Annotated in this window: 100 protein-coding genes and 2 tRNA genes (2 of these 102 only partly in view); 45 read left to right on the forward strand and 57 right to left on the reverse strand. The window is 44.0% G+C overall.

What is annotated here, in order from left to right; all coding sequences use genetic code 11:
* The 6 genes from P0M28_RS00885 to P0M28_RS00910 all read right to left on the reverse strand — a co-directional run.
* A protein-coding gene (locus P0M28_RS00885) for a DinB family protein (protein ID WP_302207475.1) crosses the window boundary here: on the reverse strand, positions 1-26 show its 5' end (the start). 580 nt of this gene lie to the left of the window's left edge; the window shows 26 of its 606 coding nt (coding positions 1-26); the start codon lies at positions 24-26; its stop codon lies off the left edge, out of view.
* Between the two features lie 15 nt (positions 27-41).
* Positions 42-578, reverse strand: coding sequence for a Crp/Fnr family transcriptional regulator (locus tag P0M28_RS00890; RefSeq protein WP_302207476.1), 537 nt, complete (start codon positions 576-578; stop codon positions 42-44).
* Positions 579-639: 61 nt separating this feature from the next.
* Entirely contained in the window at positions 640-1,059 is a 420-nt protein-coding gene (locus P0M28_RS00895; protein WP_302207477.1) for a tyrosine-type recombinase/integrase, read from the reverse strand.
* 316 nt (positions 1,060-1,375) lie between these two features.
* On the reverse strand, positions 1,376-1,741 hold the full coding sequence (locus tag P0M28_RS00900) for a BlaI/MecI/CopY family transcriptional regulator (protein ID WP_302207478.1): 366 nt from the start codon (positions 1,739-1,741) through the stop codon (positions 1,376-1,378).
* Positions 1,742-1,751: 10 nt separating this feature from the next.
* Positions 1,752-3,221 carry a M56 family metallopeptidase gene (locus P0M28_RS00905; protein WP_302207479.1) on the reverse strand — a complete coding sequence of 490 codons (1,470 nt, stop codon included), beginning with the start codon at positions 3,219-3,221 and terminating at the stop codon, positions 1,752-1,754.
* Positions 3,222-3,324: 103 nt separating this feature from the next.
* Complete coding sequence (locus P0M28_RS00910; RefSeq protein WP_302207480.1) at positions 3,325-4,749, reverse strand: BNR-4 repeat-containing protein; 1,425 nt, start codon at positions 4,747-4,749, stop codon at positions 3,325-3,327.
* 123 nt (positions 4,750-4,872) lie between these two features.
* Here P0M28_RS00910 and P0M28_RS00915 point away from each other — a divergent pair, with 123 nt between their 5' ends.
* The 5 genes from P0M28_RS00915 (at position 4,873) to P0M28_RS00935 (ending at position 11,762) form a co-directional block, all read left to right on the forward strand.
* Positions 4,873-7,509: a M14 family zinc carboxypeptidase gene (locus P0M28_RS00915; protein WP_302207481.1), complete on the forward strand. Its 2,637-nt coding sequence runs from the start codon at positions 4,873-4,875 to the stop codon at positions 7,507-7,509.
* Between the two features lie 127 nt (positions 7,510-7,636).
* A complete protein-coding gene (locus tag P0M28_RS00920) occupies positions 7,637-8,788 on the forward strand; it encodes a tetratricopeptide repeat protein (RefSeq protein ID WP_302207482.1) in 1,152 nt (383 codons plus the stop codon).
* A 374-nt stretch (positions 8,789-9,162) separates the two neighbouring features.
* Complete coding sequence (locus P0M28_RS00925; RefSeq protein ID WP_302207484.1) at positions 9,163-9,909, forward strand: SDR family NAD(P)-dependent oxidoreductase; 747 nt, start codon at positions 9,163-9,165, stop codon at positions 9,907-9,909.
* A gap of 206 nt (positions 9,910-10,115) precedes the next feature.
* Positions 10,116-10,697 carry a TetR/AcrR family transcriptional regulator gene (locus P0M28_RS00930; protein ID WP_302207485.1) on the forward strand — a complete coding sequence of 194 codons (582 nt, stop codon included), beginning with the start codon at positions 10,116-10,118 and terminating at the stop codon, positions 10,695-10,697.
* A gap of 105 nt (positions 10,698-10,802) precedes the next feature.
* Entirely contained in the window at positions 10,803-11,762 is a 960-nt protein-coding gene (locus P0M28_RS00935; RefSeq protein WP_302207487.1) for an NAD(P)-dependent oxidoreductase, read from the forward strand.
* 40 nt (positions 11,763-11,802) lie between these two features.
* On the opposite strand, the gene msrB is transcribed toward P0M28_RS00935, so the two are convergent.
* Both msrB and P0M28_RS00945 read right to left on the reverse strand, forming a co-directional pair.
* A complete protein-coding gene (msrB, locus tag P0M28_RS00940; RefSeq protein ID WP_302207488.1) occupies positions 11,803-12,426 on the reverse strand; it encodes a peptide-methionine (R)-S-oxide reductase MsrB in 624 nt (207 codons plus the stop codon).
* Between the two features lie 102 nt (positions 12,427-12,528).
* Complete coding sequence (locus P0M28_RS00945; protein WP_302207489.1) at positions 12,529-14,919, reverse strand: penicillin-binding protein 1A; 2,391 nt, start codon at positions 14,917-14,919, stop codon at positions 12,529-12,531.
* A gap of 475 nt (positions 14,920-15,394) precedes the next feature.
* Between P0M28_RS00945 and P0M28_RS00950 the strand changes: the two genes are divergently transcribed.
* The 6 genes from P0M28_RS00950 (at position 15,395) to P0M28_RS00975 (ending at position 21,140) form a co-directional block, all read left to right on the forward strand.
* The gene (locus P0M28_RS00950; RefSeq protein WP_302207490.1) at positions 15,395-15,772 is read left to right on the forward strand and encodes a hypothetical protein; all 378 of its coding nucleotides are present in this window, start codon (positions 15,395-15,397) and stop codon (positions 15,770-15,772) included.
* Positions 15,773-15,842: 70 nt separating this feature from the next.
* Positions 15,843-16,145, forward strand: coding sequence for a hypothetical protein (locus tag P0M28_RS00955; RefSeq protein ID WP_302207491.1), 303 nt, complete (start codon positions 15,843-15,845; stop codon positions 16,143-16,145).
* A 424-nt stretch (positions 16,146-16,569) separates the two neighbouring features.
* Complete coding sequence (locus P0M28_RS00960; RefSeq protein ID WP_302207492.1) at positions 16,570-17,259, forward strand: EF-hand domain-containing protein; 690 nt, start codon at positions 16,570-16,572, stop codon at positions 17,257-17,259.
* 155 nt (positions 17,260-17,414) lie between these two features.
* Entirely contained in the window at positions 17,415-17,849 is a 435-nt protein-coding gene (locus P0M28_RS00965; protein WP_302207494.1) for a MarR family winged helix-turn-helix transcriptional regulator, read from the forward strand.
* Positions 17,850-17,914: 65 nt separating this feature from the next.
* Positions 17,915-19,300: an ATP-binding protein gene (locus P0M28_RS00970; RefSeq protein WP_302207496.1), complete on the forward strand. Its 1,386-nt coding sequence runs from the start codon at positions 17,915-17,917 to the stop codon at positions 19,298-19,300.
* A gap of 184 nt (positions 19,301-19,484) precedes the next feature.
* A complete protein-coding gene (locus P0M28_RS00975; RefSeq protein ID WP_302207497.1) occupies positions 19,485-21,140 on the forward strand; it encodes an FAD-dependent oxidoreductase in 1,656 nt (551 codons plus the stop codon).
* Positions 21,141-21,263: 123 nt separating this feature from the next.
* Here P0M28_RS00975 and P0M28_RS00980 read toward each other — a convergent pair whose 3' ends face one another.
* The gene (locus P0M28_RS00980; protein ID WP_302207499.1) at positions 21,264-22,124 is read right to left on the reverse strand and encodes a sugar phosphate isomerase/epimerase family protein; all 861 of its coding nucleotides are present in this window, start codon (positions 22,122-22,124) and stop codon (positions 21,264-21,266) included.
* A 293-nt stretch (positions 22,125-22,417) separates the two neighbouring features.
* Between P0M28_RS00980 and P0M28_RS00985 the strand changes: the two genes are divergently transcribed.
* Positions 22,418-23,956, forward strand: coding sequence for a SulP family inorganic anion transporter (locus tag P0M28_RS00985; protein WP_302207500.1), 1,539 nt, complete (start codon positions 22,418-22,420; stop codon positions 23,954-23,956).
* Positions 23,957-23,992: 36 nt separating this feature from the next.
* On the opposite strand, the gene P0M28_RS00990 is transcribed toward P0M28_RS00985, so the two are convergent.
* The 3 genes from P0M28_RS00990 to P0M28_RS01000 all read right to left on the reverse strand — a co-directional run bounded on the left by P0M28_RS00990 (position 23,993) and on the right by P0M28_RS01000 (position 26,211).
* The gene (locus tag P0M28_RS00990; protein ID WP_302207501.1) at positions 23,993-24,637 is read right to left on the reverse strand and encodes a porin family protein; all 645 of its coding nucleotides are present in this window, start codon (positions 24,635-24,637) and stop codon (positions 23,993-23,995) included.
* Positions 24,638-24,736: 99 nt separating this feature from the next.
* Positions 24,737-25,522, reverse strand: coding sequence for a PKD domain-containing protein (locus tag P0M28_RS00995; protein ID WP_302207502.1), 786 nt, complete (start codon positions 25,520-25,522; stop codon positions 24,737-24,739).
* 47 nt (positions 25,523-25,569) lie between these two features.
* Positions 25,570-26,211: a PQLLE family protein gene (locus tag P0M28_RS01000; protein WP_302207503.1), complete on the reverse strand. Its 642-nt coding sequence runs from the start codon at positions 26,209-26,211 to the stop codon at positions 25,570-25,572.
* A 793-nt stretch (positions 26,212-27,004) separates the two neighbouring features.
* Here P0M28_RS01000 and P0M28_RS01005 point away from each other — a divergent pair.
* The 4 genes from P0M28_RS01005 (at position 27,005) to P0M28_RS01020 (ending at position 30,797) form a co-directional block, all read left to right on the forward strand.
* Positions 27,005-28,114 carry an Mrp/NBP35 family ATP-binding protein gene (locus P0M28_RS01005; RefSeq protein ID WP_302207504.1) on the forward strand — a complete coding sequence of 370 codons (1,110 nt, stop codon included), beginning with the start codon at positions 27,005-27,007 and terminating at the stop codon, positions 28,112-28,114.
* A gap of 89 nt (positions 28,115-28,203) precedes the next feature.
* A complete protein-coding gene (locus tag P0M28_RS01010; RefSeq protein WP_302207505.1) occupies positions 28,204-28,494 on the forward strand; it encodes a NifU family protein in 291 nt (96 codons plus the stop codon).
* A gap of 294 nt (positions 28,495-28,788) precedes the next feature.
* A complete protein-coding gene (locus tag P0M28_RS01015) occupies positions 28,789-29,793 on the forward strand; it encodes an isopenicillin N synthase family dioxygenase (protein WP_302207506.1) in 1,005 nt (334 codons plus the stop codon).
* Positions 29,794-29,966: 173 nt separating this feature from the next.
* A complete protein-coding gene (locus P0M28_RS01020) occupies positions 29,967-30,797 on the forward strand; it encodes a 3-keto-disaccharide hydrolase (RefSeq protein ID WP_302207507.1) in 831 nt (276 codons plus the stop codon).
* Positions 30,798-30,817: 20 nt separating this feature from the next.
* Here the strand turns inward: P0M28_RS01020 and P0M28_RS01025 are convergent, their stop codons facing one another.
* The 3 genes from P0M28_RS01025 to P0M28_RS01035 all read right to left on the reverse strand — a co-directional run bounded on the left by P0M28_RS01025 (position 30,818) and on the right by P0M28_RS01035 (position 34,052).
* The gene (locus P0M28_RS01025) at positions 30,818-31,747 is read right to left on the reverse strand and encodes a lysophospholipid acyltransferase family protein (RefSeq protein ID WP_302207509.1); all 930 of its coding nucleotides are present in this window, start codon (positions 31,745-31,747) and stop codon (positions 30,818-30,820) included.
* A 215-nt stretch (positions 31,748-31,962) separates the two neighbouring features.
* A complete protein-coding gene (locus tag P0M28_RS01030; protein ID WP_302207511.1) occupies positions 31,963-33,693 on the reverse strand; it encodes a TonB family protein in 1,731 nt (576 codons plus the stop codon).
* A complete protein-coding gene (locus P0M28_RS01035; protein ID WP_302207512.1) occupies positions 33,690-34,052 on the reverse strand; it encodes a BlaI/MecI/CopY family transcriptional regulator in 363 nt (120 codons plus the stop codon). The genes P0M28_RS01030 and P0M28_RS01035 overlap by 4 nt, the downstream gene beginning before the upstream one ends.
* 179 nt (positions 34,053-34,231) lie before the next feature.
* Here P0M28_RS01035 and P0M28_RS01040 point away from each other — a divergent pair, with 179 nt between their 5' ends.
* Positions 34,232-35,008 carry a 3-keto-disaccharide hydrolase gene (locus P0M28_RS01040; RefSeq protein WP_302207515.1) on the forward strand — a complete coding sequence of 259 codons (777 nt, stop codon included), beginning with the start codon at positions 34,232-34,234 and terminating at the stop codon, positions 35,006-35,008.
* Position 35,009: 1 nt separating this feature from the next.
* On the opposite strand, the gene P0M28_RS01045 is transcribed toward P0M28_RS01040, so the two are convergent.
* Both P0M28_RS01045 and P0M28_RS01050 read right to left on the reverse strand, forming a co-directional pair.
* On the reverse strand, positions 35,010-35,222 hold the full coding sequence (locus P0M28_RS01045) for a heavy-metal-associated domain-containing protein (RefSeq protein ID WP_302207517.1): 213 nt from the start codon (positions 35,220-35,222) through the stop codon (positions 35,010-35,012).
* A gap of 5 nt (positions 35,223-35,227) precedes the next feature.
* Positions 35,228-37,492 (reverse strand): heavy metal translocating P-type ATPase, encoded by a 2,265-nt coding sequence (locus P0M28_RS01050; RefSeq protein ID WP_302207519.1) that lies wholly within the window; start codon positions 37,490-37,492, stop codon positions 35,228-35,230.
* A 109-nt stretch (positions 37,493-37,601) separates the two neighbouring features.
* On the opposite strand from P0M28_RS01050, the gene P0M28_RS01055 reads away from it, so the two are divergent.
* On the forward strand, positions 37,602-39,536 hold the full coding sequence (locus P0M28_RS01055) for an AAA domain-containing protein (protein ID WP_302207520.1): 1,935 nt from the start codon (positions 37,602-37,604) through the stop codon (positions 39,534-39,536).
* Positions 39,537-39,600: 64 nt separating this feature from the next.
* On the opposite strand, the gene scpB is transcribed toward P0M28_RS01055, so the two are convergent.
* The 6 genes from scpB to P0M28_RS01085 all read right to left on the reverse strand — a co-directional run bounded on the left by scpB (position 39,601) and on the right by P0M28_RS01085 (position 43,987).
* A complete protein-coding gene (scpB, locus tag P0M28_RS01060; RefSeq protein ID WP_302207521.1) occupies positions 39,601-40,218 on the reverse strand; it encodes an SMC-Scp complex subunit ScpB in 618 nt (205 codons plus the stop codon).
* A 12-nt stretch (positions 40,219-40,230) separates the two neighbouring features.
* Positions 40,231-40,614, reverse strand: coding sequence for a TraR/DksA family transcriptional regulator (locus P0M28_RS01065; RefSeq protein ID WP_302210958.1), 384 nt, complete (start codon positions 40,612-40,614; stop codon positions 40,231-40,233).
* 137 nt (positions 40,615-40,751) lie between these two features.
* Complete coding sequence (locus P0M28_RS01070; protein ID WP_302207522.1) at positions 40,752-42,059, reverse strand: NAD(P)H-dependent oxidoreductase; 1,308 nt, start codon at positions 42,057-42,059, stop codon at positions 40,752-40,754.
* A gap of 467 nt (positions 42,060-42,526) precedes the next feature.
* Positions 42,527-42,967: a GDYXXLXY domain-containing protein gene (locus P0M28_RS01075; protein ID WP_302207523.1), complete on the reverse strand. Its 441-nt coding sequence runs from the start codon at positions 42,965-42,967 to the stop codon at positions 42,527-42,529.
* Positions 42,957-43,184 carry a hypothetical protein gene (locus tag P0M28_RS01080; protein ID WP_302207524.1) on the reverse strand — a complete coding sequence of 76 codons (228 nt, stop codon included), beginning with the start codon at positions 43,182-43,184 and terminating at the stop codon, positions 42,957-42,959. The genes P0M28_RS01075 and P0M28_RS01080 overlap by 11 nt, the downstream gene beginning before the upstream one ends.
* Before the next feature lie 17 nt (positions 43,185-43,201).
* Positions 43,202-43,987 (reverse strand): DUF2157 domain-containing protein, encoded by a 786-nt coding sequence (locus tag P0M28_RS01085; protein WP_302207525.1) that lies wholly within the window; start codon positions 43,985-43,987, stop codon positions 43,202-43,204.
* A 196-nt stretch (positions 43,988-44,183) separates the two neighbouring features.
* On the opposite strand from P0M28_RS01085, the gene P0M28_RS01090 reads away from it, so the two are divergent.
* The 4 genes from P0M28_RS01090 to lacZ all read left to right on the forward strand — a co-directional run bounded on the left by P0M28_RS01090 (position 44,184) and on the right by lacZ (position 51,960).
* Positions 44,184-45,632 (forward strand): vWA domain-containing protein, encoded by a 1,449-nt coding sequence (locus P0M28_RS01090; RefSeq protein ID WP_302207527.1) that lies wholly within the window; start codon positions 44,184-44,186, stop codon positions 45,630-45,632.
* 114 nt (positions 45,633-45,746) lie between these two features.
* Entirely contained in the window at positions 45,747-47,000 is a 1,254-nt protein-coding gene (locus P0M28_RS01095) for a protoporphyrinogen/coproporphyrinogen oxidase (RefSeq protein WP_302207529.1), read from the forward strand.
* A 37-nt stretch (positions 47,001-47,037) separates the two neighbouring features.
* Positions 47,038-48,666, forward strand: a complete 1,629-nt coding sequence (locus P0M28_RS01100; RefSeq protein WP_302207530.1) for an arylsulfatase — start codon at positions 47,038-47,040, stop codon at positions 48,664-48,666.
* Positions 48,667-48,672: 6 nt separating this feature from the next.
* Positions 48,673-51,960: a beta-galactosidase, LacZ type gene (gene lacZ / locus P0M28_RS01105; protein WP_302207532.1), complete on the forward strand. Its 3,288-nt coding sequence runs from the start codon at positions 48,673-48,675 to the stop codon at positions 51,958-51,960.
* A gap of 512 nt (positions 51,961-52,472) precedes the next feature.
* Here lacZ and P0M28_RS01110 read toward each other — a convergent pair.
* The 12 genes from P0M28_RS01110 to P0M28_RS01165 all read right to left on the reverse strand — a co-directional run bounded on the left by P0M28_RS01110 (position 52,473) and on the right by P0M28_RS01165 (position 62,623).
* Positions 52,473-52,940, reverse strand: a complete 468-nt coding sequence (locus tag P0M28_RS01110; RefSeq protein ID WP_302207534.1) for a DUF6934 family protein — start codon at positions 52,938-52,940, stop codon at positions 52,473-52,475.
* A 182-nt stretch (positions 52,941-53,122) separates the two neighbouring features.
* Entirely contained in the window at positions 53,123-53,887 is a 765-nt protein-coding gene (locus P0M28_RS01115; protein WP_302207535.1) for a hypothetical protein, read from the reverse strand.
* Between the two features lie 152 nt (positions 53,888-54,039).
* Positions 54,040-55,044, reverse strand: coding sequence for an XAC2610-related protein (locus P0M28_RS01120; RefSeq protein ID WP_302207537.1), 1,005 nt, complete (start codon positions 55,042-55,044; stop codon positions 54,040-54,042).
* A 97-nt stretch (positions 55,045-55,141) separates the two neighbouring features.
* Positions 55,142-55,360 carry a hypothetical protein gene (locus P0M28_RS01125; protein WP_302207539.1) on the reverse strand — a complete coding sequence of 73 codons (219 nt, stop codon included), beginning with the start codon at positions 55,358-55,360 and terminating at the stop codon, positions 55,142-55,144.
* A gap of 1 nt (position 55,361) precedes the next feature.
* A complete protein-coding gene (locus tag P0M28_RS01130) occupies positions 55,362-55,979 on the reverse strand; it encodes a DUF6932 family protein (protein ID WP_302207540.1) in 618 nt (205 codons plus the stop codon).
* Between the two features lie 44 nt (positions 55,980-56,023).
* Complete coding sequence (locus P0M28_RS01135; protein ID WP_302207541.1) at positions 56,024-57,067, reverse strand: DUF6414 family protein; 1,044 nt, start codon at positions 57,065-57,067, stop codon at positions 56,024-56,026.
* A 147-nt stretch (positions 57,068-57,214) separates the two neighbouring features.
* The gene (locus tag P0M28_RS01140) at positions 57,215-57,850 is read right to left on the reverse strand and encodes a hypothetical protein (protein ID WP_302207542.1); all 636 of its coding nucleotides are present in this window, start codon (positions 57,848-57,850) and stop codon (positions 57,215-57,217) included.
* A 146-nt stretch (positions 57,851-57,996) separates the two neighbouring features.
* A complete protein-coding gene (locus P0M28_RS01145) occupies positions 57,997-58,578 on the reverse strand; it encodes a hypothetical protein (protein ID WP_302207543.1) in 582 nt (193 codons plus the stop codon).
* A 79-nt stretch (positions 58,579-58,657) separates the two neighbouring features.
* Entirely contained in the window at positions 58,658-59,164 is a 507-nt protein-coding gene (locus P0M28_RS01150; protein ID WP_302207544.1) for a DUF7684 family protein, read from the reverse strand.
* Positions 59,165-59,400: 236 nt separating this feature from the next.
* Entirely contained in the window at positions 59,401-60,465 is a 1,065-nt protein-coding gene (locus P0M28_RS01155; protein WP_302207545.1) for an aldo/keto reductase, read from the reverse strand.
* Positions 60,466-60,578: 113 nt separating this feature from the next.
* On the reverse strand, positions 60,579-61,454 hold the full coding sequence (locus tag P0M28_RS01160) for an apurinic/apyrimidinic endonuclease family protein (protein ID WP_302207546.1): 876 nt from the start codon (positions 61,452-61,454) through the stop codon (positions 60,579-60,581).
* A 5-nt stretch (positions 61,455-61,459) separates the two neighbouring features.
* On the reverse strand, positions 61,460-62,623 hold the full coding sequence (locus P0M28_RS01165; RefSeq protein ID WP_302207547.1) for an FG-GAP repeat domain-containing protein: 1,164 nt from the start codon (positions 62,621-62,623) through the stop codon (positions 61,460-61,462).
* A 177-nt stretch (positions 62,624-62,800) separates the two neighbouring features.
* On the opposite strand from P0M28_RS01165, the gene P0M28_RS01170 reads away from it, so the two are divergent.
* A complete protein-coding gene (locus P0M28_RS01170) occupies positions 62,801-64,057 on the forward strand; it encodes a mandelate racemase/muconate lactonizing enzyme family protein (protein WP_302207548.1) in 1,257 nt (418 codons plus the stop codon).
* A 142-nt stretch (positions 64,058-64,199) separates the two neighbouring features.
* Here the strand turns inward: P0M28_RS01170 and P0M28_RS01175 are convergent, their stop codons facing one another.
* From P0M28_RS01175 to P0M28_RS01210, 8 genes are all read right to left on the reverse strand, one after another.
* Positions 64,200-64,943: an SDR family oxidoreductase gene (locus P0M28_RS01175; RefSeq protein ID WP_302207550.1), complete on the reverse strand. Its 744-nt coding sequence runs from the start codon at positions 64,941-64,943 to the stop codon at positions 64,200-64,202.
* 171 nt (positions 64,944-65,114) lie between these two features.
* Positions 65,115-65,435 (reverse strand): hypothetical protein, encoded by a 321-nt coding sequence (locus tag P0M28_RS01180; RefSeq protein ID WP_302207552.1) that lies wholly within the window; start codon positions 65,433-65,435, stop codon positions 65,115-65,117.
* 134 nt (positions 65,436-65,569) lie between these two features.
* On the reverse strand, positions 65,570-66,337 hold the full coding sequence (locus P0M28_RS01185; protein WP_302207553.1) for a carboxypeptidase-like regulatory domain-containing protein: 768 nt from the start codon (positions 66,335-66,337) through the stop codon (positions 65,570-65,572).
* A gap of 72 nt (positions 66,338-66,409) precedes the next feature.
* Positions 66,410-68,758, reverse strand: a complete 2,349-nt coding sequence (locus tag P0M28_RS01190) for an FdhF/YdeP family oxidoreductase (RefSeq protein WP_302207554.1) — start codon at positions 68,756-68,758, stop codon at positions 66,410-66,412.
* Positions 68,759-68,764: 6 nt separating this feature from the next.
* Positions 68,765-69,628, reverse strand: a complete 864-nt coding sequence (gene fdhD / locus P0M28_RS01195) for a formate dehydrogenase accessory sulfurtransferase FdhD (RefSeq protein WP_302207555.1) — start codon at positions 69,626-69,628, stop codon at positions 68,765-68,767.
* Positions 69,629-69,801: 173 nt separating this feature from the next.
* Positions 69,802-69,885 (reverse strand) — tRNA-Leu (locus P0M28_RS01200).
* Between the two features lie 6 nt (positions 69,886-69,891).
* Entirely contained in the window at positions 69,892-70,131 is a 240-nt protein-coding gene (locus P0M28_RS01205; RefSeq protein WP_302207556.1) for a GIY-YIG nuclease family protein, read from the reverse strand.
* Positions 70,132-70,289: 158 nt separating this feature from the next.
* A tRNA-Gly gene (locus P0M28_RS01210) sits at positions 70,290-70,362 on the reverse strand.
* A 192-nt stretch (positions 70,363-70,554) separates the two neighbouring features.
* Here P0M28_RS01210 and dcd point away from each other — a divergent pair.
* The 7 genes from dcd to rnr all read left to right on the forward strand — a co-directional run bounded on the left by dcd (position 70,555) and on the right by rnr (position 76,402).
* Positions 70,555-71,097, forward strand: a complete 543-nt coding sequence (dcd, locus tag P0M28_RS01215) for a dCTP deaminase (protein ID WP_302207557.1) — start codon at positions 70,555-70,557, stop codon at positions 71,095-71,097.
* 10 nt (positions 71,098-71,107) lie between these two features.
* On the forward strand, positions 71,108-71,662 hold the full coding sequence (locus P0M28_RS01220; RefSeq protein ID WP_302207559.1) for an RBBP9/YdeN family alpha/beta hydrolase: 555 nt from the start codon (positions 71,108-71,110) through the stop codon (positions 71,660-71,662).
* Positions 71,652-72,377, forward strand: coding sequence for a 3'-5' exonuclease family protein (locus P0M28_RS01225; RefSeq protein WP_302207560.1), 726 nt, complete (start codon positions 71,652-71,654; stop codon positions 72,375-72,377). Before P0M28_RS01220 ends, P0M28_RS01225 begins: the two co-directional genes overlap by 11 nt.
* Positions 72,378-72,434: 57 nt before the next feature.
* Positions 72,435-73,313, forward strand: coding sequence for a restriction endonuclease (locus tag P0M28_RS01230; RefSeq protein WP_302207561.1), 879 nt, complete (start codon positions 72,435-72,437; stop codon positions 73,311-73,313).
* Positions 73,314-73,403: 90 nt separating this feature from the next.
* Positions 73,404-73,646, forward strand: a complete 243-nt coding sequence (locus P0M28_RS01235; protein ID WP_302207562.1) for a UPF0175 family protein — start codon at positions 73,404-73,406, stop codon at positions 73,644-73,646.
* Positions 73,624-74,079: a PIN domain-containing protein gene (locus P0M28_RS01240; RefSeq protein ID WP_302207563.1), complete on the forward strand. Its 456-nt coding sequence runs from the start codon at positions 73,624-73,626 to the stop codon at positions 74,077-74,079. Before P0M28_RS01235 ends, P0M28_RS01240 begins: the two co-directional genes overlap by 23 nt.
* A 130-nt stretch (positions 74,080-74,209) precedes the next feature.
* Entirely contained in the window at positions 74,210-76,402 is a 2,193-nt protein-coding gene (gene rnr / locus P0M28_RS01245; protein ID WP_302207564.1) for a ribonuclease R, read from the forward strand.
* Positions 76,403-76,473: 71 nt separating this feature from the next.
* On the opposite strand, the gene P0M28_RS01250 is transcribed toward rnr, so the two are convergent.
* The 9 genes from P0M28_RS01250 to P0M28_RS01290 all read right to left on the reverse strand — a co-directional run bounded on the left by P0M28_RS01250 (position 76,474) and on the right by P0M28_RS01290 (position 87,318).
* Positions 76,474-79,710 carry a malectin domain-containing carbohydrate-binding protein gene (locus P0M28_RS01250; RefSeq protein ID WP_302207565.1) on the reverse strand — a complete coding sequence of 1,079 codons (3,237 nt, stop codon included), beginning with the start codon at positions 79,708-79,710 and terminating at the stop codon, positions 76,474-76,476.
* A 667-nt stretch (positions 79,711-80,377) separates the two neighbouring features.
* Complete coding sequence (locus P0M28_RS01255) at positions 80,378-80,794, reverse strand: BrxA/BrxB family bacilliredoxin (RefSeq protein ID WP_302207566.1); 417 nt, start codon at positions 80,792-80,794, stop codon at positions 80,378-80,380.
* A gap of 91 nt (positions 80,795-80,885) precedes the next feature.
* Positions 80,886-81,215: an iron-sulfur cluster assembly protein gene (locus tag P0M28_RS01260; RefSeq protein WP_302207568.1), complete on the reverse strand. Its 330-nt coding sequence runs from the start codon at positions 81,213-81,215 to the stop codon at positions 80,886-80,888.
* 57 nt (positions 81,216-81,272) lie between these two features.
* On the reverse strand, positions 81,273-81,725 hold the full coding sequence (locus tag P0M28_RS01265) for a SufE family protein (RefSeq protein WP_302207570.1): 453 nt from the start codon (positions 81,723-81,725) through the stop codon (positions 81,273-81,275).
* Positions 81,726-81,728: 3 nt separating this feature from the next.
* Positions 81,729-82,982 (reverse strand): cysteine desulfurase, encoded by a 1,254-nt coding sequence (locus P0M28_RS01270; protein ID WP_302207572.1) that lies wholly within the window; start codon positions 82,980-82,982, stop codon positions 81,729-81,731.
* Between the two features lie 10 nt (positions 82,983-82,992).
* On the reverse strand, positions 82,993-84,318 hold the full coding sequence (gene sufD, locus P0M28_RS01275; protein ID WP_302207574.1) for a Fe-S cluster assembly protein SufD: 1,326 nt from the start codon (positions 84,316-84,318) through the stop codon (positions 82,993-82,995).
* A 59-nt stretch (positions 84,319-84,377) separates the two neighbouring features.
* Positions 84,378-85,136, reverse strand: a complete 759-nt coding sequence (gene sufC, locus P0M28_RS01280; RefSeq protein ID WP_302207575.1) for a Fe-S cluster assembly ATPase SufC — start codon at positions 85,134-85,136, stop codon at positions 84,378-84,380.
* A gap of 105 nt (positions 85,137-85,241) precedes the next feature.
* Positions 85,242-86,687 (reverse strand): Fe-S cluster assembly protein SufB, encoded by a 1,446-nt coding sequence (gene sufB / locus P0M28_RS01285; RefSeq protein WP_302207576.1) that lies wholly within the window; start codon positions 86,685-86,687, stop codon positions 85,242-85,244.
* Between the two features lie 163 nt (positions 86,688-86,850).
* A complete protein-coding gene (locus P0M28_RS01290) occupies positions 86,851-87,318 on the reverse strand; it encodes an Lrp/AsnC ligand binding domain-containing protein (RefSeq protein ID WP_302207578.1) in 468 nt (155 codons plus the stop codon).
* Positions 87,319-87,767: 449 nt separating this feature from the next.
* Here P0M28_RS01290 and P0M28_RS01295 point away from each other — a divergent pair, with 449 nt between their 5' ends.
* Positions 87,768-89,459, forward strand: coding sequence for an AMP-binding protein (locus tag P0M28_RS01295; RefSeq protein ID WP_302207579.1), 1,692 nt, complete (start codon positions 87,768-87,770; stop codon positions 89,457-89,459).
* Between the two features lie 157 nt (positions 89,460-89,616).
* Here the strand turns inward: P0M28_RS01295 and P0M28_RS01300 are convergent, their stop codons facing one another.
* From P0M28_RS01300 to P0M28_RS01320, 5 genes are all read right to left on the reverse strand, one after another.
* Entirely contained in the window at positions 89,617-90,951 is a 1,335-nt protein-coding gene (locus P0M28_RS01300) for an IS5 family transposase (RefSeq protein WP_302206850.1), read from the reverse strand.
* Between the two features lie 154 nt (positions 90,952-91,105).
* Positions 91,106-92,521, reverse strand: a complete 1,416-nt coding sequence (locus P0M28_RS01305; protein ID WP_302207581.1) for an OmpA family protein — start codon at positions 92,519-92,521, stop codon at positions 91,106-91,108.
* A 41-nt stretch (positions 92,522-92,562) separates the two neighbouring features.
* Positions 92,563-93,597: a PorP/SprF family type IX secretion system membrane protein gene (locus tag P0M28_RS01310; protein ID WP_302207583.1), complete on the reverse strand. Its 1,035-nt coding sequence runs from the start codon at positions 93,595-93,597 to the stop codon at positions 92,563-92,565.
* On the reverse strand, positions 93,594-96,896 hold the full coding sequence (locus tag P0M28_RS01315) for a T9SS type B sorting domain-containing protein (protein WP_302207585.1): 3,303 nt from the start codon (positions 96,894-96,896) through the stop codon (positions 93,594-93,596). The genes P0M28_RS01310 and P0M28_RS01315 overlap by 4 nt, the downstream gene beginning before the upstream one ends.
* Entirely contained in the window at positions 96,896-102,655 is a 5,760-nt protein-coding gene (locus tag P0M28_RS01320; protein WP_302207587.1) for a PKD domain-containing protein, read from the reverse strand. The genes P0M28_RS01315 and P0M28_RS01320 overlap by 1 nt, the downstream gene beginning before the upstream one ends.
* Before the next feature lie 471 nt (positions 102,656-103,126).
* Here P0M28_RS01320 and pyrG point away from each other — a divergent pair, with 471 nt between their 5' ends.
* From pyrG to P0M28_RS01390, 14 genes are all read left to right on the forward strand, one after another.
* Complete coding sequence (pyrG, locus tag P0M28_RS01325; protein ID WP_302207589.1) at positions 103,127-104,764, forward strand: CTP synthase; 1,638 nt, start codon at positions 103,127-103,129, stop codon at positions 104,762-104,764.
* A gap of 96 nt (positions 104,765-104,860) precedes the next feature.
* The gene (gene yidC / locus P0M28_RS01330) at positions 104,861-106,726 is read left to right on the forward strand and encodes a membrane protein insertase YidC (protein ID WP_302207590.1); all 1,866 of its coding nucleotides are present in this window, start codon (positions 104,861-104,863) and stop codon (positions 106,724-106,726) included.
* 6 nt (positions 106,727-106,732) lie between these two features.
* The gene (locus P0M28_RS01335; protein ID WP_302207592.1) at positions 106,733-107,632 is read left to right on the forward strand and encodes a cell division protein FtsX; all 900 of its coding nucleotides are present in this window, start codon (positions 106,733-106,735) and stop codon (positions 107,630-107,632) included.
* Positions 107,633-107,754: 122 nt separating this feature from the next.
* Positions 107,755-107,961: a DUF3098 domain-containing protein gene (locus tag P0M28_RS01340; RefSeq protein WP_302207594.1), complete on the forward strand. Its 207-nt coding sequence runs from the start codon at positions 107,755-107,757 to the stop codon at positions 107,959-107,961.
* A 43-nt stretch (positions 107,962-108,004) separates the two neighbouring features.
* Complete coding sequence (locus tag P0M28_RS01345) at positions 108,005-108,802, forward strand: undecaprenyl-diphosphate phosphatase (protein ID WP_302207596.1); 798 nt, start codon at positions 108,005-108,007, stop codon at positions 108,800-108,802.
* 1 nt (position 108,803) lies between these two features.
* Entirely contained in the window at positions 108,804-109,532 is a 729-nt protein-coding gene (truB, locus tag P0M28_RS01350; RefSeq protein WP_302207597.1) for a tRNA pseudouridine(55) synthase TruB, read from the forward strand.
* Positions 109,529-110,464: a bifunctional riboflavin kinase/FAD synthetase gene (locus P0M28_RS01355; protein WP_302207599.1), complete on the forward strand. Its 936-nt coding sequence runs from the start codon at positions 109,529-109,531 to the stop codon at positions 110,462-110,464. Before truB ends, P0M28_RS01355 begins: the two co-directional genes overlap by 4 nt.
* 109 nt (positions 110,465-110,573) lie before the next feature.
* Entirely contained in the window at positions 110,574-111,059 is a 486-nt protein-coding gene (locus tag P0M28_RS01360; protein WP_302207600.1) for a DUF6702 family protein, read from the forward strand.
* A 17-nt stretch (positions 111,060-111,076) separates the two neighbouring features.
* The gene (locus P0M28_RS01365) at positions 111,077-111,886 is read left to right on the forward strand and encodes a M48 family metalloprotease (protein WP_302207601.1); all 810 of its coding nucleotides are present in this window, start codon (positions 111,077-111,079) and stop codon (positions 111,884-111,886) included.
* A 66-nt stretch (positions 111,887-111,952) separates the two neighbouring features.
* Positions 111,953-112,306: a gliding motility protein GldC gene (gene gldC / locus P0M28_RS01370; protein WP_302207602.1), complete on the forward strand. Its 354-nt coding sequence runs from the start codon at positions 111,953-111,955 to the stop codon at positions 112,304-112,306.
* The gene (locus P0M28_RS01375; protein WP_302207603.1) at positions 112,299-112,739 is read left to right on the forward strand and encodes a nucleoside deaminase; all 441 of its coding nucleotides are present in this window, start codon (positions 112,299-112,301) and stop codon (positions 112,737-112,739) included. Before gldC ends, P0M28_RS01375 begins: the two co-directional genes overlap by 8 nt.
* 107 nt (positions 112,740-112,846) lie before the next feature.
* The gene (locus tag P0M28_RS01380) at positions 112,847-113,350 is read left to right on the forward strand and encodes a thioredoxin family protein (RefSeq protein WP_302207604.1); all 504 of its coding nucleotides are present in this window, start codon (positions 112,847-112,849) and stop codon (positions 113,348-113,350) included.
* 69 nt (positions 113,351-113,419) lie between these two features.
* Entirely contained in the window at positions 113,420-114,790 is a 1,371-nt protein-coding gene (gene mnmE / locus P0M28_RS01385) for a tRNA uridine-5-carboxymethylaminomethyl(34) synthesis GTPase MnmE (protein WP_302207606.1), read from the forward strand.
* Between the two features lie 215 nt (positions 114,791-115,005).
* Positions 115,006-115,343 carry the 5' end (the start) of a nucleoside-diphosphate sugar epimerase/dehydratase gene (locus P0M28_RS01390; protein WP_302207608.1) on the forward strand. The gene runs 505 nt beyond the window's last position, so 338 of the gene's 843 nt are visible here — the first part of the coding sequence; the start codon lies at positions 115,006-115,008; its stop codon lies beyond the right edge, outside the window.

The raw sequence follows: 115,343 nt of genomic DNA on the forward strand, positions 1-115,343 counted from the left end.
ACAAAAATCGGTAATGTTCTTTCCAAAAAGATTGATTTGGATTAAGACTTTTTGATTCTTGATAATGTTTCGGGTGTCATTCTCAAGTACGATGCAATATACTTGTTTGGGATTTCTTGAAATAATTTGGGACTTCTTGCCAAAACTCTTTTGTACCTTTCTATTGGCGAAGAAGTTAAAATATCTCGTTCTCTTTCCATTTGTTGAAATATCAAATCTCCGAGCATTATATGCCAGATTTTGGTATTTTCTACTGAACTTTCTATCAAGTTCATAAATGTCGTCTTTTTGATAACTTTTAATTCCGTTTTTTTTATTGCTTGAATGTATAAATCTGACGGTTTTTCAGTCATAAAAGAATCCAAAGACGCTATGAAATTATTTTTATAGCCAAATCTTATTATATTCTCTTCAAATTCGTCCAACACATAGATTCTCAAACTTCCACTGACTACAAAGTAGAGATTTGTATCAATGCTCCCTTTTACCTTTAAATGTTCTTTTCGGCTTAATTCTAGCTTGTTGTCCCATAAATTCTGCTGGTCAATTTTCTCTATAAAGTTTGTTATCGGGTTCATTTTTTTAGCTTACGCACAACAACTGTATAAATGCACTGGTGCGTTTATTTGTCTTATAAAATTAAGGTGAATCTAGTAAATTACAGATGTTTTTGAAAGTATTGTCCGCTACATGAGTGTATACCTCCGTCGTTTTACTTGACCGATGCCCAAGTAATACTTGAATATGGCGTAAATCTGTTCCTTGCTCAAGCAAATGAGTAGCAAAGGAGTGCCGTAACATATGAGGGTACACCGATTTGCGTATCCCAGCTTTCCGGGCAGCCATCTTCACAATCTTACGCACACTACTTCCTGAGTACTTCCCACCTTTTTCTCCCTCAAACAGGTATTCTTTGGGCTTATGTAGGCTGTAATACTGCCGTAAATCCTGCAAAAGTGCTTTAGAAAGTAGCGTGTATCTACCTTTTCCGCTTTCTACCCGTATTAGCATACGTTTACTATCTATAAGCTTCAAATTCAAAAGTTCGCCTCTTCGCAATCCCAGCTGAAGCGGTATTATCGCTGGTTTTTCCAGAAGAAAAGTTTAGCCATATCGTCAACATGAATATACAACAAGAGACGAACCCGGTCTACGCGACCCGGTCTACGTGACCCGGTCTGGCGAGACCCAGTAGAAATGCCGGTAGTACGCTTAGAAACGTTGGGCAAGAAACACGAACCCTTCACTGAGGAATTGCGTGATGAGTTAGCACCTCTCCGTAAGCTCATTAAGGCTTATAATGACAGCATGATAAATACTAAAACGGTTAGTAACACAGCTTGGCTAAGGGTTAAATTCATAGTTTGATCTCTATCTATTGATCGATTCGATCAATGAGCTTCTTCAGCTCATTGATCTCTTCTTCGCTTAACTGCTCTTCTTCTACCATAAAAGACAGTAGCGACACCGGTGAATTATCAAAGTAGCCCGAAAGAAGTTTCTTGATGTACAACTTCCGGTATTCTCCTTTAGAAATAGCCGGGTAATATTCGTAGGTTTTTCCGTAGGCTTTGTACGCTAAATATCCTTTCTTCTCTAAAAGCCTCACTACCGAAGAAATAGTGTTGTACGGTGGTTTTGGATCATCCGGCAGTTGTTCTATTACGTCCTTGACAAAGGCTTTTTTCAACCTCCAAAAAACCTGCATAATCCGTTCTTCCGTTTTTGTTAGTTCTTCCATATTACTTTAATTACTCAGCTTTAGGTTTTAGAATAAATTCTATGGTAACTTCTTTGTTTTCAGGATCAGGTATTGGATTGATTCCAACCTGCTCAGAATCAAAGTAACCCATATCAGCAATGGCTTTTTGAGACTCAACTAGCTTGGAGCGATTAAATAACTCCCCTGGTTTAATGGTAATTTCTTCCAAAATCGTTTCCTCAGCTATATCTTGATTTCCCAGAATATGAATCTCACTGATTTTGATTACTTCGCCTTCGTAGATACTCAATACTAGATCAACTTTATTTTTTGCTAATTCAACTTCTTGAACATCCACCCTAAAGAATAAGTACCCCTGATCCATGTACAGAGAAGCCATATCGGAGCCGTCGGCACTATAATTTAGCCGCTGATTCATCTCTGCTGAATCATACGGATCGCCCGATTGCAAACCAAGCGCTTCCGTCAAAAATTCGTCACTGTAAACCGTATTTCCCTCCCACCGAATCTGTCCAATTGTTCGCATATTATCAGATTTTTCCACGGCTTGATTAGGTGATGACGAAATAGAGCTTGCGTTATTAGTAGGCTCTTCCAGACAGGCACTCAACAAAAATATGCTCGCACACAATGGAATTATTGAAGCGAAAAACCAACGTTGTTTTGGGTGAGATCGTGGTTTGGTTAGCATAGCAATTCGGCGTCCAACTTGCTTACCAAAAAAGCTAGTAGCTAAGGATAGAGGGCGATCTTCGGAAGCCAGTTTGAGCAGTAGGTGAGCGTAGTCTCGTTGCTCTTCCGGTTTTTTCGCAACTGCCTGGTCAGCCAGATACTCATGCACCTCTCGCAACTGTTTCTTGAGATAGGGAATGACCGGATGGAACCACAATAAAATATGAGTTAGCTCAAATAGTAGCAGATCGAGAGTGTGTCGTTGTCGCACATGCACTAATTCGTGCTGCAACACTTGCTGATATTCTGCTGGAGTAAAGGTACTCTGAGAGCTGATGAACACATAGTTCAGAAAAGAAAAGGTTGGCTCTTTGTGAGATAAATTGACAAGCCAGTAATTTCCCTCTCTTCGTTTAGTAGAACATACTATTGATTTGCGGATTTTAGTGAGGTTCACCCCAAAAACTAGCAGTCGGTAAGAAAAGCCTACTGAATAAACTACTAACAATAGCAACGGCAAACTAATTAGCGATGCCGTTTCTGATGTAGCAGTGGGACTATTCAAAACTGACGATGGTGTCAACCAATTCAGAGTAAAGATTGGATTTGAAACAGCAGGTTCTACTATTTCAGGATTTATCAATTTGCTAAACCAAGTAGCCGGAGTGGGCAATAATGGCAAGACTAAGCTGGCGACTACCAACGAAAGTAAAAAAGCTCTCATCCATGTAAAATGAGTTTGCCGGGAGAGCAGCCATTTGTACACTAAGCCGAGAACTAATAGATAGACGGAGGATTCTAAGAGATACAACAGAACAGTATTCATAAGTTTATGAGTAAGTTAATACTCAAATGTATAACTGATAATTCAGTTATACAACTTATTTTTCAGTTTTATTGCTGAATTTTCAGTTTTACCTCTTTCCTGGCTATTGCTTTTGCACTTCCAATTTCACTTTCTCCTCATTCATCTCATAAGGAAGTTGCCAAGTATTTCCCTGACTATCACCAAAGTACATAACTGATTTAGTGAGTCCGCCAGAATTACCATCAGCCCAGAAGTAAAGAAATGGGTCTTGGCCATTTACTACCCGGCGGACGTAGTTATGATTGCGGGGGCTGTTCTGGGTAACCTGCTGTTGCATCGCCCAAGATTGACCCTGATCGCCGCTAACCCAAATAGCAACTTCTCCGCCTGCGCCGTGCTTCTGAGGTCCGTCAATCGCCGGGGCAACTACTGTCCAATGGTTTTCGTCAATCCACAGACTGCCCATGTCGTAGTTATGGTCGGAGGTAGTGATCGTAAAAGTTTGCCAAGAGGAATCATCGTAATAAGCTACTTGCCACTCGCGAGGACTATTTTTCGGACCGGGTTCGTGACCACCGCTGGTCAGGTATAATGCTACCGGATTGCCGTCAGTATCAAATGCCATATCTTTCAAGTATACGTTCTTCCCTTGGCTTTCATAGTCAATAATACGGGCGGGAGAATCAACTTCAGTAACTGGTATTTCTACTGTTGCTCCCTCAGCAGTTGTCCAGGTTTCACCAAAATCGGCAGATTGCAGGTAGTGCAGACTAGTTCGGCGGTCAACATTTCCGTTGGGGTGTCGGCTAAAGAAAGTAGCCACTTTACCATCATGGTGTCCACTCACTTGGTAGTGACCACTTTTTTCTTCGCCATTCCCGATTATTCCGGCTAGTTTTCGGTCTTCCGTCCATTGCTGCCCGTCCGAACTGGTTTCGTAGTAGAGCTCCCGCACTCCAGTGTATTTAGTAAAAAAGTGGAACATCCCCTTATCTGCGACATACCAGGGCTGGGGATAAGTCATCTCCTCTGTCGAGACCTGAGTAAAGCTGCTTATATCATAAGGCTGATCACTGCGGTACTTAAAACCGGGACGGCTCCGTCCGCGTCCACTCACAAAGACCCACAGATAGCCATCGGGATCAATTAGCAAGCTGGGATTATCATGTGGGTCATCGACGCCTTGCTTATCATAGACTACGGTGGGCTTAATTACGGTACTATCTGAGTGGTCAAAACACCCAATCATGCACAGTAAGTGGCGATCACTTTTACCCGTAGTTCCGCCGTATACAAAAAAGGTTTTATTTACCTCGGGAGCATAAATTGCCAGAGGCTTATGTTTAGCGGTGTAGGTTCCTAATCCGCCGGAGTATTTATCTCCGTATTCGTAATATTGACCCAGCGTGAACCAAATTCCCTGATAGCCATCTTGTTTTTGGTTGTTGTAGTTTAATTGTGCGTTAACATGTAAGCAAGTCGCTAAAAGTAACGTGGTAAGTCCGGTAAATTTAGCATTCGGTTTGGGTAGGTTTAGCATGTGCATGTAGAAGGTTGTTTTTTACAGTATGTATTTCTGGTCAAATCAATGCCGGATGAAATTGCGATTTTATGCAATAAACCTCAGATTGACTATTTTTACTTTTCATTATCTAACCTACCCTACTTTATGAAAGCTTATTTAAGCTCGTTTTTTGTACTTTTAGCTACTTTTTCTTTTGCCCAACCTACACTAGTTGATACCGAACGCTACCCGCTTGACTCTGATTTACCCTACAATGAAGCAGTCCCCACTCCTGAAGACCATTTAGGTTATGAGTTGGGAGCTAAGTTTACGATCTATCATCAGGTAGTTGATTATCTACGTACATTGGCTGAAGCCTCGCCTCGCATTAAGTTAAATGATTACGGCACAACCTACGAAGGTCGTCCGCTAATCTACCTAGCAATTTCTTCGGAAGAGAACCAGCAGAACCTTGGAGAAATTCGGCAGAATAATTTACGCTTAGCCAATACCAACGAACTACGTTCTTCGGAAGCAGAAGCACTAATCACCTCTCAGCCAGTGATTACTTCCATGAGCTACAATATTCATGGCAACGAAGCTTCTGGTACCGAAGCAGCCATGCAGGTGGCTTATCGTTTAGCCGCAGCGGAGGATGAAGAGACCCGCAGTATTCTGAATAATTCGGTAATTATCATGTACCCCTGCATCAATCCCGATGGGCGCGATCGCTACGTCTATTGGTACAATTCTATGCAGAGGAATCTGCTGGCTACCGAAGCCTACGATATTGAACACGATGCCCCATTCCCTAACGGACGAACGAATCACTACTGGTTTGATTTGAACCGCGACTGGATATGGTTAATCCACCCTGAGTCGCGCGGGCACATTAGCGTGTATCAGCAGTGGATGCCACAAGTACACGTAGACTACCACGAGCAGGGCTACAACAATAACTACTTCACCGCTCCCGGAACTACCCCCCGCAACCTGACCCTCCCCGACCGTTACGAAGCCTTGTCTGATACCTTTGGCATGGCCAATGTTCGGGCGTTCGATCAGCATCAGATTTCTTACTTTACTCGCGAAGCGTTCGACTTTTTCTACCCAGGTTACGGTTCTAGCTACCCTAGCGTGATGGGAGCTATCGGGATGTTAGTAGAACAGGGTGGTATTGGCGGTGGGAGAGCCATCAAAACTGATGATGACTTTGTTCTTACGCTTCGGAACCGTCTTTTCGATCATTATACAACGTCTTTTGCCACATTTAACAAAGCAGCTGAAAAGAAAGAAGAACTTCTACGCTACTTCTACGAAGCACTTCGTCCGGCTACTTCCAAGGTTAGTACCCAAGCCTATATCTTACCCGACGATTCCTCGGGCTACCTAAACGACGTAGTTAATATCCTGATGAAACATGGGGTTAGCGTAGACCGGGCCAGTCAAGACTTTTCGGTACGAGATGCACTGGATTACCGGAGTGGAAATTCTTCCGAACAACAGTTTCGCTCCGGTGATATTATTGTTTCCGCTAACCAGCCTCAGCATCTATTCATCAACTCTGTTTTGCAGCCCCAACTGGAGATTGAAGATTCAGTAATGTACGATATGGCCACCTGGTCGGCTCCACTGGCGTACAATTTAGAAGCCTTTGCCACTGATCGCTCGGTTGATGTGTCTAGCGAAGTTATTAGCGAAACACCCGCTCACCCCAGCGGAGTAAGTAACCCTACAGCAACTTATGCTTTTGCCATTGAATGGAAACAACCCAATGCCCCTAGAGCACTTTCCATGCTATGGAGCAAAAGTTATCGGGTACGGTCAACGCTTAAGCCCTTTCGCTCGGGCAATCAGTCTTTTGGTAGCGGCAGTCTGGTTGTGCTACTAGGAAGAAATGAAAAACCCACAGAAGAAGTGCAGCAGGATATGCAACAAATAGCTGACTCTGCTCAGGTTAAAATTTTCGGTGTAAACTCCGGACGAATGACCGATGGAATTGACCTCTCCTCTCGCTACAGCCGTCCGTTGAAGGCTCCCAAAGCCGCCATGCTGGTAGATCAACCCTTTTCAGTCTACAGCTCGGGGCAGCTTTGGTTTTTGTTTGACCAAGTTTCGCACTTTCCTATTACCCGAATTCGGGCGGCTTCGCTTCAGCAGACCTCGCTACCCAAACTAGGGCGGCGTTACGGCTACGCTGACCTCAACAATTTTGATGTGTTACTACTGCCCGGCACCAACAATCTGAAGGAAGTTTTTAATACATCAGCTTTGGCTAATCTGAAGAACTGGGTCAGTAGCGGCGGTACGCTCATTGCTACCGAAGAGTGTGTGACGTATTTGGCACAGGGCGATTCTAGCTTTGCGGGCATAGAAACGCTGAAAGCCCCTGAAGACAGTAGCCAAACTGCTAAGTACCTTACCTACGCTGAGCGGGAAGATTATTACGGCTGGAAGCGAACACCGGGTTCGGCTCTTAACGTTACCATTGACAATACGCACCCATTAGGCTTCGGTATGCCAGAGCAACTTTATTCACTCAAATTTGGTAACCACGCGTTAGCTGCCAACACTAAAATGCAAGCCGTAGGCTACTACTCCGATAATTCCGCAGAACTACTAGCTTCAGGCTACGTGGCAAAAGAAAATCTGGATCACCTAGCCGGACACGTATTTGCGGGAGTAGTACCGATGGGCAAAGGGAAAGTGGTGCTGTTTACTGATAACACCCAATACCGTATGTTTTGGCGCGGTCCCTCCCGCATGATGCAAAATGCCGTAATGCTTCTACCGAGTTTATAAGCGGTTGCACAGAGCTTCTTAGTAGCAAACCATCTGGTTTATTCCCAAAATCGAAGACTTTATAACAGAAAGTGGGTTAAACTGTTTAGTCAGTAAATATTTTTTAATTTATAAACTAACTACTGTGATGAAACAGATCAAATTTTTAGTCTTGGGATTGATCGTGATTCCTATGCTACTTCAATCTTGCGCTAGCGGACTCACCGCCAATATTCGTAAAGCCGGAACATCCTTAGAAACTGGTGACTTAGCCGAAGCAAAAGTACTGATTGACTCGGCGGTAGTAGATTCGGTAGCTCAGCAAGATCCTAAAGCTTGGATGACCTACGGCGATGTATACCTAGCCATTGCCACTGACTCTACCAACTCGGTAGACGCTGAGAATCCGCTGTTAAAGGCGTATCAGGGTTATTCTAGAGTAGTAGAAATGGAGGACACCGCTTCCCTACTCGGAGTTCAGGCCAACCAGCAGATTGAGCAGGTATGGGCCAATGCTATTAACAATGGAGCCAGTCTTTACTCTGCTCAAAACTACGACGAAGCGATCAAGCTATTTGACGTAGCAAAAATGGCCATGCCCGATGATACTACGGCGTACATCTACGGAGGAATTTCAGCCCAACAGGCGGGTAATCTGGAAGCCGCTGCTGAAGACTACGCTTTTTTAGTAGACTCGTTAGATTATGAAAGCAAGGATTTCTACAACAGTCTGATTTACATTTACTTGGTAGAAAATAAAAACGAAGAAAAAGCATTAGACTATCTTCAAAAGGCTCAAGTCGCGTTTCCTGATGATCCAGAATTTTTAAAGCGGGAAATTACCATGCTAATCAATAATGAGAAGTACGACGAAGCCGAGCAGAAGCTCACCAAAGCAATTGATGCCGAACCCGATAACCCCATGCTGTACTACAACCAAGGGTATCTGTACGAGCAAATGGGCAAGGGCGAGCAAGCGGTTGAGAGTTACAAAAAGTCTATTGAGCAGGATGCTCAGTACTTTGATGCTAACTTTAATTTAGCGGCGTACTACTATAATGAAGCAGCTGAGATTTTAGCCGAAGCGAATAACATGGAGCTGAAAGAATATCAGGAGAAAGGCGAGGAAATTGAGAAGCAGGCAAAAGAGTATTTTGAAAAAGCCCTACCGTATCTGGAGACTTCTCAAATGCTGGAGCCCGATAACCAGAAGGTGCTCTCCACACTTTCTACCATTTACCAGCAGCTCGGTATGAACGAAAAAGCAGAAGAGATTGACACCAAGTTAGAGAGTATGTAATTATGAAAGAGAGAGGGTGTACGACAGCGCGGCCCCCCCGCAATTTTACAAAAACTCTAAAAAAGTGACGTACCCCCGAATGAGGCAAGAAGGTCCGCAGCTTTGTCGTACAACCAAAGAGAGGTTAGTCACCTCTCTTTTTTTGTTATCACCACACGAATAAACCTCGTCTAATCTACATCTAATAATTCTTCCCCTACATTTAGGCGGTAGGCCGCTCCTAAGTCTGCCCCAACCACACCAAATTATCTAGAACCTTATTTTTGTTACTCATCACTCAATTAAAAATTTGGAATAAATATTCCAAAAACATCAACCTTATTTTGGAATGGTCGTTCTATAAATCAATTTCCAACATTTAAAACCAAAATATCATGGCAGATTTATCAGGAAAAGTAGCCGTTGTAACCGGCGGAAATAGCGGAATTGGATTCGCTACTGCTCAAAAGTTCAAAGCAGACGGTGCTAATGTCATCATCACCGGACGCTCGGCTGAAAAAGTAGAACAGGCCGCTCAGGAATTGGGTGTTACCGGGCTAGTAGCCGATGTAAGCGATTTGGCCGCTATCAATCGATTAGTTGAACAAGTTCAATCTGAATTCAGCTCCGTAGACATCTTGTTTATTAATGCTGGAGTGTTCTTTCCTACTCCGGTGGGGCAAATTTCTGAGGAGTTGTACGATACGCAAATGAATATCAACTTCAAAGGAGCGGTGTTTACGCTAGAGAAATTCTTACCTATTCTGAACGAAGGATCATCCGTAATCAACCTATCGTCTATCAACGCCTACACGGGCATGGCCAACACCGCAATTTACGCAGCATCTAAAGCGGCCATGAACTCCTACACCCGCACTGCGGCTACCGAGCTGGCACCCCGTAAAATTCGAGTAAATGTGGTGAATCCTGGCCCCATCGAAACCCCTATTTTCGGAAAATCCGGTTTGTCTGAGGAGCAAATTAGCGGATTTGCTGAGTCGGTTCAGGGAAAAGTACTACTCAATCGTTTCGGCAAGTCAGAAGAAGTAGCCAATCTGGTGAGCTTTCTGGCTTCTGATGAGGCTCAGTTCATTACCGGAGGCGAGTATAATATAGATGGAGGCATGACTATTCTTAACTAAGCAATAGAGGATATTCTGATAAACTTCTAAGGTTCGTAACGACACGAACCTCGGGGTAAATAATTATCAGAATAAGGTTTAATGGTAATAATAACTTTATCATTTTATTATTTCACCATTACTGAAAGTGGGGTAAATTTAGTTTAAAAGGAATGAATATTCCACAATATGAATTATTAAAGGGATAGAGTTTCTATCCTTTTTTTATGGCACGTCCTCGAAATTTTAACGAAAATCAGGTCTTAGACCGAGCAATAGATGTCTTTTGGGAGAAAGGCTACCATGCTACTTCTTACGAAGACCTAGTGAACCGGATGGGTATCAACCGGGCAAGTATGTATAATACGTTCGGAGATAAGCATCAGCTTTACATTCAGGCGTTGCAACGTTACCGAGAAAAGAGTCGTCAACAGTTTGATCGCTGGCGAGAAAGTGAGTCAAGTATTCAGGAAACTATTCAGATGATTTTAAACGAAGCCGTACACGAATGTGTGAGTGATAGCCAACGTAAAGGTTGTATGGTAGTAAATTCAGCCACGGAACTGGGCCCCAGTAACACTGAGATAGCGGAGATTATACGCGAGAATCAGCAACAGGTAGAGTCGGTACTAAGCGAACTATTTACCCGAGCGCAACAGCGAGGTGAAATTGCGGCTGATCTTAAGCCTGAGGCCCTGGCTCGCTTTTACTTTAATACATTTAGTGGATTACGGGTGATGGGCCGAGCTAATCCAGACGCTACCGTCTACCGAGATGTAGTTGATGTGGCCTTACGAGTAATTGAGTAAAACTGATTTAGACAACCACTAAATTTTTTACTGATTTTTTTAGTAATAGTCTCGTTTATCGTTTACTTTTTGCCCATTATTTACCCTACCCATTTTTAATTACGAATGAAAAAGATTCTGGTATCCTATACCTTGCCCGAAGAAGGACTCAAACCACTGAAAGAGCATTTTGAAGTAATCTACCCTACCGATAAGTATCGCTTCTCCCGCGAAGAAATTTTGGATAAGATTGCGGAAGTTGACGGATATTTAGCGGTTAACGTATCGGTAGATGCTGAAATAATTGACGCCGCTGCTGCATTGAAAATAATTGCTAACTACGGCGTAGGCTACGATAGTATTGACGTGGATTATGCTACCCAACAAGGTATTGTTGTAACGAACACTCCCACTGCAGTAACTGAAGCCACGGCGGAGACTGCCTTCGGTTTAATACTTTCGCTGCTTCGTAACATCACCTACTGCGACCGCAAGCTTCGCAATGGCGACCCAGGTTTTACTTGGGGCATGCTTCAAAAACATACGGGGAGCTCGCTGTACGGGAAGACACTAGGAATTATTGGCTTAGGTCGCATTGGGCAAGCGGTAGCCCGGCGGGCCATCACTTTTGGAATGAACATTCTCTACTACCAACGTAACCGACTGTTCGACCATTTTGAGCGGCTCTCGAGTGCGCGCTATGTTCCGCTGGAAGAATTACTAACACAATCTGACGTGGTAAGTCTGCATACGCCACTAACCGAAAGCACTCGTCATTTGCTAGGTGCCGCCGAGTTAGATAGAATGAAACCTTCGGCCTTTCTAATTAATACCGCCCGAGGCCCGGTGGTAGACGAACAAGCGTTAATTCATCGTTTGCAAACCGGAAAATTGGCAGGAGCCGGCTTGGATGTTTACGAGGAAGAACCGCACATTCCGAATGAACTACTTCAATTAGAAAATGTAGTGCTTACCCCTCACATCGGCACTGAAACTATTGAGGCTCGTATCGCTATGGCACACGAGGCAACCTTAAACCTACTCACATTCTTTGAAGGAAAAAACCCTCCGCACCAAGTCAATTAATAATTGACAAGGGATAATTGATAGTGTTATGCGGTTTCAACTAAAGTGTTGGTTTTTCTTCCGGGAATTTCTCTAAGTATTCTTTTACGAGAGCTGGAGGCTCTTGTCCTTTGGCTACAAACAGCAGCGACTTCCCGTTCATGCAGTATCGCAGCCCGGTGGGTTTGGGGCCATCGGGAAAAACGTGACCAAGGTGAGAACCACTGCTGCTATCAACTACTTCAATGCGGGTCATGCCGTAGCGATTATCTTCTTTTAGCACCACCGCATCTTTACTAATTGGTTCGTAAAAACTGGGCCAGCCAGTGCCTGACTTAAACTTAGTAGATGACTTAAACAGGGGCTGCCCGGTAGCCGCAGAGTAAAAGACCCCTTCCTCCTTCACATTGTTCAGCGGACTAGAAAATGCCCGTTCGGTGCCTTCTTCCCGCAGGATGTTGTATTCAGTATCGGATAGCATCTCTTTCCACTCCTGATCACTTTTTTGAATCGGATAATCGTAGTTTTCATCCGCCCAAATACCGATGTAGCGTTCGTCATAGTCCGAAGCAGTCGCTTCCATATTCTTATCTTCTTCGTTGTTTTGAGCCGCACTAGGTTGGCGAGAGCAAGCTGCCATAAAAAGTACTACTGCCAGTAAACTAATATTTCTTAAAGAATTCATAGTGTCATTTAATTTCATTTGGTTCTACAACGCGCTGGGTACGCCGATGGTTTGAAATGGCAACGAAAGCGTTCTCCAGACGACAAAAGAGGAGTTTACTGGCTAATTTCCCCCAAAAATACTGCGTATAACATCTTTAAGGCGCACTTTCTTTTCGGGTTGCTTTTTCTTTCTGGCAGGTTGCCGACGCGTAGAGTTAGGCGGGTAGAGTCGCTCGGGCTTCTCATCGTTTCTATCTTTTTTGGCAAATAGCTCCCGAAGAAAGCCTTCCTCTTTGTCTTCCCGATAAGAGTCGCAGGCCAGCGAGGCTTGTACCCAGCGTGATGGCTGAGGGAAACGGGCGTAGCGGAGCTTTTTGAAGGTAGCATCCTCAGTAAAGGATTTCATAAAATTAGCCCAAATTGGCAAAGCCGTATTGGCTCCCTGCCCCAAACTAATGTTACGGAAACGCACTAACCGATTATCCCCTCCTACCCAGGCACCGGCCACCAACTTAGGCGTAGCCCCAATAAACCAACCATCGGCGTGCGACTGCGTGGTTCCGGTTTTACCAATCATATCATTCTTAATACCGTAGCGGTAACGGATACGACGCGCAGTGCCACTGTCCACAACACTCTTCATCATCTGTACCATCAGATCAGCCGTTTGCTGAGAAAGGGTTCGCTTAAATTCGGGCTTATCGTTAAACTTGACAATCTCATTACCTTGCTGGTCTTCAATACCTAACACGTAAATTGGCTTTACCGTCATACCCCGGTTCACAAAGGTGCTGTAGACAGTAAGCATCTCGTAAAGAGACAAGTCGGCTGTTCCGAGGGCAATGGCAGGCTCTTCAGGCAAGTCATTTTGCACTCCCATGCGATGAGCCAAATCGACCACCCGCTCTACTCCGGTATTCATCATCAAATCAACCGCCACAGTGTTCACCGAGTGGGTAAGTGCGCCTTGCATAGAGTAGTATCCATTGTATTTACCATCAGAGTTGCCCGGCGACCAATCTTTGTAGTCAGCGTAAATGCGCCGTTCGTTAGAGATATATTCACAAGGATCGGCCCCACTTTCCAAGGCAGCTGCATAGACTACAGGTTTGAAGGTGGAACCCACTTGTCGTTTCGCCGTTACGTGGTCGTACTGAAAATATTTGTGGTCAATGCCACCGACCCAAGCTTTGATATGCCCGTTCTCGGGGCGCATTGCCAGAAAACCGGCGTTCAAAAACAGTTGGTAATAGCGAATAGAATCTAGCGGAGTCATGGTTTTCTCCGTTTCTCCTTCCCAGCTAAAAACAGTCATTAAGGTAGGCGTGGTAAACTCCGCATGAATTTCCTCGTCCGACTTACCAGCATGTTTCCCTCGCTTATAGCGATCTGAACTTACCATTGCCCGCCGAATCATGGTTTCGTCTTCTCCCCAGGGTCGTCGCCCTTCCCAATGCTTATCAAACGTTTTTTGCAAGTCTTGCATCTGCTTTTTCACCGCATTTTCAGCGTGACGTTGCAGACGGGCATCTATGGTGGTATATACTTTTAGTCCGTCGGTGTAAAGGTTGTACGTAGTGCCATCTTCCTTTGGATGTTCGTTGAGCCACTGTTGCACTTCGTGGCGCAACTTCTCACGAAAATAAGGTGCCAAACCGGTATTGTGCGTAATGAAGTTATAGTCTATCTCCAATGGCAACGCCTGCAAAGAGTCTTTGGACGAAGTATTCAGGTATTCGTACTTATTCATCTGGCTAAGCACCACATTGCGCCGTTGCTGGGCTCGTTCGGGGTACAGACGAGGGCTGTACGCGGTAGTTGCCTTCAGCATTCCTACCAATACCGCCGATTCCTCCACCTTTAAATTAGTAGCCGAACGATTAAAAAATCGTCGAGAAGCCGCTTCAATACCGTACACGTTTCCGCCAAAGGGAACCGTATTGAGATACAGCATTAGAATTTCATCTTTAGCGTACAGATTTTCAATACGATGGGCAGTAATGGCTTCGCGAATTTTATTGACTGGCATAGTCAGCAAACCGTGGTGCTGACGAGGAAACAAATTTTTGGCTAGTTGCTGGGTGAGGGTACTTCCTCCGCCGGAGCTTTCGTTTTGCAGTAAAACACTTTTTAACACTACCCGCACCAAGCTGCGGTAATCTATTCCTTTATGTTCATAGAAGCGGGCATCTTCAGTAGCTACCAATGCCTGAAGCAGTGAAGGAGGCACTTTATCAATCGTGGTCACCGTGCGGTTTTCAATGTAGTAGCGACCTAGCAGCTTGCCGTCAAAAGAGTATACCTCTGAGGCAGTATGATTACGAATGTCTTTTAGTTCGGCATAATTGGGCAACTCGCCAAACCAGCCGGAATAGACAGCATAGAGTAAGCCACAGGCAGAAAGTACACCTACCAACCCCAATAAAAATAATCGGAATACTAAAAACTGAAACGGTCGACGGGTAAACCGACGATACTCCTGAAGAAAGAAGAAGCGGACTCTGTTTATCATACGTAACCTGCGCTTGCCAGCCTAAGTAGACAGGCAACTTACCTTAAGCCAAATTTCTAGCAATACTACGAAGGAAATGGTAACTCATTGTACAGATAGTAATGAAAATTATCGTTTGCGAGTAGCTTACAAGCTTTTGAAGGTTAGAACTTGGTCACTAGTCATTAGTCAACAGGTTTAGTTCGGGTGTTTATGTCCGATTGCTCAATTGCTAATTAGTCATTGGTCATCAGTCATTACTCATTGCTCATTGCTCATTGCTCATTGCTAACTGTACATTGCTAATTGCTCTCCGTCCTTTATCAAATAGTGCCAACTTCTGTTGATAATTTCCCCAGTTTGTTAGTAACCACCTCATCATCTTCACCAGCTCATGACCGCTACTTCTCTGTAAATCAACACTTTGCAATATTGGCATAGTTCTATTATTAATTCTGAACATAGAAAATTCACATTTAGTGATAGCAAGACTATTATGAGAAGTATAGTACTCTTAGTTAGTTTGTTTATATCAACCTTAACCGCTCAGGGTCAGAATAAAACTCGCGAAACTGTTGCGCTAAATCAAGCGAATCGCTACGAAGCTCTTGAACCAAATGAGGGCAAAATTCCCCTTGGCACACAAGAAATTCCTCAGGAGGTGCGGATCGCCTTTCAGAATAGTGTTTTTCAGCATACTGAAATTGTCCAAATCTTTTTGTTACAAGACGAAGCACTACAGGACGTTATTGATGCAGAATCATCCGACCAGCCACTTTATTTGTACGAGTTTCAGTTACGCTCGCGGGGTAAGTTATTCCGACAATATTTTACCAGCAAAGGCGACTTATACGTATTGTCTGACTCAGTGTAACTTCTTTCGGGTGGTTACACAAGGTAATTAGTTTCATTTCGTTCTAAGTGCAAACACAACAATTTTGCTTATGCGTCATTGGATTAGCGGCTTATTTTTATCTACCTCCATCTGCGTGGGTATGACCGTAAAAAACTTAAATGAAGAAACCATCGGTACTGTAGAAAAAACAATTATTGAAGCGCACACGGGTCGACTTACCGGGCTGCTCATTCAGGTGTCTGAGCAGTGCTTGCCTGAGCAAGAGCGGCAACGCACCAAAGTGGTTTCTCCTATCTCGTCGGTGTTGGTAAGTCAGGCTCAACCGAACACTCTGTACTGGAATATGTCGAGGGATCAGCTACAGGCAACCTTATGCCCTCCCCAAAGCTAATTGAAATCGTAGTGTAATTAGTACTAGTACGCCAAGCTAAGCTTACCACTACCTAACGGTTGTGGATAGAAGGACTGATGTATACCTTTACTCTATTTTTGCCTACGTTGCTTATTCCGAATGAGCAATTATCAAGGTGATAAGAGGGTGTTGTATTGAACACAGCGGCAAAAATGCCGATTACTACCCAATTATCTTAAAAAGCTACTAGCAGTATTTTAGTAGGGAATAACTAAACTTTACGGAGATATTTGTTAAATGCCGTAAACTACACTTCAGATAACTGAAAGACATACTTTAATTTGATTCCTTCGCGCTACGTCTTCCGTTTTGAAAAGTTTTATTTGGCATAACCTTTTTGCTTAAAATCCCGTTATAACACTTAAATACCTAATTTTTTTCATTTTTAAACTACACATACGTAATGAAGTATAGCAATAACTTTTTAAAGAAATTTACTACCTATTTTGTCAGTGCTGGTGTTGTACTGTTCACAGCAGTGGGCTGTAGTTCTTCCAACGAAAATGCCGAGGCGACCAATGAACCAGCTACTGAGGCGCAAACCGAAGTGGCCGAAATGGAGGAAAATGAGGCCATTCAGCAAACCGAAATGAGTGATGTTGAAACTGAGAAAGTAGTTAACACTAAACCAGCCATTGATCGCACCTCTGAAGAATTTCGCCAGATGAAAGAATTGCGGGAGCGCAATCGTAATAATGAAGTATTAGCCGGAATTAATGTGAAGTACGGTGATTGGGATGCTGACGGCGATAATGCCCTAAATGAGCGTGAATTTTTTGATGGGTTCTATACTGTCTGGGATTTTGATAGTAATGACGCGATCAGTGAAGAGGAGTTTAATAAAGCGGCCGAGAATCTATTCATAAACTACGAATTTAGCGAGTACGGAGCGTTCTCCGATTGGGATATTGATGCTAATAATGAGCTAACCAAATCTGAGTTCATGAATGGTTTGAGCAGCATTATTGCATCCGATGCCGGACAAGAGTCGGCTAGTCGGCTCATGACAGTTTGGGATTTAGATAACGATGAGAAGATTGAGAGGATTGAGATGAGCAATATTACCGTATTGCTTGATGCTGACAATAATTAATCTATCTCCTTCCTTTGCTTTACAAGCGGTACCTTCCAGTACCGCTTTTTTTGCTCCAGACCATTCCGCCTACCCTACTCATGCTGAAAACAGCAGTTGCTTTCTAGTGCCAAAAAATAGTTTTATATTGAAACTGTTTAGCCTACAACCAACCTATGAAAAAAGCAAAGCCAGATAACTCGCTTCCGGCACTGATCGGAAAGGCATCTCGCCTACTTACTAATCAGATCACGAAAAGCTTAGCCGAATACCAAGTGACTGCCGAACAATGGGCTATCTTAGACAGCCTTTGGGTTCAAGACGGTCAAACCCAACAACAGTTAGCCAACCTTACCCATAAAAACAAAGCAAGTATCACCCACCTCATTGATAATTTAGAAAAACGACATCTAGTGAAGCGAGTAACTCACGATAAAGACCGTCGAAATAAAATGATCTATCTCACTCCAGATGGTACCAATTTACAAGAACCCCTCACCAAAGCGGTAAAACGAATCCTCAAACAGTTAACTGGTGGGTTGGATAAAAAAGATATGAAAGGCTGTCGGAAAACGCTAAAGAAACTAGTACAGAACTTAGTTGAAGCTTAATATAAAGCTACATTCATTGTTACATTCGCCACCTAATAGTGGGCAAATTGAACCCAAAGAAGAATATGCAAATATCTATTGCTGACCTCCGTAACATCCCTACTTTGCAAGATTTGAGCAATGAAGCCTTACAGTGGTTGATTGACCATTCGGAATGTCGGATACTTCAAGAAGATGAGTATATGTTCAAAAAAGGCGATCCGATTGACTATATGCACATTCTCCTCAAGGGCAGACTGCGAATTAAAGTGCAACAAGGAAAGCAACTGCGCGAGATTAGTGCCATGGAAACCGGTACGATCACCGGTATGCTACCTTATTCGCGTATGAGAGAAGCTACTGGCTTCGGAATTGCTACCGAAGAAACTCACGTGCTCTCACTGCATAAAAAATACTTTGTGGAAATGGAGCAGGTAAGTCGCGATATGGTGCAAGCACTGGTAGGAGTAATGACTACCCGCGCGCGCGATTTCACCCGCCTTCAGCAGCAAAATGAGAAAATGATGGCCTTGGGCAAACTCTCAGCCGGACTAGCTCACGAACTAAACAATCCGGCAGCTGCCATTGTCCGTAGCTCCGATATTCTTCGGCAACACATGCATCAAACGCCCGATAACTTCAAAAAGGTGATTCTGATTCGGCTACAACCGGAACAAGTAGATGCCGTAAATAATATTCTGTTTTCTAAGATTAATACTCCGCCACCTACCCTCACTATGATGGAGCGCAATAATCAAGAAGATGAAATAGCCGAATGGTTGGAAGACCAAGGCTGGGAGGATGGCTATGAAGCCGCTGAGAACTTCGTGGAGTTTGGCATTACCCTGGATGATTTACAAGACATGGAAGAAATTATTGAGGGTAAGCATACCGAGCCAGTATTTAATTGGCTTAACAATGTACTCATCACTGAACGACTAGTAAAAGAAATAGAAGAGGCATCTCAGCGAATAGCGACCCTCATTCAGTCAGTGAAGACCTACACCCACATGGATCGTTCTACCGAGAAAGCCGAAGCGGATATTCATCAGGGGTTGAATAGCACCCTCACTATGCTTAACCATAAGTTGAAGAAAAAGAATATTCAAGTACATAAGGAGTATGCCGAGAACCTACCCAAAACTCCTATCTACGTAAGCGAAATCAATCAGGTCTGGACGAATCTGATTGACAACGCTATAGATGCTATGGAAGAAAAAGGCACATTAATAGTGCGTACTCAAGCCAATAATCAAAATATACGAGTAGATCTCATTGATGACGGAAGTGGAATCCCGCCTGATATTCAGGGGAGTATTTTTGACCCATTCTTCACCACCAAACCCGTGGGGCAAGGGAGCGGGCTGGGGCTAGATATTGTTCAGAAAATTGTTGAGCAGCACCAAGGCACCATCAGGGTTGATTCCGAACCCGGCAAAACTCAGTTTACGATCTGCTTTCCGGTGAAGTAGTCCTTAGTTCTTAGTTCTTAGTTCTTAGTTCTTAGTTCTTAGTTATAAACGCTTTTCTGAAAACTGTGGACAGTGGACTATGGACTATGGACTATGGACTATTAGCTATTAAACAACCAAACCATTTTACTATACTCGCGTTCTAGCAAATGTACTACCCTAACTTTGAGCCGACCCCTTCCCTATGAAACGCCCAATACTTTTCGCCATTGATGATGATCCTCAGGTGATTCGTGCTATCGCCCGAGACTTACGCAGTGAATACAAAAAAGATTACCGAATACTGAGCACTGATTCTACACAAGAAGCTCTTCAATCCCTGGCTGAGCTTAAGAAGCAAGGGGAAGAAGTAGCCATGTTTCTCTCTGACCAACGTATGCCCGATATGTTAGGCGTAGAATTTCTGCAACAGGCTAAAGATTTTTTTCCGAAATCAAAGAAAGTCCTGCTTACTGCGTACTCCGATATTGATGCAGCGATCAAGGCAATTAATGATGTTCAGCTAGATTACTACCTAACCAAACCCTGGGACCCTCCCCAAGAGAAGCTCTATCCGGTACTAAATGATTTGTTAGATGATTGGCAAAGCCACTTCGTTCCTGACTATTCTGGCATCAAAATCGTTGGTTACCAATATTCTCCTAAGTCGCACGAAGTGAAAGACTTTCTGGCGGGTAATTTAATTCCTTATCGCTGGCTAGATATTGAAACTAACCCGAAAGCCTGTGAGCTGCTGGAGTTGAATAATATTGAAGAGAAAGACTTGCCCGCCGTATTTTATGAGGATGGTTCGTACTTGGTTAGCCCTTCAATTAGCCAGATTGCCGAAAAAATAGGCATGAAGCTAGAAGCTACCGCTCAACTCTACGATGTGATAATTATTGGAGCCGGTCCAGCGGGATTGGCCGCAGCTGTGTACGGTGGTTCGGAAGGACTAAAAACACTGTTAATAGAAAAAAGGGCGCCCGGTGGACAAGCCGGAACCAGTTCTCGCATTGAAAACTACTTAGGTTTTCCTAACGGCCTAAGTGGGGCTGACCTTACCCGTCGGGCAATTTCTCAGGCAAAGCGCTTGGGTACCGAGTTTCTCTCTCCGGTGGAGGTTACTAATATTCAGCTTCAAGATCAGTACAAGATTGTGACCCTTTCCGATGGCAGTGAGCTACGAACCAAAAGCATCATCATTGCTACCGGAGTGAATTACCGTAAACTGGAAGCTACCGGCGTACACAACTTTACGGGTGCCGGAGTTTACTACGGGGCGGCTACTACTGAGGCCAATGCTTGTCTGAACAAAGATATTTACATTGTAGGGGGAGGGAACTCTGCTGGGCAAGCAGCTATGTACCTCTCTAACTTTGCTAAACGAGCCTACATTGTTATTCGCAGACCCAATCTTTCCTCTTCTATGTCGCAGTACCTAATTGATCAGATTGATAGTACCGAAAATATTGAAGTACTAGGCGAATCGGTGGTGGTGGAAGCATGTGGCACAGATCATTTGGAAGCACTAGTATTAGAAGATCTTAACGCCAACGAAAAGCGTAAGGTAGACGCAGGTGCTCTGTTTATATTCATCGGTAACCGACCATTTACCGATTGGATTTCGCTAGAGATTGCCAAGAATGAGAAAGGTTTTATAGAAACCGGACAAGATGTAGTGCGCGATAGTAAGAAAAACTGGTCGCTGGAACGTGAACCATTTTTGCTAGAAACCAGTGTACCGGGTATTTTTGCTTCGGGCGATGTTCGCGCCAATGCTATGAACCGCGTTGCTTCCGCTGTTGGCGAGGGGGCTATGGCCATTAAATTAGTTCATGAATACCTAGCCACTGTTTAAGCGGAAGCCGGAGTCTGGAGACCGGAAACCGAAGGTGGCTCAATAATCCTGAATTTGACCTCCTGCCTACAGTTCCGATATTCGGACGCCAGCTTCTGGTTTCCAGCTTCCGAACTCTGCTTTCTAAGCTGACATACCATCTAGTACTCCGCGTATGTAGCCCGCTGACTCGGCTAGGCCGGGCACTGGATCATCGCCATCCTTTTCGTACTCAATGCCCACTACTCCGGTATAGTTAATGTCTTGTAGGGTTTTCATAAAAGCGGGAATATCCATAATGCCGTGACCAATCTCCAGCGGTTTCCCTTCCGCGCCCCGCTTATCAACATCTTTCAGGTGCACATCGTACAGGCGATCGGCGTACTGCTTGGCTTTCGCCGCCGGATCTTGTCCAATACGAAAAGTGTGGCCAATATCAATGCATAAACCAATACGCTGATCTAAATCTTTAATATGCTCAAATATAGAATCCGGGCTCGGATATACCTTATCGCCCGGTCCGTGGTTGTGAATCGCCAATTTAATGTTAGTATCTTTCACTTTCTCTTCTACCCGCGGTAGTAGCTCGGGATTAGGCACGCCAATAATCACGCTCATTCCGGCAGCTCTGGCGTATGCAAAGGCGTTATCTACCGCTTCAGGCGACTTCATATAAATTACTCCGGCTCCGTAGAGATTTATTCCCGCATCTTTCACCTTTTGAATAGCCTCTTTAATCTGCCCCGGCGAGCTATCCAACGGCAAGTGCATACTCTTCAGGGCAATGTAGCTCAAATGTAACCGCTTAGCCACGGCTAACGCTTCATCCAGGGAAAGCGAACGTAGGGTATAAGAAGCTAACCCTAAGGTGAGTTCCTGCTCTTTGTTACGTTGCGTGGAGGCCACCGCCAAAGAAGAGGCAACTGGTGCAGTAGCCATCGCTGTGCTTAGTCCGAGTAGTTTCAAAAAATCTTTTCGAGAAACTGTAGTGCGTAGGTATTTCATTGTTAGGTTATTGATTAGGCAGTAAAATACAAGATTTCTGATAGAATCAGAACTTTGAGTAAAACAGGATGTGCAGTTGCCTACTGTATTTATTATTCTTTTTTGCGTTTTATGGGTTTTCCTACGTAGGAAGTACTACCTTTGCACTCTTGAAATTTGCCCTTAGCTCTAACAACCTCTTTTCATACTGACTACGCTGCTATCTGCTCAGGGAGTCCTGTCAACTTAACCCCATTTTTCTTTTACTATTATTCACGCAGTTAAGCTACGCATTAACGGTTGCCCTCGTATTTATGAAGAAGTATTTTAATCTGTTTGACCTTTCTCAGAAGGTCGACTATAAAACGGAAATTTTATCGGGTCTGACGGTGGCCCTGGCACTAGTGCCCGAAGCGGTTGCTTTTGCGCTTATTGCGGGGCTGAGCCCTCTTACTGGTCTCTACGCCGCCTTTATGATGGGGCTGGTCACCTCAGTTTTAGGAGGACGCCCCGGTATGATTTCAGGAGCCACTGGTGCCGTGGCGGTGGTGATTGTTGCTCTGGTACAATCGCACGGCCCTGAGTATATTTTTGCCTGCGTTATTTTGGCCGGATTACTGCAAATGGCCGCAGGTTTTCTTCGTTTGGGGAAGCTAATGCGGCTGGTGCCCCACCCTGCTATCTTTGGCTTCGTTAATGGTTTGGCCATTGTTATTTTTATGAGTCAGCTCGTTCAGTTTCAGGATGGTAGCGGTAACTGGATGAGTGGTCGCGACCTCTACGTTTTTGGTAGCTTGGTAGCCTTAGCCATGCTGATTATCTGGGGATTGCCTAAACTGACCAAAGCTATTCCCGCCGCTTTGGTAGCCATTTTATCGGTTTGGGGCATTGTAGTTGCGTTCGGGATTAACACTACCTCAGTAGGCGATATGGCTGGCCCCGGAGGCATTGCGGGTGGGTTTCCTCCCTTCCATATTCCTGCTGTTCCCTTTACGTTGGAGACACTACAGATCATTTTCCCCTACGCCGCTGTTGTGGCAGGAGTCGGTCTTATTGAAAGCCTGTTAACCCTTAATATTATTGATGAGATTACCGAAACCCGAGGTCAGGGTAATCGTGAGGCAGTTGCCCAGGGACTAGCAAATACCCTCTCTGGCTTGTTTAGCGGTATGGGCGGATGCGCCATGATTGGTCAGAGCCTAATTAATATCTCTTCGGGAGCTCGGGCTCGCCTTTCGGGCATTGTAGCTTCGCTGTTACTACTGAGCTTTATTATGTTTGGGTCAAGCCTTATAGAGTTAGTGCCCATGGCTGCCCTCACCGGACTCATGATTATGGTAGCAATCGGTACGTTCGAGTGGGCTAGTTTACGCACTTTCAACAAAATGCCTGCTTCCGATATCTTTGTGATGGTAACGGTAACACTAGTAACCGTATTCTTGCACAACCTGGCCTTAGCCGTAATGGTAGGGGTGATTATCTCCGCCCTAGCGTTTGCCTGGGATAACGCCAAACGAATCCGAGCCCGCAAGCACGTCGATGAAGATGGGGTAAAGCATTACGAAATCTATGGCCCACTATTCTTTGGCTCAGTCACTACGTTTAACTCCAAGTTTGATGTGCTCAACGATCCTGAGGAGATTGTGATTGATTTTGAGGAGAGCCGGGTGGTCGATATGTCGGCCATTGAGGCACTCAATAAGATTACCGAGCGCTACCAAAAGGTTGGTAAGAAGGTACATCTTAAGCACCTTAGTCCCGATTGTAAGAAGCTACTTCGGAATGCTGAAGATATTATTGAAGTAAATGTGCTAGAAGACCCAACCTACAAGCTTGCCGTCGACAAAGTTTGAGTATGACCACGGCAGTATATATTTTAACTGCTGTGATTAGTTAGGTAAGAAATAGGTAGTAGTAAGCGTGAAGACCCGATTGCGGACAATGTTATCATCATCTCCGTTGGGAGCAATGTTGGCTAACCCCAAATCATATGCCAGAGCAAACTGAAGGCCGTTCCACACTACACCCGCAGTAAAAACTAACCCAGCGTCTAGACTGCGAAAATTATCACTATTATCGTTACCCCAATCAATAGATGTATCACCGTTGACACCTAGACCTAACACACCTCCATCGGCAACAATTTGTCCACCTAACCCCAAACTGAAATAGGGACCTAATCCGCCAAAAACATCCATCCCCCCAATATCCATGCGGGCTACTACCGGTATTGGCACATGCAAATACAACGGACGATAGCGAATATGATAATCTACACCAAAATCGCTTCCTTTTATTCTAGTTCCCCTACTGCTAAGAACCAATGCAGGATGTATGGCAATCATATCATCTACAGCAATATTGGCCTCTCCGCCTATCTGCCAACTAAATCGGCTTTTCGTATCAAGCAATAGTCCCCGTTCTACTCGTTGATTAGCCAACCCAAATCCGCCCCTTACTCCTATTCGGACCTCTTGAGCTAACACAGAAGTTCCCAGAAAAATGGCGTAAGCCAATACTATATATTTCTTCATCACTTTAGCTATTTGATTTTAGTATAAAAGTCGATTTCTAAGAAATAAGAATTCGTATGTTACCAATAGTTAGCACTTCTAAAAAAACCGTTGCTACTCCTAGTATTTTTGGGCTTTGATATCTACCAACAAACGGTCGCTGTTGACAGCTTTGGTCTTGATGACACCTTTTCTCCCAGCAGATGTTTCAAACAATACAGTTCCGGGTATGGATGAATTACCAAAGCTATCGTTCATTTCCACAATAGTCAGCCCCGACAGTAGACTATCGTCCGTCATAGCGTCAAAATTGTCCACTGAAATAGATGGAGTTGACTCAAAATTCATCACTTTAGTTTCAGTGGCGTTAGAAACATTGTAACCTTCTGCGGTAGGACTTTCAAAGAAATACATGGTATTACCTAAGCTACCAAAGGCCAGATGTATTATTGAACCATCGGTGCCGTCCATTTCGCTGTCTTTGTAGATCTTCCCAGTCTCAAGAGAGAAAAGCCTCCCATACGTTGCATCTTCGGCATTGAGCCCAAACGCTACATCCGTGTAAGTGATGATTGCATTATGACCAGCAACAGAAACTGTTCCGGTTAGCTCTTCTTCTTCCGTTCCATTACTAACGACCAGCTTTACGGTAAAATCACCGGCTTTATCAAGCGTAAGCGCAGTTGGACTTTCCTCACTTGAAGTAGCTATATTAGCTCCTTCACTAAATGTCCAAGAAAACGTCGATGCCCCGGTTGAATTATTGGTAATCATAACCTGAGCGTTAGGTGCCTCGCCTGTTACTTCAACCGTAAAACCAGCTACCAGTGGCGTTGCTTCTTCTTCTTCAGAACAAGAAAAGAATAGCACGCTTATCGATAATCCTAGGGTAATAAAATTCTTCATGGTTTAAATCGTAATTGGTTTGTGTTGTTTATGCGAAATACGTAGTGCTAAGCAACCCTCTCTTTCACCTTCAACCCGAGTTCTTTAAGTACTTCAGGTTGATCTTCGAAGGCAAAATTGAGAGCTCGGGTGTAGCGACGCATCCAGCGGGTAAGTTCGGCTTCTTTTTGCTTACGTACTTGGGTACTTTGTCGAGCTTCGTCACGTTCTTTATCACGACGGTCGTACGCCTGATATACCGCTTCAATCATAGCTTCGCCTTGGGTCAAACTTTCGGCTTCAATACCATAGGTTTTTAGCAAGGCAGCAATTGTTCTGGCATTAGTGTAGAAAGTTTGTGCTTGCTTAATCCACTTGAGAATATTGTACTCCCGGGCACCGTCTAGTTGCAAAGCCTTATACTGCCCCCGGTCTTCCCCTACTGCCAAACGGGCTACTTGCAAATGATACTTATATACTTTCCAGGCATCTCTCTTGGCTTGGTGTAGCGAATCAGTAGCACTATACTGTTCACCATACTCTTTTTGTTGAGCTACCGAGAGTAGTTGTAATTCATTTCGTAGAGCCAAGCCTTTTCTTAGTTCGGCAGCCGTAAATCCTAGCGGATTAGTTTTTTTCTGCCAATCTTTATTAGCTACCACCCCACCGATCGCTTTTTCTGAGTATCTTAGTAATTGCTCTATTCGCATGACCTTACAATTTTGTGATAAAGGTAACGACTTACTATTAGCCTTACTGTACGCAAATTAAGTGGTAAACTACTGTATGACTTTTTATACGATTTGCTATTTTTTTATCCGCTTACTGTGCTTATAAAGCCCACTATTACGCTAATCCTACATGCTATGCTGAAATAGCTAGCCTTGAACTTAGTCAATACGCCTACTCATTATCAATTTTACGGAGCTTCTTACTTCACCTATTTTTCAATGATGGCTATTGCCAACGGCTTGTTGCTCACTTAATCCATCGTATACATCAGCACCAAATCCTCAGTAGTTACATTTTTCTCAGTTTATGTCAGGTATAAGTGAGTGGGTAGTCAGATTTTTGGTAGATACAGGAGACAAGAAGGAACTAGGGGCTGTATATCTAGTAGTTTTTAATGCCACCCAGTGGCTGGAACTTACTACTAATCGTAGTTTTTGCCATACGACGGCAAGTATTAGCGCTTGCATTGACTAAAATTAGTAGCCAAATGAGCAGCTTTTGTGGCTATCACGGACAGTTTAGCAAACAACTGAACAGTAATAGCCTACCTATCTATTAGTATCTTAATGGTCTAACCCTATTGATATAGCAGGGCGTAGGTAACGTTTTATTTATTACGGAAGCACAGTGTAGCAACACAAAGAGGACAAACTGACTGTACTAATCCAACTCGTTCATGATAAGTTTCTCGGAAGGTTCGGTAAAGATACCGAACCTTTTTATAATTTAGAGGTATTAGAGATATAACCCATTGTTGAATAAGAGAGACTGATGAGTATTACCCGAGAACAAGTACTAAACGCCCTTCGCACTGTAGATGACCCTGACCTAAAGCGCGATTTAGTAACGTTAAATATGATTAAAGACGTTGCCATTGAGGACAACTTGATAAGCTTCACCGTAGAATTAACTACCCCAGCCTGTCCGCTTAAAGAAATTATCCGGCGCGATTGCGAGGCAGCTATTCATAAGCATGTTTCGCCCGACATCGAACTAGACATTAACATGTCGTCGAACGTAACAACCACCCGTCGACAGAACACTCCGCTGCTACCTGAGGTAAAAAACATTATCGCGGTAGCTTCGGGTAAAGGTGGAGTGGGTAAATCTACCGTATCGGCCAACTTGGCGGTCACGCTTGCTCAGATGGGAGCCAAAGTCGGTCTAGTTGATGCGGATATTTTTGGCCCATCGATCCCCACGATGTTTAATGTAGAGTTCGAAAAGCCGCAAGTAAAGCAAGTAGATGGTAAAAATATTATTGTGCCCCTGGAACAGTACGGAGTGAAGCTAATTTCTATTGGCTTTCTGATGAGTGCCGATGAGGCCATTGTGTGGCGCGGGCCCATGGCTAGCAAAGCCTTGCAGCAGTTTCTGAGTGATGTAGAATGGGGAGCTTTGGATTACTTGATTATTGACCTCCCCCCCGGCACCAGCGATATTCATTTAACGTTGGTGCAATCTGTACCAGTAACTGGATCAGTGATTGTTACTACACCTCAGAAAGTGGCTTTGGCAGATGCTCGGAAGGCACTCGCTATGTTTCGCCAGCCGCAAATTAACGTGCCGGTGTTGGGATTGGTAGAAAATATGGCGTACTTCACTCCGGCGGAGTTACCTACCAACAAATATTATATTTTTGGTGAAGCGGGGGGAAGAACATTGGCCGAGAAGAGTGCCATTCCGTTTTTAGGCGAGATTCCGTTGGTACAGAGCATTCGTGAGAGTGGTGACCGAGGGTATCCTGCTGCCATCCAGTCGGAAGAAACTACGGAATGGGAGGCTTTTGCTACTTTAGCGCAGGAGTTTGCCCGACAAGTAGCCATCCGCAATAATAACTTGGATAAGACCAAACCCGTAGAAATGAAAACTTTTAACTAGTTCACAGCTTACAGTCCGCAGTCTACAGAATACAAGGTCAAAACGGCAACTTACTGTAGACAACGGACAGTGGACTAAACGCTAAAACAATGAGCAATCAAACAACATTACTACCCCGCATAGAAAATGCTTTGGATGAAATCCGCCCTTACCTGGAAACGGATGGCGGAAATGTAAAAGTACTGGGAGTAGACGACAATAATGTAGTGCTTCTGGAGCTACTCGGCTCTTGCGGCCACTGCCCTATGTCGGTAATGACCATGAAAGCGGGCATTGAAGAAACCATTAAACGACTGGTTCCCGAAGTAACTGATGTGCAGGCGGTCAATATGACCTCAGCGGATGATCCTAACGCCCAGCTACCGGAGAACTTGCGATAGTTTTTAGCTTACAATCGCACCTACGCAAAGCACGGAAATGTGGTGTAAGCCGATGGTATAGTGGTTTGTAGCCCGACACCATCATCGCGACCATTCCACGACGGCGACAGGAAGCGGTCTAACGCACCAGCGGGTGGGAGTAGTAAAAGAGCGTAAGGCGGCACAATTAGGCAGTAGTGTGGAAGATAGGCGAATGTAGTTCAGTGTAATCAATGGTTGATAGTGTCTTTCTCCGGTTATCGCATCATTTCTAATATTCATCATTCAACGCCAAAGTAGATAGCACTTACGCCATTGAAACCGTATTCAGTACCCATCATTGACATAAGCCCTCTGGTTAATAACCTAGAAAATCCATTGGTTGCCAAGCAAATTAGTGAGGCTTGCCGAGAAGTTGGTTTTTTTTACGTGGTTGGTCATGGTGTTTCCGAAGCGTTGCAGCATCGGCTGGAAAATCTGAGTCAACAGTTTTTTGCTTTATCCGAAGAAACCAAGCTAGAGATTAGGATGTCGAGGGGTGGAAAAGCCTGGCGAGGCTATTTCCCGGTAGGTGATGAGCTTACCTCGGGCAAGCCTGATCTAAAAGAGGGGGTTTATTTTGGTGAGGAATTGAGAAAAGATGATCTTAGAGTTCAAGCGGGGTTGCCGCTGCACGGAGCTAACCTTTTTCCGGAGAGCCTGCCTGCTTTTCGAGAAACCGTGCTAGAGTATATGGATGCCATGACTCAACTTGGGTACACCCTAATGCGGGGTATTTCACTGAGTTTGGGACTAGAAGCAAACTATTTCAGCGAGCATTTTACTAGCAATGCTTTGACGCTTTTCCGTATGTTCCATTATCCTTCATCCACTCCTGCTGAATCTTCTGAAAGCTGGGGTGTAGGAGAACATACTGATTACGGGCTGCTTACTATTTTGAAACAAGATCAAGTTGGTGGACTGCAAGTAAAAACCAAGCAAGGTTGGATCGATGCGCCCCCGGTGGATAATTCATTTGTTTGCAATATTGGGGATATGCTCGACCGAATAACAAGAGGGCTGTATCGCTCTACTCCCCACCGAGTGCTTAATCGTTCGGGTCAAAGTCGCTACTCTTACCCGTTCTTCTTTGATCCTGACTTCGGCGCAAAAATCTTTCCGGCTGATCTTTCCAATATTGAGGTCTCGGACAATCACAATTTGGATCGATGGGATCAGACGAATATTCATGCTTTTGATGGTACCTACGGTGAGTATCTTTTGGCAAAAGTTTCCAAAGTATTTCCGGAGCTTCAACGCGGAGTGATTAATAATCAATGACGATTGATGAGTAATGAACAGCAAGAAAAGTGCAGGGTGCAGGTGAATCTATGTAGTTTGAAAGATGCTATTACCCAATAGCTGAGACTTAGCCTCCGACGACCACATAAAATCATTTAGAACCTTATCGTTGTTGAGGTACGCTTTAGAAAAATACATCCTAACTTTACCGAATGAATAAATTACTACCTCTGCTTTTCGGCTACTTAGCCATTGTTGGTTGCAATCGTTCAACAACCAATGATAAACCGACTACAACAACAGAAGATGACCAATCGCTGGAATCTGAATGGATACCATTATTTAACGGACAAGATGTTGATAATTGGATAGTAAAAATTCATCACTACGAAACAGGAGAAAACTACGGTCGCACCTTTCGGGTAGCAGATAGCATAATTCAGGTGCGCTACGATGAGTACGAGGGGGATTTTAATGATCGCTTTGGTCATTTGTACTACGAGCAGCCCTACTCCCATTTTCATCTGAAACTAGAATACCGATTTGTGGGTGATCTGCATCCGGGAGCCCCAGCGTATACTCTGCGAAATAGTGGAATAATGTTTCACTCCCAAGATCCACGCACCATGCCTAAAGAACAGAACTGGCCCATTTCAGTAGAAATGCAGTTTTTAGGGGGCTTAGGTGACGGCAAACCTCGCCCTACCGGAAATATGTGTTCGCCCGGTACGGAAGTGGTCTATCAAGGGCAGATTGATCCTCGCCATTGTATCAGTTCTTCCTCTGAAACCTACGATGGCGACCAGTGGGTGCGAGCCGAGCTAATTGTCTTGGGTGATTCATTGATAACGCATATCATCAACGGAGATACGGTACTACAGTACACGCAACCTCAGATAGGCGGTGGTGTGGTTGAACGGTTTGATCCGGCTCAGAAACCTGACGGCAAACTACTGACCGAAGGCTACATTGCCCTGCAAAGTGAAGGGCAACCCATTGATTTCCGGAATATTGAGTTACGTAACTTGATGACTAATGACTAATGAGATACGAACATTAATCGTTAATCATTCATCATCACTTCCGGTTGGGTTTTCCAGCGTTCGTGCATCCAGACCCACTGAGTTAGATCCATCCGAATAAGTTTTTCCAGTACGTCGGAGAATCGTTGGGTATTGGTTTGAAGATCAGCTTCTGTGTTGCCGGTTTTAGCAATCTCAATTTCAGGCAGTATGGTGATCTTATGCCGTTCGTTGGGTTGCCGATGAATTGCCATAGGAACCACCGCCGCCTGCGTGCTCTGAGCTAGCCAAGCTGCCCCAATGGGTGTGTAGGTTGGTTTACCAAAGAAGTTGACAAATATTCCTTTGGCCCACTTCACATCCTGATCGATCAGAATAGCCATAACCTCTCCTCGCTTGAGTGCCCGCACTAAAGTCAATACTCCCTCCTGGCTGTAGATAGATTTAGCTCCAAACTGGGTGCGATGTTCAATCAGTAGTTTATCTAAGGTTAGATTTTGAAGCTTTCTTCCCACAATATTGAGCGGATAGCCGTGACTACTGATGTAAGATGCTACCATTTCAAACGCGCCGGAGTGTGGTCCCAACATAATTACGCCTTTGCCCCGCTGGTAGGCTTGCTCAAAGTGCTCTAACCCTTCTACATCAATGATCTTGTCCAGATCAGCCGATGAGCGAAAGGAGCTGGAAATAAAAATATCAGCTACGTTCTTAGCGAGTTTCCGAAAGAGTATTTTACTAAACTGTTGTTTATCAATTGACTTCGCCTCTTCCGTCAGAGCATAATCAAGATGCTCAGCAATCTTTTTTCGTTCATCAGGAAACAAGTAGTAAGCTAGCCGCCCCAGTTGCTCATAAATTCCCAGAACCCACCGACGAGGAAACTTTCCAGCTAGCCAGAGTAAGCTCAGGATGAATCGGTACAGTACCGCGTACTTAATTTTTTTCCGTAGAGGCTTCCTTTGGGTCATGCTCAATACCTTAGTTACGGGACGAATTACGGTAGAATTGAGCTAATTTGCCAGAAACAGAGCTTGTAAAGCACTTATTCAACCTACTGTGGATATGATATACCCCATAACTCATATCGCTTATAAAAGATGACCCGATCTTACTAAACCGGGTCAAAAAGCGTTATTACTTACCTACTTCCAGCGTACTGGGCTTACCCTTACTTAATTGCCTCCTACTCCCCCTCTATTTTTACTCGTTCGTACCCAACGGCACTAATGTACAGGTCATTAGCTTTATCAGCCTCTACACTAAAATTACCGTCCAGATCAGATACGGTTCCGGTGGTAGCTCCGGCTACTACAATGTTCGCACCGGGAAAACCCTTGCCATCTTCAGCATAGATTGTACCTGACCATTTACCATCGGCGTAATCGGCGTTTACAGTAAATGTATTATTTACTACCTTGGCTTCGGCTACCTCTATTATTTCCTGTTTACCAAGATTGTCTCCATTCAGGATAAAAGTGATCGGCATCACCATTCGCACCCGTACCGGTTTCCCTCGCTGCTTTCCGGGTTTAAACGCAGGAGAATTTTCTACGACTCGTACTGCTTCTTGGTCGCAGCCCGCTCCAATTCCTTTAATTACTTGCACATCCGTTAGCGAACCATCTTTCTCTACTACAAACTGAACGAAAACGTGTCCCTCAACGCTCTGCTGCCGGGCTTGGGCAGGATATTTCACTTCGTTGGCTACGTATTGGTAGAAGGCATCCATTCCTCCTACGTACTCGGGCATCTCTTCCACTACCGTAAAGAGTTCACCATCTATCCTCGACATATCAGCCAAGTAGTTAAAGTTGACCCCTTCTTTTTTTAGGGCAAGGTAAATCGTTCTATCAATCTTGTTTACATTCATTGTATGAATGAGTTCGGGGTCAAGATTTTGTAATTTTTCTACGTCAGAAATATCTTTACCCTCAGGCACATCTACTTTCATGAACGATAACTGATCTTTAATTTCCCTCAGACCGGTCTGCATATCAGCCGGCAAATCGTAAAAGGAGATAGCGTTACTTTGGTTACCCATCTCCTTTATTTCCTGATCTAGCTCTTCGCTGCACGCAAATGCGATGAAGAGTAAAGCACCTAGTGCGGATAAGGCTCCCAGCTTCCAGAGGCTTACGTTTTTTGCTTGATTTTTCATTGCTGTTAATCGTTTTTTAATTAAACCATCGTGGAACGAGCTGGCCAAGCTCAGTCCATTTGACTTTAGGGTAGAACTGATCAGTATAGACGAATACTGGTCGATGCTGTACGATTTAAGCGCGTAAGCATCGGCCTGATACTCATGTATTTTTTTAATTTCTTGGGTAGTAAGCCAAGCCGTAGGTAGCCACCAGAAACACACTTTAAATAGTTCGAAGAACAGTACGTCGTAGGTATGCCCCAGCGTAGCGTGGGCTTGCTCATGCTTTAGAATCACATTATAATCCGGCTGATTTTTATTGATGTCAGCATTCAGAAATATCCAGTTGAAGAAGGTGAAGCTCCCTTCAATATCCTGAATTTTACGGATGTAGACCCCATCAAATATTTCGTAGTGGCTTCGGCGTTCTAAGTAGACTATGTAAAGTACGCTACCCAAGAATTTGAGCAGAAAGAACGCGCTAACCATTAGATATCCCCCGATTAATACCTCTGAGTTCCAGATTGACTCATTAGCCGTAGGGATAACGGTGATAGCTTCTAGCGATAAGGCTTCGGCAGGTGCCGCGTAAATTGGTTCTGGGCTGCTAAACAGTTTGGGTAGCTTGAGCAGCGGAATGGTCAGTGCTAAAAGTGTAGAACCTAAGAGGTAAAATCGCAAGGTGGCGTACTGCCGCTCCTTCCGCAGAAAGAACCAGTAGCCTAGCATCAACGCAGAGTGAATAACGGCCAGCTCAAGTAGGTAATTGCTCATGAGTCTTTGGATTTAAGTTCTTGAATCAGTTCTTCCAGCTCGCTCAGACTGAGGTTATCTTCCTTTGTAAAAAACGAAACCATCTGTTGGTACGACCCACTGAAGTATTTCTTAACGAATCCTTTCATGAACGATTTGGTGTACGCCTCTTTAGTGATTAAAGGATAATACTTATGCGACTGACCGTGCGATTCGTGTCCGACAAAGCCTTTCTTTTGTAAGATTCGAACGATGGTAGAAACCGTATTGTAGGCCGGTTTTGGCTCAGGAAACTCGGCAACAACATCCTTTACAAAAGCTGTTTTCAGCTTCCATAGTACCTGCATTACTTCCTCTTCAGCTTTCGTCAATTCTTTCATTACTGTGTATGATTTGCTAACCAAACTAAATAATTAGTTCGAAACTAAGTCTTTAGTTTAGATAATGCAAGAGAATCTAACTAATAATTTAGTTTGCTATGATTACATGCGTTGGAGCCTACTTCGTAAAGTGATTTTTTTGTGTATTTTTGGCGTTATTCAACTTAACCTCCAATACAATGGTGCTTCAACTTGGCAAGCTATGCCCTTTCATCGTTCTATTCATTGTACTAATCTACCCTGCTTACGCTCAAATTGGCGTAGGTGCCACTCCCCCATCCGATGCTGAAGTACTATTCAATGGAAGCAAAAAAATGCTTCACGAAAAATGGACGTACTGGGAAGGCCCTCGCCTATCTGCGGAGCTACCATTGAAGTGGGAAATTATAGAAGACCCCGTTGATGCGGGCTACGTGGTTAACAGTAATGATCCGACAGCCGCCGGTGGCAAGTACGGAGCAGCCGACATCGTTACCAAAAAGAAATATCAGGATTTTCGGTTGCACGTTGAATTCTACATTGCCGACGAAGGTGGAAACAGCGGGGTTTATCTCCAGAACCGCTACGAAATTCAGGTGCTCGATGGCGACTCAACTTCGCACGGTATGGCCACGGTAATTAACGAAACCCCCTCTCCCTACCACGCTTACCGGGGAGTGGGTAAGTGGAATGCCTACGATATTATTTTCCGAGCCGCCCGCTTTGAAAACGGTCAGCGAACTGAAAAGGCAATGGTCACACTCTACTTCAATGGAGAAAAAGTACACGAAAACCAACCGATCACTCAGGTTTGGGGCGGGCCTAACTCGGGAGTTGACGGAGGTAATGATAACGGAAAAGGTATCACCGACACTCCGGGAGGCATTAAACTTCAGGCGGAAGGCCATAATGTACTCTACCGCAACATCTGGATTAAAGAGCTGGAATTAGAAGCAGCCGACACTAATATTTTGTAATTCAGTTGAATACTTGGGCAGAAAATCCGGCTTTTTCCACCGCCTCTACCACATCGTGAGCCGAGCCGCTTTGCATCTCAACCGTTAGAACCTTATCGGGATGATCGGTATCAACTTCCCAGCTTTCAACACTGGTGACTTGGTTGAGATGAGGGGTGACCGCTCGTACGCAGCTACCGCAATTAATATTCGTTTTAAATGTATGTGTTTTCATAATTTTTAGATTTTAGTAGTTCGCAACCGTAGGCTGTTCATGACTACAGAAACTGAACTCAAGGCCATCGCCCCGCCCGCAATCATAGGGTCAAGCAGGAATCCGTTTAGTGGATACAGCACTCCGGCCGCAATAGGTATTCCGATTACGTTATAAACAAACGCCCAGAACAGATTCTGCCGGATACCTCGCACCGTTTTTCGGGATAGGTTCAGCGCTTTAGGAATTGCTTGCAGGTTGGAGGTAGTGATCGTCATCTTGGCTACATCCATCGCTATATCCGAACCCTGTCCCATTGCGATACTTACATCGGCCTGGGCTAATGCCTGAGAGTCGTTGATGCCATCGCCCACCATCGCTACCGTTTTTCCCTGTTGTTGCAGCTTTTCTACAAAATCAGCTTTATCTTCGGGCATTACTTCCGCTTGGTAGTGCGCTATGCCCACTGCATTGGCTACAGCCTGAGCAGCTCCCTCACTATCGCCCGTAAACATGTGTATCGAGATACCTTGATGCTGCAAATTAGCAATAGCCTTTTTAGATGTTTTTTTCACCGTATCGGCAATGGCGATAATAGCTAACACTTGCTCGCTGCTTGCAAAAAATACTACGGTCTTGGCCTGGCTATCCAACACTTTGACTCGAGAGCTTATTTCATTGCTAAGTAAAATAGATAGCTCCTGCATTAGTTTTCGGCTGCCTACCGAGTAGGTTTTTCCGTCGGAAAAAGTTGCCTGCACTCCCCTACCCGTTAAGCTAGTGAAACCGGATAGTTGTGCCAATAGCACTTCTTCTTGCTGGAGCTTTTTAACCACGGCTTCCGCCAGAGGGTGTTCCGATTGAGCTTCTATTGCCAAAAGAATCGACTTGTTTAGTTCTAGTTTATCTTGGTTAGTCCATTGTAAATCAGTCACTACGGGTTTACCTTCGGTGATGGTTCCGGTTTTATCTAACACTACCGCATCTACTTGGTGAGCCAACTCCAGGCTTTCAGCATCTTTAATGAGAATATTATTCTCCGCTCCTCGCCCTACTCCCACCATAATTGCCGTGGGAGTTGCTAACCCTAATGCACAAGGGCAAGCAATAACCAGCACCGAAATGGCGGCCAACAGCGCATGAGTCAGCGCATTTTCGCCGCCAACCAGCATCCAAACAACGAAAGTAACTATTGCAATGCCCAGTACAATCGGCACGAAAATTCCGGCAATTTTGTCGACCAATTTCTGAACCGGAGCTTTGCTACCCTGGGCTTCCCGTACCTGCCGAATGATCTGAGATAACCGGGTTTCGCTACCGATCTTGGTGGCTCGAATACGAAAACTACCTCGTTGATTGATCGTTCCGGCAAAAACCGCTTTACTCGGCAACTTTTCAACCGGTAGTGATTCGCCGGTTAGCATACTTTCGTCTACGAAAGATTCTCCTTGTACAATTACTCCATCTACTGGAATCTTCTCACCCGGTCGGACGACAACAATATCATCTACTACCACCAAAGCGATAGCAATTTCTTCCTCGCGGTTATTACGAATAACCTTTAAGGTTTGCGGTTGCAAGCCTATTAATTTCTTAATAGCGGAAGAAGTATGGGATTTTGCCCGTTCTTCCAGTAGTTTTCCCAGTAAAATAAAGGTGATAATAACTGTAGCGGCCTCGTAGTACACGTGAGGTTCCAGCCCCTGCTGTGTCCAGAATTGAGGAAAAAACGTATTAAATAAGCTGAATAGAAAAGCCACTCCGGTGCTGAGAGCTACCAACGTATCCATATTGGCTTGCTTGCGCCGAGCTTGCTTAAACGCATTAATAAAAAAGCGGCGACCAAACCAAAACAATACCGGAATGCTAAGTGCTAGGGAAAGCCAACGACCGGCTGACCAATCCGAGAAAAACATACCAATAATAAAGACGGGCAACGTAAGTGCCGTAGCTCCTATCGTATCGATCTGGATTTGCCGAAAGTGCTGCCACTGAATATCCTGTTGAATTTCCTCCGCATTTTCTTCAGCAATTATTAGGTCAAAGCCTACTGCCCGAATAGCATTCTGTAGCGCGGAGGGTGAAAGTGATTCTGCGTAGTCTACCTGTACGGAGTGGCTAGCAAAATTTACGCTAGCTGAAGTTACTCCTTCGGTATGATTTAACGTAGATTCCACACTAGCCGCACAGCCAGCACAGCTCATACCTGTAATCGGAAACGTTTTTCGCACCAAAGGATGATTCTTAGCTTGATTTTCTGCCTGTTTATTAGCAATTGTTTCGGTAGTCATGCTTATTTTTCTTGGCCATCTCTACTACTTTCAAGGTAATTAAACCACACAAAGTTCGATAGTTTATCTACGTTAAACAACTATCACCTCAGCGCGTTCATAGCCGTATATGACCGAAATTATTCAAGAATTACAGCGGCAAATTCAGCTACTACGATTGGAAAAAGAAGCTGATTTAGAATATTATCGCCAGAAGGTGCTGCTGGCCAGCCTGGAAGATCGCAAGCGCGACGGAGTCTGCTGGTACCCAGTGGTGGTGGAAAGTCAGCGGTACAGCCTGGGAGAGAAACTTATCATTCGAGTGAGGCGTAGCGATGAATCCACCAAATCTCACGTTTTTACCTCGGGGAAAATCGTAAGTCTGTTTTCAAATCTTTTCAACGACCGCCCCTCGGTATCTGGGGTGGTGAACGATGTACGCAAGCATCATATGACGATCACGTTGAACGTTAGTGAGCTACCCTCCTGGATCAACGAAGGTAATTTAGGGGTGGATTTGCTGTTTGATGAGATGGCTTACCGCGAGATGGAAAAAGCCCTAAAGAAAGTCATTGAAACTAAAGACCCTCGCTTACTAGATTTGCGCTCGGTTCTATTGGGTGAGCAATCGGCTACGTTCACCAAGGATAGCTTAGGAGGGGCAATAGGTTTGCTCAATGAGAGTCAGAATCAGGCATTGCAACGTATTCGGCAGGCGCAAGATGTTGCTGTAGTACACGGGCCGCCCGGCACTGGCAAAACAACCACATTGGTTCAATCAATTATTCAGACGGTACAACTGGAAAAACAAGTGCTGGTATGCGCTCCCAGCAATGCTGCCGTTGATTTATTAACCGAAAAACTGAGTGAACAATCATTAGACGTAGTTCGGCTAGGACATCCGGCTCGGGTAACCGAACAAAACTTAAGTCGCACTATTGATGCTCAAATTGCACAACACGGATACTACAAAGATCTTAAGGCGTTGCGACGGCGCTCCGAGGAAATGCGTAGCCTAGCCCTGAAGTATAAGCGAAATTTTGGTCACTCCGAACGTCAGCAGCGAAAACGACTACTCGGAGAAGCTTCCGGACTGCGGAATGAAGCAGAGCAACTGGAGCATTACATTGTAGCTGATATACTATCCAAATCGCAAGTGATTGCCTGTACGCTGGTCGGTGCGGCCAATAACCTCATCAAGGGGTTTCGCTGCGATACCGTATTTATTGATGAAGCGGCTCAAGCTTTGGAAGCGGCCTGCTGGATTCCTATTCAGAAAGCGCAGCGGGTGATATTTGCGGGGGATCATTACCAACTTCCTCCTACCATTAAATCCTTCGCAGCGGCTCAGCAAGGGTTGAATGTTACTTTATTTGAAAAGTGTATTGATCGGCAAAAGAAATTGGGTAGTCCGGTAGATGCACTCTTACAAATGCAGTACCGAATGCACCAGAAGATTATGCAGTTTTCCAGCCATTATTTCTACGACGATCAATTAAAAGCAGCCAGTTCCGTACAAGACATTACTCTGACTGAAAATCAACCACCGCTCGCTTTTGTGGATACTGCTGGTTGTGGCTTTAATGAGAAAACCGACCCCGAAACACTCAGCACCTTCAATGAAGAGGAAGGACAACTGCTGCTGCGTCACTTGAATGCTCTGGTGGAGGATTTGACTCCGCAATTTTTCTTGGAAAACCAGGTTCGTATCGGAATTATTACCCCCTACAAAGCGCAAGTAAAATTTCTTACCGAGCATTATCTTTCGTATGAATTGCTGTCGGATATTCAGCCGCTTATTACTATTGATACCGTGGATGCTTTTCAGGGAAGAGAGCGAGAAATAATTTACATTAGCCTAGTGCGCTCTAATGCCAAAGGCGAAATCGGCTTTCTTAAAGACATCCGTAGAACCAACGTAGCCATGACTCGAGCCAAGAAAAAGCTAGTAATTTTCGGCGATAGCGCCACTTTAGGAAATCATCCGTTTTACAGCGAGTTATTGGATTACGTACAACAATCCGACGCTTACCAAAGCGCGTTTGAGTACATTTATCCCGGCTAATTGCTCATATCGTATCACCTGAAAGTAAAGAAGGATGATCGGTGGTTTCCTGGAAACAGAGCAATCATGTCGGGGAATGATCTTGCGACGTATCCTGGCTAGAAATTTGATTTTCGGTAAGCGAATCAATAGCCAATTCCCCAATTTCATTGCTTTGAGAAAAATCTTTGGGTAGCGGCAGTTCCTGAAGATTATTGATACCGAAGTACTCCATAAACTTATCAGATGTTCCGTAGAGTAACGGACGCCCGACTGTTTCGTCTTTCCCTTTAATTTCAATCAGCGATTTTTCTAATAGTTTCTGTATAGCGTAATCGCAACCTACTCCTCTTATTTGCTCAATCATTGATTTAGTGATTGGCTGTTTGTAGGCAATTATTGAAAGCGTTTCTAAGGCAGCGGTAGAGAGCCTCTTTTTAGATTGTTGCTTTAACAGAATACTGATGCTGGCTTGGTAAGCGGGTTTCGTCAGAAATTGATACCCTTCGTTAATCTGAACGATATGATAGGAGTAACGTTCATCTTCGTACTCCTTCACTAAGTTCTGAATTTCAGCAAGTACATCTTCTTGCGAAACTTCAGTATCGAACATTTCAGTGAGGCAACCAATAATATCGGCCAGGGAAATAGGGCTATCGGCGCAAAAGATAAGCGCTTCAATATGCTTTTGAAGAAAGTTCAAGGTCAACTAGTTTTACTGCTGTTTTAGTTTGGCTTCAATTGAATGGCGGGTGTGAGGAACTGCCCGAAGCCGCTCCTTAGAAATTAGCTTACCCGTATCAATACAAATACCGTAAGTTCGGTTCTTGATTCTGGCTTTGGCATTCTCTAACTGAATAATAAACTTCTGCTGACGGGCGGCTAATTGGCTTAAACTCTCTTTCTCCAATGTATCGGCGCCGTCTTCTAAAAGCTTAGTGTTCCCTACTGTGGTATCGGTGCCATTATCATGAATTCTACTCAGCGATTGTTTAATATTATCTAACTCTTCCTTGGCTTTCGCTAATTTACCATCAATAATTTCTTCAAACTCCCCTAACTCTTCATCGGAGTATCGTTTCTTTTCGTGTTGTTGCATCATTTTAGGATTTAAATCCGATTGGCAGGCAAAATTAATTCTGCCCGCCAATTCTCAAAGCTTCCCACTGTATATTTTTACAATGGCATCAGCTAGCTTAAAAGTTCGCCAGTGGGTAAAGTATCTCCGAAAAATACCTAGCCAACAGCCACCGGCTTAGGGGCAAAATGCGCTAGCTGCTCCTGGTACAATTGGAATGAAAGCTGGTCATTCAGAATTTCTATATCATCGAAGGTGATGATTGCATCCTTAGCAACGTCTCTCTTCAATTTTACCCCTTCGGTTAACCCGATGGGCAATAAATTTTCGGAACGACTAGCCTCGTAGTTTTCACAAACCCCGTAACTCGTATACCCACCAAAGCCATCTAGCGTATCGCCGGCTTTTAGATTCTGTTTGGCCGCCGTCACCACTTCAACTACTGGCCCGTCTAAAGGTGCCATCACTGCATCGTTGAAATGGAATGTGCGAACAATAGAATTGGGCACTTCAAAAAAGCATAAGTGATAAGGGGTGTAAAAGCTATAAAGAGGCCCCTTCCCTAATTTTAAATAGTTTAAGTAATCTTTAGACAGCGGATCATCAGTAGTGGCGAATACATAAACCCCCGGACCGGGTTTGGGTCCTACCGCATAATCAACAATACCCCCGAGCGACTTCAGCTCATCAATGTCGTATAGCTGAGTTAGTTCATCAACGTGATCGGTTGATCGGAAGGCGTTCATGCCGCGCTTGTTTACCACCATTCCGGTTGCATTAGCTACCGAGGCTTGCTCAAAGGCGATTTTAGTACCATCGGTAAAAGACGTAATCATATTTACATTCTGACCGGCTTTCTTAGCATACTCAGCCATATCATCCGGATTTTTGTGGAAATCCAAAAAGCCTTTAATATTTCCGGCTACTAGCGGATCAAACCCTAACCCCTTCACAAACCGATATAAGTTCATGATAACGCCCGGTTGGTCACCATCACTTCCCGTTAAAATCACACCTGATTGATCGGCATAGTATTTAAGAATAGGGCCTAGCGTAGCATCTAGTTCGGCGTTGAGCAAAACTACTGGCTTATGGTGTTTAACCGCATTTAAGACTGATGAGGCGGCGTAATCAATTGTACCCGTGGCCTCTACAATAATATCAACTCCGTCTGCCTCACAAAGAATAGAGGAATGTTGGCAAACCGCATACTGTTCGTGACTAATTGCATCGCTAAGCTGGCTAGCATTATTTACAATCGCAACATCGGTAATACCGGCTTGGTGGTAGCAGCCTAGTGCTTTGTCTATAGTACGATTGCTAATCGCTACTACTTTCATTCCAGATGTATAACGCTCAATCTGGTTAATTAGCCCTTTAGACATGTAGCCAGCACCAATAATTCCCACCCGGATTGGGTTACCTATATTTTCTCGAAACTGTAAAGCTTTGTCAGTAATGATCATTATGAGAGAAATTTGTTTACAAACGCAAGATACATCATAAATGTAATTTTTTCAAAGAAAATTATAAAAATTAATATAAAATCTATTCAAATGTCTCAAATTGGGAAAATTTCTCTTAAATACTTAGCGTAACGCATAAGTTAGTAGTCATGATTTCCACATATTTTGCAATTTATTAGCCAAATGAGGGTAAATACTACATACCAGTTAGACATCACTCTAAATCACAAATCGTATTGGTGCTACTGTAATACAAAAGCATACGGTTATACCGAAACAGCGACTAACAAGGGTATTTAGCTCTACTTCTCTACAATCGGATGCAAAGAATACTAATCATCTAAAGCATTTTCAGCATACTCCCGAATGGGTATGCCCTCAATCAGCACATCTTTGAGCACTGCTTCGCCTTCTTTAATCATCACCAGCGCATAAGCCTCTGACCCAGTATCCCTTCTTGCATCTCGTTACATCTGCTCAGCCACAGGGGCTTTAAACTCTTCCATATAGTAGCGATTGAAAGGCAAAATAAGTACCAATCCTTTTTCCGCATGTTCAACCACATACTCAACTTGAGTAGCTAAATAATCTTGGTCAGTATTTGGCGGAGATTTTAGCGCGGCAGTAAATTTCGCAAAACCTTCTTCGTCGGTGCTTAATACGGCATACACATCATCGCCCTTCTTCCATTCAGACAAATCTGGTACCGGTACCCGCATTTGCTCAAAGTTGAGGGTAATATATCGGCCTCGAAAAGGATCGTAAGGGTCAATAGGGGCAGTTTTAAACTTATACTCTGTACCATGCGCAATAATCCCTTCCCGATTCAAAATCATCTTAGCCGGAACGTAGAGTTGAACCAGAGCAAGAAGAATGAAGAGCAGCAGTACTGTTTTTCTATTCAGCATGGGCTTTGCGCTTTCTTAGCATTCGGTAATTAGTTAGAAAGAAGCCGATACCGACTAGTACAAACAAGGTACCGCGCAGAATAAAGCTTAGCCGTTCATCGAAGAAGCGACATAGTACCAGCGCAGCAATGATAAGTAAGCCGTAATTCAAAACACCCAAATGATCTTGCCGGGCACCTTTTAAAGTAATAGCTATCCCAATTACTAAAATTAACACGTTTACCAACACTACCGCTACGGGCAAGTATAACCCAATGATGTAAATAAGAATAAATACTGCAAACACCGGGGCAATAGGCAACAGCGTTCTAACAGACTGATATAAGCGACAAATAACAGTATACCATAACCATTTGCCACTGTTCCTAAGCAAATAATCACGGAAAGAGGTAGCAGTAAATCGTGAAAGTAGGTGTAGTTGCTATCGGGGTTGGCCCGATGCAGACGATAGTAATAAGGGACGATAAGTAGCAACAGCAACCAATAAAGGTAGGCCGGTGGGGTGATGTACGACCAGTAACTCATCTGCACAGCATAGTAAGTGCTGCCGATAATATAGAGTAGCGACGTGACCGATGAGCGCAGCAGATATACCAAGGGAAGAGCTAATAACATCCAGGTGAACAAAAAGCTACTCAGATTGCCCGGGATATTATAAATCTGACTGACCAATGAGATACTCCCCCCGATAGCAAAAAACAAAGATACCGCACCTCCTTCCCTCCAGGCAGTCCTATTGTTACGTTTTAGTAAGGTAAATACTCCAATGCCCTGCCCCACTAGTAAAGGGAGAAAGGCAAAAATAGTCTTTACTGAGCGTGGGAATACGTCCCAGTTATGGGCAATAATTAGGATAATACCCAGCCCTACTAAAATTGCTCCCAGTATCCCGAAGACTACAAACAGGCGATTGCCCGATGCATCGGACTTCCGCCGATAATATTGCCGTATCTGGGCTTCGGTATCTGCCGATATTACCTCGGCTTCGCGTAGCTCCTGTAGGTCTTTACGCAAACTCATGGGGCTAAAGTTAATAGAACACGGGTAAAGGTGCCACCTTAATTCTTATTGGTAACGCCCCGAAAGGCAGAACCGTACTGCTGCACTATTCACTAAACCTTCTTAACCTCAATGAAGATCAATATGGTAATCTATGAATATATGACCGCATTTTACGTTATTGGGGCGAACCGAACCAACTAGGGCGTGTAACCGGATGAAAAAAAACAGACTGAATAAACTTATCACTAATACGTGTTCTAAGAAATGGCTCACCAGCCCCTGCTTCATTATTCTTCTTTTTGCACTAGTCGTTATCGGATTTCCTAATCCTGTTGCTGCCCAAATGCAAGTACAACGCCCCCCGGAAAAAACCCGGATGTTGTTTTTGTTGGATGCTTCCGGCAGTATGTTTGCCGAATGGGGCAATAGCCTACGAATGGACGTAGCCAAAAATATGCTTATTGATTTGGTAGATTCGCTGCGGGTAGATAACAAATTAGAACTAGCGCTGCGAGTATACGGCCATCAGTTTCATCGCCGATACCAGAATTGTGAGGATACTAAGTTAGAGATAGGCTTCGCCCAGGGCAACCATAACCGCATTATCGGAAAATTACGGCAGATTCAACCGGCGGGAGTTACTCCAATTGCCTATTCGCTAGAGCAAGCGGCTCGCGATTTTCCGATGGATCCCGACTACCGTAACGTGGTAATTATCCTAACCGATGGCATCGAGTCTTGCGGGGGCGATCCGTGTGCGGTTTCGCTGGCTTTGCAGGAACGACAGATATTTCTGAAACCCTTTGTTATTGGCTTGGGGATTAAAGAAAACTTTGAAAAAGAATTTGCTTGCGTAGGCCAGTACTTCGATGCCAAAAACCAGCAGGAATTCCGGCAGGTGCTGAATAAAATTCTGAAACAATCGCTGGAAACAACCACCGTGAGTGTAGAACTGCTCGATCAGGATAAACGCCCTACCGAAACCAACGTAAACGTTACATTTATCAACAACTTCACCAAGGCGGCTCTTTACGATTTTGTGCATTTCCGAGACCCACGAGGACGCCCCGATTCGGTGATTGTAGATGCGGTACTCTCCTACGATGTAGTGGTGAACACCATTCCTCCGGTAGCCCGGCGCAACGTTACCTTTGAAGGCGGGCAACACAATGTAGTTTCTATTCAGGCTCCACAGGGAACACTTACCCTGAAGCAACCCGGTCATTCAGAATACGCCCAGGGAGTGAATGTGCTCGTCCGAAAAGCCGGAAGTCCCGCTATTATTAATGTCCAGCCCTTCTCTCAGACAGAAAAGTACTTGGTGGGTAAGTACGACCTGGAAGTGCTGACTTTACCCAAAACCTACTTTCGGAACGTATCCATCGCTCAAAGTGAAACCACTGAACTGTCGTTGCCAGGCCCAGGGTTACTGAATGTGAATTTTGTCAAGCAAGGCATCGGCAGTCTGTATCAACTTAATAAGCAAGGCCAGCAACGTTGGATTATGGATTTTGATAATAACCAAACCCGCATCACCACCGCCATTCAACCCGGCAAGTATAAGCTGGTGTTCCGAGCCAAAGATGCATTTGGTAGCAAATATACCGAAGCTAAGGATTTTAGCATAAAAACTGGATCTACGGCAAATATTAAGTTCTTTTAGCAAAGTACCGTTTACTCATAATCACAAATTCTAGTAACTTGGGCGCAATACGTCTACGTTCAAACTTTTGCGCCCCGCTAGCGTTCTGATGCTAAAAATTCAATAATACTCCGTATGCCTGATTCTGATAATACCGATGTAATCATTATCGGTGCTGGCCTCTCTGGCTTGGTTGCCGCTATTACCCTGCAAGAAAGTGGGCGATCTGTAAAGCTGCTGGAAGCAACGGAGCGTCCGGGAGGAAGAATTAAAACGGATGAAGTAGACGGTTACCGACTCGACCGGGGGTTTCAGGTACTGCTAACCCAGTACCCCGAAACACAACGATACCTCAACTACGAAGCCCTCAACTTACGCAAATTTGCTCCGGGGGCTATTGTACTTAATGATGAAGGTTGGCAAGAGATTGTCGATCCCAGTCGGGTTCCCACGGCGGCATTCAAAACGTTATTCGCTAAAGTAGGTTCTCTGGGCGATAAGCTTACTATTCTCAAAACTAAGTTTCGCCTCCAGGGAATGTCGGTCGATGAGATTTTTCAGCAGCCTGAGACCAGCACGTTGGCAGTTATTCAGGATTATGGTTTCAGTGAACGTATGCTCCGCAATTTCTTTCAACCCTTTATGGCCGGAATCTTTCTGGAGGGTGATTTAACCACGTCCCGGCGGGAGTTTGACTTTGTATTTAAAATGTTTTCCGAAGGAGATACAGCGATTCCTGAACTGGGGATGGAAGAAATTCCCAAACAACTGGCCTCCCGTTTGCACCCCGGAACGGTACTTACCAATCGGCGGGTAACTACCATAAACGGACAGACGGTTACTACCGATGATGGTAGCACGCACACCGCCCAACAAATTTTGCTGGCTACTGAGCCCAACGAATTGCTGGCTACGTTTACCTCAGTGAAACCCGCCCAGCCGTATCACTCTACGGTAAACGTATACCTTACTGCAGATCAATCTCCCATTCCCAAGCCTATGCTGGCTCTCAATGCTCGCCCCGATCGGTTGGTTAATAATGTGGTAGTGATGAGTAATGTTTCTTCTGCCTACGCTCCTCTCGGGAAGCATTTGATCTCCGTGTCGATCAACGGGTCGCGATCCGAAACGGATGAGGAACTGACCGAAATTATCAAGAGCGAATTACGAACTTGGTTGGGTACTCAAACCAATGCTTGGCAGCACCTAAAAACCTACCGCATTGACTACGCTCTGCCTAATCAAGATTCCGTTTCGCATAACCTTACCCGAGAGCAATGTAAAGTCAGCAAAGAATTATTTGTTACGGGTGATTATCTACTGAATGGCTCCATCAACGCTGCTATGCGAGCCGGACGCCAAGCCGCGGAGATTATGCTAAGTAGCTAGAAAGTAGATTTGCTGATAATTGCGTATCTTCCGTCTCATGAACCACCTAACCTACTCATCTGCTGTGAAACTTGGTATTTCCATTTGGCTGCTTCTAGCTGGCCTGCTGTTTTCTCTAAACTCCTGCACCACCTCAGAGGGGCAAGCCGAACGCCCCCCGAACATTGTACTCATTATGGCCGACGATATGGGCTTCTCTGATTTGGGTTGCTACGGCTCCGAGATTCAGACTCCCAACTTGGATCGATTGGCTCAAGAAGGTATGCGGATGACCCAATTCTACAATACGGCTAAGTGTACTGAAACCCGCGCCACGCTACTTACCGGACTTCACTTTCAGCAGACTAACAACCTGAATAAATCAGATAATAATGTGACAATCGCTGAAGCGCTGGGCGAAAATGGCTACCAAACGATTATGGCGGGAAAGTGGCATCTGGGTAACTGGGCGGAAGAAGTAGATACGCCTAATAAAAGAGGCTTTAACGAGTACTTTGGCTTTCTAAACGGAGCTAGCAACTTCTACACCGGACGCAATTACAAAGACGATGTAAACTACATGCGGTTGAACAGCGAAGTGTTTGAAGCCCCCGAAGATTTCTATACCACCGATGCTTTCACCGATTTTGCGATGGAGCAAATATCCGCAGCTACTCAACAGGAAAAACCCTTTTTTGTGTACTTAGCCCATAATGCCCCTCATTATCCGTTACAAGCCCCGGAAGAGAACATCGCAAAATACCGAGGCAGCTACAATATTGGCTGGGACAGCTTACGTCTGCAACGATTGCAGCGAATGAAAGAGCTTGGCATTGTAGACATTGACCAACCCCTAGCTCCCCGCGACTCATTGGCTCCGGCCTGGAATGATTTAACTACTGACCAACAGCAAGAAGAAGCCGAGCTGATGGCAGTCTACGCCGGAATGGTTGACCGGTTGGATGAGCAGATTGGTCGCTTACTAAACCATTTAGATTCACTAAAAGTGGCTGAAAACACCTTAGTCGTTTTTCTTTCGGATAACGGAGGCTGTCCGTTTGATGCTAACCACTCGCCAATAGTGCCTCCTGGCCCGGAGGAAGCAGACCGAACTTATGATACTGAGTGGGCTCAGGTTTCTAACACTCCTTTTCGCAAGTACAAACAGTGGATTCACGAAGGCGGTATTGCTACTCCTATGATTATCCGTTGGCCCACAAAAATTCAACCCAATACTAAACTAGAGGAACCTGGACAACTGGTCGATATAATGCCTACATTTTTGGCGGCTGCCGGAGCTAACTACCCAGAACGGTACCAAACCCGCCAAGTCTTACCAATGGAAGGAGTCAGCTTACTTCCTGCTTGGCAAGGTGGACAGCTTACCCGGAAAAAACCAATGTTTTGGGAGTTCCGGGGCAGCCGGGCGGTGCGCGAAGGCGACTGGAAGCTGGTAGGCCAGCGCGGAGGTAGCTGGGAACTGTACAATATTACTGAAGACCGCGCTGAGCTGAGTAATCAGATTGATCAACAGCCCGAACGAGCGCAAGCAATGATGGCTGCTTACGAACAGTGGGCTGAACGGGTGGGTGCCCATTCTAACGAAGCATCCTTAGCAATGCCACTAAATCAACAAGACCGCTACCTGTTTGAAGGGGAAAAAGAACCTAACACACTAAACAAATAATTACGTATGCTTCCCAAGCTACACGATACGCAACAGATACCCATAATGACTAAACTAGCTACTTTTTTTCTTGGGCAAGGAGGTCTCATCTTACTGCTTCTGGCAACAACTATTTTTTTTAATCCAGCCCTAGCCCAAGAAACCGAACCAACCGGAACTGAAATAACGGATCCTACCATCGTAGGGGTAAATAAAATTAAACCTCACGCCCTGCTTCTCCCCTACGATAGCCCCGAGCAAGCTCAGCAAGATACGGCCGAAAATTCACCCTACTATCAGTCATTGAACGGCTCCTGGAAATTTGCTTTCTCCGAAAATCCTGATAGTCGCCCCCAAGATTTTTATTCTTCCGACTTCGATGTATCAGACTGGGCGGAGATCACAGTGCCCGGCGACTGGCAGATGCAGGGTTACGATCAAACGATTTACCTGAACCATCCTTATGAGTTTACCACTGCTGAGGGAGCTTCGGAGATGCCACTCATGTCGGACACGCGGGAGGTAATGACTCCTAACCCTCCTGAAGTACCTACTCAATGGAATCCGGTAGGCTCGTACCGTCGTAGCTTTACCGTTCCCGAAAACTGGGCCGAGCGAGAAGTAATTCTGCACTTTGGTGGGGTAAAAACCGCTTTCTACGTATGGGTAAACGGTGAATACGTCGGGTATTCGGAAGACTCTAAAACTCCGGCTGAATGGGATATTACCGAATATTTGCAAGCAGGCGAAAATACGGTGGCCTGTGAAGTGTACCGCATTGCTTCCGGTTCCTATTTAGAGTGTCAAGATTTCTGGCGATTAAGCGGTATTGAACGCGATGTGTATTTGTACTCCCTACCGAAACTTAGCATTCAGGATTTATCCGTAAAAGCTGGATTGGACAGTACGTATCAGACCGGACTTTTCTCGGCTGAAGTTGTGATGACCAACCATAGCGATGACCCGTTTTCGGACAAGTCGCTTCGCCTTCAGCTACTAGATGCTTCCGGCAGCGCGGTGTACGAAGAAGAGAAAAGTATTACCGTATCGGGCGAGTCAGAAGAAACATTTACGTTTGAAGCCGAAGTAGATAACTGCCAAGCCTGGTCAGCCGAAGCACCTAATTTATACTCGCTGCTGATTACTTATCAGGGTTCAGCGGACGAAACTCCTACCGTAAGTGCTACGCAGGTGGGCTTTCGTAATGTGGTCATAGAAAATGGACAACTGTTGGTAAACGGCCAGCCCGTGCTGGTGAAAGGCGTTAATCGGCACGAACATCACCCGGAATTTGCTCACCACATTCCGCGCGAAAGTATGGAGGAGGATATTCGCCTGATGAAGCAGTTTAATATTAACTCGGTGCGTACCAGCCACTACCCCAATGATCCGTACTGGTACAAGCTCTGCGACCGCTACGGTTTGTACGTGGTGGACGAAGCAAATATTGAGTCGCACGGATTGGGCGCGGCTTACCAAAGACCATATGACCCGAAGAAGCATATTGCTGATGACCCTACTTGGGAGCGAGCCCATCTGGACCGAGTAGAACGGATGTATGAACGGGATAAAAACCACCCGTCTATCATTACTTGGTCATTAGGAAATGAGGCCGGGGATGGCTCTAATTTTGTAAAAGGCTACGAATGGCTGAAATCTAAAGACAGCCGCCCGGTGCAGTTTGAGCAAGCCCGCCTTCATCCACATACCGATATTTACGCTCCCATGTATATGTCAATGGACGTGATGAAACAGTACGCGCTGGATAACCGAGCGTACCGTCCGCTCATTCAGTGTGAATACGCCCACGCGATGGGAAACAGTGTAGGTAATCTTCAGGACTACTGGGATTTGATAGAAAGTTACGACGTGCTTCAGGGCGGTTTTATCTGGGACTGGGTAGACCAGGGGCTGGTGAAGAAAACTGAGCAGGGCGAAACCTACTTCGGCTACGGCGGCGATTTCACCGGCGATTCTATCCGCAGCGACCACAATTTCTGCCTCAACGGACTAGTAAGCCCCGATAGAAAACCGAATCCGCATATTTATGAGGTAAAAAAAGTGTACCAGAATTTTAAAGCAGAGCCGATTGACCTATCGACTGGAAAAGTAAAACTCACCAACGAATATTTCTTTACTGATTTACAAGAATATGATGTCCGCTGGAAACTGGAAGAGGAAGGAAACATTGTAAGAGAAGGCACCTTGGATGTTGCTCTAGCTCCCCGAAATACCCAAGAAGTAACCATTCCCTACCAAACTATTAATTCAGGAAAAGAGCAGTGGCTAACTATTTCGGTTCATCAGAAACAGTCTGACCCGCTGATTCCTACTGGACATGAACTAGCGGTTGAACAGCTATTGGTAAATTCAGTCTCACTTGCATCAGACTCAAATAATGCTGATTTTTCAGCTCTGTCGCTAGAAGAAGATTCAGAATCAATCACCGTGAATGGAGCTCAATTTACGCTACGCTGGAATAAAGCGGACGGTACCCTACAGCAGTTCAACTTTCAGGATAATGCGTTACTGGTTGCTCCACCTCGCCCCGATTTCTGGCGCATTCCCACTGATAACGATTACGGAAACAACATGCCGAAGCAACTCGCTGCTTGGCGCGACATACCGAATACACTAAAAACCGAAGATCCTAAAGCTATAGAAAAAGATAATGGCGAGATAGAAATTACTGTACCTGGAGTGCTTACTGATATTGACACCCAGTACGATGTAACCTACACCGTTCATCCCAGCGGGGCGGTAACCGTTGCTACTTCGTTTATTCCCCCACCCTATCGTCCGTTACCCGAACTACCGCGCTTAGGCACGCAAATGAAGATCGCCGGAAACCTTTCCGAAGCCAAATGGTACGGGCGCGGCCCCCACGAGAATTATAGTGACCGTAAGACTTCGGCCTTGGTGGGTGTGTACGAAATGGCGGTAGAAGATTTATACTTTCCCTACGTTCGCCCTCAAGAAAATGGCTACCGCACCGATGTCCGTTGGCTAGAACTGACCAACAGTGAAGGAGTAGGGCTAAAGATCAGTGGTTCACCCACTTTTTGCTTCAGTGCTAACTACCACGAACGCGCAGGCTTTTCTAATGATCCGCAGCGAAAGTACCTGCATACTCCCGATATTGAGCCCCAGGAAAATATTACACTTAATATTGACTACGGACAGCGGGGTGTAGGCGGCGACAATAGTTGGGGCGCACTTCCGCATACCGAATACCGGATTTTACCCCGCGAATACTATTTCTCCTTCACCATGACTCCAATCAACCAGCCTGCTGAAGTACGAGCGAATGAGTGATAGCTGGGTTGTGTCCGGCAAATAGCCTTTGGGGCGAAATGCGCCAAATAAATATTCTCCAGAAATCTTTTTACGGCACTCTCTCGTGAAATCTGAAAGTACATCAATCAATCTATTTTTGTCATTCCCACATAGAGAAATCTCAATAAACAGATAGTCTGGACTATCTTCTTCTGCTATTATTTTATCAGCGAAGTCTACTAGTGCTTTTGTATCTACGACTCTACATTGCAGCCCAATTTTATAAAGAATCAACAGGTCAATATCGTCTTTTGGGTTTATCATTATAGATTACCTATAACGACCCGGCTAGATGCCGCGCCCATCCCGAAGGGTGGGAATGGCGTTTAGCTCTTGTTGTAGCCAGTTCTTACTTTTCCTTTTTTGGCAATCCAACCTTGGTAAGTATCTTGTTCGCTTTCTCAAGCTTTTCTGGAAAAAGTACTTTGTCCTGCAACTTTTCCAGTTCCTTATCGAACACGATGATCGGAACTTTTGAACTATTCAATTTATCAATTTTGGTTTTCATAATTCTTCTTTTTAGTTATTAAGAAAGCATCATAATCTTCTCCAACAATAAATTCTTCCCATTCGTTGTCTTCTATCCTCAATCCAAACACCAGGAAGTCCACTTGAACCTCAGCAAGATTGTTCGTAATTCCCATTCTGTAAAGGCGCGTTCTCGCACTGGTACTCCCAGTGGCAAAAATCCACGATCTGGGATACTTCTCCGTGAAAGCATAAACGGTCGAGGCTACCGTTGCCAATACTTTTAAGCTGTCCCCATTGTTTGTTATGGATAAATCGTCAATAGATTTTGTTGTTTTATCATAATCGCCAAATGCTAGGTTGAAGACATTTTCTTGTCCAGTTTCTGTATATTCCACCATTTTGTGGATCAACCCTTTTGGCCCTTCGCTAATGAATTCAAAGTGCCTTAATTTTCGCTCTGATTTGTATTGATACTTAGGATTGTTCACAAATTTCTGCTTTTTGGCAAAACTACGAAATCAATTCTAATGTCCGTATTCTAGTCGGTATAAGTTGGCTACAACGGTTAGTGTAGGCGCTGGCCGACTTGTTTGCGTTTTATATTTCGTTGCTCTTTTATCGCACTTCGGCGAAACTCAGCTTCAACCTTATGTTTTTGCTAGGCTAGCGGCTAGCTTTTGTTGGCAGTTGGCTTTGATGTCCACTTTTCCATGAACCCATTAATCTGATTATTCAAAAGTCTAGAAAACTTGTCCTCTTTGAACTTTTCTATTCCCTCTAATCTTTCAAGAAGCTTTTTCGTTTGATTCCAAATTTGGATCATTTCTGAAATTCTCGGTTTCAATGCCATCGCGTTATCGGGCGTATAATGAACAGTTTTGTTTCTAAGGCTAAACAATCTTGCTATTTCATTCAGGTGAATGTTATGTGTGCTGATGTCATCTTTAAAAATGAAAATTATTCTCTCCATAACTTTCGCAATAGAGAATCTTGAATAGCTAAAATCGTCTATTAATCTTGTTTGCTTCAAGTACAAAAGGTGTCTATTAATGACAGTTTCAATAAAAAAGCCAAAGTTATTAAGATGCCCGAGCATCTCAATAGACTGTATTGCGTGGTCAAGAGTAAAATCATAATTTTCGACTCTCGCTAAAGTTTGTGCTTTATTCCATCCATCAGAAATAGCTCTTAATGTTTCCTCTGTCATGACCTCTGGAAGATCAACTTGCAATAGTTCTACTGGACTTTCTGGAAGGTTTATAGATTCTATTATTTCTTTATCCTTATCACTTGGATCAATCTTCTTAAGTTCTTCCGAAAAAAGGTACGAAGCAAATTCGTAAATCAACGCTTCATTAATGTAATGAAATGATTCGTTCAAGTAAAAGTTGATACCTTCCCCTAGTTTTGAAAATGTATTTATATCGTGTTCCACATTCATTTTTTAGCTTACTGCCAACGTCTAGCATATGGCTTGTGGCGGTTTCGAAAGCTCATTTTTATCTACATAATATTAACTTTGTAAAATGCAGGAAAGCTTGAACCACCACTAAACCCGCAATAAGTTATATGCAGTGTTGTGTGTGGTTATTCACCCATATAAACATTATCAAGTGTTTCTATTGGTATATTTGATAAAGAGCCCTCTTTAGTTTCAAAATTCCCCTTCAAATTATATTCTTTGCCATGAATTTTGACAATTATACCAATGTCATTCTCGTATTCATATATTATATAATTAGCCGCCTCATTTCTGAAGTTTATAGATTGAAAATTTGATGTAACTACAAAATCTTTTTGCTTATAAACTGCTTCAATAGGAAGGCTAAATTCAACTTCGTTGTCGTTTTTTAAAAGAACGTAGTATAGCATTCGATTATTGATATTATAAAGAACTACAGTTTTGTCCTTGTTCTTCAATTTAAACGATAGAATTGGATAGATGCCTTCCTGATCTAAATTAGCGGTTTTCGTGACAGTTTCAACCATCCCTTCCGATGTCCATTTTCGTTGGGTTTCAGTATTAAATGGCATATCTTGTTCAGAAATAATGGTGTGATTTTCAAACGGATACCCGTCAATTATTTTATAAGTTGAAAAGATATGATAGCAGCAACCTCCGCTTCCGGTGATTAAAATTTCTTTCTCATTTGGTAGTAATTCATAATTGCCCTGAGATCTTAGTATAATTTCTGTAAAGACAGCGTTTTTAACGAAATCAGTTCCGTTATACAGATATATTGTATACGCAGGCCCTTTGCTAGAATAATATTGTTGAAGAGCTAAATCTTTGTGTCCATCAAAGTTAAAGTCTCTGTAGACAATAACTTCCTGTTCAGTTCCTGATATCTGAATATTAGAGTTTGTATACTTGCTTTTATCAAAGGCAAATGCCTCTGCTGAAACCTCTAGCAAGAGTTTATTCCGTTTTTTTAGAAAGACACGTATCTTGCCTTCATGGAAATATTCATGAGAACTAAGGTCTATCTCAATCTCAAAATCAAACCGTTCTGATAAGTCACTTACAATATAGATTTGACTAAAAGATTGATGTGATAATATTGTAATTATTGTTAGAAAAAATGTTCTCATAGCAAATTAATCACGCACAACGGTTAGTGTAGGCGCTGGTGCGAGGCCTCAGCCGAAGCATAGCGCTTACACAATGTTGTATGCCGCCTTCTTCCCGTTAGGCAGCATGTTCTGTCAATCGAACATCGAGTTTGAAATCTTTCATCATTTCGTTGAGTTCCTTAACAAACTCATCCCGCATATATTCATATTGTGAAATGGTCGATACGTCTCCTTGATGACCGCGATGGAAATCTATCATCTTATTCAATTCCTCAATTTGTTCAATGATGTCGCTAATCCTAGCCACTTTGGCTTCTTTATCTATAGGTTCCATATCAATTAAATTCAATTTCAATAAATCCTTTCGGATATTTCTTTTTGGCTCTATTCTTTTTTGTCTGACTGAACCAGTTATACCAATATACCCAATCCGATTGATAAAGCATATATTTGGCATGATCTTCAGGATACTGTCTTACCGTATATGCATCGACCCCATAGGTTTTTCTGGCTCCGGTCAATCTGAAATGGTCATGAATTAAATTTTCTTTCGCTTCAAATATTTCGTGATTAACGAATGTGATAAAATCTATATCTCTGGGATGTTCTTTAGCGGTCACGAAGCTCCCATCTATCCATTGGATAAAGTGCGTAGCAACCTGAGCAGAAGAATCTTCAACAAATCTTAGGTAGTTATCAAAGATCTGTTTCCTAGGACTATTTTGAGGAAATGTACCGACAAAGAAATCCTTAAATTCATCCAGCGTAAGCGTTATTTTTTCGTACGGTTGTAGATTTCCTCGTTGATCAAAATTCAATTCCATATTCATCAGTATTCCCTGTAATGATACTGATTTCTTTTTACTTTTGGTGGCATACAACGACCAACTAAAATGAGTATGCGCCCCACTTGCTAGAAGTACCGAAGTATCCTGCTTGCATTGTCCTGTCAAAGTGCTCAGTTCGCATATTCATTTTTAGTGTTTGTTATGTGTATTTATATTTCAATTTCTCTATAAATGGCTAGAGGAGTCGTGGTTATACGTGGATAGCTTGAGTATCTAACAAATTGCTCAAACCCCTCAAAGCCTCTAAACACCCCCCGAAAAGCATTCTCAAATGCTATTGACTCTTCCGTGGCGTCTTCTTTATCTGACAATGGATCAAATAAGTCTTGATTCTCTGAAGGAAGGGAGGTTATCATTCCAAAGATTGTCATTTTTAAATTGGGTCTTGATCCGAAAGAAAATATGATGTTTTCAATATCAGTTTCCACAAAGTTTTCCCTTTTTAAATTAGAGAGTATTTCAAATTGTGGTATTTGGTCATAAGGATAAAATCTGAAGTTGATCCTATTGGGAAGAAAGGTGTCTATAAAAAGCTGAATACCATCAACCAAATATTGAGGAATTTTTCCTCCCTCTATGTTCTCGTCCAAAAGAGTTATTAAATCTTCTTCTAGTTTATTGAGTCTTGCTGTGTCTTTAGTTTTAGCATTTCTATCCTTGTATTGGCTGATAATTTTTCTCTGCTTCTTAATCTCTTTTTTTAATTGACCATACTGTTCTTTAATATCAGTTCCTTCAACACTACATTCTTGGATAAACATTGAGATGGCATTAAATCTTTCTGCAATCTTCTTAAGCCTATCGTAATCTTCAATATTCACCCATCCAGTGGCTTTTACAAAAATTTTGTTAGCCAGTTTATCATGGAGTTCTTCTATTGTCAGTTCATCTTGATCGATTAGGTCTAAATCAATAAAGGATTCAGATTTATCAATACTGTTTTGAAGCTGGTTAAGCAGATTGTGATGTGGAATTCTCGTAATTGTTTGATTCTCTTTACCACCTATGTTTGAGCCGATTTTTGCCTGAAAAACCTTAATATCTACCCCTAGATTAGAGGTTAGCCCGGCTGAGTCTTCTTCAGATGTCTGACTTTGAGTAATAATGCCTTCATCAAGTTGGCTATATAAAGAAACCGCCTTGGCCGTATCAAGGTAAAGAAGGTCCTTTATTATTTTAGATTTTTTACTCATACCCAATTACACATAACGGTCAAGCTAGCCGTCTACCGGGCCTTATTGGCTGTTCTACTTCCAAGTTAGCATTTATAAAACCTAAGGCAACTAGCCTGGAAGCGCTCATTTCCGCCCGATTGTGGCTAGCTCTTGTTAGCAAACCGCTTATCTTCTTACCCAAGTACTGTCTCCTTTTAAAAATGCAACCAGACCAATATTCTTCGCTATATAGACTTGTTCAGGCAGCACATTTTCAAGTGTATTGGTGATTCTAACAACTTCGCTATATTCTATATCAGAAAGAACGAATGAAGGCAAATGCTCTATTGGATAGTCCTCAAAATCATCGCTGGAATATCTGATCCGATTCCCTATCAGTGTATCACCTACTATATCAAGATTTAAAGACAGCGTATTAAATCCAAATCCCATATCAATCCTCTCAGTAGGACTTCGATATGCAATTGTATTGAATATATTAATATTATACTCTCGAGAAAGGTGACTGGTAGTAAAGGAGATGTTACAATCAGTTTTTTGATAATCAGGGAATGGTATTAACGATAGCTCACGTTCATAGTCAAAAGTATAAGATTCGCTTGCTTCGAACATCAACAGCTCAAAAACCATTACCTCCCCCTGACACTCAAATTCATAATTTCTCTCTTCAGGAAATAACAGCCAATCTGTTTCTGCAATTGAAAAATCAAATGCCGGACAGTTTACTACTTCAGTAGTATCACACGCTGCTAACAATAGCATCCCAAGGAAAACCAATATTGACTTCGTATTTCGTATCATTTTCAAGTGTTTGCTAACGACCATTGCGAGCTGCTGGGCCGGGTCGGTGGCATTTGTCTTTCAAGTTAGCATTTTTACTGCTTGGGGCAACTAGCTTTCAAGCTCAACTTCAGAGGCTTAGTAGCTGCTTTATGTTAGCACACGTATTACCTTTCAATTTTGATTTCTATTCCCTCGTTTTGAAGCTCTGTCAATGTAAGTTCTATCTCTTTCCATTTACGACGATCTGTCAAATAAACATATTCTTTATCGTTCTCAGTTTGAACTTCAAGGCTAGCTTTTTTCGTATCGTCAATCATATCATGGTAGATGAACTCTAGTTTGTGCACATCTTTTAAATCTATATTTTTAATCTGCTGATTATATATAAAAATCAATGATTCAGAATCTAGTTGAAGGAATCCAGTGACAGATTTTCTTCTTATGGCAAACATCAAAATCACTCCGACAATCATTATACATATTGGTCCCCAAAGTAAAATAGGGTATTCTTGTAACATCGGATCGAAGCTTGTAATCTGCCCTGTTAAATATTTATGAATCGCTGAGATTCCGGTAGTAAGAAATAATATTCCTAATCCAGCAAGTGTCAAATTAATTCCAAACTTATTTAGTCGACCACTTGTGACAGAAACTTTTCTAATTGAAGATTCAATCATCTTTATATGTGTGCTAACGCCTAGGGCAGCCTTCGCCCGGCTTGTTGGCTTTTTTAGTTCGTTTATCAATATTGGTACTTGGAGCAACTAGCATGCTAACTCATTTTTGCTAGGCTGAGGGCTGAGCGATGTTGTACGCTGCCTTTTCTCAATGATCATATCTTGCTGGATCAATTTCATCATCTGATGGTAACCATTGGTTGTTGATTTTATCGATCAGCTCAGATAGGTGTCGTTTGACTTTTCTCTTGGTAAAATCAATGCAAACCACTTTATCAATCTCGAAGTTATCATCATTCGCTAAGGTTGAAGCATACCAAAATCCTTCTCCAAAATTCTGGTGAAATGTCGTCACCGGCGACTGATCATAATCAAAATCCTTCCCAGTTTCTTGCTCGTACCCCACTGCTCGCCAAGTAATTTCTTCATCAAAATATTCCTCAGTCATGGTCGCCAATTCCCCGGCACTACAAGTGTATGAAACATGATGATCTAAGCAGATTTTCACCGCAGGTGGAATTAATTCTTCATCCTCTTTATTCGCGATGGTGAATGCTATCCAATCGCGAGTTGGCAGTGATTTTATCCAATCAGCATTATTTCTAACTTGAATGTAAAATACCTTCCTCCTATTGATTCGTCCAATTAACTCCATTAGAATTTCAGGTAGCGTACAACAACTGCATAACGGCAACTAGTCTCCGTTATTTCCATTATGTCTACTTCGTTTTGAGTTGTTTAGCAGGTGAAAATAAAACAAAAGAAATTATATATATAATTTTACATATAAAATATTTCATAACCGTTTAAGTTTTATTAATCGGTTATAAACATTTACAGTCGTTTGTAAACATGTTACGCTATCAGAGTAAAGAACGAAGAGCTGAACCATTAAGCTTTGTAGTATTCTATTTGGCCTCCATCAAAGTCGGCTACTCGGGCAACCAGTGCTTGACGGTCTTCTTCGCTGATGGATTTAAAAGAGTTGGCCAAGTCAATTTTCTCTTGTAGCATCTCCGCATGATCCGGCCCGGTAATAAGCACACTGACGGGTAATGACCAAACGAAGTGAAGGGCTTCCTGAACGCTTAGTGCGCCGGGTACAATACGAGGCTTATCACCCGACTTAAAGTGGGTAGTGCCGCCGAAGAAACCGCCGTTGGCCAGGGTTTTCATCGCTAACGGAGCGATGTTATTCTCCAGCAGTTTGGGGAGCACGTTATTGATAAAGCTTTTGTAGTTGGGGTCAAATACATTAATTGGCATCTGGCAGGTTTGCATTACATCAGCAGCCTGCTCCAGCATCCGCTGATGAGCCTGATAATCGCGGTGACCGGTGAAGCCGTAGTGACGAATCTTTCCTTCGGATTGCGCTTTCTGCACAAATTCTAGCACCCTGTTTTCTATCCGCCGATCCACATCACTCGGGCTGGTAACCGAGTGGATTTGCCAAAGATCAATGTAGTCGGTTTTCATTCGGCGTAGCGAATCCTCCAGATGCTGCTGGGCTACTTTGGCATTAGTGGCTCGGGTTTTAGTCATGATATACGACACATCGCGGTATTCGGGGCTAAGAAACATGCCGTAGCGTTCTTCAGCCAATCCGTTACCGTACTGTTCGGCATTGTCAAAGAAGCGAACTCCACCGGCCAACGCCGTTTCTATCGTTTTTTGCGCCTCTGATTCGCTCATACGAGCAATATGCGCTCCACCCAGGCCAAGCATAGTTACTGTTTCTCCGGTTTTACCCAACTTTCGCTGCGGTAGCAAATCGCCCAGTCGGTCTCGCTGCGGAGCGAGTGAAGCAGGTTCTTCAAAGCTGGCTAGTTGAGCCGTAGCACTTTGGCCCGTTTCATTGGCTTGAGACTGACAAGAGAAGGGCACCATCATACCGGTGGTAAGTCCGGCTAGGGTCTGTAGAAATTTGCGCCGATCCGGCTGGTCTTGCTCATTCATAACATTCGTGGTTAGGGTTTCTAATGTTTCAAACTTACCTGGCTAATTCAGCCAATGCATAAGTTACTAAAAATCGAGCCTTGTGTAAAGGTACCCGCCCCAGTCTACCTAATTTATTTGAGTTCGGCTTTCAACTGATTGAGTCCTCGTAGGTTTTGTACTAGTACTTCCTTTACATCCCGGTCTTGGTGGCCGATAATACCGATAGGGCCTCGGTAGTTACTATTTTGAATCGCTTGCAACATTTCTAGTTCCCGATCACCTTCTCCCAGAGCTACTATTTTTTCACCGCCTTCCACCATTCCATTGAGATTAATACACAGCAAGTGATCCTGCATTTTCTCTAGTAAGGCTGGAAACTCATTAATCTCATGATGGGCGTGATGAAAGTTGTACACCATCCCCAAGTGATCGCTACCCAATGAATCAATAATCGCTAACTGGTTGATTGGGTTACCAAACCAGTCGCCGTGGTTATACATGCCTAGCGTACAATTCTGCTGTTTAGCCCGCTTCCGAAAGTCTGCAATAAAGCGAATCGCCCGCTGGCGTTTTTCTTCATCTGAAAGCCCCTCAAAATACTGGGGTGAAAACGAAAACCAGCATTCGGTTCGCACCTCGTTTGCTACCATCTTATCCCATAAAGTTTCGTTATCCTCTCCCAAGTAGCCTACCGAATCTTGGTCAATCCAGAACCAAACTGCCCGCAGGTCAATATTATGCTTTTTGAGTGCTTCAAGTTCTGCCTCAAAAGTGGGTAGATGTTGCTGCCGCCAATCGTAAGCCAACTGAGAAATACCCAGCTCCTGCAACATCGCTGCCCGCTCTTCCGGACTGCGCTCCTCACTATCAAACGGCACAATGCACCAAGCAATGAGATTGGACTGATCGAACAGCGAATGGCTGTTGGTCACCGGTCTGTTTTCTATCGAGCACGAGATGAGTACGCTAAGCCCCAGCACTATTGAAACAATGGAGAATACCTTCATAAACACTATTTGGTTTGGTAGCCTTGGTTATAAAATACACTCAAGCCATCTTTTCCCGCTACGGCAATATCATTTCTTCCATCGCTATTCAGATCAGTTACGGCCATAAAGATTCCAGCTCCTTTACCCACTCCCAGCGGGCCGTAGCTAATAGTGTGCTTAGTAAAAGATTCTCCGTTCCACTGAAAGTAGTACATTCCCAGCGGATCATCTGAGCCCGGGTCGCGACCATTATGCGCCCGGAAGCGTTTGCCAGTAATCAGTTCGGGGTTGCCATCGCCAGTGACATCTTCCCAGGCCATCGTATGAAACTGGGCATTGTACGGGTCAATCGGATGAGCGATCCAACTTCGCTGACCGTTCTCATCCGAGCTTTGTTCGTACCAGCTTAATCCGTAGTCGTGCCCCTGCCCAACAATTAAATCGTTTTTACCGTCTCCGTTCACATCTTCTACCAAAATTGGTACACTGGCCTTACCTAGTGATAGTTCACGATGTACTTTCCATTCTCCGGATAGTGGGTCTTCCGGCGCTTCGTACCACTGCTCACTGCTAATCAGATCGCCCCGTCCGTCGCCGTTAATATCGCCAAAACCTAATCCGTGCCCCTGCTCCGAACCAACTTCGTAGCGCACAAATGCACCACTCTCCAGCCGATAGAACTTAAGCGCGTCGTTAGGATTGTTAGGTACGAGCTCGGGCTGCCCGTCGCCGTCAATATCCCACGCCTGGGCACATTCTACTGGCCCGGTTGAATCAATCAGGTGCTCTTGCCACATCTTACTCTCACCCGGATTCTCCCGCCACAGCATGGTCTGATCGCCCCAACTTCCGGTAATAAAGTCTAAACGACCATCCCCGTTTACGTCCATCGGAATACTGGCGAAATCATTATAGTATTCTCCCCTACCCCAACGAGCCACATTGGCAATGAAGTGACGATGCTGAAATTCTGGCCCTTCGTACCAAAATGCTCCGGACACTAAATCCAGCGTATCATCGCCATCTACGTCAAATGCTCCCACCGCTTCGTAGCTTTCCATAGCTATAACTTTCTGTACAAATTGTACAGGCTTATCCAGCGAATTGTCAGCTTGAGCTAAAGCTTTAGAAAAAAGCGAGAGGCTAATAAACAATTGCACTAACGAGTAGACAGCAGATTTCTTCAAAATAGTAGGTGGTATGCACCGCAGTTAATCAGCGATAATTAGGCTAATGTTAACTGATTTTCTTTAAATAAGAAAGACAACCTTCAAGCATAGGGTGCTTTCAGTCTGAAGGAGGATCGGTATCTTTGTTGTACAATTCTTTACTATCTTCGTAAAAAACTAACTCGTACAGATACTATGCAACCTTCCCGAAGAAACTTTCTGAGGAATACTACCTCAGCCGCTTTAGGAGCTTCCGCCCTCATTTCTACTTCTCAAACTAGCTTAGCCCAAGCGAAGCAAGATGATGAAATGTTGGATAAAATACTGGCTCAGCCGGTGTTGAAGAAAGGGCTATTTCCCGACCCGGTAATTATTGATCGGCTCGAGCTGTTGCGTTATCAAGATAACTTCATCTGTAGAGTCACTTCTACCGACGGAGCCGAAGGCATCTCGGTAGGAAACAATATGCAGATGGTCGGTCTTTACCCCATCTTCTCAGTAAGATTACAACCTTTTTTTATCGGTAAAGATGCTCGCGAATGGGAGCAACTACTGGAAGAGGCATACGTTTACAAAAGCAATTATAAGTTGCAAAACCTTGCTCTGTGGGTGCCATTGGCTACTATTGAGTTTGCGGTGCTGGATATGCTAGGAAAAATCGCTCAAAAACCAATGGGTGAACTCATAGGCAAAGTACATCATCCGAAGATTGCGGTGTATCAGGCGAACAACTTCCGAGGTAAGTCAGCTGAAGAGTCTATTGGGTTGATTAAACAGCAGGTGGAAGAGTCGCAGGCCAAAGCCCTGAAGTTTAAAGTAGGCGGACGGATGAGTAAAAACGCCGACTTTCCCGCCGACCGTACCGAAAAGTTGATTCCACTAGTACGGAAAACCTTTGGGGATGATATGACGATCTACGCGGATTCTAACGGCTCTTACGATGCAGCCGAAGCTATCCGGATTGGTAAGCTGATGGAAGAGTACGCCTTCGACTTTTACGAAGAACCTGTTCCGTTTGATTGGTATCAAGAAACTAAGCAAGTGACTGATGCTATGACCATTCCGGTAGCGGGGGGCGAGCAGGAACCTAGTATGCGGAACTTCCGGTGGCTAATTAAGGAAGACGCGTTGGATATTGTTCAGCCCGATATTTTCTACTTCGGGGGCATGATTCGCTCGATGAAGGTAGCACGTATGGCAGATGCTAAAGACAAGCCTTGCATTCCCCACATCTCCGGTTCCGGCTTGGGTTATTTGTATATGATGCACTTTGTCTCGGCTGTTCCTAACGCCGGGCCATACCACGAGTTCAAAGGCTTTAATAAGAAGTTGCCACTAGAGTCAACTACCTCTAGTCTCAGTAGCGAAGATGGAGTAGTTACCGTGCCTACCGCCCCTGGCCTTGGAGTCACCATTGACCCAGATTATATTGCTAAGCATAAGGTAGTCTAGCGTTTTAGTGTTGGGTATAGCCAGCAACTGTCACTACTTACTTGTAAATTTTTAAGAACTAAACAAAATGATGAGCCGACAGTAAGCGTACCGCCTTGTTATCGGCTCGTCATCAATCTTGTTATTGAAGCACAAAACTTGCCTACCCCTGCTCAGTTGGCATTACCAGTAGTTCCTGTACATTCACATGCTTCGGTTGTTGCAGTGCATAGAGAATACTCTCGGCAATATCTTCGGACTGCAACGTCTCAATATCAAGCATCGGCTTCATTATCTTTTCAATAATATCTTCGTCAGTAATGGTATCAGTAAGCTCAGTAGCTACGGCTCCTGGTTCGATAGCAGTGACACGAATGTTAAACTCAGGAGCCAGTTCGTTGCGTAACCCTTCAGAAAAGGCTCGTACGGCGAACTTGGTTGCGCAGTAGACCGACCCGCCCGGAAATAGTTTTCGTCCAGCCACTGATGAAATATTGACAATATGCCCTCGCTTGTTATCCATCATCTTAGGTAGCACGGCGGCCACACCGTTGAGCACACCCTTAATGTTTACATCGACCATCTTCTCCCATTCGTCGGTCTTTAGCTTTTTCGCAAATGATAAAGGCATCAATCCGGCGTTATTTACCAGCACATCCACATCTCCAAATACCTCTTGCGCCTGCTGTACTACTTGTTTCCAGTCCTCATTCTTTGTAACGTCGGCGGTCACTACCAGAGCCTTTCCGCCGGCACTTTCTATCTTCTGCTTAAGTTCTTTAAGCCGATCTTCACGGCGAGCAGTGAGTACTACTTTGGCTCCGTGCGAGGCTAGCTTTTCGGCGGTCGCTTCACCAATACCACTGGAAGCACCGGTTACTATTACTACTTTATCTTGAAGTTCCATACTACGTCTATTATTTTTGGTTAATGGTAAATCTTATCAACTCCTAAAACCTCAGGTTGTTCCGATAAGTGACTACTAGGAAAAGGTATGCGCTAAGCTTTATTCGTAAGGTAAGTTCTTAAGATACGGTAATAGAGCTACCGGGCACCGTTAGCGAGCATTTAGATGGAATCACCAACTAGCTGATTCACCGTTTCTCCAGCTCATTTCCAGTTGGATATTCAACTGTAGAGGAAACTGAGGTAAGTTAAGTAGTGCAGAAGAGGCTTCTTCTATATGCAGTACCATCTCACTTTCATCCACCGACGTAATTGCAAACAACATTTCCTCACCTGCCTCAGAAGTTAAGGTTAATTGCTGTTTATCTTCACTAAGTTGCCAGCTACCCAATAGAGGGGCGCTATCAATTTGTTGAAAGTCAAACGAGTTATCTGGGCGAAGATTTAGAGCAGGTTCTCGGTCTAATAGCTCTTGGGTAATTTGGCCTTCCAATAATATTAGTCCAAATGCATCTTGAGGTAAGATTTAGAAAGTTAGGCATGAGTGTAGCATTATGGTAAGATTAACGGAAGGTAGCGAATTTAGAGAAAATTCAGACTAAGAATGTCGCTCACTTTGCAAACTAGCTACTTCTTATTCTGGCTGAAGAAGTAGTACAATAATCCGATAATTTCATTTTTGTTCGTCATTCTTTTAGCATCCGGATACTGCTCTTTAAATAGGGCCATCAATCGTTCGTAGTCAGCTAGCGATAACTGAAACTGCTGACTTATTTCTTTTATAGTTTTCTCATCATTGATAAGCGCGTAGTACTTTGCTTCTTCTTTTGTCTGTTGCGTGGCTTTAGCGTACTTCCGGCGCTCTTTTCCATTTTTAGAAAAACGATCGTGCAAACGTGTGAACACTCCGGTTAATGTGCCTCCTGCCTGCCCGGGAGGTAGTCCACCTTCTACACCTGGTTCAAAACGAATAGGTTTCTTAGAAACAATATCTTCTTTCCCTCGCACGAATCTGACCGTCATTGACTCTCTTTTGGGTGCGGTAATGATAGGCTTAACAGCACGGTCAAAGACAGTGATTCCTGGTAGCAGAATAGAGTCCTCTACCAATACCACTTGCTGGAGTTGTTGAAAGTGCTCATCGTTTACAATTATGCGTTCGGGCTGATACCCTACCAAAGAGAACTTTAGCGTGTCACCAGAAATGGCATCAATGGAAAATAGCCCATTGATGCCTGAAACGGATACCTTTTTCAGACTGGAATTGATAACGTGCACAAACGGTAACTCTTCTCCGGTACGAGATGTTATCTGCCCACGAACGAGTAGCTGGGCGTAGGCTGAAGAGTTTAGTAGAATTAAGCAGAGTAAACCGCAGTAGTTTCGAGATGGCATACATGCCGTACAACGCTAAATCTACCTTACTAATGTATCACCAATGCTGATTGAGATGATTTTTAACTAAATTTAATAACTTGGTTTAATCTTGATAATAACTGATTTGGAAATTGGTTGATGACTACCGTGAGCCGAACGAGTATGCGGCACCAGTCCGTTTGCTTCCGGAAAGTACGTAGCTACGCATTGGGTAGGAATTGGGAACGAAACTACTCGGAAGTTGCGGACTATCCGTTCTTGTCCATCGTATTTGCTTATCAAGTCTACTACTGCTCCTTGCGATAGGTTGAGCTTCTTTATGTCAGCGGGATTCATAAGTACTACCCGACGCTCATAGTGAATGCCCCGGTAGCGGTCGTGCAGTCCGTAAATGGTCGTATTATACTGATCGTGACTGCGGATGGTCATCATCAGAAATTCATTCTCCTCTAGTGAATGGTCAGCAGGTTGATTGATGGTAAAATGGGCTTTTCCACTTTCCGTAGTGAAATTTCCTTCACGGGCTCCGTTGGGTAGATAAAATCCACCTGGTCTTCGCACTCGTTGATTGTAGCTCTCAAAACCGTCTATTGTTTTTTCAATCGCGTCCCGAATGGTGTCGTAGTTAGCGACCATCGCATTCCAGTCGACAGTTGTATCTGAACCCAGGGTAGCTTTGGCAATCTCAGCTACGATCTTGGGTTCACTCAAAAGATAGTTAGAAGCCGGGCGTTTACCGCCTTGCGTTTTGTGTACTACTCCAGTAGAGTTTTCTACCGTCAGAAACTGGGTACCACTTTCTTGGACGTCTAACTCAGTGCGACCCAAGCAAGGTAAGATGAGCGCAGTTTTTCCGTGAGCTAGGTGACTACGATTGAGCTTGGTAGATACCTGCACTGTCATTTCGCACTGCTGTAATCCCTCAGCGGTGTAATCAGTATCTGGGGTAGCCGAAACAAAGTTACCGCCCATTCCCATGAAAAACTTGGCCTTCCCCTCGGCCATTGCTTTGATAGCTGCTATAGTATTATACCCTTCTTCTTTCGGGGGAGTGAATTGAAAGTGTTCTTCTAGTTTTTGGCCAAACTCTGGTTTGAGTTTCTCCCAAATGCCTACAGTACGATCGCCCTGCACATTGCTATGTCCCCGTACCGGACAGGTTCCTGCCCCCAGCTTACCAACACTTCCTTTCATCAGCAGTAGGTTCACCACTTCCCGTACATTGTCCACTCCATTCTTATGCTGAGTGAGTCCCATCGCCCAGCATACGATTATCTTATTTTCTTTTGCCAGTAGATTCACAACTTCTTCAATCGTTGCCCGCTCAACTCCCGTTTGCTGAATAAGTTCGTCTACATTGTACTGTTCTAAATCCTTCTTTAGTTGTTCAAAACCCTCAGTTTTGGATTGGATAAACTCTTGATCTAACACTGTACCTGGTTTCTCTACTTCTTTAGCTAGCAGCATTTTCATTATTGCTTTCAGTAAAGCTACGTCAGCATTGATGCGAACGGGAAGGAAAATATCAGTTAGCGATGTGCCGGATCCCAGCATCTCCAGTGGCTTTTGCGGGTTCTTGAACGAAAGAAGCCCCGCCTCGGGTAGTGGGTTTACTGAGATAATCTTAGCCCCGTTCTTCTTTGCTTGTTGCAGGGCAAGCAGCATTCGGGGATGATTGGTGCCAGGGTTCTGACCTATAATCATGATTACCTTTGCCTGGTAGAAATCATCCAGCGTAACCGATCCTTTTCCTATCCCTACTGTCTCGGATAATCCTACTCCGCTGGACTCATGGCACATATTGGAGCAGTCGGGTAAGTTATTAGTACCGTACTGCCGAACAAATAGTTGGTAGAGGAACGCCGCTTCGTTGCTAGTTCGCCCTGATGTATAAAAAATCGCCTCATTCGGATCAGCTAATATTCGTAGCTGCTGACCAATGAGTTGAAATGCTTCATCCCAGCTAATTGGCTGGTAATGAGCATCGTTCGGGTGGATTACCATTGGTTCGGTAATTCGTCCGCTCTTTCCTAATTCGTAATCGGTCAATTGCAGTAACTCTGCTACTGAGTGCTCTCGAAAGAATGCTGCATTGGCTCGAGTAGTTGTAGCTTCTTCGGCTACCGCTTTAGCTCCGTTCTCACAGAACTCTACTACCGACCGATGCTCGTCCGGGTCTGGCCAGGCACAACCGGGGCAGTCAAATCCATTAAACTGATTGATCTTCGTCATCAGTTTAGTTCCTTCTATCACTCCTACCTCGCCGTATACATGCTTGGCTGAACTTGCCACAGCGGGAATGCCCGCTGCTACTTTTTTACGCTGGCTCAGTTCAATTTTAGTAGCAAGTGCTTCAGGCTGGCGCGCCCCGGGCTGGCGCGCCCCACAGTGGCGACTGACGGGCTGATGAATAGTATCCTTCTTGGAATTGTTAGACATATGAGATTAGGTTAACGTTGTTGGTTGAGTAAGCTGCACTCGCTGGTGCCCGTGATAAATATTAAATCGCTGATCGCGGACAAACCCAATGAGTCCTAAGTCATATTGTTGAGCTAACTGAATAGCCAGCCCCGAAGGAGCACCTACCGCGGCTAGTAGCGGTACTCCTGCCATCAAAGTCTTTTGCACCAATTCAAAACTAACTCGTCCGCTCAATAGAATAAGAGTTGATGCGAGTGATATTTCTGGCTGACTCAACGCAGCCCCAATAAGTTTGTCTAGTGCGTTGTGTCTTCCTACATCCTCCCGCCACAGCAGCAACTCGCCTGTTTGAGAGAATAGACCCGCGGCGTGCAGCCCCCCGGTATACTCAAAAATTAACTGCGCCTCCCGCAGCTTAGCTGGGGCCTGATGAATTACCTCCTGACTAACCGAGAGATCAGAGACAGATAAAATAGGACAAACAGATTGCACCGCATCAATGGATGTCTTTCCACAGACACCACAACTGGAGGTGGTGTAAAAGTGCCGTTGCAGTTTTTGCCAATCAATCGATATATCGGGAGAGAGGGATACCCGTGCTACATTTTCAGCTTTACTGGTTTTCTGGGCACTCTGACAGTACCGAATATCAGCAATATCATCTTTACTCTGGATAACACCTTCGGTAAACAGAAACCCAAGTGCCAACTCAAAATCGTGACCCGGTGTCCGCATAGTGATGGATAAATCGCGTAACTGTCGCTGGGTGCTGGCACCATATTCTAGTCGGATAGCCAGTGGCTCCTCGACCGCTATTAAATCGGTTTCTTCCTTTATGCCCTCGCCTACTCTTACAATGTTGGCTGATTGTACTCCGCTGGTAATCATAACTTTGGGGTAAGCATTCGTGAGTTGTTGTTATCCATCCAAGGTACTGCTTTTCTAAGAATACTGAAAAGCTATCTAGTCAATTGGGTTTCGGAATGATTTTGGGCGAGAGAGAAAAAACGATATGGCTGTAAACGAAAAAAGCTAACCTAGATGTGGTTAGCTTTTGAATGTACCAGGAGCGGGACTTGAACCCGCACGACCTAATGGTCACAAGATTTTAAGTCTTGCGTGTCTACCAATTCCACCATCCCGGCATAGCTTCATTTTATTAGTTTTTTTAAGTATTCTTTGCCAGAGCCTGATTTTAGCTGCTTTTCTCTCTTTCTAGCTCCGGCTCTTGTTGGATAACTCTCAGAAAGAATAACCGCAAATGGAGCATAAGGCTTGGTAGTTCTGTTATGGCCTTTGTTATGTTCGCCTAGTCTCCTGTCTAGATTATTTGTTAGTCCAACGTAAATATAATTACGCTTTAGGCTACTTATAGCATATACGTAGAACATAGTTCCATCATGTCTACCAACCTGCCTGCCGGGTGCGCAAGCCTACACAACGGCAGGCAGGTTCCACCATCCCGGCATATTCGTTAAGGCGCGGACAGCTAGTCAACGTCTTTGCCTCAGAGAACAACAAAAGCGACTGATGAGCCGCTTTATTGTTGAGCGAAAGACGGGGTTCGAACCCGCGACCTCGACCTTGGCAAGGTCGCGCTCTACCAGCTGAGCTACTTTCGCGTTTTTAAAATTGGATTACAAAGTTAATCAACCGTTTTGAATAGTCAACCTTCAAAGAAGAAATTTTTATCGCAACTATTTCCTCCCTCTCTGCTTATTTTTTTCAGTACCTTTGATGCATAATGATTCGTGATGTTGACTGAGGTATTTTTCATTCATCATTAGTCATTACTCATCAATCATTAAACATCTATGATCTTATCCGGTAAATCTATTGAGGCCCAACTGGGAGAAAACATCAAGATTGATCCATTCCGTCCGGAACAGTTAAATCCTAATAGCTACAATTTACGATTGAACCACGAATTGTTAGTCTACGACCAAGATGAGTTGGATATGAAGAGCGAGAATACTGCCCAGAAGGTGATTATCCCCGAAGAGGGCTTATTGATGGAACGGCATAAACTGTATCTGGGGCGCACGTTGGAGTTTACTGAAACCAAAGGCTATGTACCAATGCTGGAAGGCCGCTCATCCATCGGTCGCCTGGGGTTATTCGTACATATTACTGCCGGGTTTGGTGATGTGGGTTTCGCCGGGTTCTGGACACTGGAAATGTTCTGTGTACAACCTATCCGTATCTACGCCGGAGTAGAAATCTGCCAGATTTTTTACCACTCCATTGAAGGTGATTACCAGACTTACCAAAGTGGGCAAGGACATAGTGGTGGGAAGTATCAGAACAACCGGGGCATTCAACCAAGCTTGTTGTTTAAGGACTTTGAAAAGTCATAAACTTCCTGGTATGTTTTTCACAGTACCCGGCCTACGTAACTCAGATGAAGCGCACTGGCAAACCCAGTGGGAGAAGCAGTTGCCAAATCAATTTCAACGTATTCAGCAGGAAGACTGGGCGCATCCTGATCGTGAAACTTGGGTAAACCAGATAGAAAAAACACTACAAGCCTATCCTTCCGAAGAGATTGTGCTAATTGGGCATAGTGTTGGTTGTGCTACTATTGTTCACTGGTGGAACACTTTTCAGAAGCCAGTTCGGGCAGCAATGCTGGTTGCGCCTAGCGATGTTGAGCGAGAGGATTACCCCGCCTACATCACTGGATTTTCACCTATGCCGTTGGTCACACTGCCTTTTCCTACGTTGGTAGTCGCCAGCACTGACGACCACGTAGTTTCGCTAGCGCGAGCCAGCTACTTTGCTCGATGCTGGGGTGCTAAATTGCACGTAGTAGAAAACGGTGGGCATTTGGAAGGAAAGTCAGGGTTTGGCCCCTGGCCGAAAGGGTGGGACTTACTTCATAACTTTGTATCACGTATTGAAACCATTGATTATGGCAACTGACGTATTATCTAGCAACATTCTGTTCGTTGACATTGAAACTGTTACGGCTGAAGAAAATTACGATGATCTTTCGCCCGTTATCCAGCAAGCTTGGAGCCGAAAAGCTGAGTTTTTTCGGGAGGCTGACACCAAAACCTCCGCTGAACTTTTTGTGGAACGAGCCGCTCTCTATGCTGAGTTCGGTAAAATTGTCAGTATTGCTATTGGCTACTTTCATGCACTGGATGATGAGCGGAACGAGCTACGAATTAAATGCATCACCCACCCCGACGAAATCGCCGTATTGCATGAATTTGTAGAAACGGTTCAACGATTCGATCAAAATCAACTTCGCCTCTGTGCCCACAATGGCCGCGATTTTGACTATCCTTACCTCTGCCGACGGTTACTAATTCACAGTATAGAGCTGCCCAAATCCCTACAACTGATGAATAAAAAAGCCTGGGAAGTACCCCATCTGGATACTATGGAAATGTGGAAGTTTGGTGAATATAAAAAGTTTGTGCCACTGGATTTGTTGGCTGCGCTTTTTTCGGTAGAAGTTGATGCCGACAAACTGCTAGACGCTCAACAAATTCAACAGGCTCATTATCAAGATCAGGATTTAGAAAAAATCACCCATTCCGGCTACCAGAATATCCGCTTATTGGCTCAGGTCTATTTAGCTATGCTTTCTCAACCATTGTTGCCGGATGAGCAGATTATTTATGTATAGCATTCACATATTGTTCGCAATAGAATTATGAATCATATTGGCTTAAACTAAAAATGGATGAGTAGAAAAAATACAGGGGACAAATTGCCTTCATATGATCAACTAATGATTCCATTGGTAGAAGGGTTAAAAAAGCTTGGTGGTTCTGGAACAATCGAGGAATTAAATGAGAAAGTTTATGCAATAATAGATTTACCTGATGAATTTCTTGAGATTCCACATTCGGAGAATGATACACGATCAGAGATTGAATATCGCCTCGCTTGGACTAGAACATATTTAAAAAAAGCAGAAATTATCGATAATTCTTCAAGAGGAGTTTGGGCATTAGCTAACAATGATATTGAAGCGAGTACTATTAATCCTAATGAAGTTACTCGATTAGTACGAGAAAGAATTCGCCAGTCAAAATTAAGTCAAATTGAAAGTCATAAAGCTCGAGATGAAGAGGTAGATGATGAAATAAGTGAACAACTAGATTGGAAAGAAGACTTAATTTCAGTTCTATTGAAGATTGAGCCTTCTGCTTTTGAACGTCTATGTCAAAGATTATTGAGAGAAAGCGGATTTATTCAAGTTGAAGTAACAGGAAAGTCAGGCGATGGTGGTATTGATGGGCGGGGAATAGTGAGAATTAATGGTTTCTTGAGCTTCCATGTCTTTTTTCAAAGTAAAAGATACAAAGGCTCTGTTGGGTCAGGAGATATTCGAGATTTTCGTGGCGCAATGCAAGGTAGAGCTGATAAAGGACTGTTTATTACAACAGGTAATTTTACGAGGGAGGCAATTAGAGAAGCTACACGAGATGGGGCCCCACCAATTGACTTGATAGATGGCGAACAACTATGCGAAAAGCTGAAGGAACTTAATCTTGGTGTGAAAACAGAATTGATTGAAGATGTAAAAATCAACTCAGAATGGTTTGAAAAAATTTAAAAATAATGAAGACCCGCACAAAAAAGTAACTTTATTCTCTGATTATCAGAGTCGTTTGGATGTTTTCTACCAATTTAGTGTTCCATCATTATGAGAACGTTAACAATCACTGTGCCCGATACTATTGAATTAGAAGATCGAGAAATGGTTATGTATCTGGCCTCTCGGCTCTATGAGAAAAGTAAATTATCTCTCGGGCAGGCAGCGGAAATGGCAGGGCTTTCTAAGCGGGCTTTCATGGAAATGTTAGGTCATTACGGGGTTTCAGTATTTAATTACGATGAAAGCGAATTAGAAGAAGAGCTAAAGAATGTCAAGAATTATCGTAAGTGATACTAGCTGCTTAGTACTTCTGGATAAACTAAACTCACTTTACATTTTAGAAAAACTCTTCTCTGAGATAACAATCACTCCTGAAATTGAGAAAGAGTTTGGGCAGTCTTTGCCAGCCTGGATTACAGTAGTCGAGGTTCAAAATAAGGAGTACCAAACTGTTCTTCAAACTAATATTGATGCAGGAGAAGCAAGTGCCATTGCTCTAGCTCTAGAGCAGAAAAATTGCTTATTAATTTTAGATGATAACAAAGCAAGGAAGACTGCTACCCGATTAGGAATTGACTATGTGGGAACATTAGGGCTGTTGGTAGAAGCGAAAGAAGCAGGACTTATTCAACTCGTTAAACCTGTTTTGGAGCAAATTAAAGCTACTAATTTCAGAATAACCGAAAATCTTGAGAGAAAAATTTTAGACTTGGCTGGAGAATAAACGGATGTATACTGGAGAGTGGTCAAACAACACAGAAGCCAATTGATTTAGAATTAGAATAGGAAAACAGCTTGCTTTTACCCTCCCCAACTATTAATCATTTTTTACAACTAACCTAAATAAACCATTAATGGCAAAAAGAAATAAAAAACAGAAAACCCGTTCGCGGGCTAAGAATAAAAAAAGCAATAATATCAACGGTGAGCTTTTACCGCTCATCACAACCCTACTCAATGCCAATGTAAGTCGAGCTTTCACGGCTCGGCAAATTATGAAGCAGCTATCGCTGGAAAATAAAGCAGCTAAAGCGGCCGTACACGAAGTACTACACTCGCTGGTGGAAAAAGACCAAGTACGTTCCCTTCCAAAGGGTAAATATCAGTCTACCAAAGAACCGGAGTACATTCTAGGCGCAGTTGATGCGGTGAATCCCCGCTTCGCCTTCATCGTGAGCGATGAACTGGAAGAAGACATTAAAGTAGAATCCGATTATTTGATGAATGCCTGGGACGGTGATACCGTAAAGGTACTGTCCTATGGCCCTGGCTACAGTGCCATTCGTGGCCCGGGTGGCCGAGGCTCAACCCGTCGCCCGGAGGGAGAAGTGATTGAAGTAGTGGAACGCGCTCGCGAAGAGTTTGTCGGGCGAGTAGAAATGTCGGCTCGTTACGCCTTTGTAATTCCTGACTTTCGGAAGCTATACGAAGATATTTACGTCCGACTGGACGATCTGAACGGTGCCAAACACGGTGACAAAGTAATCGTACAAGTGACCGAATGGCCGTTTCAGGATCGGAATGCAGTAGGAAAAATCACTCGAGTGCTAGGTAAAGCGGGTGAACACCAAGCCGAGATGCACTCTATCATTGCCGAGTTCGGACTACCATTTGATTTCCCTAAATCAGTTGAGCAGGAAGCCGATAAGATTCGTGCTGGTATTACCAAGAAGGAGATTGCTAAAAGACGCGACTTTCGTCAGGTTACTACTTTCACCATTGATCCGGTAGATGCTAAGGACTTTGACGATGCGCTTTCAATTCAAAAATTAAATGATGGGCTGTGGGAGATTGGCGTTCACATTGCTGATGTCACTCATTACCTGCGACCGGATACAGCGCTGGAAGAAGAAGCTCAAGATCGGGCTACCTCGGTCTATCTCGTTGACCGGGTAATTCCGATGCTACCCGAAAAGCTATCCAACGAACTATGTTCATTGCGCCCCGAGGAAGAGAAGCTTACTTTCTCGGCAGTGTTTGAGATGGACGATGAAGGGCAAATTAAAAAAGAATGGTTCGGGCGAACGGTGATTTACTCCGACCGTCGTTTCGCCTACGAAGAAGCTCAGGAGCGCATTGACACCCAAAAGGGAGATTTTGCTGAAGAAATTATTCAACTAAACAACTTAGCCAAAAAGATTCGGGATGAGCGATTTGGTAAGGGAGCGATTAGCTTTGAAACTACCGAAGTACGCTTCCGGCTGGACGAAGACGGCACTCCCGTAGAAGTTATTCCGAAAGTACGGGTAGATGCCCATAAGCTGATTGAGGAATTTATGCTGCTGGCAAATAAGAAAGTGGCGGAGTTCGTATACAATTATCAGAACAAAAAAGAGAAAAATACCTTTGTGTACCGGGTACACGATTATCCTAATGTGGAAAAGATTGCTGACTTTGCCCAATTTGCCCAGCGATTTGGTTATAAACTGCACACTACCGATGATAAGATTTCTAGCTCTATCAATTCGTTGATGCTAGCGGTGGAAGGTAAGCCGGAGCAGGACATTCTACAAACTATCGCGATCCGCACCATGGCGAAAGCCATTTACACTACTGAGGCAAAGGGGCACTTTGGCTTAGCCTTTAAGCACTATTCTCACTTCACTTCGCCCATTCGTCGCTACCCTGATGTGATGACGCACCGTTTGCTAGCACATTACTTAGACGGCGGAAAATCACCAGAAGCGGAGTCTTACGAGAAGCTCTGTGAGCACTCATCGGAACGAGAGAAACGCGCGGCCGATGCGGAACGGGCTTCGGTCAAGTACAAGCAGGTAGAATATATGGCGAAGCGCGAACAGCAGGAGTTTGACGGAATTATCTCGGGTGTAACCGAATGGGGCGTATACGTAGAAATGGTACAAAGCAAGTGCGAAGGAATGGTACGGATGGCCGACATGAATGATGACTACTACGAATTTGATGCCCAGAACTTCCGGGTAATTGGCCGACGCCGAAAACGCATCATCGCCTTAGGCGATAAAGTAAAAGTCAAAGTAATCAACACCGATCTCGACCGCCGAACGATTGACCTGGAATTCGTTTGATAATGAGTAGTGAGTGATGATTAATGATATGGTGTTATGTACATTAGTCATTAATCATCGCTCATCAATCATTATTTTAGTAATGCGCTGCGATAAACTTTACCATCCGCGATCACTCGCAGGTAATACGCGCCAGGGGTTAGGTCAATAGTACTAAGGTCAACTGCTTGCTGGTATCCTTTTTCAATCCGGCGTAATACATTGCCGCTAAAGTCGGTGATTTCTACGGCTACGGCGGTTTTCTCGCTGTCAAAGCTAACCGTAAGTTGCTCCTGGAGCGGAACCGGGTACGCAGTCATTCCATCTATTTGAATTACTTCCTCGCGAGCAACGGTAGTATTACTTCCGCTTCCCTGGCTTTTTAGTAAAACAACCCAATCTTGGCTACTGCTATTCGGCGGATTCCCTACAGAAACACTACCTGTAGCCGTCAGTGTTGCCTTTGAACCCGTTTGCAGATTACCCCCGCTGCGCGGATTGTACCAGCGGACATCATACTTAGTACCGCTACTGCCCAGACTAACATTAGTTGAACCACCATTTTCCAAGTAGACAGCATAAACCTCTCCGGCTTTAGCCAAGCACCATCCGTTATTCACTAGGTTATTATCAGGCGTCATCTCCCAGAAGGGTAGATGCTGATTGAAGAACTGCAACGCATAGCGCGTGTAGTCCCACATTTTATCCCGACTACGGTAATCTTGTAAAGTCAAATCTGATTGAGGCAAGCGATAACCGTAGTAATATTCTACTCCGGCCCCGCCGGCCATCAGGTTACCCCACAGCGTTTTCTTCCGAATATCATCCTGGCTAACGTTTACGTTATTTCCCTGCAAATCCTTCCCATTGTAGGTATCTCCCGTGATAGGATCGGTATAGCCCAAATCCGGTGGTACGCCAATGTTAGCACTTCCTTGCTCGTCGTTAGCCACTACCCAGGGCTTTCCAGCAGCTTCGGAGGCATCTACCCATTTTTTAGTATCGCGGTACACGTTGGAGTAACCCGTCTGAACGGAAGCTCCGGTCAAACGCGACTTGTTACCTATCAGTGGGTCGTATACTTCATCCTGCTGACCTGGGTACGTATGGATGACAATATGGTGATCGTAAGGGTCAATATCTTGAATGTACTGAGCGTAGCTTTTAATCCGGTTGTTACCAGGGTCGTTCAATTCTTGCCAAATGTCATTTTCTTCTCCTAGGTTCCAGTTCAACGCCAGGTGATGACCGAAGCGAGCTACCAGCATACGGTAGTAGAGTTTGCGATTTGTTCCTAAATCTCCGCCATCGAGTAATTGGTCGTTTTCTGTTTCTTGGGTTTTAAAGTGTAAATACAAACCTAGCTCTTGAGCATGTTCAAACACTACCTCCCACTGATCAAGCTTCGATACGTCAAAATGCTTGAAATCGCTACTGCTTACGTAGGGGTAAACGTTTTTGTCATCCCCGTTGATGTTCATTGTCAAGAAGGAGAAGACGTTAGCTTCCTCAGACGCTAAGTAGTTCAGGGCACCAATCATTTCCCGGCCTTTATTACCTTTCCAGTCAGGGTCGCCATTATTCCAATCTGAAGCGTGGGGTGACCAGGACTTTCTCCGGCCACCGCTATTGGGAGTATTATCAAAATCGTCGTAGGCCAGGAAATTCTCGGGGGCATCAGAGCCACCCTTTACAAAGTATTCTCCGGTTTCAGCAAATTGCAGATAATGCTTTCCTACGTACTCCAACCGACCTTTCGCCCGAAAGTCCCGACCGGATTTGTTAGAGTTCTGAATTTCCAGAGAGCCACTTATTCCGTCAATGGCACTATTAGCCGTTCCGGGTGACGCGCCTGTGCTGATAGCTACCTGGCTACCTTGACGAAAGGAAGCGGAGTAATTCCAGGTTCCGGTTTCGTCGGGGCGAAAGTGTACTTTCCACTGATTACCGGAAGTCGCACTACTTTCGGCAGCATTGCCATCGTTAGCAAAGTAGCCGGGCACAGTATGCGATTTTCCCGAGCCGCTGTGGGAGAAGGTCACGTTGAGCCGATAATCCAGGAAAGGATTGGGGTTGTTGTCCGTTTCCGAATGGTTTGGTCCATCAAAGCTTAGCGTTACTTTATGCCACTTACGCAATTCGCCACTAACGGTAGCGGTACCTGGTTCAGGATTGGTACTACCTTCGCCACTTACGAGCAAACCTGCTAGTTTAGCATTATTTACGTCCGCCGAGAAAGCCAGGGTGAGGTTTCCGTCGGTGACATTTACTGTTTTGGTAATCTGATAAGCTGCGTTCTTACCAACTGTCGCATACAAATCCAGGTTGCTTATTTCTTCAGTGCCTTCCATCTTCACATCGAATACCCGTTTGTTAGGCGCATTAAAGTAGACTTCAGCAAAAAGTAAAGTAACTTCATAGGTGCCATCACTCACGGGCAGGTTATAGGTAAAGTTACCGTAGCGTTCACTTTGGTAGATAAAGTCGTCGGTAGTACCCGAGATACTTGCATTACCTTTGTACGTTCTTCCTCCGCTCACTAACCGATCGGCCGTAAATTCAGTACCATCTGCCGCCGTAAAGGCTGCTCCCCCGGCATTGATCGCGTACAATACTGTGCTGGGCTCAGGAGTAGCTTGAGTAGTAGCCGAAGCCACCGCACTATAAGGTGAAGCTACACTATTGTAAAAAACTTTCACCCGAAAGTAGTAGGTAGTATTGGGATCTAGCCCACTACTGGTATGCTGACTATCGCCGTAGTAGCTGGCATCAACTTGGGCAAACCCAGAGGTTGGCGACAGCGAACGCTCGATGGCATAGTCATTACCCAGCGCGGGGTCATCCCAATCCAAGTAGATTTCAGTATCCGACAAAGCAGTTGCTATCAAGTTAGTTGGTGGATCGGGAAGTGAAGTAGCTTCATCAATCACCGTAAAGTTAATCGTGAGAGCCGTTCCGGCAGTACCACCCGCATTAGAACCTGAGAAAGGGGTAGCTGTTAGCGTATGATCGCCTAAACTTGGTGTCCAGTTTTTATAGTCTCCGTTAGTATCTCCTTTCAGAGCGTAGGGAGCAACGTTCTCGGTCTGAAAGTTAGCATTTCCGTCTAAAGCAAAGCGCACTGAACCTACTGTAGCCGGGTTGGTGTTGGCTCGTACATTCAAGTTGGTGGTTGGTAAAGTAGCCAGGTTCAGCATTTGGCCATTTTGTAGTACCCCAATGTCAGTATTGGTGTTCGCATTAACTAGCGTAAGGCTAGTAACCGATTGCGACTGTACCGTACTCCAGCTAAATAAGCAGAATAGAAGTAGTAATAGTTGTTGTCTCATAGGAATGTTATATTATGTTTAGAATTAGTAGTCTAGACAGAACACACCCTTAATTACTCTTCCATTTTCTCGGAAGAAGTTAGCTGTATCGATAAATAACTTCCGTGTGGTACCTTATTAATTAACCCATTTCGGATACAACCGCAGAGGTAAATTGCGACAATAGTAGTAAATATTGGAGGCAGGGTAGTGAGAAAGCGACAGGAATACGATAATTACCGTATATTTTATTACAGGCTATTTAAGATAAATTGAAGCAATTTACAAACATTGCTTGATAAAGATTTAGCTCAATTAACGAGAGGAATACGAATGGGTGAGCCCAGAAAACTCTACCGATAACTTTCTTGGGCGGGGAGCTTGGGGTACAGGGGTAGGAATAATGATGAATAACTCACTTACTCAACAAGATAATAATCAAACTCTCCGCTTAGGATTGCTATTCACCCGAAAAAGTCAGATATAACGCTAGGATGAAATCAGCTAGTTACTAGCTAACTAAATTAGACTTATTAAACCCTCAAAATGGCAACTTACGTGCATTTTAAGGGTCTTTTTTTTTAGCTTCTTACACGTTCATGTATCTGCGAGCTTTCACTTCGTATTTTAAGTGAAATTGCCAAAGGCTCCATTAGCTTATCAGATACATTCTTAGTAAGCAAAGTACTTAGCAGTACTCGTCAAATACGTCTAGCAAATGCTCGGCAATCATTTGAGCCGAACGGCCTTCAATATGGTGGCGCTCCACAAAGTGAATAAGCTCGCCATCTTTAAATAATGCGATAGAAGGCGAAGAAGGTGGATAAGGCAAGGTGTATTCTCGGGCTTTAGCTACCGCTTCCTGATCTACTCCAGCAAATACGGTAGTTAAGTTGTCAGGCTTTTTTTCGGAGTGACTAACCGCTAGTTTCACACCCGGACGCGCTGCTCCAGCAGCACAACCGCAGACGGAGTTGATAACCATCAGGGTGGTTCCCTTATGATCTTCTAAGTGATTAGTAACTTCTTCAGATGTAGTTAATTCGGTAAACCCAGCGGACGTTAAATCGGTACGCATTGGGGCTACTAAGTCAGCAGGATACATATTTATTTTATTTGTAATGAAAATAGTTTAAAAGTTACAAGTTTAAAGTCTCTTTTGTTTAGTAGTAAACCTGTAACCCTAAGCTTGAAACTCATAAAAACCCTAATTCTAGTTTAGCCGCTTCAGACATCATGTCTTGGGTGTAGGGCGGATCGAAAGTGAGTTCAATATTAACGTCATTTACTTCTTCAATCGTCTTAATTTTTTCTTCTACTTCACTGGGAATAGCTTCGGCAGACGGACAGGCTGGGGAGGTCAGGGTCATCAATACGTACACATTGTTGACTGGATAAACATTAATCTCGTAGATTAACCCTAACTCATACACATCTACCGGAATTTCTGGATCATAGACAGTCTTGATCGCTGAAACGATTTTCTCTCGTAGTGCTCGGGTATCGGTCGTAACGGTATCACTCATGAAATTGAATAGTTAATGGTCAACAAATTGAGTAAGCTCAACACCTAACCATACATATTATTTTGGATCACTCTTCGCTATCGCTTGTCGCTCTTTATTTACCAAAGCTGCTAGCTTTATCTGTTTAATCATGGCTGCAAATCCATTGGAGCGTTGGGTTCCAATAAATCGATTCATGCCAATTTTATCAATAAAAAACAAATCAGCATCTACAATGTCATTAGGAGCCTGATCTTGGAAAACGCGCACTAACAAACTTACTAACCCCTTGGTAATCGCCGAATTGCTATCCGCTTCAAAATTCATTTTACTCTCTTCTAGCGAAGGCACCAGCCACACTTTCGATTGGCAACCTTTCACTATATTTTCTTCGCTCTTCTTAGCCTCTTCTAGCGGAGGCAACTTTTGCCCCAACTCTATAATGTAGAAGTTAGTCATCTCCGGGTCACCATCCAGCAAGGCAAATTCTTCTATTATTTCGTTCTGTATTTCGTCAATTGATTGAGCCATAGATTATTTTCCCATCATCTTTACAATACGCTGTAGCCCTTCTACTAATTGATCGATCTCCTCCTTCTTGTTGTACATGGCAAACGAGGCTCGAACTGTTCCTTCCAACCCAAAGTGAGCCATCAGCGGTTCAGTGCAATGATGCCCAGTACGCACCGCAATACCTCGGGCATCTAACATCTGCCCTACATCAAAATGAAAAATATCGTCGAAGACAAACGAAACAACATTCATTTTCTTCTCAGCAGTTCCAATCATTCGCAGACCAGACACTTCACTCAATCGCTGGTGAGCGTATGCTAACAGTTCTTCTTCATATGCTCGCATGGCGGGTTTGCCCAGTTGATTGATATAGTCAATCGCCGCTTTGAGGGCAACTACATCGGCAATATTGGGCGTACCTGCCTCAAACTTGTAGGGAATATCATTGTAGGTCGTTTTCTCGAAGCTTACGCTGCGAATCATCTCTCCTCCACCTTGGTAAGGAGGCATTTTCTCCAAAAGACGACGCTTACCGTACAATGCTCCCACTCCGGTTGGGCCAAATACTTTGTGCCCAGAAAAAATGTAGAAATCACAATTTAGGGCTTGCACGTCAATATCTAAATAAGCCGTTGATTGCGCTCCGTCAATTAGCACTGCCGCCCCTTGTGCGTGAGCTAAATCGATAATTTCTTTTACCGGATTAATGGTTCCTAACGAATTGGAGACATAAACTACACTCACTAGTTTAGTACGCGCCGAGAGTAGTTTTTTATACTCCTCTAGCTCAACCTCACCTCGTTCGTTTACGGGAATTACTTTAAGCTTAGCTCCTTTTTCTTCACAGAGCATTTGCCAAGGCACAATGTTGGAATGATGCTCCATCCCCGAAATAATGATCTCATCCCCTTCTTTTAAGTTAGTCCGGCCAAAAGTAGCTGCTACCAGATTAATGCCATCGGTGGTTCCTTTCGTAAAAACAATCTCTTCCGGCTCATTAGAATTAATGAACTGATGAATTGCTTGACGGGTCTCTTCAAATACAGCCGTAGCTCGCTCAGCCAATGTGTGTACCCCCCGGTGAATGTTAGCATTGTCTTGCTGATAGTAATGCGTTAGTGCGTCAATCACTACTTGCGGTTTCTGCGTAGTAGCGGCATTATCCAAATATACTAACGGACGCCCATTTACCTCTTGATGGAGGATAGGAAAGTCACTCCGAATCTGATCTATATCTAGCTGAGTGGTGGACACTACTGTGTTTTCCGTACTCATAATAAACGCATTAAAAGTTAGTATTCAGTCGCTGATCAATGACCGCCTCAATCTGATGACGAACAAAGTCTAGCTCAATATTTTCTAGCACGTCACCCGCAAAAGCTCTTAGTAAAATGGCTGTTGCTTGATCTTTACTCATACCTCGCGCCCGTAAGTAAAATAATTGCTCCTTATCAATCTGACCAGTAGTAGCTCCGTGCGAACATTTTACATCATCGGCCCAAATTTCGAGTTGAGGTTTGGTATTGATAGATGCGTTGTCAGTTAACAAAATATTCGCATTCGACTGAAAGGCGTTAGTCTTCTGTGCATCCTGACGGACATAAATCTTTCCGTTAAAAACGCCTTTTGAGTAATCGTCCATGATGCCTTTGTACAATTCATTACTGTACGAGTTAGGCTTACGATGGTCTACGGCAGTGTGATTATCCACGTGTGATTTGCCATCTAACATATACAGACCATACATATGCGATTCGCAATTTTCACCATCCAACGCAATATTCAGGTTGTTACGAAGCATCGCCCCTTGTAAGGATACGGTTACCCCGGTGAATCGGCTATCGCGAGCCTGATACACTTCCGTAGTTCCGGTATGATACGCTTTTTCGCTCTCTGGCTGCAATTTGTTGTAGTACACCGACGCATTGGCATCTACCCAAATTTCGCTTACCGCATTCTGATAGCTCGCTCCGCTACCTAGCGTGTAAAACGACTCAATGACTGATAGCTTACTGCTTTGTTCAGCGATGTACAAATTTCGTGGTGATCCCACACTTGCCCCGGCCGATGTGTCGCTAATAAAGTAGACTAAGACCGGAGTTTCTACTACTGTGTTTTTAGGAGCATATACAAATAATCCTTCCTGCGCCACCGCCGTATTAAGTGCCACGAAAGAATCTGATTGATCGGCGGTTTGCTGGGCAAAATACCGGTCGATTAATTCGCTATGGTTTTGGTAGGCTTGGGATAAAGTCGTGATGACCACCCCTTCTTCAGCACTTTCTATCCGCGAAAAAGAAGGCTGAAACGCTCCATTGACATAAACCAGCACGTTCGCCGATAGATCGGAAGGAACAACCCTGTCCAATAAGCCCTGCACCGCCTGAGTATCAACATTAGATTTCGTTAACTCATTGCCATCAAACTCACGCTCTAAAGCCCGGCTAATAGGTGTGTAACGGTATTCTTCGTCTTTTTTTGCCGGAAAACCTAATTTCTCAAAGTCAGCGAATGCTGCCCGCCGACGCTGATGCCAAGCTGAGTCGCCTTGGCCATTGATAGTCTCTTCCCGATCTTTAATATAGGTTATAAACGCTTGTTCTAAACTCATTCGATAATGAATTCAATATTTTCACACAAATGTAATTGGCATATTTGCAGACGATTCCTTCAAGCAGTTACATCTACGGTTTCCTTAATCCAGTCGTAGCCTTTTTCCTCTAGTTCCAACGCTAACTCTTTACTACCTGATTTCACAATGCGCCCGTTATAAAGTACATGCACGTAATCTGGCACAATGTAATCTAACAGCCGTTGGTAGTGGGTTACTACAATGGTTGCGTTATCTTCACTTCGTAAGGCATTTACCCCGTTGGCGACAATTCGTAAAGCGTCAATATCTAGCCCGGAGTCAGTTTCATCCAAAATAGCTAAAGTAGGCTCAAGCATGGCCATCTGAAAGATTTCGTTGCGCTTCTTTTCCCCTCCAGAGAAGCCCTCGTTCAACGAACGACTTAGGAGCGACTGGTCAATATCTACCAGTTTCATCTTTTCCTTCATCATTTTGAGGAAAGCAACCGCATCCAGTGAATCTTTTCCCTTATGCTGACGCACTTGGTTCACTGCTGTTTTCAGGAAGTTGGTTGTACTCACGCCCGGAATTTCTACTGGGTACTGAAATGCTAAAAAAATACCTTCTCGAGCTCTCTCTTCGGGTTCCATCTCTAGCAGGTCTTGCCCCATATATTGCACCGAGCCATCGGTTACTTCAAAATCTTCTCGTCCGGCCAATACCGAGGCCAACGTACTTTTGCCCGAACCATTGGGTCCCATAATGGCGTGTACTTCGCCCGGTTTCACTTCTAGCTCAATACCTTTGAGTATTTCTTTCTCTTCTACCCTTGCGTGTAGTCCAGTAATTTTTAACATAATGATAGGTGGATTATAGCAACGAAATCAGAAGGGCGTCCCACGCTGGACATTCCATGTTGGACACCCTTTCTAATTTCGTAGTGATTCGAAATAATTATGAAGTTACCCTACGCTTCCTTCTAACGTAAGAGCCAGTAGTTTTTGGGCTTCTACGGCAAACTCCATCGGAAGCTGATTGAGTACTTCTTTACAGTAACCATTAACGATAAGTGCTACTGCATCTTCTTCACCAATACCTCGCTGTAAGCAGTAAAAAATTTGATCTTCGCCAATCTTAGAGGTGGTAGCCTCATGCTCAATCTGCGCCGAACTATTATCTGATTCTATGTAAGGAAACGTATGCGCTCCGCAACGGTCGCCCATCAGTAGCGAATCGCATTGCGAGAAGTTCCGAGCATTTTCAGCCCGCTTCATCACCTTTACTAAACCTCGGTAACTGTTCTGACTTACTCCTGCTGATACTCCCTTAGAAACAATTCGGCTACGAGTATTTTTGCCAATATGAATCATTTTAGTTCCGGTATCGGCCTGTTGATGATTGTTGGTTACCGCTACCGAATAAAACTCACCGATAGAATTATCCCCTTTCAGTATGCAGCTTGGGTATTTCCAAGTTACGGCTGAACCTGTTTCTACCTGCGTCCAAGAAATCTTAGAATTCTCTCCGGCACAGATACCACGCTTCGTTACGAAGTTGTAGATTCCACCCTTGCCGTCCTTATCGCCAGGGTACCAGTTTTGCACGGTAGAGTACTTAATTTCGGCATCTTTGGCCGCGTACAGCTCTACCACTGCTGCGTGCAGTTGGTTTTCATCCCGCATCGGGGCGGTGCAACCTTCCAGATAGCTTACGTAAGAACCTTCTTCAGCCACAATTAATGTTCGCTCAAACTGCCCTGAATTTGCTGCATTGATGCGGAAATAAGTAGAAAGCTCCATTGGGCAGCGTACACCCTTGGGGATATAACAAAAAGAGCCGTCACTAAATACCGCAGAGTTGAGAGCTGCGTAGTAATTATCGCCAGGAGGCACCACTGAGCCAATATGCTTCTTCACCAGCTCCGGATGCTCCTGCACTGCCTCACTAAATGAACAAAATATGATGCCTAACTTGGCCAGTTTATCTTTGAAGGTTGTAGCTACCGATACGCTATCGAATACTGCATCTACCGCTACCCCGGTTAACCGTTTCTGCTCTTCGAGCGAAATTCCTAGTCGTTTAAAAGTATCTAGCAATTCGGGGTCTACCTCATCTAAGCTTTTAGGGCTTACCTTCTGCTTAGGGGCTGCGTAATAGATAATATCTTGATAATCAATTTCCGGGAAAGAGACATTATGCCAGGTAGGCTCTTTTAAGGTAAGCCAATGATGGTACGCTTTCAACCGCCACTCCAGCATCCACTCCGGTTCCTTCTTTTTGGCCGAGATAAATCGGATAGTATCTTCATTGAGACCTTTTGGGGCTGATTCCTGCTCAATATTGGACTCGAATCCGTACTTGTAGTCAGATTGGGTAAATTCTTCCAGAATTTGATTGTCCTTACTCATCAGAAATGATTTGTTTAAATTTTAAATGGCTAACGTTCCACACCAAAAAACGTTCATCGAGAATAAAGTTAATTCGGTAGAACTAAAAATCAACATACTTCCTTTTCAGAACGAATTTGAACAGGCGTAGTTACAAATCTTACTAGGAAATTAGAAAAAGATTTTAGTCTCCCAGCTGAATATGACGATTCAAACTTTCTTCTAGCGAAATAAGGGTTTCGGTACGAACAATTCCTTCAATACGCTGAATTTTATCGTGCAGCACTTCCCGCAGATGTTTAGTGTCACGGCAGTGGATTTTAATGAAGATACTGTAGTTCCCGGTAGTGTAGTGAATTTTCACTACTTCTGGCACCTTCTTCAGCTCATCTACTACATCATTGTAAAGCGAACTTTTTTCTAAATAGATTCCTAGAAACGCGGTAATATCATAGCCAAGTTTTGAGTAGTCCATGTTGAGGGTAGTACCTTGTACAATACCCATCTCTTCCATTTTTCGCATTCGAACATGTACTGTTCCACCCGATACGTACACTTTCTTGGCGATTTCAGTATAGGGAATTTTGGCATCTTCTGATAGCAGGGCAAGGATTTTGAGGTCTACGTTATCAATTTCTAAATTTTTGCTCATTTTGGTGCTGTAAATTAGGTTTGATCTAATATTTTCGGCGTTAAATTACGACTGATATAAATTTTTACCAAATTTATTAAATATTTTTTAAATTTATGAAGAACTTATTAATTTAGCTGCTGTTATAGAAAACAAAGCTGTTAAGCTAATACACTGTAGGGTGATGAAATTGGCAGCCATGCCCTCCCGTCTCGAGGGTGGAGACAACGGAATAAATTCTTCGGAACTAACCGCTCCGTGGAGGTTCGACTCCTTCCCCTACAGCTTATCGTCATTACGATTTTTATTTTTGGGTTAATGTTGTTTCTGGAAAAGGTTATGATCATTCATGACCTTTTTTTATTTCCCCTCCTCAAACATTATTTCTTCCATTTTGCTTAGAGATTTGTTAATTTACAATAGTAATTGTAGCTAAAATTAATAAATAATAATTAACTAGCCTTATAAATATGGAAGTTCAAATATCTCCTTGGTTCCAACATTACCCTGAGGGAATACCTCAGCAAATAAATGCTCAGCAGTACAAGTCACTTATTGATCTTATTGAACAATGCATTGAGGAATATGGTACTCGCACTGCTTTTGAGTGCATGGGAGCTTCTATTACATTTAATGAGCTAGATTACTTATCTAAAAATTTCGCCGCTTTTTTACAGGAAGACCTAAAGTTAAAGAAAGGAGACCGCATTGCCATTCAAATGCCTAACTTGCTTCAATATCCTATTGCTATGTTGGGAGCACTTCGGGCTGGCTTGGTGGTTGTCAACACTAATCCGCTGTATACTGCTCGGGAGATGAAACACCAGTTTAATGACTCTGGAGCTGAAGCTATCGTAATACTAGCCAACTTTGCGTATAATCTGGAAAAAATTATTGCGGAAACATCCATCAAGCACGTAATTGTTACCGAAATAGGCGATCAGCTGGGAGGATTAAAGAAGACCATTGTTAATGCGGTGGTGAAGTACGTAAAAAAGATGGTGCCAAAATATAACCTACCGTCTGCCCTATCTTTTAACAATACGCTAAAACAAGGTGAGAAATGTACATTCAATCGAGTTGAGCTTACTGGGGAAGACAATGCATTCTTGCAATATACTGGTGGCACTACCGGAGTTTCAAAAGGAGCAGTTCTATCCCACGCGAACTTAGTAGCCAACATGGAGCAAATTTCAGCTTGGATGTCGGTTGGGCTCAATAAGGCTGAAGAGACCATGATTACTGCCTTACCCCTCTATCATATCTACGCACTCACGGTTAACTGTTTTGCGATGATGAAGATTGGAGCCAAGAACGTGTTGATCACCAATCCTCGCGATATGAAAGGGTTTATGAAGGAATTGAAAAAACATCCCTTTACCGTAATTACCGGCTTAAATACTTTATACAACGGTATGATGAATCATCCTGATTTTGACACCGTAGACTTTTCGCATCTCAAGGTAGCTAGTGCTGGAGGAATGGCCATGCAAGAGGCCGTAGCCGATCGCTGGAAAGAAAAAACAGGAGTTGCGGTGGCGGAGGGGTACGGACTAACGGAAACCTCGCCCGTGCTGACATCAAATATACCGATCAGTGGCTTGGAACGAATTGGTACCATTGGCATTCCGCTTCCTAGCACTCAGCTTATTTTTGCTAACGACGATGGCGAAGAAGTAGCGATTGGTGAACCTGGAGAAATCTACGCCAAGGGCCCCCAAGTAATGAAGGGGTACTGGAATCGGCCTGATGAAACTGAAAATGTATTTACACCTGACGGATGGCTGAAAACTGGTGATATTGGAGTGTTGGATGAAGATGGGTTCATTAAAATAGTGGATCGTAAGAAAGAAATGATTAATGTTTCGGGATTTAACGTTTACCCTAACGAGATAGAAGGCATTGTTTCAGCACACGAAAAGGTGCTGGAGGTAGGTGCTATTGGAGTACCTGACCCCCGGTCTACCGAAGTAGTAAAAATATGCGTTGTGAAAAAGGACGCTTCTCTTACCGAAGATGAGTTGAAAGCGTATTGTAAAGAGAATATGACCGCCTACAAAGTTCCTCGCTATATTGAGTTTCGAGATGAGTTGCCAAAGTCGAACGTAGGCAAAATTCTTAGAAGACTCCTGAAGGAAGGTAGCGCTCAACCTCAAGACTAAGCTCCGATAGCTTGCGCGATGTGATAGTCAGAGCTTGAAGAGGAAACTCAGTCTCAAGCTTGAATAGCTACTGATTTCATTTCATGGAGGAATTAGCCCCGGACTTTGGTCTTCTAATCTTCCCGCATTGCTGTAAAAAGGCAGGCATTTTACTTAGTCAACCCTGAAGAAGTCTCATATTCGCATCTGCTGCATTCATCAGAGTGTAAATCCACCGTTGCAGCCAGTGGACAAAAATGGTGTTTTGCTTTCTGATCCAACTTTTCAGATTGAAGGCCATAGCCGCTAGATTGAGATTGATTTCATCGCCCAAAAAGCTCTTGAGATAGTTTCTTTCTAATCGGAAACCTTGTTTGGTGTGACCAATGACTGGCTCAATAGCCGCTCGGCGACGGAACTTCTTTCTAGTTTTCTGTTTCTGATAATTATTTCTATGTTTTTTAGCTTTGGGAATACTGATCTGCGTGGAGCCGACCCTAGCCTTACCCCGATAGCCTCGGTCGCAAATACCCTCTTTGGGACGTTGCCCAGAAGCGCGTTCGACGGCATTTAGTGTCTCTTCCAGGGTGTGACTGTCATGGGGATTCCCCTTGAAGCTGGCTACCCCGACAATTAAATTACTTTCTTTGGTCAAGGCCAGGGATGCTTTACTGCCAAACTCGTATTTCTTCGCTACTTTGCCTTTGATGATGCAAGCTACATCAGGTTCGTGTAGGCTGTAGATTTTGTTTTTATCTGTGCGCTGTTGTTTAATGACTCGTTCAAAACGCTTCAATACATTCCGATGGTAGGCTAATGAGCCAGTAGGAAGCTTACGGCGCAACTCTCGGATGAGTCGCCCGGCAATGGTTTTCAGGCTACGTAAGGAAGACCTAGCTTTCTTGCGGTTCTTAGGGTGGGTCGCAAAACGTTGATTGAGTAGGTGTGACTTGACCACTCTTCGGTAGGATTGTCGCAGTTGAATACCTTCTTTGGAAGCTATCTTGCGACACTTATCAATCACCCTAACTGCTAACTTGGCATCTGTGGGATACGTAATGTTCTTCTCTTGGACAGTCGTGTCAATGAGCACCTGATCTACTTTTCGCACTGCTTCGGGATGAATATGCAGCGAATAGGACAGTAATTTTTCAGCCCCTTCTTTACCGATACGTTTTCGGAAGTAGACCAGATCAGTAGGATGGCAAGGCGCTTCCCACTGAAAAGTAGCCATGCCACAGAAAAATTGGTAATACGGATTCTCGCACCAACGTTCTACCAAGACTTCATCACTGAGATTTTCTAACTGCTTCAACATCAGCAGCCCGACCATTAATCGTATTGGTTTGGCCGGTTGCCCTAGCTTAGAATAGTAGCCTTCAAAGTCCTTCTCAATAGCAGCCCAAGGTAGTCGCTGAGCTAATTGATACAGGCGATTGTTCGGATTAAGGCAATCAATCAAATCAGTAGTAAACAGTGACGTTTGCTGCTGGTTAGGCGAGTCGCTTTTCATAAATATTGCAAGCTTTTGAAGCAAGGTAAGCAGAAACTGGCAAATTTAATGAGCTTTGTTGCGTCATTTTATGTCGCATTTTATTTGATAATCAATTCTTTAGATACTTCTTCAGGGTTGACTACTTACTGCCACGTCTAGAGGCACTCTGATTTTACTGACCAAAACCGATGACGACTCTTCGGTTTTGCTTCCGCCCTGATGGACTACTGTTGGTAGTAACAGGTTGCGTAGAGCCTTTTCCGTAGGTAATAATACGCCGTTCTTCAACACCTTGATTTGCCAAGAATTTCTTTACGGACTGCGCTCGCTCAATTGATAGCTTTAGATTGTAATCTTTACCACCCGAATCATCGGCATGGCCTACCACTTCCACATAGAGATTAGGGTTTTCTTGCAGCACTTCTACAGATTCCTTAAGGTCTGAGTAAGCTACTGGTAGCAGTTCGCTAGAGTTCAGGTTAAAGTAGACGGTATTTTCTTCAAATGTCTGTTCTGGCTCAGTAGTATTGCCTGACTCATAGGTGTCTCCTGCATCATTATTTGCCTTCTTAAACTCATTTAGTAATGCTTGAGTTTCTTCTAGCAACGCTCGGGTTTCTTCATCTAATTTCTCTTCCTCGGCACTACGATTGGGTATTACCCCTTTACCTCCGCCTACTATACGACTAGCCAGTTGCTGCTCTCGTTCTTCCCGACTAATAATGCGGGATTGGTAAATATCAGTGGAACGCCCGTAACGATTACTCACAAAAAACACTTGTCCATCACCCGCCACCGACAAATAAGCATCAAACCCGGATGAATTAATACCATCACCCAAGTTCTCGGGTTTGCTCCAGTTAGTCCAAGAAGTATCTTGGCGATAGCTTACGAAGATATCGGTATTTCCGTAGCCCGGATGACCGTTACTGGCAAAGAAGAGCGTCTTTTTATCTTTAGATAAAAACGGCGATATTTCGTAGCCCTCAGTATTAACTGTTTCGCCTAAATGAATCAGGGAACCCCACTCTCCGGTTTGCAAATCTTTTTCAGTAACGTATAGATCCTCCATTCCCTTCGAAGATTCTTTTTGCATGGAAACCACCGCAATATCTTCGGTAGGAGCCACGTAAATACCGTAAAAGTTTCCGATCTTCTCTTCCAGACCAGGAATGTTTATATCATTGGGCGGACGCCACCCTTGATCTATGCCGAAGCTGAACGCCATACCAGGCTGCTCCTTGGTATCTGATTGATACGAGTTGAGCAGGTACAAAGTATTACCCGTCTGACTTATACCAACTATAGCATTATTATTCTGATTATTTAAATTTTCCAGATTATTGAGCGGTTCGGCCCACGTTCCGCTCGGCTGTTGCTTAGTATACCAGATATCTTGGCCCGAGCGTACCCCACCTACGTTCTGAGCGTGTAGCGATCGAACAAAATACAGCGTACTATCTGTCAATGAATACATAGGATAGCTCTCCTCTGCACCGCTATTGATAGTATCATTCAACACTACCGGATCGGCAAAGTATACTGTTTGCCCCCATACAGCCTGATGGGCTATTAGTGAGATAAACATACAATATGTAAGAAGTTGCTTCATAAATCGCTCGTATTAAACTACCACAAATAAGGAGCTACCTGGCGAGAGTTGAACAACACCAGCCCCAAAGTAATCTCGTGAATACCCGATTGCAAATTGTTAATTCCACTAAACCCGTAATCGTACGAATAGCTTACATTAAATGTATTATTAATCTGAATACCGGCCATTCCGGCAATTGTACTCGTGTTTCGGTACGATAATCCGGCCCAGACTATATCTTTCAATTTTACCCTAGCACCTACATCATAGGTAACGGGGTTAGCACCATCGTACCCGATATATACGCCGGGGTACAGCATCAGTGCGGTTGATAAATTTAGTCGCAAGCCTAACATACCAAAATGCGTAAGCTGTTGTTGGGCGGCAATTTCGCTATCATTGTACAGGTTGTTTTGAAAAATCCGCGCCGCAGAATACCCAACGTAAAACCGATCACTGTAAAGAAACATCCCGGCATTTAAATCAAAATTAGTGCTCTGCCCCTGCTGGTTGCGATACGCTAAATACGTGGGATCATTGGGTTCAATAACTGTCACCCGAGATATATCAATCTGCTGATTGGTAACTCCAGCTGATACACCTATGGCCAATCTCAACTGATTGCCCAACGGAAGGTGCGAGGCATAGGACATAAACCCCGAGGTTTGGGCAAATATTCCTTGATTGTCGCTAGTAATATAGCCACCCAAGCCATGCTTCACGTTACTTGCTCCGTAGCGAGTATTTCCGTCAAATTGATCGTACAGCGATGGATCGCTAATTCGTAAAGCATTGTGGCGCAAGCCGGTCGACGAAGAATTTGTCCGCAGAGGTGCGTGAGCACTGATATAGTATGTTTCCGGCGCTCCGTCTAGTCCTGACCACTGCTGTCGATAACCAATTTTCACATCCATAAACCCCTCAATGCCGGTGGTGGCCGGATTAATCACTATAGGATTCTGAAAATATTGCGTTAACCTAAAAAGCTGTTGAGCCGAGGCAGATTGGGCGACAAGCAGCCAACCCGTAACGACTATCAAGCTCACTATATAGTAAAATCTTTTCATCATCGTAACAATGTTACAGTTCCTGAATAATCTTTTAATTCACGAGGCAACACAATGGTGTAGTAATAACTCCCCGCTGGCAGCTCTCTACCTTCGTACGTCCCATCCCAATTATTTTGATAATCAGCACTTTCAAATACGCTTTTCCCAAACCGATCGTAAACGGTTACCTGCACTGATGAAAATATTGACGCGTTGGGAAGCACCCACAAATCGTTAATATTATCGTCGTTGGGCGTAAATGCTGAAGGAATCTCTAATGGTACTTCTGAGCAGTCTACCGCCAAAACTGAAATAGTGTCCTGCACACTATCTAGGCCATCGCTACTGGTAATTCGCACTACGTACTGAACGGCTGCGACGGGAGATACTACCACTACTGAGTCATCGGTAGCCGACTCAATCTGACAGTCCTCTTGGTTGCAAGACCAACTAAAAGTAAAGGGCTCTTCGCCCGATAAAACTTCTACTGATAACGCTATTGTCTCACCGGGACAAATCTCAACCGAATCGGGTAGGTTTACAGTTAAAGCAGGCACCACTGTTAGCGCAACTAAGGCACTATCATCCGCCAACTCGGCTCCATCAAAAGCATTCCAGGCCCACTGGTCTTCCCCCAGGTAATCAGTAGCCGGACGGTAGAATAGTTGACTAATATTTTGCGAACTTAAAAAGAAACCTCCCGGCGATTGGTCAACTTTCTGCTGGGTGATAGTATCATTAGCTACGGTAAGAACTCCCTGAGTGGGCAGTGTAACTACTCGTAAACTACTAAACTGATTAGGCACAGGAGAATTATCCGCATCCGTATAGTTTGTAAGAAAGTCATCCACAGTAAATCCGAATGCCCCGTTTTGCACTCCTTTTTTGCTGAAACTCACCACCACCGGAGGAGTATTCTCTATTAGCTGAACAGTTCGTGACACGCTGTTGCTGGGAGTTTCATCATTGAATACTTGAACGGTTATTTGCCGACTAACTTGCACTTGTGTCGCTGCGGACTGATAAAGCAGTGAGCGAGCCATTGCCTGATAACTTTCGGTTGAATTTTTACCGCTAATCTCTAAGCTTCCTACCTCTTCATCCCAAGCAACCGTCATATTCTCCAGCACACTAACTAAAATACTATCTATCGCCGGGTCGTAGCCAACCTCAAAGAAAACAACCATTCGGGTTAAACTATCGCTGTCTACATCGGTAACGGTTAGTGATGAGTGAAAAGGTACTGCACTACTTTCTAAAACATAGCTTAATAGCTTAGGTTCGGCAGTAGTCAGCACGGTACTATCGTCTACTGCTGCCACTCGTAGCACTCGAGAAGCCACATTACTTACACTATCATTCTCATCAGTAGCCTGAAATTCGAACGTTAAAAGGGTTGTTTGAGGATTGTTACTAAGGTTTTTATAAGCTACCGACCGCAATATTGATTGGTACTGACGCAAGCTACCTTCGCCCGAAAACTCCAATCGCCCCTCATTTAGCGTGGCGGTGACCCCACCAGTGAGATTGTACGTTAGTTGTTCTTCACTTTCATTTAGTCCCTCCGGTACGGTAACGGTAGCCGATGTAATGGCAATAGCTCCGTCAGGATCAGTTAACAACAAGCTGTTCGTAATTGGTAGCGCAGGGCTATTCTCGGTATACTCCAGCGTATCAACTTCAATATTGGAAAGCACTACGGGGTCGTCAATCGGAGCAATGGTAATCACTAAAATACCATCTTCCTGCTCCGTAGATGAGGATACGGCTATCTTGAGTATATCATTTCCTACTACGTTATTGGCTGGACTATACTGTAAACCACTTAATGCGAAGCGAACAGCTTGGGCTGTTCCGGAAAATGATAGCTCATTACCACCCTCAACGGCTATACTAATAAAAGGAAGGATAATTGGGACAACGCTGAGTTGCCCGGTTTCTACTGATAATGTCACATTTAAAGAAGCGTGGGGAGGTGCTTGTAATGAAATAGATGGCAAGATAGTAACCTTGTCTTCGTCTACCAGCGCATTTTCGGCTACGGTTAACAAGAGCGGAAGAGCTGCTTTGGCTATGCTAATTGAAACAGTCGAAGTATTCGCCGATGGAGTAGTACCATCTGTTGTACTCCACTCAAACTGATCAGACCCAACGTACGCTCGATTGGGTACGTAAGTAAGTTTATCTAAATCTTCTCTGGCAACTACCCCCTGATCTTGCACTAAAAAGTCAGCATCGACTTCTACTCCATTCAGCGACAAAAACCCGTGCTTAGGTAGAGAGCGAATACGAATGGTGCTCAATTCAGCCTGTTCGGAGTCCGTATACGCTAGTTGAAACTGTTGCGCTTCAAAATTGAGCGTTTGATTTTCAGCGATACTTACTAAAATGTCTTGGGTAGAGGGGGGGGTATTATTGGGATTACTTTGGCTCAGAACGTACACGTACTGCTCAAATAGATTACTAGCTTCCCCTTTTTCGTCTGTTATCTGAATTTCTACTTTCCGATTACCCTTAAAACCTCGTGCAGAAAATAAATTCTGTACCCCAATAGATCGAAGGGCTGCTTGATAGTTTTCTTTAGTATCACGTCCCGTCAGAATTAATCGCCGATTGGTTCCCTCCGCTCGCTGGATTACGATATTATCGTTGCTATTATTGGTAAACACTAATTGGTCGAACTGTACTTCGCCAATTCTTACCGTAGCGGCTGTCATAAACGCATCATCACTATCTATCACTTGCAAGTCTGGCACCAGCGGTACCGGGGTTGCTAGGCTATTCACTACTAATGGCGTATTTGTCGGGCTGAGCAGACGGGGAATATCATCCACACCCTGCACGTCAATAGCTCGAGAAATGGTATTGCTACCCTCCACATTCTGAGCGTACACCGTGAAAGAAACTGTTCTTTGACTATTCTGAGGGTTACCCTCGTTTTTGTTCTGGTAGAATACCGAGCGCAAGGCCGCTTGCATTTCACCACTCTCCGTAGCTGACCCAGCCGGAAAACTTAGCAATAGTAACTCCCCGGTTTCGTTGTTAAATATCGGGTAAATACCTGCCTCACCCCGATAGATTAATGTATCTTCACTTGCGTTGTAGGCACTGCCAATAGCTACCGTTGCGTAACTTAAAAGAGTATTGCTAGTAACTGATAGGCTATTGGTTATTTGTACTGCCCCATCTCCTTCAGTATACGTAATTGAGGTGCCTTCTACCCCAGTTAAGCTCTGGCCAAAAGCTAGGTTAGATATAATTGCTGATGAGATGCTTACCAGTAGGCACCAGCCAATATTTATAAAGAATCGCGTCCGCATTACTGTAAAATCGTTACCTTCCCTTGGTGCGACTGGCTTCCTGCCTCCAGTTCTATTCGGTAGTAATACGTGCCTGATGGTAGTTTCTCACCGTTGTAAGTTCCATCCCAAGCCGCGTTGTAAGTATCTGAGAAAAACACTTGATGACCATGACGGTCATACACTTCTACCAATTTTTCCTCAAAGGTATTAATATTTTGTAACTCCCAAGTATCATTAATATTATCTCCGTTGGGAGTGAAGCCCGTAGGAATTACCAAGCTACAATCAACCACATTTACTGGAACCGTAGCACTTGCTTGAATACCGTTAGCATCGGTAATAGTCACCTGATAGTTGGCCGTTTCAACCGGATTAACCACCGCAGATTCAGTTGCATCACCCAAGCCACAATTTGTTTGATCGCAATTCCATTGATAGGTAAACGGTGCGGTGCCTCCATCAGCAACAGCAGTGAGCGTCACTGACTCACCTAGGCATACCTCTTCGGCCTCGGTAGACAGTGTTACCGAGAGCAATTTGATAGTAAAAGAAACCGTGGCTGCTTCTTGGGCAAACTTACTACCGTCCGTTGCATTCCACACAAACTGATCAGAGGCCACTTCGTTAGACGAAATTTGGTAGCTCAACTGGGGGATATCAGCTCGCGTAATGAGCAACCCCTCTCCTACCACTTGTTCTTCAGTAATCACTTCATTGTTAAAAACTAGCTGACCACTTTCCGGTAGTGCTGTGATACGAATGGTTGTGAAACCACCTTCCCCAGGAAAGTCATCGACATCGGTGTATGCTTCTAAGAAAATACTTTCGGTAAAAGGAAATGACTGTCCGCTATTAATTTCTAAGGAAATATTAGAAACCTGCGGTGGTTGGTTAACCCCTACACGAATATTTATCGTGCCATTAACCGTAAAACTTCCCGATAGGTTAGAGGGGGAATCGGTTAGCGCAATAACTAATGAATCTTCATCCGATATTTCTGACGCAGGCAAGTAAGCAATCTCCGGTAAGATTCGTGCCAAATCGTCTGGGGTACTTTCCACCTGAATACGCTTGCCACCATTTTCGCCAGACTCTAATACCGAAACCTCATTCTCTACTGAAGCACTAGGTACCAAAGTCCCGTTAGTAACTGATAGTGTAAGTAGCAGCACATCGTTATCAGTATCTGAAAGCGTTATATCGGATAGTGCCAGTGCAGTATTTTCTTGCACTAGCAATTGGTTCGGAGTTAGCAGTATAGGAGCATCATTAACCGATAATACTTCAATGTTTACAGTGGCTGCGTTGGCACCGCCGGGCACATCCCAACGAAATTCATCACTACCATTAAACCCTTCAGTGGGTGAGTAGGTAATGCTGGCCACAGTAGCAAAATCTACCAGAAAACCCGGAAGCCCCTGAGAGATACTGGCTAAGATAACTTCACTGGTAATAACTTGTCCATCGACGGTCAACACACCCTCCAAAGGGCCAGATACTAAGTATATTTGATTCGGAAAATCATCATCGGCATCTTCGTGATTGGTTTCAAAGTCGGTTGCCACTAGCGTTCGGCTATCATCTTCTGCCACCTCAACTGAGAAATCAGTAAGTACTGGAGGCACGTTAGGGTTATCTACTAAAACAAAAATCTGTTCAGCATTACTATCCAGTGCCCCATCGTTAACTACCACCCGAATTTGACGAGCCGACGAAGTGGGATTGATTGTCTTTCTATTTCGATAGGTTACATTCCGTAGAATCTCCTGTAGGGCAGCAATGGATAGTGGCCCATTGATGATTAACCTACCTGCCTGATTATTCCACTGATGGTCGGCACTCGTAAGTAATTCATCTTCCTCTGGCACGTAATTGTTCACAAATGATAGCGTAGCACCACTCAACTCAGGATTGTCTTCATCTTCTACCGTAATATCTGGCAAAACCTTAACCGGATCGCTGCCTTCAGCAAAAAGAACCTGATCGTCAGTCACCGTGATTTTAGGCGCATCGTTTACATCAGTAATATTAATGGTAAGACTCTGAGTGATACTTCCTTCGCCTAAAGCCTGTACCTGAATGGTATAAGAGTCTCTCTCCTCCCGATTAAATACCGCATTAGTCCGCAGTTGACTACCAACCAGTCTGAACAGACCATTATCATCTCTATCCCTGATGAGCTGGAAAGTTGGGTTAGCTACCGAACCACCTTCTGCTGAGAACGTTCCTACTGGCGTATTGCTTCGTACATTTTCGTTGACTGAATTAGAAGAAAGAAGAATATTGGTGGGTGGTTCTTCAAGATTATTTACGACGACCGTAAACTCTTTGGCGAAACTGCCATCAGCTGAGTTTACGGTAACCTCCACTTTCGGTGAAGGGGTTTCTTCAAAGTTGAGGCTACCATTCGTTTTTAGCTGAACCCCATCAATTGTAAAGAGGTCACTGCCAATTCCTGTCAGGGAAAATGTGAAAGGTGCTTGCCCACCGACTACCCCTAGGTTTCCAACCAAAGCACTCACCTGATTTTCGTTTACATCGAAATCGTCTAACGTAATATCAGTAGGTGCTTCTTCCTGGTTTTCTACGGTAATAGTAAAAGTTTTATCGAGGCCACCATCGTTATTGGCCGTCGCTCGAACCGTCACCAGCCGAGTGGCTCCTGCTTCAAAATCTAAGCTATCTTTGGTCTTGAGCTGATTCCCATCAATCGTAAATTCGTCATTATCGTTTCCGGTTCCAACCAGAGAAAATACGACGGGTTCCTCGCCTCCTACTACCCCCAACGTACCTACTAGCGCATCTGCTTGGTTTTCTTGAATAAGCGAGTCACTAAGTGTGATATCAGCAACAACCTCTACAACAATAATTACTACTTCATCTGTCGCAGTTACCCCTTGGTTATCGGTTACTGTTAGCGTAATCACTGTTTCACCTACTGGTAAAGTAATTGTTGGCGTCTCTCCTATTGCATTATTACCCCCTGGCCAACTCCAAGCGTATGTAAGTGCCTGTCCTTCCGGATCTGATGAACCTGACCCGTCTAATACTACTGTTTCATCCCCACTACCATCGCTATCTTCCAACGTTTGATCCTGACCGGCACTGGCTAAGGGTGGCTGATTTGCTGGCTCGTTAATTACTATAACAACTTCATCGGTAGCCGTAGCACCGGCGGCATCGGTTACCGTCAATGTGATGGTAGTTGTACCTATTGGTAGAATTATGGTAGGATTAACGCCGCTCGCGCTTTCACTGTTGGCCCAACTCCAAGTATATGTAGTTATACCTACGTCATCGCTAGAGGCAGAACCATCCAAAGTTACTGACTCATCATTGCTTCGATCATTATCTAATAATGTTTGATCAGCGCCTGCATTTGCCACTGGAAGCTGGTTTGCTGGAGCATTTACAGTAACTATTACTTCATCGGTAGCAGTTGCCCCTTCACTATCACTCACTGTTAAGACGATTGTTGTTATACCTACTGGTAAGCTAATAGTTGGACTTACCCCATTGGCTGACTGATTGGCACCATCAGCTAACCAGCTCCAGGTATAGGTTAAAGGCAGATTTTCAGGGTCTGAAGAATCTGAACCATCTAAAGTTACTATTTCATCACCGCTACGGTTACTGTCTTCTACTACTTTATCAATCCCCGCATTCGCCACCGGAGGTTGGTTTGGTTGCTCATTGACTGTAATCACTACTTCATCGGTAGCTGTAACATTAGCGACATCCGTCACGGTAAGGGTAACTGTTGTAGTACCTACGGGGAGTGTTATTGTAGGATTCACCCCAGTGGCTCCTACCCCCCCTGGCCAGCTCCAAGTGTAGGCTAAAGGTTGTGCTTCAGGATCAGAGGAAGCTGAACCATCTAGAGTCACTGTTTCATTACCACTACCGTCGGTATCTGTAAACGTTTGATCCGCCCCCGCATTAGCTGTAGGCGGCTGGTTTAGTGGTGCCTCCACATTAAGTGTAAAGCTCTGCGGATCAGTAAAATTAACATTAGCACCATCAAAAGCACCGTTATCCTTCAGGGTTACTGAAACATTGGTGCTTCCCGCCTGATTTTCGGCCACTTGGTAGGCAAGCGTACCGTCTGGACTAATGCTCGGCTCTTCTAAAAATAGGGTTTGATTGTAATCGCCTAAGTCAAAGCTCAGTACCTGCCCGCTTTCATCGGTAGCTTCGGCAGGCCCGGGAGCGATATTCGTAGCAAAATTAGGTACTGTTTGCCTTTCGCTATTAGCTGCTACGGTTACCAAATTGTTAGCTAGCGTAAACATCGGTGCATCGTTTACCGCAGCCACGGCAACGTTTACTGTTTGTTGATAGGTTTGATTAGCTGAAGTAGCCGTAACTGTTAGATCGGCATTGCCATTAAGGTGGGGCTGAGCACTGAGGGAGAGAAAATAGCTACCGTCGGTAAGGCTAGCCGTTAGTGTAGCAAAACCAAGGTCAGTCGGCTCAACCGAGTAGTTTACCTCTTGGGTAGCATTTACTAAGGTAGCCGTCACTGATTGAGTTTCCGTAAAGTCCTCATCTACCAAGATACTATCAGTGGATAGTGTAAGCTCCGGAGTTGCGCTCACGGTAATTGTAATTTCACTAGAGTCGGCCGCCCCTAGATTATCCGTTACAATTAGCATAGCAGTATAAATACTATCGGTAGAATACATATGGGTAACTACTTGCCCGTTTCCTACGCTACCATCTCCAAAGTCCCAAGCATAGGTTACTATCTCTCCTTCTACGCCGTCAGAGGATTGACTGGCATCAAAATTTACGGTGAGCGGAGCGGGTCCGCTGGGAGGAGTGGCTACCGCAACTGCGGTGGGCAATGCATTCACCGTAATTGTCACTGCATCAAGTCCCTGAGTAAGTTGGTCATCGGTGACTTCTAAGTTGATAGTGAAAATTCCTACGGGTAAGGTGATTATTGGGGTAGCTCCCGTAACCGATTGAGCCACTCCCCCTTCCGTCCACGTCCAAAGATACGTTAGCGGTTGCATTTCTGGGTCGGAAGAAGATAAACCATTTAATGGAACACTGGCTCTACTATTTTCATCGGCAACTGTCACGGTAGTATCTGATCCAGCATTGGCGGTGGGCGGTTGATTTCCAGAATTATCTACGGTAATAGTGAAGAATTTTTCAAAAGTTCCATTGCCAACAGCTTGCACCTCAATCGTGTAGCTAGCTTGATCTTCATCATCAAACTCATCACCTACAACAAGTTTATTACCATCTAACGTAAAGGCTTCGTCAGCATCATCCAGCAAATTATAAGAAATCTCTACTGGTGCACCGTCAACAACTGAAAATTCCCCTACCACATCATCTTCTTCAGCATCCGGGTCTACCAGATTGTTGGATAACAAAATGTCGGTGGGCGGTTCTTCTACATCTAGAATCTTAATGGTAAATGTTCGCTCATCTAAAGTAGTACCAGCAAGTGAGGCTCTAACGCGAATACTATATTCAACTTGCTCCTCATAATCGAACCCCTGCCTGGGTGTAGCCTGGAGCTGACTGTTATTATCTTTCTTTGCGATAAAGAAGAAATTGTTTCCCTCGCTACCTTCTCCTTCCACTAACTCGTAATCGATTAAATTCCCCTGTTCGTCCTCAAAATCACCGACACCTACATTACCCAAACCTTTGGGTATGGAGTTCTCGCGTATTTCTGTAGACCCCAGTGTAATTTGAAATTGAGCACTAACCGAGTTAAAAATAGCCAAGACTGATGACTCTAATATAAGAGTACACATCAGCATGAATATTATTCTAAACCACTTATGTGAATTAAGTTTCAAACCTTAATTATTTATAAAATTATATAAAAAATTAATTTATTTATATTTCAAATATACGTAAACTATTGATAAAATAACAAAAAAAATGGCGGAATCTCTATAAAATTTACCATAGCTAGAGTTCCATTTTTTACTGTATTAAGGCAAATTTTATGCAAAAAAAGTGAAAAATAGTTCTAATCATTAAATAATTAGTTAGCTTTTACTGGTATTGCAAGTACGTAAGTTTTGGTTCTTTTCGGTAACTTTTTCGGTAGATGTCTTTAGAAAGTGGTTTTCTCACTTCATAAGTACACGAAAAGCCTGTATTCATACTATTTTTTTGCCAACCTATTAGCGCACCTACCTAAATTGTAATCTTTATTTGGCTCCCTGCTAATTCTCTAATAAAAATTTTACCTTTGTGCCCCGTAAGCTACTATTCTTATGGGATCAGTTAAATATGTATTTGTTACGGGCGGAGTAACTTCGTCGCTGGGAAAAGGAATTATATCGGCCTCGCTGGGAAAACTACTTCAAGCCCGTGGGCTGCGAGTCACTATTCAAAAGTTTGATCCCTACATCAATATCGATCCGGGAACCATGAACCCCTACGAACACGGGGAGTGCTACGTTACCGAAGACGGAGCCGAAACCGATCTGGATCTAGGGCACTACGAACGTTTTCTAAATATTCGCACTTCTCAGGCGAATAACGTTACTACCGGCAGAATTTACCATAACGTAATCTCTAAAGAACGGAAAGGGGAATATCTGGGAAAAACGGTTCAGGTGATTCCGCACATTACGGATGAGATTAAAGAACATGTGTTCAAGTTGGGCCAAACCGGTGATTACGACATTGTGATTACCGAAATTGGAGGTTGTGTGGGTGATATAGAATCGTTACCGTTCGTGGAAGCCGTTCGCCAAGCTCGCTGGGAGCTGGGTTCCAGCAACTTTGTGGTTATCCACCTTACGCTAGTTCCCTACTTAGAGAAAGCGAAAGAGCTAAAAACCAAACCTACCCAACACTCGGTACAACGACTGTCAGAGGCCGGGGTGCAACCCGATATTCTGGTGTGCCGAGCATCGCAGCACTTGCCTACCGATATTCGCCGTAAGATAGCCCGGTTCTGTAATGTAGACCTCAGCTCAGTGATTGAAGCCATTGACGCTGACTCTATTTACGATGTGCCGATCTATATGCTGAAAGAGAAATTAGATGAACAGGTACTGAGTAAGTTGCGGCTGCCGGATCGTAAAGCACCGGACATTTTACAGTGGAAGAAATTTCTGGGACGACTGAAAAACCCGATCACTGAAATAACCGTGGGGGTAGTAGGGAAATACGTAGAGCTACCTGATGCCTACAAGTCTATTGCCGAAGCCTTTGTTCACGCTGGAGCCGAGAACGAGTGTAAGGTTCACATCCGCTGGATTCCCTCCGAAAGCATCACCCCCGAAAATGTAACCGAAGTCTTAGGCGATTTGCACGGTGTGCTGGTTGCCCCGGGTTTTGGAGTACGAGGAATCCCCGGTAAGCTGCTAACGGCTCGTTACGCACGGGAAGAAAAGATCCCATTTTTCGGTATTTGTTTGGGAATGCAGTGTGCAGTAGTTGAGTTTGCCCAGAACGTACTGGGGCTAGCCGAGGCCAATTCTACGGAGTTTAATCCGCAAACGGAAGATGCGGTTATTGCTTTAATGGAAGAGCAAAAGCACGTGGAGAATAAAGGAGGCACTATGCGGTTGGGTGCCTACACCTGCGAGTTAAAGAAAGGTTCATTAGCCCATGAAGCCTACGGCAAGTTAAAAGTAATTCAAGAGCGCCACCGCCACCGCTACGAATATAATAGCCACTACCTCGAGCAGTTTGTAAAGCACGGTATGATTGCCTCGGGAGTTAACCCCGATAGTAAGTTGGTTGAAATTATGGAAATTAAGGATCACCCTTGGTTTTTAGGCACGCAATTTCATCCTGAGCTGCGTAGCACTGTGCAAGAGCCGCATCCGCTGTTCGTGCAATTTGTTAAAGCAACCATTCGGGAGAAAAACCGAGTAAAAGAACCCGTAGAAAAGTAAACGCAAATTAATTTACCTTTTACCCTCATATTTCGAACTTTGGTTCGTCATTTAAGTGTATCTAAACGTATTAGCATTTATCGACGCTAACTGTATATGGATAAGAATCAAGCGATTGGATTCGCTCTACTAGCGCTACTCCTCATTGTATATTTTCAGTTTTTTGCCCCGGAGCCAGTTCCGGTCACCGAATCTGAGACGGTTCAGGAAAAAACTGCTACAGCTAACCCGCAATCACTTACTGAAAGCGAATTACCTACGGCCACTCCAGACTCTCTCCCCGACTCCGTACAGAGTGCGGCTAACCGGCAGCGGTTCGGAGCATTTGCGGCGGCGGCTACCGGAGAAGAAAGGATATTTACCCTGGAGAATGAAAACATGCGCGTCCGTTTCTCCACCCAAGGCGGACGTCCGGTGCAAGTGCAAATGAAAAACTACGAGGCCTACGGCGGGGGCACAGTAGACCTTCTTTCTCCTGAGACCAGCGAAATACGCTTGGTAGCTCCTACCGCACAAGGTGAAATTGATCTGTATGAGCTATTTTATTCATCATCAGCCCGGGACAAGCAAGTAGCCACTGATGACACCACTACCGTAGAATTTGTGGCAAATCTTGAAAACGGGCGAAAAATTCGGCAAACCTACCGCCTGGCTGGTCAGGGATACGAGTTGTTCTACAACATCAGCGTTGAAAACGCCAGTGGCATTATTCAGGATGAAACGCTCACTTTTATCTGGAATGATGAACTGCGGGTAGTAGAAAAAGATGGTAAAGAAAGTCGTACTCGAGGCTCGGTAAAATACTTTACCAGCGACCTGGACGATTTTTCCCTACTACAAACTCCCGGCGAAACCGAAACGGAGCTGATTGAAGAGCCAGTGGTATGGCTCGCCATGAAGCAGCGGTTTTTCACTTCTGGCATTATTGCCGACCAGACGTTTCCGAAGGCATTGGTTACCCTAAAAGCACCGCCGGAAGCTTCGGACATTGTGCAAACCATTGGACTGCAAGTACCCACTCCACTTAACAACGGAAACTTTTCGTTCAAATACTACTTTGGACCGAACGATCAACGGGTAATGGAAACCGTGGCCGTCGATTTTGAAGATAATATTGACTGGGGCTATTTCATTGTAAAACCGATCAGTAAGTACGTAATCTCTCCCCTGTTTCATTTCTTAGAAAGATTCTCTAGCAACTATGGGCTGATTATTGTCATTGTAGTACTTATTCTTAAAACCGCACTCTTTCCGCTCACCTACAAGTCGTACATCTCTATGGCGAAAATGAAGGTGTTAAAGCCGGAATTAGACGAGTTGAAAGAAAAGCACGGCGACGATATGGCGGCCGTGCAAAAGGAGCAGATGCAGCTGTATCAGAAAGTAGGCGTCAACCCCATCAGTGGCTGTATTCCGATGGTACTGCAAATGCCCATTTTGCTTTCCATGTTCTTCTTCTTCCCTAATTCTATTGAATTGCGGCAGGAGCCGTTCTTGTGGACTGATGACTTATCTACCTACGATGCAATTGTAAGCTGGGACGCTCAAATTCCGCTACTTAGCGAATTTTACGGCAACCATGTTAGTTTATTTGTGCTGCTGATGACGCTATCGCAACTTTTAATTACTTGGTCGAACAGCCAAGCTACCAGCGTACAAGGCCCCATGAAATCAGTGCAGTACGTCATGCCAGTAATGTTCATGTTTATTCTGAATCAGTTTCCGGCAGCCCTTAGCTTCTACTACTTAGTTTCTAACTTTGTTACTTTCGGACAGCAGGTAGTCATTCGTCGGTTTGTAGATGATGATAAGATTCGGCAAAAACTGGAAGAGAACAAAAAGAAAAACCGAAACAAGAAAAAATCAAAATTTCAGTTAAAGTTAGAGGAAGCGATGAAAGCCACCGAGGAAAATAAGCGAAATAAACCTGGTAACCGCGGGGCAGCCCCCCGTAAGCGCTAATTCGGTATGGATGTTACGGAAGTTAAAGTTCGAAGAAAGAAAAAGCTGGGAAGTTACCCCTACGTAAGTGTAGTATTCAGTATTACACTGGCCCTATTCGTAATTGGCCTCTTCGGATTATTGTTGCTCTACGCCAACAAGCTTACCCAAGTTATTCAGGAAAATGTAGAAATCCAGGTATTTCTCAACCAGACCATCTCCCCTAGCGACCGACTTAAGATTCAGAAAACCCTGGCCAATAAAGAGTATATTGAACCCCAAGAAGGGCAGGAAGCGATTATTTTTATCTCTAAAGAAGAAGCCGCTCAAGAGTTTATTGAAGAAACCGGAGAAGACTTTCGGCAATTTTTAGGAGAAAATCCGCTACGCGATGCCTTTGTCATTCACGTAAAACCTGAGTACTACGCTCCCCGCGAACTAAGCAAAATCAAACTCGACATTGAACGCCTGCGCGGGGTGTTCGAGGTTGCCTACGTAGAGAGCTTAATTGATGCTATTAACCGAAACGTAACTAAAATTAGCGTAGTGCTGGTTGGTTTTGCGGTATTGCTCATGATTATTGTTACTATTTTAATTAACAATACTATCCGGTTAGCCCTGTTTTCCCAGCGTTTCCTGATTCGGAGTATGCAACTGGTTGGAGCCACGGCTTCTTTTATTCAGCGTCCATTTCTTACGCGCTCGTTGCTTCATGGCATCTTGGGTGGTATATTCGCCGGAGGTTTGCTCTTTGCTATTATTCAGTACGCGCAGCAGCAGATAGATGATTTATCTCAGCTACAAAGTACCCAAGAGCTAATTGTTTTACTGGTTAGTTTATTAGTATTAGGTGGATTGGTCGGGTTCATTAGCACCTACCGGGCGGTAAAGAAGTATTTGGGCATGTCATTAGATCAGCTTTATTAAAAAATGTTAAAAAGCATTAGTTCTAGGTGTTATTGTGTTATAGTTTTTAGTTTAGGGCTTTGGTCTCAACGTGTTTATACTATACGAATTCTGTAGCCTTAGAACTATAACACTCAAACAATATGTCAGATAAAAATCTACTTCCGTTCGGAAAGAAAAACTATCGGCTTATGCTGGCTGGTATCCTCGTGGTAATTCTTGGCTTCATTCTGATGTCGCTAGATACCGAACCCTACGGTTTTGGTTTTCTGGGAATAACGCTTGGTCCGCTGGTAGTACTAGCAGGTTTCATTCTAGAATTCTTTGCTATTCTTTCCAAACCGGAGTAAAATTGCACCTCCACCTGACCGACCTACTTAATTTTGACAGTTTATGACCATTATCGAAGCGATTATTCTAGGTATCGTTCAGGGACTTACTGAGTTTTTACCAGTCAGCAGCAGTGGCCACATTGAGCTAGGCACCGTATTGCTGGGGGTTCAGAGTAAAGACAATCTGCTCTTTTCGGTAGTCGTTCACTGCGCTACCGCCCTAAGCACCATCGTTATTTTTCGGAAAGATATTGCGGAAATTATTCAGGGTGTGTTCCGGTTCAAGTGGAACGAAGAAACAGCTTACGTAGCCAAAATAGTCGTATCCATGATTCCGGTCGGGCTAATCGGTGCCCTGTTCAAAGACGAAATTGAAGCCTTCTTCGGCGGAAAAGTACTACTGGTAGGCATTATGCTACTCATTACCGGAACGCTACTAGCCCTGACTTACTACGCTAGAAAACAGCCGGGACAAGTTACCTTCCCCAAAGCATTGATTATTGGGCTAGCCCAAGCGTTCGCCATTATGCCCGGTATCTCTCGCTCAGGAGCTACCATTGCTACTGCCTTGTTGGTAGGAGTAGAAAAAGAGCAGGCCGCCCGCTTTTCGTTTCTGATGGTGCTTGCCCCTATTCTGGGCGCATCCTTACTTGAAGTGTTAGACTACTTGGAAGAACCCGCTTCTGCTGGGTCTATCTCCAGCCTGGCACTGATTTTAGGTTTTTTTGCCGCTTTTATCTCCGGACTGCTAGCGTGCCAGTGGATGATTGCAATTGTAAAGCGGGGTAAGCTCATCTATTTTGCTATTTATTGCTTTATTGTAGGAACTATCGCCATCGTTAGTACGTGGTTTATTTAGCATGGCTACTATCTCACCATCTGATTCTTCACTTTCCGATTTACCTTCTTCCTCGCCATTTAATTTTGCTGACGGTGCAATGCTGCTCGTAGATAAACCCCTGGAATGGACTTCGTTTGATGTAGTAAAAAAAATGCGGGGATTAACAAGAGTAAAAAAGATTGGACACGCTGGCACGCTCGATCCGCTAGCCACCGGCCTGCTGGTGCTTTGCACTGGCAAGATGACTAAACAGATTGAGCGATTCCAGGGAATGGAAAAAGCTTACGAAGGCGCGCTGGTTCTAGGAAAAACAACTCCTTCCATTGACCTGGAGACTGATTTTGATAGCGAGCAGCCCACCGACCATATTAAAATTGAGCAATTAGAAACCGTACGACAGAAGTTTGTCGGTCTAATTAGCCAAATTCCACCCCAATACTCCGCTATTAAAGTAGACGGAAGGCGAGTGTACAAATCGGCTCGGCAGGGAAAGAAGGTAGAAATTAAGCCCCGCGAAGTTCAGATCACGACTTTCGATTTTACCGAAATTACGCTTCCCGAAGTTCGGTTTTCGGTAGTATGCTCCAAAGGAACCTATATTCGTAGCTTAGTGCGAGACATAGGGCAGGAACTTGGTGTAGGGGCATATTTAAAAGAACTTCGGCGTACCCGCATTGGTCATTTGCACGTAAACGATGCCCGCACCATTGCCGATTGGACTAGTACTCTAAAGCCAACTGAGGAATGAAAATTCATCGTGAGGGTAAGATTAACCCGCCGCCCCACCAACCTGTGGTTACCAGTGGCACTTTTGATGGAGTGCATATTGGCCATCAGAAAATTTTAAGCCGTCTCAAAGAACTCGCCAAAGAAGTGAATGGCGAAACGGTAGTACTTACCTTTTGGCCCCACCCTCGCCTGATACTGAAAGGCGATGAGAATTCGCTCAAGCTACTCAATACTTTCGATGAGAAAGCCCATTTACTAGAACAGTTGGGCATCGATCATTTGGTGCAGATACCTTTCACTGAAGAATTCTCCCAGCTTTCCCCTGATGAATACGTGCAGCGAATTTTAGTAGATCAGTTAGATACCAAGTTCCTGGTAATTGGCTACGATCACCATTTTGGTCGTAACCGTCAAGGTAATTTTGACTATCTACAGCAGAATGCCACCCGCTTTGGTTTTGAGGTAGAAGAAATTCCTCGTCAAGATATTGACGACAGTGGAGTAAGCTCCACCAAAATCAGGCAAGCACTGGAAACAGGCAATGTTGCCACCGCGCATTCGTACCTGGGACGGCACTACCAAATAAGTGGCACCGTGGTAGACGGTGATAAAATTGGCCGGGGATTAGGATTTCCTACGGCTAACATTTCCGTTGAAGAACAATATAAACTCATTCCGGCTGATGGCATATACGCTGTTTATGTCTTTCAGGAAGAGAAACGTTACGGAGGTATGCTTTACATTGGCAACCGCCCTACCCTCGCCGGAAAAAATAAAACCATTGAGGTAAATATCTTTGACTTCGATCAGGATATTTATGGTAAAAAACTGACTATCTCGTTTTTAGAACACATTCGGGGCGATATGACACTGGACAGTTTAGAGTCGCTAACTATCCAATTAGAAAAAGATCGCGCGGCAGCGTTGGCAATTCTACAGAGCAATAGCTAATTATACTTTCCATTAATCAAATGCCAATTTTGTAAAAAGTATAAAGTTCAACATTGACAATAAATAACTTTGACCTCCATACTAAAACAAGTTTCACCGAACGAAAGAAATGCTCCTGACCAACCTTCTATTTTCACTACTTTTTTTTCACCCCTTCCACATCAGCGTCACTAGCATTTATCACGCGACTGAAGAGAACAGTCTGCAAATTACCGTAAAAATTTTTGCCGATGACTTAGAGGAAGCACTGAACCGGGATAATAGCGAAGCAACTGCCTACATTGATGTGCTCAACCCGCCTAACCCCGCTCAGCTTGATTCTATTGTCCATAATTATCTCGATCAGCACCTGGTGTTTACTATTAATGAGCAGTTGGTACAGCCCCAGTTTTTGGGCTTTGAGCGAGAAGATTTAACCATGTGGTGCTACTTGGAGGTAGCGTCGGTTAAGTCGCTAGAAAAAGTAGAAGTGCGAAACACATTGCTGCTGAACACGTTTGAAGATCAGGCAAATATTGTTCACGTGCGAGCCAACGGAGTGGTAAAGAGCATGAAGTTGGCTCACAACCAAATCGCCGATACCATCATTTTTTAAACTGACGCTATTTTCCAATGGGTAGAAACATACTTTTTTTCGTAGTGATTGGGCTATTTTTTACTTTATCAGCCTGCGATGAAAACGATAACCTGCAAGTATTTTCCTTAGACCAAGAAATTCAGTTGGGCCAGCAACTAGATTCGTCTATCATGAGCAACCCTCAGGAATATCCGGTGCTAGACACAGCTCGCCACGCGGATGCCTACAGCTATCTGGAGAACATTTTCTTTGGTATTCTAAACTCGGAAGAGGTTGCGTATCGTGAGACCTTTCCCTGGCAAATTAGGATTATTCAGAATGATAGCACCCTGAATGCGTTCGCTGCGCCTGGTGGATTTGTCTACGTATACACCGGATTAATTAGGTACTTAGATAGCGAAGATGATTTAGCCGGAGTGCTAGGCCATGAAATTGCTCACGCTGACTTACGGCATTCTATGCGAAATATCCAACGGCAATACGGTATTGGCATTCTTCTTAGCCTGATACTAGGCGAAGGCGGCAACCAGCTTACCCAAATTGTCGCGCAGCTTGCCGCCGGAGCCGCCGGATTATCCTTTAGTCGGGAATTTGAGAGGGAAGCAGATGAAGCATCGGTAGAGTATCTTTCACAAACGCCGTACAATTGTGCCGGAGCTAGGTCATTTTTCCAGAAGCTTACTGAAGATGGTAAAACCAGCGGAATACCCACTTTCCTCAGTACCCACCCCAATCCAACCAATCGCTTTGAGGATATCACCGACAAAGCACAAGCAATTGGCTGTAGCACTCAGCCTTACAACCCTCCTTCTTACCAGGATTTTCAGCGAATGCTACCGGGTTAACTCCCGCTAAATAGGTTCAATCGGGGGAACTTCGTAGTTTTGAGGGCACATATTATATCTCCAACTATGAAAAAGTCTGAAATCAATATCACCGTATCGCTGGACGAAGCCAACATTCCCGAAAACATTAGCTGGAGTGCTACTGATGGCGAGGGCAACCCCCAGGTAGAGAATGGTCCCAGCCAAAGTAAGTCCATGAGCCTTTCCTTCTGGGATGACCAGCAAAAAAACACATTACGCATTGACTTATGGACTAAAGAGATGCCCGTTGATGAAATGAAACGGTTTTGTATTGATGCCATTGGCGGTTTGGCTCAAACCACGCTCAACGCTACCGGCGACTCATACATGGCCCAAGAAATGAATGATCTCTGCGACCGGTTGGTGCAACACGTAGAAAATGAGATGAAGAATGGCTAAAACTCAGTGGAAAGAATATATGCAAACAGCTGTACAACAGGCTCAGAACGGCAAAACGCCATTTGGCTGTGTAATTGTGCAAAATGGTGCAGTGATTGCTCAAGCGCATAACACCGTATCTGCTTCGCACGATCCTACTGCTCATGGCGAGGTGAATGCAATTCGGCAGGCTTGCCAGCAAAATCAGTCTCAAACGCTACCTGAAACAGTTCTATTTACTACAGGTGAGCCTTGCCCTATGTGTATGTCGGCTATTTTATACGCCAAAATTCCTCAGGTGGTATTTGGGGCTTCTATTGCTACCATTGCTCAATTTATGCCTCAAATCACTATTTCCTGCCAACAGGTAGCAGCTCATTCTCCTCAAAAAGTAAGTATAACCGGACTATTCATGGAAAAAGAATGCTCGAGACTTTTACAAGAATTTGGCTAAATGTGCCATTTGTTTCGCTACTGACAAATGGAGTGGTGTTTGCTCCGTAAGCAGCAGAATCATTTCAACTTGAGGTTCGTTATAGGTAATAACCAGCAATGAGTATCATGAAAAATCTAGAAATAAAACGCTTCTTATCAATTACTCTCGGAGTAATTACTTTTTTAAGTTTAGCTTCTGTCGCCTCATTTACTACTATTTCTGAAGGAGAACCCGCGAAGCTTAATAAAATTAACTGGCTGACTATTGAGGAAGTGCAGACTTTATCGGAGAAAGAGCCAAGAAAAGTAATTATGGATGTGTATACCGACTGGTGCGGCTGGTGTAAGAAAATGGATAAAACCACTTTCTCCGATGAGAAAGTAGCGGCTTACGTCAACGAAAATTTTTATGCCGTAAAGCTAAAGGCTGATAGCAACGATAAAGTCACTTTTAAAGGACAAGAATTTTCTAAAGGGGAACTAGCCCGCGCTCTACGGGTTACGGGATACCCTACGGTAGTGTTCTTCGACGAATCGTTCGCTCGCTTCCAACCAGTGAGTGGCTTCCGCCCGGCCGGCGATTTTCTCGAGCTATTAGAAAGATTTAACCAAGCAGAAATGAGTCAGTAAATTCTCTTTTCGCAACTTTTTCAGAGCAGTTATCCGTTACTTTGTGTCAATCGGATAACTGTTTTTTTTATGCCTACCTACGCACAAGATACTATTATTGCGCTTTCTACCCCCAGTGGCGAGGGAGCTATTGGTGTAATTCGTTTATCAGGATCAGAGGCAATCACGTTGGTCAACCAGATTTTTCACGGTAAAAACCTGTTGGATCAGCCTTCTCATACGCTTCACTTCGGAACAATTCGTCAGCAAGAAGAAATTCTTGATGAAGTAGTCGTTTCCCTTTTTATTGCTCCCCACTCTTTTACTAAAGAAAACGTGGTAGAAATTTCCTGTCACGGATCTTCCTATATTATTCAACAAATAATTGAGCTGTTTATCAGTTTGGGTGCCCGGTTAGCTAAGCCAGGAGAGTTCACTCAACGAGCTTACCTCAATGGGCAGTACGACTTGGCTCAGGCGGAAGCTATCGCTGAATTAATTGCGGCTGACTCTCAAGTAGCTCATCGGGCTGCTATGTACCAAATGCGGGGTGGCTTCTCACGGGAGATTCACCAACTTCGGGAGCAGTTAGTGCGTTTTGCTTCACTCATTGAGTTAGAACTGGATTTTTCCGAAGAAGATGTAGAGTTTGCTAATCGGGAAGAGCTTAAAAAATTAGTTCAGAAGATTCTTGCTAAAACTCAGCATCTTATCCAAAGCTTTTCAATAGGAAATGTCATAAAAAATGGCGTTCCCACGGTAATTGCCGGCAAGCCGAATGTAGGAAAATCTACGCTGCTGAATGCCCTACTAAATGAAGAAAAGGCCATCGTCAGTGATATTCCCGGCACCACTCGAGATGTGATAGAAGACGAAATCACCCTAGAAGGTATTCGTTTCCGCTTTATTGATACAGCTGGAATCCGAGAAACCACTGATACAATTGAGGCTATTGGGGTGCAACGCACTTACGAAAAAATGCAGCAGGCCGCCCTTATTCTTTATCTGTTTGACTTAGAGCAAGGTAACCTCAACGAGATAACCGAAGAAATAGCATCCCTAGAAAAGCTTAATATTCCCCTAATAAAGGTAGGAAACAAGCTAGATAAAGCTCAGAAGCACTTAGTTGATGCATTACGCGATACGAACGATGTAGTATTTATTTCCGCGTTAACCAAACATCAGCTAGCGCAACTCCAGCAACAGTTGATAAGTACTCTTCAGCTTAACCAAATTCAAGACCAGTCCGCAATTGTAACGAATCTTCGCCACTATGAGAGTTTAAAAAGTGCCTACAATAACCTACAGCAGGTCATTTCTGGCATTGATCAGGGAATTACGCACGATTTTTTAGCGCAGGATATTCGCTATTCGCTACATGCTTTGGGTGAAATTACCGGAGATATTACTAACGACGAATTACTGGGAACGATTTTCAGTAAATTCTGTATCGGAAAGTAATTTAGAAAAAAACCAATCGGTTTATTAAAACAATTAAAAAAAATAAGCGTTTTGTATTACGTATTGTCAAATTAGCCTAATCTAACCTATGTTAACTTAACGTTATATTTTTTCAAATTTGTGATATTTCTTTATTTTTTTTAGCATTTTTGCGATAAATATTTCATCGTTAAACACTTTTTTATTACCTTTGATTGATTCAATTTTTTATTGATATGTTTCACATCCCTAAGTATACACAGTACTCTAAGACATTTTTTCTCGTCATCATGATGCTTGATGCGTTTTGTCTTTATTTTGCTTTTGATTTATCATTGTACGAAAACTTTCTTACCAAAGGGGCTATCTTTACCTCTAATGCTTCTTTCTACACTATTTGGGTGTTACTCTGGATCATTATCTCTCTTTTCTCAAATCATTACAACACTAAAACTTTAAAGAGAGTCTTGTACATACTCAAGAGTACCAGTAAAGTGGTTCTTATTCATGCACTTTTCATCTTTGTTTACCTGCTAACTACGCCGCAGTACTTCGAAATAGGATACCTTATTAA

Origin of the sequence: Tunicatimonas pelagia (genome assembly GCF_030506325.1) — a bacterium.
Taxonomy (GTDB): domain Bacteria; phylum Bacteroidota; class Bacteroidia; order Cytophagales; family Cyclobacteriaceae; genus Tunicatimonas; species Tunicatimonas pelagia.

Bases quoted from the DNA above. Each gene is read 5' to 3' on its own strand.
- P0M28_RS01380 (WP_302207604.1), top strand. From the start codon at position 112,847: ATGAAAAATCTAGAAATAAAACGCTTCTTATCAATTACTCTCGGAGTA.
- P0M28_RS00955 (WP_302207491.1), top strand. From the start codon at position 15,843: ATGCGTCATTGGATTAGCGGCTTATTTTTATCTACCTCCATCTGCGTG.
- P0M28_RS01355 (WP_302207599.1), top strand. From the start codon at position 109,529: ATGAAAATTCATCGTGAGGGTAAGATTAACCCGCCGCCCCACCAACCT.
- P0M28_RS01055 (WP_302207520.1), top strand. From the start codon at position 37,602: ATGACCGAAATTATTCAAGAATTACAGCGGCAAATTCAGCTACTACGA.
- P0M28_RS00970 (WP_302207496.1), top strand. From the start codon at position 17,915: ATGCAAATATCTATTGCTGACCTCCGTAACATCCCTACTTTGCAAGAT.
- P0M28_RS01170 (WP_302207548.1), top strand. From the start codon at position 62,801: ATGCAACCTTCCCGAAGAAACTTTCTGAGGAATACTACCTCAGCCGCT.
- P0M28_RS01260 (WP_302207568.1), bottom strand. From the start codon at position 81,215: ATGAGTGATACCGTTACGACCGATACCCGAGCACTACGAGAGAAAATC.
- P0M28_RS01005 (WP_302207504.1), top strand. From the start codon at position 27,005: ATGAGTATTACCCGAGAACAAGTACTAAACGCCCTTCGCACTGTAGAT.
- P0M28_RS01360 (WP_302207600.1), top strand. From the start codon at position 110,574: ATGCTCCTGACCAACCTTCTATTTTCACTACTTTTTTTTCACCCCTTC.
- P0M28_RS00890 (WP_302207476.1), bottom strand. From the start codon at position 578: ATGAACCCGATAACAAACTTTATAGAGAAAATTGACCAGCAGAATTTA.
- P0M28_RS01225 (WP_302207560.1), top strand. From the start codon at position 71,652: ATGGCAACTGACGTATTATCTAGCAACATTCTGTTCGTTGACATTGAA.
- P0M28_RS01150 (WP_302207544.1), bottom strand. From the start codon at position 59,164: ATGGAGTTAATTGGACGAATCAATAGGAGGAAGGTATTTTACATTCAA.
- P0M28_RS01185 (WP_302207553.1), bottom strand. From the start codon at position 66,337: ATGCCATCTCGAAACTACTGCGGTTTACTCTGCTTAATTCTACTAAAC.
- P0M28_RS01135 (WP_302207541.1), bottom strand. From the start codon at position 57,067: ATGAGTAAAAAATCTAAAATAATAAAGGACCTTCTTTACCTTGATACG.
- gldC (WP_302207602.1), top strand. From the start codon at position 111,953: ATGAAAAAGTCTGAAATCAATATCACCGTATCGCTGGACGAAGCCAAC.
- P0M28_RS01085 (WP_302207525.1), bottom strand. From the start codon at position 43,987: ATGAGTTTGCGTAAAGACCTACAGGAGCTACGCGAAGCCGAGGTAATA.
- P0M28_RS01175 (WP_302207550.1), bottom strand. From the start codon at position 64,943: ATGGAACTTCAAGATAAAGTAGTAATAGTAACCGGTGCTTCCAGTGGT.
- P0M28_RS00945 (WP_302207489.1), bottom strand. From the start codon at position 14,919: ATGATAAACAGAGTCCGCTTCTTCTTTCTTCAGGAGTATCGTCGGTTT.
- P0M28_RS01025 (WP_302207509.1), bottom strand. From the start codon at position 31,747: ATGACCCAAAGGAAGCCTCTACGGAAAAAAATTAAGTACGCGGTACTG.
- lacZ (WP_302207532.1), top strand. From the start codon at position 48,673: ATGCTTCCCAAGCTACACGATACGCAACAGATACCCATAATGACTAAA.
- P0M28_RS00920 (WP_302207482.1), top strand. From the start codon at position 7,637: ATGAAACAGATCAAATTTTTAGTCTTGGGATTGATCGTGATTCCTATG.
- P0M28_RS01065 (WP_302210958.1), bottom strand. From the start codon at position 40,614: ATGCAACAACACGAAAAGAAACGATACTCCGATGAAGAGTTAGGGGAG.
- pyrG (WP_302207589.1), top strand. From the start codon at position 103,127: ATGGGATCAGTTAAATATGTATTTGTTACGGGCGGAGTAACTTCGTCG.
- P0M28_RS01305 (WP_302207581.1), bottom strand. From the start codon at position 92,521: ATGTTTATCTCACTAATAGCCCATCAGGCTGTATGGGGGCAAACAGTA.
- P0M28_RS01075 (WP_302207523.1), bottom strand. From the start codon at position 42,967: ATGCTGAATAGAAAAACAGTACTGCTGCTCTTCATTCTTCTTGCTCTG.
- P0M28_RS01090 (WP_302207527.1), top strand. From the start codon at position 44,184: ATGAAAAAAAACAGACTGAATAAACTTATCACTAATACGTGTTCTAAG.
- P0M28_RS00900 (WP_302207478.1), bottom strand. From the start codon at position 1,741: ATGGAAGAACTAACAAAAACGGAAGAACGGATTATGCAGGTTTTTTGG.
- P0M28_RS01230 (WP_302207561.1), top strand. From the start codon at position 72,435: ATGAGTAGAAAAAATACAGGGGACAAATTGCCTTCATATGATCAACTA.
- fdhD (WP_302207555.1), bottom strand. From the start codon at position 69,628: ATGATTACCAGCGGAGTACAATCAGCCAACATTGTAAGAGTAGGCGAG.
- P0M28_RS01050 (WP_302207519.1), bottom strand. From the start codon at position 37,492: ATGACTACCGAAACAATTGCTAATAAACAGGCAGAAAATCAAGCTAAG.
- yidC (WP_302207590.1), top strand. From the start codon at position 104,861: ATGGATAAGAATCAAGCGATTGGATTCGCTCTACTAGCGCTACTCCTC.
- sufB (WP_302207576.1), bottom strand. From the start codon at position 86,687: ATGAGTAAGGACAATCAAATTCTGGAAGAATTTACCCAATCTGACTAC.
- P0M28_RS01010 (WP_302207505.1), top strand. From the start codon at position 28,204: ATGAGCAATCAAACAACATTACTACCCCGCATAGAAAATGCTTTGGAT.
- P0M28_RS00985 (WP_302207500.1), top strand. From the start codon at position 22,418: ATGAAGAAGTATTTTAATCTGTTTGACCTTTCTCAGAAGGTCGACTAT.
- P0M28_RS00950 (WP_302207490.1), top strand. From the start codon at position 15,395: ATGAGAAGTATAGTACTCTTAGTTAGTTTGTTTATATCAACCTTAACC.
- P0M28_RS00905 (WP_302207479.1), bottom strand. From the start codon at position 3,221: ATGAATACTGTTCTGTTGTATCTCTTAGAATCCTCCGTCTATCTATTA.
- rnr (WP_302207564.1), top strand. From the start codon at position 74,210: ATGGCAAAAAGAAATAAAAAACAGAAAACCCGTTCGCGGGCTAAGAAT.
- P0M28_RS00990 (WP_302207501.1), bottom strand. From the start codon at position 24,637: ATGAAGAAATATATAGTATTGGCTTACGCCATTTTTCTGGGAACTTCT.
- P0M28_RS01120 (WP_302207537.1), bottom strand. From the start codon at position 55,044: ATGAGAACATTTTTTCTAACAATAATTACAATATTATCACATCAATCT.
- P0M28_RS01295 (WP_302207579.1), top strand. From the start codon at position 87,768: ATGGAAGTTCAAATATCTCCTTGGTTCCAACATTACCCTGAGGGAATA.
- P0M28_RS01255 (WP_302207566.1), bottom strand. From the start codon at position 80,794: ATGTATCCTGCTGACTTAGTAGCCCCAATGCGTACCGATTTAACGTCC.
- P0M28_RS00930 (WP_302207485.1), top strand. From the start codon at position 10,116: ATGGCACGTCCTCGAAATTTTAACGAAAATCAGGTCTTAGACCGAGCA.
- dcd (WP_302207557.1), top strand. From the start codon at position 70,555: ATGATCTTATCCGGTAAATCTATTGAGGCCCAACTGGGAGAAAACATC.
- P0M28_RS00975 (WP_302207497.1), top strand. From the start codon at position 19,485: ATGAAACGCCCAATACTTTTCGCCATTGATGATGATCCTCAGGTGATT.
- P0M28_RS01290 (WP_302207578.1), bottom strand. From the start codon at position 87,318: ATGAGCAAAAATTTAGAAATTGATAACGTAGACCTCAAAATCCTTGCC.
- P0M28_RS01300 (WP_302206850.1), bottom strand. From the start codon at position 90,951: ATGAAAAGCGACTCGCCTAACCAGCAGCAAACGTCACTGTTTACTACT.
- P0M28_RS01020 (WP_302207507.1), top strand. From the start codon at position 29,967: ATGAATAAATTACTACCTCTGCTTTTCGGCTACTTAGCCATTGTTGGT.
- P0M28_RS01320 (WP_302207587.1), bottom strand. From the start codon at position 102,655: ATGTGTACTCTTATATTAGAGTCATCAGTCTTGGCTATTTTTAACTCG.
- P0M28_RS01095 (WP_302207529.1), top strand. From the start codon at position 45,747: ATGCCTGATTCTGATAATACCGATGTAATCATTATCGGTGCTGGCCTC.
- P0M28_RS01235 (WP_302207562.1), top strand. From the start codon at position 73,404: ATGAGAACGTTAACAATCACTGTGCCCGATACTATTGAATTAGAAGAT.
- P0M28_RS01250 (WP_302207565.1), bottom strand. From the start codon at position 79,710: ATGAGACAACAACTATTACTACTTCTATTCTGCTTATTTAGCTGGAGT.
- P0M28_RS00965 (WP_302207494.1), top strand. From the start codon at position 17,415: ATGAAAAAAGCAAAGCCAGATAACTCGCTTCCGGCACTGATCGGAAAG.
- sufC (WP_302207575.1), bottom strand. From the start codon at position 85,136: ATGTTAAAAATTACTGGACTACACGCAAGGGTAGAAGAGAAAGAAATA.
- sufD (WP_302207574.1), bottom strand. From the start codon at position 84,318: ATGAGTTTAGAACAAGCGTTTATAACCTATATTAAAGATCGGGAAGAG.
- truB (WP_302207597.1), top strand. From the start codon at position 108,804: ATGGCTACTATCTCACCATCTGATTCTTCACTTTCCGATTTACCTTCT.
- P0M28_RS00995 (WP_302207502.1), bottom strand. From the start codon at position 25,522: ATGAAGAATTTTATTACCCTAGGATTATCGATAAGCGTGCTATTCTTT.
- P0M28_RS00910 (WP_302207480.1), bottom strand. From the start codon at position 4,749: ATGCACATGCTAAACCTACCCAAACCGAATGCTAAATTTACCGGACTT.
- P0M28_RS01045 (WP_302207517.1), bottom strand. From the start codon at position 35,222: ATGAAAACACATACATTTAAAACGAATATTAATTGCGGTAGCTGCGTA.
- P0M28_RS01310 (WP_302207583.1), bottom strand. From the start codon at position 93,597: ATGATGAAAAGATTTTACTATATAGTGAGCTTGATAGTCGTTACGGGT.
- P0M28_RS00960 (WP_302207492.1), top strand. From the start codon at position 16,570: ATGAAGTATAGCAATAACTTTTTAAAGAAATTTACTACCTATTTTGTC.
- P0M28_RS01315 (WP_302207585.1), bottom strand. From the start codon at position 96,896: ATGCGGACGCGATTCTTTATAAATATTGGCTGGTGCCTACTGGTAAGC.
- P0M28_RS01270 (WP_302207572.1), bottom strand. From the start codon at position 82,982: ATGAGTACGGAAAACACAGTAGTGTCCACCACTCAGCTAGATATAGAT.
- P0M28_RS01155 (WP_302207545.1), bottom strand. From the start codon at position 60,465: ATGAATGAGCAAGACCAGCCGGATCGGCGCAAATTTCTACAGACCCTA.
- P0M28_RS01265 (WP_302207570.1), bottom strand. From the start codon at position 81,725: ATGGCTCAATCAATTGACGAAATACAGAACGAAATAATAGAAGAATTT.
- P0M28_RS01205 (WP_302207556.1), bottom strand. From the start codon at position 70,131: ATGTTCTACGTATATGCTATAAGTAGCCTAAAGCGTAATTATATTTAC.
- mnmE (WP_302207606.1), top strand. From the start codon at position 113,420: ATGCCTACCTACGCACAAGATACTATTATTGCGCTTTCTACCCCCAGT.
- P0M28_RS01340 (WP_302207594.1), top strand. From the start codon at position 107,755: ATGTCAGATAAAAATCTACTTCCGTTCGGAAAGAAAAACTATCGGCTT.
- P0M28_RS01000 (WP_302207503.1), bottom strand. From the start codon at position 26,211: ATGCGAATAGAGCAATTACTAAGATACTCAGAAAAAGCGATCGGTGGG.
- P0M28_RS00915 (WP_302207481.1), top strand. From the start codon at position 4,873: ATGAAAGCTTATTTAAGCTCGTTTTTTGTACTTTTAGCTACTTTTTCT.
- P0M28_RS01190 (WP_302207554.1), bottom strand. From the start codon at position 68,758: ATGTCTAACAATTCCAAGAAGGATACTATTCATCAGCCCGTCAGTCGC.
- P0M28_RS00935 (WP_302207487.1), top strand. From the start codon at position 10,803: ATGAAAAAGATTCTGGTATCCTATACCTTGCCCGAAGAAGGACTCAAA.
- P0M28_RS00925 (WP_302207484.1), top strand. From the start codon at position 9,163: ATGGCAGATTTATCAGGAAAAGTAGCCGTTGTAACCGGCGGAAATAGC.
- P0M28_RS01160 (WP_302207546.1), bottom strand. From the start codon at position 61,454: ATGAAGGTATTCTCCATTGTTTCAATAGTGCTGGGGCTTAGCGTACTC.
- P0M28_RS01035 (WP_302207512.1), bottom strand. From the start codon at position 34,052: ATGAAAGAATTGACGAAAGCTGAAGAGGAAGTAATGCAGGTACTATGG.
- P0M28_RS01100 (WP_302207530.1), top strand. From the start codon at position 47,038: ATGAACCACCTAACCTACTCATCTGCTGTGAAACTTGGTATTTCCATT.
- P0M28_RS01040 (WP_302207515.1), top strand. From the start codon at position 34,232: ATGGTGCTTCAACTTGGCAAGCTATGCCCTTTCATCGTTCTATTCATT.
- P0M28_RS01030 (WP_302207511.1), bottom strand. From the start codon at position 33,693: ATGAGCAATTACCTACTTGAGCTGGCCGTTATTCACTCTGCGTTGATG.
- msrB (WP_302207488.1), bottom strand. From the start codon at position 12,426: ATGAATTCTTTAAGAAATATTAGTTTACTGGCAGTAGTACTTTTTATG.
- P0M28_RS01375 (WP_302207603.1), top strand. From the start codon at position 112,299: ATGGCTAAAACTCAGTGGAAAGAATATATGCAAACAGCTGTACAACAG.
- P0M28_RS01240 (WP_302207563.1), top strand. From the start codon at position 73,624: ATGTCAAGAATTATCGTAAGTGATACTAGCTGCTTAGTACTTCTGGAT.
- P0M28_RS01365 (WP_302207601.1), top strand. From the start codon at position 111,077: ATGGGTAGAAACATACTTTTTTTCGTAGTGATTGGGCTATTTTTTACT.
- P0M28_RS01220 (WP_302207559.1), top strand. From the start codon at position 71,108: ATGTTTTTCACAGTACCCGGCCTACGTAACTCAGATGAAGCGCACTGG.
- P0M28_RS01125 (WP_302207539.1), bottom strand. From the start codon at position 55,360: ATGGAACCTATAGATAAAGAAGCCAAAGTGGCTAGGATTAGCGACATC.
- P0M28_RS01335 (WP_302207592.1), top strand. From the start codon at position 106,733: ATGGATGTTACGGAAGTTAAAGTTCGAAGAAAGAAAAAGCTGGGAAGT.
- P0M28_RS01070 (WP_302207522.1), bottom strand. From the start codon at position 42,059: ATGATCATTACTGACAAAGCTTTACAGTTTCGAGAAAATATAGGTAAC.
- P0M28_RS01140 (WP_302207542.1), bottom strand. From the start codon at position 57,850: ATGATACGAAATACGAAGTCAATATTGGTTTTCCTTGGGATGCTATTG.
- P0M28_RS00980 (WP_302207499.1), bottom strand. From the start codon at position 22,124: ATGAAATACCTACGCACTACAGTTTCTCGAAAAGATTTTTTGAAACTA.
- P0M28_RS01345 (WP_302207596.1), top strand. From the start codon at position 108,005: ATGACCATTATCGAAGCGATTATTCTAGGTATCGTTCAGGGACTTACT.